The sequence below is a fragment of the Cupriavidus sp. UBA2010 genome (assembly GCF_002335265.1).
GTDB classification, from domain to species: domain Bacteria; phylum Pseudomonadota; class Gammaproteobacteria; order Burkholderiales; family Burkholderiaceae; genus Cupriavidus; species Cupriavidus metallidurans.
Map to the genome: position 1 here is coordinate 1 of NZ_DDCI01000008.1, position 113,095 is coordinate 113,095.

Annotated in this window: 109 protein-coding genes and 1 pseudogene (1 of these 110 cut by a window edge); 65 read left to right on the plus strand and 45 right to left on the minus strand. The window is 62.4% G+C overall.

From position 1 onward, the window contains the following. Together B2246_RS02345 and B2246_RS02350 are read left to right on the plus strand one after the other, a co-directional pair. A partial coding sequence (locus B2246_RS02345; RefSeq protein WP_286962530.1) for a hypothetical protein occupies positions 1-349 on the plus strand: 349 nt, incomplete at its 5' end. Positions 350-469: 120 nt separating this feature from the next. Continuing rightward, positions 470-742 carry a hypothetical protein gene (locus B2246_RS02350; protein WP_186425628.1) on the plus strand — a complete coding sequence of 91 codons (273 nt, stop codon included), beginning with the start codon at positions 470-472 and terminating at the stop codon, positions 740-742. Between the two features lie 139 nt (positions 743-881). On the opposite strand, the gene B2246_RS02355 is transcribed toward B2246_RS02350, so the two are convergent. From B2246_RS02355 to B2246_RS02365, 3 genes are all read right to left on the minus strand, one after another. Next, complete coding sequence (locus B2246_RS02355) at positions 882-2,123, minus strand: YbfB/YjiJ family MFS transporter (protein WP_008652410.1); 1,242 nt, start codon at positions 2,121-2,123, stop codon at positions 882-884. A 78-nt stretch (positions 2,124-2,201) separates the two neighbouring features. Further along, a complete protein-coding gene (locus B2246_RS02360; RefSeq protein ID WP_286962531.1) occupies positions 2,202-2,804 on the minus strand; it encodes a TetR/AcrR family transcriptional regulator in 603 nt (200 codons plus the stop codon). A 150-nt stretch (positions 2,805-2,954) separates the two neighbouring features. Further along, positions 2,955-3,920 (minus strand): helix-turn-helix transcriptional regulator, encoded by a 966-nt coding sequence (locus B2246_RS02365; protein WP_286962533.1) that lies wholly within the window; start codon positions 3,918-3,920, stop codon positions 2,955-2,957. Between the two features lie 258 nt (positions 3,921-4,178). On the opposite strand from B2246_RS02365, the gene B2246_RS02370 reads away from it, so the two are divergent. The 3 genes and pseudogenes from B2246_RS02370 to B2246_RS29110 all read left to right on the plus strand — a co-directional run. Beyond that, on the plus strand, positions 4,179-4,412 hold the full coding sequence (locus B2246_RS02370) for a hypothetical protein (protein WP_152415113.1): 234 nt from the start codon (positions 4,179-4,181) through the stop codon (positions 4,410-4,412). A 327-nt stretch (positions 4,413-4,739) separates the two neighbouring features. Continuing rightward, complete coding sequence (locus tag B2246_RS02375) at positions 4,740-5,948, plus strand: NAD(P)/FAD-dependent oxidoreductase (RefSeq protein WP_008652402.1); 1,209 nt, start codon at positions 4,740-4,742, stop codon at positions 5,946-5,948. Between the two features lie 100 nt (positions 5,949-6,048). Continuing rightward, positions 6,049-6,245: pseudogene (locus tag B2246_RS29110) on the plus strand (oxidoreductase); the annotation flags it as partial. A gap of 46 nt (positions 6,246-6,291) precedes the next feature. On the opposite strand, the gene B2246_RS02380 reads toward B2246_RS29110, so the two are convergent. The 7 genes from B2246_RS02380 to B2246_RS02410 all read right to left on the minus strand — a co-directional run bounded on the left by B2246_RS02380 (position 6,292) and on the right by B2246_RS02410 (position 14,120). Next, a complete protein-coding gene (locus B2246_RS02380) occupies positions 6,292-6,867 on the minus strand; it encodes an RrF2 family transcriptional regulator (RefSeq protein WP_008652400.1) in 576 nt (191 codons plus the stop codon). Between the two features lie 125 nt (positions 6,868-6,992). Next, a complete protein-coding gene (locus tag B2246_RS02385; RefSeq protein WP_035883299.1) occupies positions 6,993-8,552 on the minus strand; it encodes a DHA2 family efflux MFS transporter permease subunit in 1,560 nt (519 codons plus the stop codon). A 32-nt stretch (positions 8,553-8,584) separates the two neighbouring features. Next, entirely contained in the window at positions 8,585-9,859 is a 1,275-nt protein-coding gene (locus tag B2246_RS02390) for an HlyD family efflux transporter periplasmic adaptor subunit (protein ID WP_411860100.1), read from the minus strand. 26 nt (positions 9,860-9,885) lie between these two features. Beyond that, entirely contained in the window at positions 9,886-11,352 is a 1,467-nt protein-coding gene (locus B2246_RS02395) for an efflux transporter outer membrane subunit (protein ID WP_286962535.1), read from the minus strand. Between the two features lie 317 nt (positions 11,353-11,669). After that, entirely contained in the window at positions 11,670-12,110 is a 441-nt protein-coding gene (locus B2246_RS02400) for a cupin domain-containing protein (RefSeq protein WP_286962536.1), read from the minus strand. Positions 12,111-12,118: 8 nt separating this feature from the next. Further along, entirely contained in the window at positions 12,119-12,556 is a 438-nt protein-coding gene (locus B2246_RS02405) for a carboxymuconolactone decarboxylase family protein (protein WP_008652395.1), read from the minus strand. A 130-nt stretch (positions 12,557-12,686) separates the two neighbouring features. Then, complete coding sequence (locus B2246_RS02410; protein ID WP_035883302.1) at positions 12,687-14,120, minus strand: PLP-dependent aminotransferase family protein; 1,434 nt, start codon at positions 14,118-14,120, stop codon at positions 12,687-12,689. Between the two features lie 203 nt (positions 14,121-14,323). On the opposite strand from B2246_RS02410, the gene B2246_RS02415 reads away from it, so the two are divergent. The 8 genes from B2246_RS02415 to B2246_RS02450 all read left to right on the plus strand — a co-directional run bounded on the left by B2246_RS02415 (position 14,324) and on the right by B2246_RS02450 (position 21,456). Next, entirely contained in the window at positions 14,324-15,043 is a 720-nt protein-coding gene (locus B2246_RS02415; RefSeq protein WP_286962537.1) for an SDR family oxidoreductase, read from the plus strand. 281 nt (positions 15,044-15,324) lie between these two features. Beyond that, positions 15,325-16,326: an AraC family transcriptional regulator gene (locus tag B2246_RS02420; protein ID WP_286962538.1), complete on the plus strand. Its 1,002-nt coding sequence runs from the start codon at positions 15,325-15,327 to the stop codon at positions 16,324-16,326. A 3-nt stretch (positions 16,327-16,329) separates the two neighbouring features. Then, positions 16,330-17,301, plus strand: coding sequence for an AraC family transcriptional regulator (locus tag B2246_RS02425; protein ID WP_080709769.1), 972 nt, complete (start codon positions 16,330-16,332; stop codon positions 17,299-17,301). Positions 17,302-17,458: 157 nt separating this feature from the next. After that, entirely contained in the window at positions 17,459-19,048 is a 1,590-nt protein-coding gene (locus B2246_RS02430) for a cbb3-type cytochrome c oxidase subunit I (protein WP_286962541.1), read from the plus strand. Next, a complete protein-coding gene (locus tag B2246_RS02435; protein WP_008652385.1) occupies positions 19,045-19,644 on the plus strand; it encodes a cbb3-type cytochrome c oxidase subunit II in 600 nt (199 codons plus the stop codon). The genes B2246_RS02430 and B2246_RS02435 overlap by 4 nt, the downstream gene beginning before the upstream one ends. Before the next feature lie 15 nt (positions 19,645-19,659). Beyond that, the gene (locus B2246_RS02440; RefSeq protein ID WP_008652382.1) at positions 19,660-20,268 is read left to right on the plus strand and encodes a c-type cytochrome; all 609 of its coding nucleotides are present in this window, start codon (positions 19,660-19,662) and stop codon (positions 20,266-20,268) included. Next, positions 20,234-20,884: an SCO family protein gene (locus B2246_RS02445; RefSeq protein WP_008652381.1), complete on the plus strand. Its 651-nt coding sequence runs from the start codon at positions 20,234-20,236 to the stop codon at positions 20,882-20,884. Before B2246_RS02440 ends, B2246_RS02445 begins: the two co-directional genes overlap by 35 nt. Then, on the plus strand, positions 20,881-21,456 hold the full coding sequence (locus tag B2246_RS02450; RefSeq protein ID WP_286962543.1) for a hypothetical protein: 576 nt from the start codon (positions 20,881-20,883) through the stop codon (positions 21,454-21,456). Before B2246_RS02445 ends, B2246_RS02450 begins: the two co-directional genes overlap by 4 nt. 6 nt (positions 21,457-21,462) lie before the next feature. Here the strand turns inward: B2246_RS02450 and B2246_RS02455 are convergent, their stop codons facing one another. Continuing rightward, on the minus strand, positions 21,463-21,897 hold the full coding sequence (locus B2246_RS02455; RefSeq protein ID WP_186425620.1) for an SDR family oxidoreductase: 435 nt from the start codon (positions 21,895-21,897) through the stop codon (positions 21,463-21,465). A 453-nt stretch (positions 21,898-22,350) separates the two neighbouring features. Here B2246_RS02455 and B2246_RS02460 point away from each other — a divergent pair, with 453 nt between their 5' ends. Genes B2246_RS02460 through B2246_RS02475 form a run of 4 tightly spaced genes read left to right on the plus strand, consistent with a single transcriptional unit; the run spans position 22,351 to position 26,744 of the window. After that, positions 22,351-23,397 (plus strand): ABC transporter substrate-binding protein, encoded by a 1,047-nt coding sequence (locus tag B2246_RS02460; protein ID WP_286962544.1) that lies wholly within the window; start codon positions 22,351-22,353, stop codon positions 23,395-23,397. Positions 23,398-23,403: 6 nt separating this feature from the next. Beyond that, a complete protein-coding gene (locus B2246_RS02465; RefSeq protein WP_286962545.1) occupies positions 23,404-24,174 on the plus strand; it encodes an ABC transporter ATP-binding protein in 771 nt (256 codons plus the stop codon). Next, positions 24,171-25,067, plus strand: coding sequence for an ABC transporter permease (locus B2246_RS02470; protein WP_008652376.1), 897 nt, complete (start codon positions 24,171-24,173; stop codon positions 25,065-25,067). The genes B2246_RS02465 and B2246_RS02470 overlap by 4 nt, the downstream gene beginning before the upstream one ends. A 3-nt stretch (positions 25,068-25,070) precedes the next feature. After that, entirely contained in the window at positions 25,071-26,744 is a 1,674-nt protein-coding gene (locus B2246_RS02475) for an amidohydrolase (protein WP_286962546.1), read from the plus strand. A gap of 85 nt (positions 26,745-26,829) precedes the next feature. Here B2246_RS02475 and B2246_RS02480 read toward each other — a convergent pair whose 3' ends face one another. The 3 genes from B2246_RS02480 to B2246_RS02490 all read right to left on the minus strand — a co-directional run bounded on the left by B2246_RS02480 (position 26,830) and on the right by B2246_RS02490 (position 29,963). Beyond that, positions 26,830-27,165, minus strand: coding sequence for a 4Fe-4S dicluster domain-containing protein (locus B2246_RS02480; RefSeq protein ID WP_286962548.1), 336 nt, complete (start codon positions 27,163-27,165; stop codon positions 26,830-26,832). Beyond that, on the minus strand, positions 27,162-28,811 hold the full coding sequence (locus B2246_RS02485; protein ID WP_286962549.1) for an FAD-dependent oxidoreductase: 1,650 nt from the start codon (positions 28,809-28,811) through the stop codon (positions 27,162-27,164). The genes B2246_RS02480 and B2246_RS02485 overlap by 4 nt, the downstream gene beginning before the upstream one ends. 120 nt (positions 28,812-28,931) lie before the next feature. Further along, positions 28,932-29,963 carry a fatty acid desaturase gene (locus tag B2246_RS02490; RefSeq protein WP_286962550.1) on the minus strand — a complete coding sequence of 344 codons (1,032 nt, stop codon included), beginning with the start codon at positions 29,961-29,963 and terminating at the stop codon, positions 28,932-28,934. 272 nt (positions 29,964-30,235) lie between these two features. Between B2246_RS02490 and B2246_RS02495 the strand changes: the two genes are divergently transcribed. Then, the gene (locus B2246_RS02495; protein WP_008652370.1) at positions 30,236-31,186 is read left to right on the plus strand and encodes a Bug family tripartite tricarboxylate transporter substrate binding protein; all 951 of its coding nucleotides are present in this window, start codon (positions 30,236-30,238) and stop codon (positions 31,184-31,186) included. A gap of 63 nt (positions 31,187-31,249) precedes the next feature. Then, on the plus strand, positions 31,250-32,899 hold the full coding sequence (locus B2246_RS02500) for a rhodanese-like domain-containing protein (protein ID WP_286962552.1): 1,650 nt from the start codon (positions 31,250-31,252) through the stop codon (positions 32,897-32,899). A 141-nt stretch (positions 32,900-33,040) separates the two neighbouring features. Here the strand turns inward: B2246_RS02500 and B2246_RS02505 are convergent, their stop codons facing one another. From B2246_RS02505 to B2246_RS02515, 4 genes are all read right to left on the minus strand, one after another. Then, positions 33,041-33,454, minus strand: a complete 414-nt coding sequence (locus B2246_RS02505) for a DUF4260 domain-containing protein (RefSeq protein ID WP_286962553.1) — start codon at positions 33,452-33,454, stop codon at positions 33,041-33,043. A gap of 106 nt (positions 33,455-33,560) precedes the next feature. Beyond that, entirely contained in the window at positions 33,561-34,358 is a 798-nt protein-coding gene (locus B2246_RS02510; protein WP_035883321.1) for an alpha/beta hydrolase, read from the minus strand. Between the two features lie 220 nt (positions 34,359-34,578). Beyond that, positions 34,579-34,740 (minus strand): DUF6726 family protein, encoded by a 162-nt coding sequence (locus B2246_RS29145; protein ID WP_411431799.1) that lies wholly within the window; start codon positions 34,738-34,740, stop codon positions 34,579-34,581. A 253-nt stretch (positions 34,741-34,993) separates the two neighbouring features. After that, positions 34,994-35,725 carry a MipA/OmpV family protein gene (locus tag B2246_RS02515; RefSeq protein ID WP_286962594.1) on the minus strand — a complete coding sequence of 244 codons (732 nt, stop codon included), beginning with the start codon at positions 35,723-35,725 and terminating at the stop codon, positions 34,994-34,996. A 214-nt stretch (positions 35,726-35,939) separates the two neighbouring features. Between B2246_RS02515 and B2246_RS02520 the strand changes: the two genes are divergently transcribed. The 3 genes from B2246_RS02520 to mqo all read left to right on the plus strand — a co-directional run bounded on the left by B2246_RS02520 (position 35,940) and on the right by mqo (position 39,958). Beyond that, positions 35,940-36,662 carry a response regulator gene (locus tag B2246_RS02520; protein ID WP_008652362.1) on the plus strand — a complete coding sequence of 241 codons (723 nt, stop codon included), beginning with the start codon at positions 35,940-35,942 and terminating at the stop codon, positions 36,660-36,662. Between the two features lies 1 nt (position 36,663). After that, positions 36,664-37,965 carry an ATP-binding protein gene (locus tag B2246_RS02525; protein ID WP_186425729.1) on the plus strand — a complete coding sequence of 434 codons (1,302 nt, stop codon included), beginning with the start codon at positions 36,664-36,666 and terminating at the stop codon, positions 37,963-37,965. 277 nt (positions 37,966-38,242) lie between these two features. Continuing rightward, on the plus strand, positions 38,243-39,958 hold the full coding sequence (mqo, locus tag B2246_RS02530; RefSeq protein ID WP_286962555.1) for a malate dehydrogenase (quinone): 1,716 nt from the start codon (positions 38,243-38,245) through the stop codon (positions 39,956-39,958). Positions 39,959-40,217: 259 nt separating this feature from the next. Here mqo and B2246_RS02535 read toward each other — a convergent pair whose 3' ends face one another. From B2246_RS02535 to B2246_RS02545, 3 genes are all read right to left on the minus strand, one after another. After that, complete coding sequence (locus B2246_RS02535; RefSeq protein WP_286962557.1) at positions 40,218-41,180, minus strand: Bug family tripartite tricarboxylate transporter substrate binding protein; 963 nt, start codon at positions 41,178-41,180, stop codon at positions 40,218-40,220. A 46-nt stretch (positions 41,181-41,226) separates the two neighbouring features. Then, positions 41,227-42,729, minus strand: a complete 1,503-nt coding sequence (argH, locus tag B2246_RS02540; protein WP_286962558.1) for an argininosuccinate lyase — start codon at positions 42,727-42,729, stop codon at positions 41,227-41,229. Positions 42,730-43,014: 285 nt separating this feature from the next. Continuing rightward, positions 43,015-43,920: a LysR substrate-binding domain-containing protein gene (locus B2246_RS02545; RefSeq protein WP_286962560.1), complete on the minus strand. Its 906-nt coding sequence runs from the start codon at positions 43,918-43,920 to the stop codon at positions 43,015-43,017. Positions 43,921-44,168: 248 nt separating this feature from the next. On the opposite strand from B2246_RS02545, the gene B2246_RS02550 reads away from it, so the two are divergent. Together B2246_RS02550 and B2246_RS02555 are read left to right on the plus strand one after the other, a co-directional pair. Next, the gene (locus B2246_RS02550; protein WP_008652355.1) at positions 44,169-45,284 is read left to right on the plus strand and encodes a porin; all 1,116 of its coding nucleotides are present in this window, start codon (positions 44,169-44,171) and stop codon (positions 45,282-45,284) included. Positions 45,285-45,374: 90 nt separating this feature from the next. Next, complete coding sequence (locus B2246_RS02555; RefSeq protein ID WP_286962561.1) at positions 45,375-45,818, plus strand: GFA family protein; 444 nt, start codon at positions 45,375-45,377, stop codon at positions 45,816-45,818. 247 nt (positions 45,819-46,065) lie between these two features. Here B2246_RS02555 and B2246_RS02560 read toward each other — a convergent pair whose 3' ends face one another. The 4 genes from B2246_RS02560 to B2246_RS02575 all read right to left on the minus strand — a co-directional run bounded on the left by B2246_RS02560 (position 46,066) and on the right by B2246_RS02575 (position 50,050). Then, a complete protein-coding gene (locus B2246_RS02560) occupies positions 46,066-46,620 on the minus strand; it encodes a DUF3455 domain-containing protein (protein WP_051705425.1) in 555 nt (184 codons plus the stop codon). 629 nt (positions 46,621-47,249) lie between these two features. Then, positions 47,250-47,690, minus strand: coding sequence for a hypothetical protein (locus B2246_RS02565; RefSeq protein WP_286962562.1), 441 nt, complete (start codon positions 47,688-47,690; stop codon positions 47,250-47,252). 1,341 nt (positions 47,691-49,031) lie between these two features. Then, a complete protein-coding gene (locus tag B2246_RS02570) occupies positions 49,032-49,175 on the minus strand; it encodes an entericidin A/B family lipoprotein (protein ID WP_008652347.1) in 144 nt (47 codons plus the stop codon). Between the two features lie 524 nt (positions 49,176-49,699). After that, positions 49,700-50,050: a VOC family protein gene (locus B2246_RS02575; RefSeq protein WP_186425606.1), complete on the minus strand. Its 351-nt coding sequence runs from the start codon at positions 50,048-50,050 to the stop codon at positions 49,700-49,702. Positions 50,051-50,249: 199 nt separating this feature from the next. On the opposite strand from B2246_RS02575, the gene B2246_RS02580 reads away from it, so the two are divergent. Further along, entirely contained in the window at positions 50,250-51,239 is a 990-nt protein-coding gene (locus B2246_RS02580; protein ID WP_008652344.1) for a Bug family tripartite tricarboxylate transporter substrate binding protein, read from the plus strand. Positions 51,240-51,357: 118 nt separating this feature from the next. On the opposite strand, the gene B2246_RS02585 is transcribed toward B2246_RS02580, so the two are convergent. The 5 genes from B2246_RS02585 to B2246_RS02605 form a co-directional block, all read right to left on the minus strand. Then, positions 51,358-51,642 (minus strand): septal ring lytic transglycosylase RlpA family protein, encoded by a 285-nt coding sequence (locus B2246_RS02585; protein WP_035883331.1) that lies wholly within the window; start codon positions 51,640-51,642, stop codon positions 51,358-51,360. A 548-nt stretch (positions 51,643-52,190) separates the two neighbouring features. Beyond that, the gene (locus tag B2246_RS02590; protein WP_286962565.1) at positions 52,191-53,054 is read right to left on the minus strand and encodes an oxidoreductase; all 864 of its coding nucleotides are present in this window, start codon (positions 53,052-53,054) and stop codon (positions 52,191-52,193) included. 172 nt (positions 53,055-53,226) lie between these two features. After that, the gene (locus B2246_RS02595) at positions 53,227-53,892 is read right to left on the minus strand and encodes an NAD(P)H-binding protein (RefSeq protein WP_035883334.1); all 666 of its coding nucleotides are present in this window, start codon (positions 53,890-53,892) and stop codon (positions 53,227-53,229) included. A gap of 19 nt (positions 53,893-53,911) precedes the next feature. Then, positions 53,912-54,922, minus strand: coding sequence for an AraC family transcriptional regulator (locus B2246_RS02600; RefSeq protein ID WP_286962566.1), 1,011 nt, complete (start codon positions 54,920-54,922; stop codon positions 53,912-53,914). A gap of 337 nt (positions 54,923-55,259) precedes the next feature. After that, a complete protein-coding gene (locus B2246_RS02605) occupies positions 55,260-56,147 on the minus strand; it encodes an isocitrate lyase/PEP mutase family protein (RefSeq protein WP_008652339.1) in 888 nt (295 codons plus the stop codon). A 182-nt stretch (positions 56,148-56,329) separates the two neighbouring features. Here B2246_RS02605 and prpR point away from each other — a divergent pair, with 182 nt between their 5' ends. Next, entirely contained in the window at positions 56,330-58,267 is a 1,938-nt protein-coding gene (prpR, locus tag B2246_RS02610) for a propionate catabolism operon regulatory protein PrpR (protein WP_286962568.1), read from the plus strand. Between the two features lie 426 nt (positions 58,268-58,693). Here the strand turns inward: prpR and B2246_RS02615 are convergent, their stop codons facing one another. After that, complete coding sequence (locus tag B2246_RS02615; RefSeq protein WP_286962569.1) at positions 58,694-59,155, minus strand: cache domain-containing protein; 462 nt, start codon at positions 59,153-59,155, stop codon at positions 58,694-58,696. 354 nt (positions 59,156-59,509) lie between these two features. Further along, complete coding sequence (locus tag B2246_RS02620; RefSeq protein WP_234707034.1) at positions 59,510-59,803, minus strand: carboxymuconolactone decarboxylase family protein; 294 nt, start codon at positions 59,801-59,803, stop codon at positions 59,510-59,512. Between the two features lie 281 nt (positions 59,804-60,084). Between B2246_RS02620 and B2246_RS02625 the strand changes: the two genes are divergently transcribed. The 3 genes from B2246_RS02625 to B2246_RS02635 all read left to right on the plus strand — a co-directional run bounded on the left by B2246_RS02625 (position 60,085) and on the right by B2246_RS02635 (position 61,836). After that, on the plus strand, positions 60,085-60,435 hold the full coding sequence (locus B2246_RS02625; RefSeq protein ID WP_008652332.1) for a YggL family protein: 351 nt from the start codon (positions 60,085-60,087) through the stop codon (positions 60,433-60,435). Positions 60,436-60,816: 381 nt separating this feature from the next. Beyond that, on the plus strand, positions 60,817-61,032 hold the full coding sequence (locus tag B2246_RS02630) for a hypothetical protein (RefSeq protein ID WP_008652330.1): 216 nt from the start codon (positions 60,817-60,819) through the stop codon (positions 61,030-61,032). Between the two features lie 618 nt (positions 61,033-61,650). After that, positions 61,651-61,836, plus strand: coding sequence for a hypothetical protein (locus B2246_RS02635; protein WP_008652329.1), 186 nt, complete (start codon positions 61,651-61,653; stop codon positions 61,834-61,836). 142 nt (positions 61,837-61,978) lie between these two features. Here the strand turns inward: B2246_RS02635 and B2246_RS02640 are convergent, their stop codons facing one another. The 5 genes from B2246_RS02640 to B2246_RS02660 form a co-directional block, all read right to left on the minus strand. Continuing rightward, positions 61,979-62,356: a DUF427 domain-containing protein gene (locus tag B2246_RS02640; protein ID WP_286962571.1), complete on the minus strand. Its 378-nt coding sequence runs from the start codon at positions 62,354-62,356 to the stop codon at positions 61,979-61,981. 308 nt (positions 62,357-62,664) lie between these two features. Further along, entirely contained in the window at positions 62,665-63,357 is a 693-nt protein-coding gene (locus B2246_RS02645; protein ID WP_008652327.1) for a GntR family transcriptional regulator, read from the minus strand. A 247-nt stretch (positions 63,358-63,604) separates the two neighbouring features. Then, positions 63,605-64,207 (minus strand): PAS domain S-box protein, encoded by a 603-nt coding sequence (locus tag B2246_RS02650; RefSeq protein WP_008652325.1) that lies wholly within the window; start codon positions 64,205-64,207, stop codon positions 63,605-63,607. Positions 64,208-64,373: 166 nt separating this feature from the next. After that, entirely contained in the window at positions 64,374-66,458 is a 2,085-nt protein-coding gene (locus B2246_RS02655) for a ParB/Srx family N-terminal domain-containing protein (protein WP_286881808.1), read from the minus strand. 220 nt (positions 66,459-66,678) lie between these two features. After that, complete coding sequence (locus B2246_RS02660; RefSeq protein ID WP_286881806.1) at positions 66,679-67,452, minus strand: SDR family oxidoreductase; 774 nt, start codon at positions 67,450-67,452, stop codon at positions 66,679-66,681. A 125-nt stretch (positions 67,453-67,577) separates the two neighbouring features. Here B2246_RS02660 and B2246_RS02665 point away from each other — a divergent pair, with 125 nt between their 5' ends. Next, on the plus strand, positions 67,578-68,477 hold the full coding sequence (locus B2246_RS02665) for a LysR family transcriptional regulator (protein ID WP_286881805.1): 900 nt from the start codon (positions 67,578-67,580) through the stop codon (positions 68,475-68,477). 61 nt (positions 68,478-68,538) lie between these two features. Here the strand turns inward: B2246_RS02665 and B2246_RS02670 are convergent, their stop codons facing one another. Next, entirely contained in the window at positions 68,539-69,300 is a 762-nt protein-coding gene (locus tag B2246_RS02670) for a TerC family protein (RefSeq protein WP_286881804.1), read from the minus strand. Positions 69,301-69,495: 195 nt separating this feature from the next. On the opposite strand from B2246_RS02670, the gene B2246_RS02675 reads away from it, so the two are divergent. Together B2246_RS02675 and B2246_RS02680 are read left to right on the plus strand one after the other, a co-directional pair. Beyond that, a complete protein-coding gene (locus tag B2246_RS02675) occupies positions 69,496-70,503 on the plus strand; it encodes a 2-dehydropantoate 2-reductase (RefSeq protein WP_286881803.1) in 1,008 nt (335 codons plus the stop codon). A 248-nt stretch (positions 70,504-70,751) separates the two neighbouring features. After that, complete coding sequence (locus B2246_RS02680) at positions 70,752-71,474, plus strand: GntR family transcriptional regulator (RefSeq protein WP_008652314.1); 723 nt, start codon at positions 70,752-70,754, stop codon at positions 71,472-71,474. Positions 71,475-71,593: 119 nt separating this feature from the next. Here the strand turns inward: B2246_RS02680 and sucD are convergent, their stop codons facing one another. Together sucD and sucC are read right to left on the minus strand one after the other, a co-directional pair. Continuing rightward, positions 71,594-72,466, minus strand: a complete 873-nt coding sequence (gene sucD, locus B2246_RS02685; RefSeq protein ID WP_008652312.1) for a succinate--CoA ligase subunit alpha — start codon at positions 72,464-72,466, stop codon at positions 71,594-71,596. Between the two features lies 1 nt (position 72,467). Beyond that, positions 72,468-73,679 (minus strand): ADP-forming succinate--CoA ligase subunit beta, encoded by a 1,212-nt coding sequence (gene sucC / locus B2246_RS02690; protein ID WP_286881802.1) that lies wholly within the window; start codon positions 73,677-73,679, stop codon positions 72,468-72,470. Positions 73,680-74,074: 395 nt separating this feature from the next. On the opposite strand from sucC, the gene B2246_RS02695 reads away from it, so the two are divergent. The 6 genes from B2246_RS02695 (at position 74,075) to B2246_RS02720 (ending at position 82,768) form a co-directional block, all read left to right on the plus strand. Next, complete coding sequence (locus B2246_RS02695; protein ID WP_008652307.1) at positions 74,075-75,829, plus strand: thiamine pyrophosphate-binding protein; 1,755 nt, start codon at positions 74,075-74,077, stop codon at positions 75,827-75,829. Between the two features lie 54 nt (positions 75,830-75,883). Then, entirely contained in the window at positions 75,884-77,116 is a 1,233-nt protein-coding gene (gene frc, locus B2246_RS02700; protein WP_286881801.1) for a formyl-CoA transferase, read from the plus strand. A 165-nt stretch (positions 77,117-77,281) separates the two neighbouring features. Then, the gene (locus B2246_RS02705; RefSeq protein WP_286881800.1) at positions 77,282-79,411 is read left to right on the plus strand and encodes an acetate--CoA ligase family protein; all 2,130 of its coding nucleotides are present in this window, start codon (positions 77,282-77,284) and stop codon (positions 79,409-79,411) included. Between the two features lie 139 nt (positions 79,412-79,550). Next, positions 79,551-80,327 carry a fumarylacetoacetate hydrolase family protein gene (locus B2246_RS02710; protein WP_286881799.1) on the plus strand — a complete coding sequence of 259 codons (777 nt, stop codon included), beginning with the start codon at positions 79,551-79,553 and terminating at the stop codon, positions 80,325-80,327. 783 nt (positions 80,328-81,110) lie between these two features. Beyond that, complete coding sequence (locus tag B2246_RS02715; protein WP_286881814.1) at positions 81,111-82,001, plus strand: hypothetical protein; 891 nt, start codon at positions 81,111-81,113, stop codon at positions 81,999-82,001. Next, a complete protein-coding gene (locus B2246_RS02720; RefSeq protein WP_317915433.1) occupies positions 81,938-82,768 on the plus strand; it encodes an SEL1-like repeat protein in 831 nt (276 codons plus the stop codon). The genes B2246_RS02715 and B2246_RS02720 overlap by 64 nt, the downstream gene beginning before the upstream one ends. Here B2246_RS02720 and B2246_RS02725 read toward each other — a convergent pair. Together B2246_RS02725 and B2246_RS02730 are read right to left on the minus strand one after the other, a co-directional pair. Beyond that, positions 82,761-83,069 carry a hypothetical protein gene (locus B2246_RS02725; RefSeq protein ID WP_008652298.1) on the minus strand — a complete coding sequence of 103 codons (309 nt, stop codon included), beginning with the start codon at positions 83,067-83,069 and terminating at the stop codon, positions 82,761-82,763. The two genes, B2246_RS02720 and B2246_RS02725, sit on opposite strands and share 8 nt — an antisense overlap. A 112-nt stretch (positions 83,070-83,181) precedes the next feature. Next, positions 83,182-84,132: a LysR family transcriptional regulator gene (locus B2246_RS02730; RefSeq protein ID WP_008652296.1), complete on the minus strand. Its 951-nt coding sequence runs from the start codon at positions 84,130-84,132 to the stop codon at positions 83,182-83,184. Positions 84,133-84,348: 216 nt separating this feature from the next. Between B2246_RS02730 and oxlT (B2246_RS02735) the strand changes: the two genes are divergently transcribed. The 5 genes from oxlT (B2246_RS02735) to B2246_RS02755 all read left to right on the plus strand — a co-directional run bounded on the left by oxlT (B2246_RS02735) (position 84,349) and on the right by B2246_RS02755 (position 90,200). Further along, positions 84,349-85,692, plus strand: coding sequence for an oxalate/formate MFS antiporter (gene oxlT, locus B2246_RS02735; protein WP_008652295.1), 1,344 nt, complete (start codon positions 84,349-84,351; stop codon positions 85,690-85,692). Positions 85,693-85,724: 32 nt separating this feature from the next. Continuing rightward, a complete protein-coding gene (locus B2246_RS02740) occupies positions 85,725-86,654 on the plus strand; it encodes a LysR family transcriptional regulator (protein WP_008652294.1) in 930 nt (309 codons plus the stop codon). A 218-nt stretch (positions 86,655-86,872) separates the two neighbouring features. Beyond that, a complete protein-coding gene (locus B2246_RS02745) occupies positions 86,873-87,091 on the plus strand; it encodes a hypothetical protein (protein ID WP_008652293.1) in 219 nt (72 codons plus the stop codon). Positions 87,092-87,702: 611 nt separating this feature from the next. Beyond that, positions 87,703-89,028: an oxalate/formate MFS antiporter gene (oxlT, locus tag B2246_RS02750; protein ID WP_008652292.1), complete on the plus strand. Its 1,326-nt coding sequence runs from the start codon at positions 87,703-87,705 to the stop codon at positions 89,026-89,028. Between the two features lie 155 nt (positions 89,029-89,183). Continuing rightward, positions 89,184-90,200 (plus strand): zinc-binding alcohol dehydrogenase family protein, encoded by a 1,017-nt coding sequence (locus B2246_RS02755; RefSeq protein WP_186426565.1) that lies wholly within the window; start codon positions 89,184-89,186, stop codon positions 90,198-90,200. Positions 90,201-90,307: 107 nt separating this feature from the next. Here B2246_RS02755 and B2246_RS02760 read toward each other — a convergent pair whose 3' ends face one another. Both B2246_RS02760 and B2246_RS02765 read right to left on the minus strand, forming a co-directional pair. Next, entirely contained in the window at positions 90,308-91,339 is a 1,032-nt protein-coding gene (locus B2246_RS02760; RefSeq protein ID WP_040011351.1) for an alpha/beta fold hydrolase, read from the minus strand. Between the two features lie 197 nt (positions 91,340-91,536). After that, complete coding sequence (locus B2246_RS02765) at positions 91,537-92,157, minus strand: TetR/AcrR family transcriptional regulator (RefSeq protein ID WP_286881798.1); 621 nt, start codon at positions 92,155-92,157, stop codon at positions 91,537-91,539. 282 nt (positions 92,158-92,439) lie between these two features. On the opposite strand from B2246_RS02765, the gene B2246_RS02770 reads away from it, so the two are divergent. The 21 genes from B2246_RS02770 (at position 92,440) to B2246_RS02870 (ending at position 111,818) form a co-directional block, all read left to right on the plus strand. Beyond that, positions 92,440-92,811 carry a helix-turn-helix domain-containing protein gene (locus B2246_RS02770; RefSeq protein ID WP_081596883.1) on the plus strand — a complete coding sequence of 124 codons (372 nt, stop codon included), beginning with the start codon at positions 92,440-92,442 and terminating at the stop codon, positions 92,809-92,811. 455 nt (positions 92,812-93,266) lie between these two features. Then, positions 93,267-94,595, plus strand: coding sequence for a homogentisate 1,2-dioxygenase (gene hmgA, locus B2246_RS02775; RefSeq protein ID WP_008652287.1), 1,329 nt, complete (start codon positions 93,267-93,269; stop codon positions 94,593-94,595). Between the two features lie 38 nt (positions 94,596-94,633). Then, a complete protein-coding gene (gene fahA, locus B2246_RS02780) occupies positions 94,634-95,896 on the plus strand; it encodes a fumarylacetoacetase (RefSeq protein WP_286881797.1) in 1,263 nt (420 codons plus the stop codon). Positions 95,897-96,107: 211 nt separating this feature from the next. Beyond that, positions 96,108-96,893, plus strand: a complete 786-nt coding sequence (locus tag B2246_RS02785; protein WP_286881796.1) for a beta-ketoacyl synthase chain length factor — start codon at positions 96,108-96,110, stop codon at positions 96,891-96,893. Then, on the plus strand, positions 96,886-97,665 hold the full coding sequence (locus B2246_RS02790) for a lysophospholipid acyltransferase family protein (RefSeq protein WP_286881795.1): 780 nt from the start codon (positions 96,886-96,888) through the stop codon (positions 97,663-97,665). The genes B2246_RS02785 and B2246_RS02790 overlap by 8 nt, the downstream gene beginning before the upstream one ends. Then, the gene (locus B2246_RS02795; protein ID WP_008652283.1) at positions 97,652-97,921 is read left to right on the plus strand and encodes a phosphopantetheine-binding protein; all 270 of its coding nucleotides are present in this window, start codon (positions 97,652-97,654) and stop codon (positions 97,919-97,921) included. Before B2246_RS02790 ends, B2246_RS02795 begins: the two co-directional genes overlap by 14 nt. A gap of 52 nt (positions 97,922-97,973) precedes the next feature. Continuing rightward, positions 97,974-98,231 carry an acyl carrier protein gene (locus B2246_RS02800; RefSeq protein WP_286881794.1) on the plus strand — a complete coding sequence of 86 codons (258 nt, stop codon included), beginning with the start codon at positions 97,974-97,976 and terminating at the stop codon, positions 98,229-98,231. Positions 98,232-98,238: 7 nt separating this feature from the next. Further along, positions 98,239-98,796 (plus strand): hypothetical protein, encoded by a 558-nt coding sequence (locus tag B2246_RS02805; protein WP_286881793.1) that lies wholly within the window; start codon positions 98,239-98,241, stop codon positions 98,794-98,796. Then, on the plus strand, positions 98,789-100,462 hold the full coding sequence (locus B2246_RS02810) for an AMP-binding protein (protein ID WP_286881792.1): 1,674 nt from the start codon (positions 98,789-98,791) through the stop codon (positions 100,460-100,462). Before B2246_RS02805 ends, B2246_RS02810 begins: the two co-directional genes overlap by 8 nt. Beyond that, complete coding sequence (locus B2246_RS02815) at positions 100,459-101,211, plus strand: glycosyltransferase family 2 protein (protein WP_008646579.1); 753 nt, start codon at positions 100,459-100,461, stop codon at positions 101,209-101,211. Before B2246_RS02810 ends, B2246_RS02815 begins: the two co-directional genes overlap by 4 nt. After that, positions 101,208-102,239, plus strand: a complete 1,032-nt coding sequence (locus tag B2246_RS02820; RefSeq protein WP_008646578.1) for a lipid A biosynthesis acyltransferase — start codon at positions 101,208-101,210, stop codon at positions 102,237-102,239. Before B2246_RS02815 ends, B2246_RS02820 begins: the two co-directional genes overlap by 4 nt. Next, positions 102,217-102,633, plus strand: a complete 417-nt coding sequence (locus tag B2246_RS02825) for an acyl-CoA thioesterase (RefSeq protein WP_008646577.1) — start codon at positions 102,217-102,219, stop codon at positions 102,631-102,633. The genes B2246_RS02820 and B2246_RS02825 overlap by 23 nt, the downstream gene beginning before the upstream one ends. Continuing rightward, positions 102,630-103,259: a LolA family protein gene (locus tag B2246_RS02830; RefSeq protein WP_286881791.1), complete on the plus strand. Its 630-nt coding sequence runs from the start codon at positions 102,630-102,632 to the stop codon at positions 103,257-103,259. Before B2246_RS02825 ends, B2246_RS02830 begins: the two co-directional genes overlap by 4 nt. Next, positions 103,252-105,639 (plus strand): MMPL family transporter, encoded by a 2,388-nt coding sequence (locus tag B2246_RS02835; RefSeq protein WP_286881790.1) that lies wholly within the window; start codon positions 103,252-103,254, stop codon positions 105,637-105,639. The genes B2246_RS02830 and B2246_RS02835 overlap by 8 nt, the downstream gene beginning before the upstream one ends. Continuing rightward, entirely contained in the window at positions 105,636-106,865 is a 1,230-nt protein-coding gene (locus B2246_RS02840; protein WP_186426570.1) for an NAD(P)/FAD-dependent oxidoreductase, read from the plus strand. The genes B2246_RS02835 and B2246_RS02840 overlap by 4 nt, the downstream gene beginning before the upstream one ends. Beyond that, positions 106,853-107,443: a DUF3261 domain-containing protein gene (locus B2246_RS02845; protein ID WP_286881789.1), complete on the plus strand. Its 591-nt coding sequence runs from the start codon at positions 106,853-106,855 to the stop codon at positions 107,441-107,443. The genes B2246_RS02840 and B2246_RS02845 overlap by 13 nt, the downstream gene beginning before the upstream one ends. Beyond that, on the plus strand, positions 107,440-108,630 hold the full coding sequence (locus B2246_RS02850; RefSeq protein WP_286881788.1) for a beta-ketoacyl-ACP synthase: 1,191 nt from the start codon (positions 107,440-107,442) through the stop codon (positions 108,628-108,630). Before B2246_RS02845 ends, B2246_RS02850 begins: the two co-directional genes overlap by 4 nt. 2 nt (positions 108,631-108,632) lie before the next feature. After that, positions 108,633-109,106 carry a hotdog family protein gene (locus B2246_RS02855; RefSeq protein ID WP_286881787.1) on the plus strand — a complete coding sequence of 158 codons (474 nt, stop codon included), beginning with the start codon at positions 108,633-108,635 and terminating at the stop codon, positions 109,104-109,106. After that, entirely contained in the window at positions 109,103-109,834 is a 732-nt protein-coding gene (fabG, locus tag B2246_RS02860) for a 3-oxoacyl-ACP reductase FabG (RefSeq protein WP_011518873.1), read from the plus strand. The genes B2246_RS02855 and fabG overlap by 4 nt, the downstream gene beginning before the upstream one ends. Continuing rightward, the gene (locus B2246_RS02865) at positions 109,831-111,060 is read left to right on the plus strand and encodes a beta-ketoacyl-ACP synthase (protein ID WP_008640726.1); all 1,230 of its coding nucleotides are present in this window, start codon (positions 109,831-109,833) and stop codon (positions 111,058-111,060) included. The genes fabG and B2246_RS02865 overlap by 4 nt, the downstream gene beginning before the upstream one ends. Before the next feature lie 119 nt (positions 111,061-111,179). Continuing rightward, positions 111,180-111,818, plus strand: coding sequence for a 4'-phosphopantetheinyl transferase family protein (locus B2246_RS02870; protein ID WP_223277428.1), 639 nt, complete (start codon positions 111,180-111,182; stop codon positions 111,816-111,818). 6 nt (positions 111,819-111,824) lie between these two features. Here B2246_RS02870 and B2246_RS02875 read toward each other — a convergent pair whose 3' ends face one another. Beyond that, entirely contained in the window at positions 111,825-112,559 is a 735-nt protein-coding gene (locus B2246_RS02875; protein WP_186426640.1) for an IclR family transcriptional regulator, read from the minus strand. Positions 112,560-112,852: 293 nt separating this feature from the next. Here B2246_RS02875 and B2246_RS02880 point away from each other — a divergent pair, with 293 nt between their 5' ends. Then, positions 112,853-113,095, plus strand: the 5' portion of a protein-coding gene (locus B2246_RS02880; RefSeq protein ID WP_008651525.1) for a universal stress protein. Its footprint extends 252 nt past the window's final position; only the first 243 of its 495 coding nucleotides appear in the window; its start codon is at positions 112,853-112,855; its stop codon lies off the right edge, out of view.

Consider the following 113,095-nt stretch of genomic DNA (forward strand, 5'->3'; position numbering starts at 1 on the left):
TTCGTTTTGCGGGGGCAAGCTCAGGTTGATCCCGTCTGCCGGACTTCCGCCCCAGGCTGTTGCTCCCCGTGACAGCCTGGGTTTTTTATCGAGCAACGGGAGCGCAATGAGGGCTCGGTTGGTGTGCGTCAATCTTGCGAACTCGGGCCACGCGCTGCCGGTGCCGCGTGTGGTAGCGGCCTTGCGCAGCTTTTGCAGTTGCTGCCGCAGTTATGGGCGTAGCCAGCGTCTGCGCCTGGCTGTGGGCATGAACGCGTTCCTGGTAAAGCCGGCGACATTGGCATCGCTATGGCAGACGATCGAGACCGCATTGCAAGGAGGCCCGGAAGCGCCGTTGCCCAAGACGTGAATTTCGTCTCCGGAAGCATCATCGGCCGATCGGACGTCGGAATCCGGGGAGTTCCGTCCGGAATGTATCGATACCGTCGGGCTGCGGTCCCAACTGGTGCCCATGTTGGCAGAGCGCGACGTGCGCGAGATCTTCTCGCGATCCCTGGCACAGGATCGCGACGCCTTGCATGCGCAGCTGGCGGCGCCGACGCCTGCAGGGCTGAGCAAGTGGTGTCATCGTGCCGGCGGAGCGATTTCCGTGATGGAGCAGCCATACCTGCGCGGGTTGCTCAATCGGATGGTCGATCTGCTGGAGACCGGCTCTCCGGCTCAAATCCAGTCGGCGGGTGCTTCGCTGTCGGCGATGTATGACTACCTGATTGATTGGCTGGAGAAGTTGGATGTTGCGTGACTGGTGTGCGACGGACCGGGGGCGACTGTGGAGCCAGTCGTGAAGATGGCGCGCCCCACGGGGGGGCGTCGGCAAAAGACTGTCAATGGATGCTCGGCCATGCTCACTTGGAACGAAGTAGGACGTTGAAGCCGCGGCGTCAGTCGGCCTTCGGTCGCCGTACGGCGAAGTCGGTGACAAATGCCACCGCCATGGCCACTGCGCCGCACATGAAGATCAGTCTGTAGTTCTCATGCGATTGCGCGAACAGATACGCATAGCCGTAGCCACCCAGCGCCTGACATAGCGCGAACGCTATGGTGGCACGGCTCCATGCGGCGCGCTGGGCCGTGGCGTCGTGGGGCAACATCTCCTGCACTCGGCCCAAGACAAGCGGCACAATGCCTGGCGTGAAGGTGCCGAGGACGATGGTCGATAGCCACAGGGCTACCGTGTGGTGGGAGGCGGCCAGCAGTCCCACGGCCAGGCCTTGCAGCAACATCGCAAGCCGATAGGCGTTCCTGAATCCGAGCTTGCCACCTATGGCGCCCGCGAGCAGTGGGCCTGCGATAGCTGCGACGCCATAGAGTACCCAGTACCCCGCGCCGGCCGATGCACCCTGACCAAGACCGCGCGCGACGTAGTCGACCAACAGCACCATGGCAGGCACCAATCCCAGCGCGTTTGCGGCGTACTGGAAGTACAACACGCGCAATGCTGGATGGCTGGAACCCTGTGCATGGTCGGCGGGGCGGTGGCCTGCCGCAGTTGGTGCTGGCATGCCGGTTGGCACATCGGCTGAGGGCCACCCCTTCCAGCTGACAGCAGTCAGAAGCAATGACACGGCACCAAGTCCAAGCCACGTCTGTCCCAGCCCAAGCTTGAGCAACTCTGGTACCAGCGTGCCCGATGCTGCAATACCCAGTCCAAGCCCCAGGAAGATCATCCCGCTAACGAAGGCTCGCCGGCCCGGCGGCATATGCGGCAGGATCGCAGTAGCCACGAGCACCATGATGGCGCCGCCCGTCAGGCCAGAAAGAAAGCGCCAGAGGAAGAACCAGCTTACCGACACGGGTACTGCGCACGCAAAGAATGCCGCGGTGGCCAGCACCATCAGCAGACGTAAAGCATGGCGGTTCGACAGCCGGGTCGCCAGTGGGCGGCCAATCACAGCGCCAGCGAGGTACCCGGCGAAGTTTGCGGCGCCGAGTGCCACGGTGTCTGCGGCGCTGAACCAGTGGGCCTGGATCAACGAGGGAATCAGCGGCGTATAGGCGAAGCGGGCAAGACCTATAGCGACAAGGCTTGCGCAGAGTCCGGCCAGCGCCGCGTGGAGCGCACGCGCATCCAGCGCACGGTCCGTGGTGCCTGGGACTGGCGTGGTGACAGTGTTCTGTGACATGGGGTGATACCTCTGGGCGAGCGCCGCCCCACGCAGGCGGTAGCCGCGCGTAGAGACGAAGCGCTATTCAGGGAAAAGTCAGGTCGCGACGTGCGGCTTGCGTCTGAGCAGGGCCAGTACGGGTCTGACGGATGCCTCGAGCAGTGCGCGATCCGGCATGACGCGAGACATCACGCGCAGGCCGATCTGTACCGACAGCAGCGTGGCCGAAGCGTCCCTGGCAGCGAGTGTCGGGTCGATGCTCCCGTCGGCCTGGCCCGCGCGAATGGTGCGTTCGAAGAAGTGGCCGAGTGTGGTCAGTTCCTCTGCAACGATCGCCGCCAGTTCAGGGTCGTCAGCCGATGCGTCGAGCGCCGTATTGATCAGCATGCATCCCCGATGCTGCGGATCGGAGGCGCCACGTTCGATGCTTTCGGCAAAGAATGCTTCTAACGCCTGGGCCGGGGGAAGGGTGCCTTCCAGTCGCGCAATCCGTTCGCGGAGCGTGTGGTTCAGGTAGTCCTCAAGCGCCTGCAGGAACAGTGTGCGTTTGTCGCCAAAGGCGTTGTAGAGGCTAGGTTGCGTCAGTCCCATCGCCTGCGTCAGTTCGCGGGTCGAGGTGGCGTGGTAGCCCTTGGCCCAGAACGCGTCCTGCGCGGCGGAAAGTGCGGTTTGGGCGTCAAATTGGCGGGGTCGTGCCATGGCAGCAGAATTCTGTATCGAATGATATGGAACGTATTTTAGATTGATCGATACAGAATTCAAGGACGATCTTTCGTGTGGAGCTTGAGGAATGTGGAGAGGGTTCGATCAGTGATCTGCAAACGATATGTTGAGCCAGCTGGATCCCGGCTATGCAAGCCGAGCACGGCGCAAGGCCAGCGGTGTCACGCCCACATGCCGACGGAAAACGCGCGTGAAGTGAGAGTCGTCCGTGAAGCCGCACCTGCGGCCAATGGCCGCCACGGTGAGGCGATTGAACGCCGGCGATGACAACTGACGCACGGCGATATCGATGCGGGCCTTCATCAGCAGGAATCCAAAGGTCTCGTTCTGAGCGGCCAGTGCGCGATGCAGGGATCGCACCGAAATCCCCAGGTCTGCTGCCACCTGTGGCGCGATCAACGTGGACTCGGTGCATCGCGAACGAATGCAGTCGACGATTCTCTCGTTTAGCGGCTTCGAGACCTCGTGTTTATGTGTGGCGACCTGATCCGGTCCGCTCGACGCCAGAAGAATCAACGCTCCAAGCTGGTCGACGATCAGTCGGGGCGGGAGCGGCGCATTGAGGATTGTGGTGGGCTGCAATGCGGCGATAAATGTGTTCAGCGCCACTGCCCAGCGCGAGTCAGCGCCAAATTGCCTGCCGACCACTGCGCCTGTCTGAGGGACCCACTCGCTTAGCCACTGCGGATCGAAACCGATATTGATGAAGTCGTAGTCAAAAGCGATATCGAGGCTTAGCGCCTGCACGGAATCCGTGATGAATGAATCCATGGGGCGCATCGAAACTCTCGACTGGTAGCTCAGGTTCCAGGGAACGTTTCGGCTGAGCACCAGATTCAGGCAGCGTGCGCGTTGTCGTGAGATCTCGACGGCCGTGCTCCGCGCGATATGGGGGGAGCCTGCCACGTGCATCACGGTAACGGGACCGAGCGCCAGAGCCTCGATCTTCGCGCTCAGATCGGGCGAATAGGGCGTTTCGAACTGGAACGGGATGATGGCCGACTCAGTGGCGGCCTGGAAGTACTCACGTCTTTGCGTCGCTGGGACCAGATCGGTGCTCCAGCGTTGTAGTTGCCCAAGCTCGTTCCCCATCCTTTTCCCCCACTCATGGACCGTCGTCGGCGTGGCTGGCACGTAGCGTCCACGCATTCTGTGTTGCTGTCATGAATAGTCAATCCATCAAAGCATATCAAGGGCACTCTGCAATTGCCGATTGACGGGTGCCGAGCCGGCGCCCTTAGCCGGTTGCATCAGGGACTTCGCGCGATATGTGCAGCATAAGCATCTTTCGCTTTTGCCCTGCGGACCGTCTGGATCTGGCGCCGATCGAACATGGCTTCGGAGGTGGCGATGCAGTATCTGAATGGCTTGGACGCGAAGGTTGGTGACGTGGTGATGCTCGGTGACCGTGAAACCGGCGTGGTCGTGTGCAGCTTTACCAATGCGGAATATAGCCCGGGATATGAGTCATTCATGAGGCGACATGCGTCCGAGGGAATCTTGATTGATTTCCCGACCTACGGGCTGATGCATTTCAAGTTCGCAGAGGTCGGACTTACGCTGCTGTCCCGGCGGACTGGCTAGGCAAGCGTCATCCGCTGGCGCCTCGTTGCCTGGCTAGTGCCGCGATGCGGGCTATCTGCCGGTCTCTTTGGGGACTTATGCCGCGCTCCCTCCATAAACTACGACTCTGCAAGGGGCAGTAATGCTAGCGAGTCCGCGGCGACGGTGCAAGGACGATGGTGATTCCCGCACGCACACCCCGGGCTTTCGAATTCTTCCTTGCTTTTAAAACTACGACTCATAGAATCGTAGTATTGCAGTTGACGCTTGTCATTGCTGAAGAAAGCGGGCGCGCGATGAAGGCGCGGCCGAATCACTCAAACCAGGGATTGATGCAGGAGTTTGCAAATGTCCAAACGCATTCTTGTGATTGGCGCCGGCTTCGCCGGCATGTGGAGCGCGCTGGCTTCGGCCCGGCTGCTCGATGAAGTCGGACGCACGGATATCGAGATCGTGTTGGTGGCGCCTGAGGCGGAGTTGCATGTACGGCCGCGCCTCTACGAGCAGAATCCAGGCGGAATGAAGGCGCCGCTGCAGGAGATATTCAAGGCTGTCGGCGTCCGGTTCGTACAGGGTTACGTTGAGCGGATCGATGTGGCGAATCAGCAGGTGGAGGTCAGCAGCGCAGCGGGGACATCACCCGTCGTGCTTGGTTTCGATCGACTGGTGCTGGCCGCTGGAAGCCGTCTGTTCAAGCCGCAGATCTCCGGGCTGGATGAACATGCATTCAACGTCGATCAGGTGGCTTCCGCCAAAACGCTGGAAGCCCACATCGAGAAGCTGGCAACCCGTCCGGCTAGCATCGCCAGAAACACGGTCGTGGTTGCAGGCGGAGGCTTCACTGGTATCGAGACGGCGGCGGAGATGCCAGCACGTTTGCGTGAGGTTCTGGGAGACGACGCACAGGTCAATGTGATCATCGTGGAGCGAGCCAGCGAGATCGGTCCGGATCTGGGTGCCGGACCTCGACCAGTCATCATCCAGGCGCTGACGGAACTTGGCGTCAAGTGGAAGCTCGGGTCGGGTGTTGCGGCCGTGGATGCGGCCGGCGTGACGCTGGAGAGCGGTGAGCGTATCGAAGCCTTGACGGTCATCTGGACCGCCGGTGCGCGTGCCAGCAAGCTCACGGCTCAAGTCCCTGCCGAGCGCGACGGCTTTGGCCGTCTGCACGTCGATAACTATCTGAAGGTCAGGGGGCTCGAGACGGTCTATGCGACGGGCGACGTCGCGTATGCAGCCGTTGACGATGCCGGCAACTACGCCATGATGTCATGCCAGCATGCAATGAACCTTGGGCGTTCCGCCGGACACAACGTGGCCGCGGACCTGGTTGGCGACGAGCAAATCCCATACAGCCAGCCAAAGTATGTGACCTGCCTGGATCTGGGCCCCTGGGGCGCGGTGTACACGGAGGGCTGGGAGCGCGAGGTGAAGCTGGTTGGTGCCGAGGCCAAGGCGCTGAAGACGAAGATCAACACCGAGTGGATCTATCCGCCAAGCGCGGATCGCGCCGAGGCACTGGCCTCGGCGGACCCGCGTCGAATCGTGGTGGCGTAACGATCAAATGGGGCAAGACGAATCGTCTTGTCTCGTTGTTCCTGAAGGAGTGGCGAAGACCGCGTAGCTCGGGCGCTCCCGCGGTCTTGCCGGGTCCGACAAGCTCTCGGAAGGCCAATCGTTCGAAGCATTCGAGAAGACATGCTTCGAACAAGCACGTCCGACGTCGCTCCTCAAGCGATTCACTACCCCTGAAGAGGTTACGAACCTGGTTGTCTACGTCTGCTCGCAGCGTCTTCCGCGACAAATGACGCAGCACTACGTGCGGATGGCGGTGTGGTTCGTGCCGCTTTCTGAGCCGCCTGTCAAATGAGAATCGCCTTCCATCTGGAGGGCGATTTTTTCATGCACGGTTGCGCGGTCGTACGGACTTGCGCGCGGGTGGCAACGATTCCTCTGACTTGTCGCCGCGGCGGTTGACGGAACGGGCCGTCAGCCATTGGACCACCTGCGTCCCGTAACTGTTGGGTGCCTTGTCGATGGCGCGATTGGCAATGTCGAATAGCGTGTGTTGCCTGAGTTCATGCCGCATCGCCTTCTCCGCTGATTGCATGACAGCATGGATCGAGCACACGCCGCGAGTGGCCCAGGCGGGTGGCGCGTCCTCGAACACCGCGCAACGGTCGCGGATCTCCAGACAGTCGAACAACGGCTTGTCGCCATCGATGGCGACGACGACGTCATGCACCGTGATCTTGTCTGCCGGCCGCGCCAGGCTGAAGCCGCCTCGTATGCCTTCGGTAGCGACTACGAGGTTTGCCTTCGCCAGCTTGGTGAACAGCTTTGCCAGATAGTCAGCGGGGATACCCTGCAGTTCCGCGAGATCCCTCACGCTTGCGGTTTCCACCGACGCCTGTGAGCGCGACAGGTAAAGGAGGCAATGCAACCCGTATTCCACACCGGTGCTGATGAATGACATGACAACTAAGAGTTATTGGATCGTAGTTGTCAGGTTATACAGGTGCGCGCTGATCCGCAAGCAAATGTACGTTTGGCGAGCACCTGCGATTTGTTCGGATGTACCCGGGATCGTACTGACGACATCTAGTGGGCAGCGGATGCCGCACCGGACGCCGCACCACGCGCTGGCTTGGTCAGCCAGATCAGCGGAACGATGGCGACGAAGATGACGGCTGAAATCCAGAAGATGTCGTTCAGGCCCAGCATGATCGCCTGGGTATTGAGCTGTCTTTCAAAGTAGGCGGTCGCCTGGCCAGGGGATAGGTGCATCACGGACTGGATGGCCTCCAGCGCGGCACTGTAGTTCGGATTACCAGGGTTTGCCTGTTCGACCAGTTGTGCGTGATGCAGTATGGCGCGGTCGTTCCACACAGTGGTCGCCAGCGACGTTCCCACCGCGCCGCAGAACACGCGGGCAAAGTTCGACAGTCCGGCCGCGGCGGGGATTTTCTCTGGTGGGAGACCGGAAAGAATGATGGCCGTCAACGGAACAAAGAACAATGCTGTTGGAATGCCCTGCAGCAGCGTTGGGAGAACCAACGTGAACGTGTCGACTCCCGTGGTGTAGTGAGAGCGCATGAAGAACACCGCGGCAAAGCCGAGAAACGAAAGGGTGGAGAGAATGCGCAACTCGGCTTTTGGCATCAGTTTGCCAAGGACCGGCGCAAGCACCACCGCGAAGATGCCCAATGGCGCCGTGACAAGGCCGGCATTGACGGCTGGATAGGCGAGGTACTGCTGCATCCATTGCGGCAGCACGACCAGATTCGCGAAGAAGACCGCATAGGCCACCGATATTGCGATGGTGCCGGCGAGGAAGTTGCGTCCCTTGAACAGCCTCAGCTCGACGATCGGATTGGCTTCGGTCAGTTCCCAGATCACGAAGAACAGGAAGCCGAGCAGGGCAACAATGGCCAGGCTGATAATCACCGGCGAAGCGAACCAGTCGAGATCCTTGCCTTTGTCCAGCATGATCTGAAGGGCTGCCACCCAGGTGACAAGGGCCGCTAGTCCTATGGCGTCAATCGGCAGAATACGGGTCGTTGTCTCGCGACTACGATAGATCGCCCAGGTGACTGCGGCAGCAAATAGCCCAACGGGGATGTTGATATAGAAGATCCATGACCAGGAATAGCTGTCAGTCATCCATCCCCCCAAAGCCGGGCCGGCAATTGGTCCCACGGTAGCGGTCATCGCCCACAACGCGAGTGCCTGACCGCTTTTCTCCTTGGGATAGGACCCCAGGAGAATTGCTTGCGAGAGCGGAATCATCGGACCCGCGACGGCTCCCTGGAGGATTCGTGCCGCGAGAAGGAAAGTGAGATTGGGCGCGACGCCGCATAGCCACGACGACAGGACAAACAGCAGAATCGATCCCACGAACAGGCGAATCTGCCCCACGCGCTGGGTCAGCCATCCCGTCAGTGGAATGGCTACCGCATTGGCGGCCGCGAACAGCGTGATCACCCACGTGCCTTCATCCACGGAGACGCCGAGGTTGCCAGAGATGGTCGGGATGGCGACGTTGGCAATGGATGAATCCAGCACGTTCATGAATGTGGCCAGCGCGACGGCCAGACTGCCCATTGCCAGCTTGCCACCGGTCAGCGGCGGCGGTAATTCGCTTGTCATCGGATTTGCCATGATGCCCTCAGTTAGCGTTGGCGACTACGGTTTCACGAGGCCCTGGCGAGTGCTGAAGGACTAGCCGCCGGCCGCGCATTCCTGGTCGTTTCGTTTCGCGTGGCGAGGTCGCTGTTGCTGTTGCTGTTCCGGGCGATGATCCGAGCGATCTCGCTGTCGGCTTCCGCACCGTAGCGCTCGAACACTTCGGTGCGATAGGCGGTGCGAATTGGTGTGCTTGCGCCCTTGGCGGGGGAAAGTTCTCCGCCGCGCTCCCTGGTCTCGACATCGACCTGCATAGACAGGCCAACCTGCAGTGGGTGCGCGCGCAGCTCCACCGGATCAAGTGCGATCCGCACCGGCAGTCGCTGGACGACCTTGATCCAGTTGCCAGTCGCGTTCTGCGCGGGTAGCGCGGAAAAGGCGCTACCAGTGCCCGCGGAGAAGCCCACGACCTTGCCGTGATAGGTCACCTTGCCGCCGTACAGATCGGCGTGGAGTTCCACTGGCTGGCCAATTCGGATGTGCTTGAGCTGAACCTCCTTGAAGTTGGCGTCTACCCAGACTCCATCGAGAGGCACGATGGCCATGAGTGGATTGCCAGGCGCAACACGTTGACCGACTTGCACGGATCGACGCGCGACATAGCCGGTCACGGGTGCGGGCAGCGTGTTTCGTGCATTGGCGAGATAGGCATCCCTCACGCGTGTGGCGGCCGCTTGAACACTGGGGTGATCGGCCACGCTAGCCTGGTCGGTCAACGCATGGTTCGAGGCGAGCTGTTGCTTCGCCGTTTCCAGCGCGGCTTCGGCAGCCTTCACGGTGTCCCTTGCGTGCGCGACGTCCTCCGCCGCAACCGCGCCACTTTCCGAGGCTTCGGTTCGACGCCGCAGATCATCTCGTGCCCGGGAAAGGTCCACCTGCCGCTGTTGAACAGTTGCAGCCAGCGTGTTGTTGTTGACATATAGGGCACTCACTTGGCGAACGGTCTGCCCGAGCGCTGCCTCGGCATTGGCCAGGGCGATGCGCGCGTCTGCGGGGTCGAGCGTGACGATCGCATCGCCCGCGCTGACGATCTCCGTGTCGTCGGCATTGACGGCGACCACCGTCCCGCTTACCTGAGGGGTGAGTTGCACCAGATTGCCGTTGACGTAGGCGTCGTCGGTGTCTTCGTGAAAGCGTGCCACGCTGTAGTAGTACGCGCCGTAGCCTGCCGCTGCCACCAGAGCGCCCAGCCCAAGCAGGGCCAGCAGACGCTTGCGGGTTTTCGGCGCGCTGGACGCGGCCTTGGGATTGTCAGTGGGGTTCGGGTTGGTCGTGGTCATCATGTCACCTGTATCTGTGGCGTGGCGGCTCACCGGGTTGTGTCCGCGCTTTGTGTGTCGTCGGCCGTGTACCCGCCGCCCAGGGCCGCTGCCAGCGCAATCTGGCGGTCGCGTCGTTGCATCCGGAGCGTTGTCACGGTCTGGCTGCTGGCCAATGCCGTGGTCTGCGCATTCAGCACTGTCAACTGCGTGGTCAGTCCGGCGCGGTACTGTGCCATCGCCAGTTTCAAGGCGCGTTGCGCGGCCTCGTCGGCTCGGACCGCGTTGATGATCTGGGCGTTGACGGAGCGAATGTCCGACAGTTGCGTGGCCACATCGGTCAATGCCTGGATCAGGGTGTCGTTGTAATTCGCCACGGCAAAGTCGAAGTCGGCGTAGCGTCCTTTCAGTTGCGCGCGCAGTGCGCCACCGTCGAAGATCGGCAGGTGGATGGCAGGGCCGGCGGAGACCGTGCGGCTCGCCGCATGCAGAAAGCGTCCCCACCCGAACGCATCGAGGCCGATGGCAGCGCTCAGGTTGATGTCTGGGTAGAACTCGGCTTTCGCCACCTTGATGTCGTGAGTGGTGGCCTCCACTCTCCAGCGCGCGGCGACGATGTCGGGGCGGCGTGCCACGAGGTCTGCTGGAAGGTTGTCAGGCAGATGAATTTCTTCGGCGCCACCGAGTGCCGGCTTGGCGATGGCGAGCCCGCGGTCCGGGCCTTTGCCGAGCAGCGCGCCAAGTTGGTAGCGGGTACGCTGGATACTTCCCTCAAGGGCAGAGACGGAAACTTGCGCAGCCGCGAGATTTGCTTCGGCAGTCTGTTGCTCCACGGCGGTATCCAGTCCCATCCGGACCCGACCGCGTGTAACCCGCAGGACTTCCTCGCGTTGCGTGACTTCATCGCGCGCAATATCCAGAAGCGCGTACAAGCGGGCGAGTTCGTTGTAACTGCGGGCGATGGCCTGACTCAGGGTCAGTTTTACCTGCTCCGCTTCTGCCTCCGTCATGTGGACCATCGAGACTGCGGAGCGGAGGGCTTCGCGATTCTTGCCCCAAAGATCGAGCTCGTAGGACGCGCTGATGATCGCCTTGTTTTCCGATTGCCACGTGCCGGCAAAGGCTGGCGGTATAAAGGTGCTTTCAGTCAGTCGCTGGCGAGTCCAGGAATACCCCGCGCCTACCTGAGGGAGGGTGTTCGCATTGGCGCTTTCGCTGAATGCCACGGCCGCCGCGATACGGGCACGTGCCTTGTCGATGGATGGGCTACCCGCCAAGGCTTCGTCGATCAGGGCCTTGAGTTGGGCGTCGCCAAACTGCGATGCCCAGTCCGTGGCGGGCCAATGCCCTCCCTCGGACGGCATGCTTTGCGCAGTGGCAATCTGCGTCGGCAGTGCCATGTCCTTGTCGCTATGAATGCCCGCATAGTTCGCGCATCCAGCAAGTACTGCGGCCACTATCGTTGAGAGCGCGAGCAGTGTGGCGCGCTGCTTCGCCTGGGGTGATTGCCAAACCATTTTCCGACTCATCAATGGGTGTGGTGGATAAAGTGACTGGACGGGCATTCCAGAACTGATTTCGCCGTCCACGCATTTAACTGACTGGACAATAGTTGCCTAGGCAAATAAATTCAAGGCGCGCTGCGATGGATTCTTTCAATCGGCTCGATTGCGAAAACCGATGCGCTGTATTGGCCTCGGAGGCCGATGCGCGAACGACAGAAGCGATGACAGGGCGACGCGTCGCCCTGTCAATCTGGGGTGGATTTCAGGACGGGCGGCAGCGTCGCGACATCAGGCCGAGCTGCCCAACGGCATGCCCGGGGTCCAGGTGCCTAGCGAGCGTCCAGCGGCAGCTTCACCGGCGTATTGCCCTCCGCAATCCCGTAGACAAGCAACTTCGCAGGCTTGGTGGAACTGGCATTGCGGGACACCAGGTGCTTCGCGCCTGGCGGTTCATACCAGGCTTCTCCCGTCTTGTAGACGCGGGCGGGTTGGCCATCGAGCTGGGATTCCACTTCACCGTCAAGCACATAGGCGAAGATCGAACCCGGATGTCGATGTGGTTCAGAGGCTTGCCCCGGTTCGTAGGCCACCGTGATCATGAACACGTGACGTCCTTTGGCCTCGGGGATGTCCTGCTTCATCACCGGCGTTGTTGTCTCGTGTCCGGCTTCGTGCGCAAGTGCCGGCCTGGCGGCTGTCATGGTGCAGAGCAGCATGGCGGCAACCAGGGGCACCTGAAGCGCAGTGCGACGTATGGCGAGCGCTGTCATGGCGGACCTCACGCTGGTGTCTTGCGGAACGAAATCGCGAAACGGTTCCACGTATTGATGGTCGAGATCAGAAGCGTCAGGTCCACGAGTTCCGCGTCGTCGAAGTGCGGCCGCACGGCGGTCCAGACTTCATCTGGCACATGATCCTGAGATACGAGCGTGACGGCTTCGGTCCAGGCCAGCGCCGCGCGTTCGCGATCTGTGAAGAAGGGTGTTTCGCGCCAGACGGACAGCGTGGCAAGGCGGCGATCGTCTTCTCCGCCCTTGCGCGCGTCCGCAGTATGAAGGTCGATGCAGTAGGCGCAGCCGTTGATCAGGGAGGCCCGGAGCCGAATCAGCTCCACCAGGGACTTCTCGAGGCTGGATTCGCTGATGCGCTTTTCCAGACCAAGCAGCGCCTTGATGGCGTTCGGGTTGGCATTGTAGAAATCGAGACGTTGGGTCATGACTTTTTCCTTGGCTTGTTCATATGCGTGCCGGCTGGCACGCCTCAGACGCAAGCTTAGGCAATGAAGTGGTGACCTTTTAGTACCGATTTATGGCTATTTTGAGGTGACCAATTTTCGGGGCACGCCATCAGCGCCGGGTGGCGCGAAGTGTTTCGCCGAGTTGGGTCAGGCCACTCCGCATATCGTCCACACCGATGCCGCCGTAGCCAAAGAGGATGCCTTGCCGCGAAGGCTGGGAATTGAACATCCTGGAAATGCCGTACAGGCCCACCGATGCCTGGTTGGCCCGGGCAATGACGTCTGCTTCGTTTGTATCGTCGGCCAGTATCGCGACCAGATGGATGCCGGCCGCGGACGGTAGCGGCGTGAAGAAATCGGACAGGTCGCCCTGCAGGTACTCCAGCAGCGTCGCGCGTCGCCTGGCATATTCCCTGTGCATGTGGCGCAGATGCTTGGCGAAGTATCCGTCCAGCATGAACTTGCCCAATGCGGTCTGCATCAGGGTGCTGCTATGCCAGTCACTGACCTGTTTGGCCTTTCGAAGTGTGGCCGCCAGGGACGACGGCGGAATCATGTAGCCAATCCGCAGTTCCGGAAAGATGGTCTTCGAGAACGTGCCAACGTATGCAACGACTCCGGCGTTGTCGAGACTCTTCAGTGATTCCATCGGTCGACCCTCGAAGCGATATTCGCCGTCATAGTCATCCTCGATCACGAGAGCGCCTCGCCGGTGCGCCCATTCGAGCAGGGCAAGGCGGCGCTCGAGCGTCATCGGCATGCCTAGCGGAAACTGGTGGGAAGGCGTGACGTAGACCATCCTCGCCTTCGACGGCAGGGCATCCACCCGCAAACCGTCCTTGTCGACCGGTACGTCGATCACCCTGGCGCCCGCCGCGGTGAAGACGCTTCGCGCGGGGGGATAGCCGGGATCTTCCACCGCGATCACATCGCCTGGCCGGATGACCGCGCGCGCCAGCAGTTCAATGGCCTGTTGCGCGCCATTGGTCACGATGACGTCCTGCCAGTTGCTGACCACCGCGCGGTTCGAAGCCAGATAACGCGAGATGGCCAGACGCAGTTCCTGATCGCCCGATGGGTCGTGATAGGACCCGTTTCCGCGCGCCTGGATGCGCAGCGCGTGGCTAACGCATTTGCGCCATTTGTCGAACGGAAACAGGCGCTTGTCGGTGACGCCGCCTACGAAATCGAAGCGTGCCGGCATGTCTTTCCGGCTCGCGGGCAATGCCTCGGGTAGCGTTTCCCACACCGCTCCAGTGGCCTGCACGATCCGCTCGCGCGGCGGCGTAGGCGCCAGGCGCGTCATCTCTTCGGACACGAAGGTTCCGTCGCCGGTACGGGACCGCAGATAGCCTTCGCCGATCAACCGCTCGAACACATCGAGCGTCGTCTTTCTGGAGACGTCGAGCTCCGACGCCAGCGTGCGTGTGGAGGGTAGGCGTTCTCCTGGCGCGAGCCGTCCGTCGACGATGCTGGCGCGAATCTGTCGATAGATCTGACCAGCCAGGTCACGGCGGCCGCGGAGCTTGATGTGGGCGTTCATCTTGTAGGCGCGAATGGCGATTCCGCCGGATTCTAGGGCTAGTTGCGGCGTTGAAGAGGAGTACGCGGCCCGAAACCACACTGGTGATGTGGGGTCTCGGTGCGTTCGTTGTGTTTTGTATCGATCGATCTATAATAATTTCGTAGCAATCGATACAAAATCGGCCGGGGCGAGGGCGCTCTGGCACGGAACGTGGATATGCAATGTCACACAAGACTTTCCTGATCACCGGTGCGAGCAAGGGAATCGGCCGGGCCTTGTCCCATCGCCTGGCGGCTGCCGGGCACAAAGTGATCGGCGTCGCGCGTAACGCCGACCCCGGTTTCCCCGGCATTCTGGTGCCCATCGATCTCACGGACCCGGTTGCCACTGAACATGCGCTGACGACACTGAGGTCCGAGCACGTGATCGACGGTGTCGTGAACAACGTGGGGTTCATCGAGCTTGCACCACTTGGCAATATCGACCTAGACGCCATGGACGACATGTTTCGGTCGAACCTGCGGCCAGCCGTTCAGCTTGTCCAGGCGCTGTTGCCGGATATGCGGGAGCGGGGTTGGGGCCGTATCGTGAACCTGTCGAGCCTTGTCGTGCTGGGCGTTGCGAACCGCTCCGTCTATGCCGCGGCCAAAAGCGCCATGATCAGCTTCACACGAACGTGGGCACTCGAACTCGCTCCCACCGGGATCACGGTGAATGCGGTCGCGCCGGGGCCTGTTGAAACCGAAATGTTCCGTGCCAATACGCCACTGGGCAGCGATGCGGAGAAGCGATTTCTGTCCATGGTGCCGATGGGGCGTCTGGGCAAGCCGGACGAACTGGCCGCCGCGATCGAATTCCTGCTTTCCGAGCCTGCCGGCTTTATTACGGGGCAGACGCTGTTCGTGGATGGCGGCGCGTCGATTGGCAAGGCAGCGCTCTAGCGCCCGGGACAGTGCCCCGTAGTCCTGCGATGGAAGGGCGTATCGCGGAGACGACCGGTGGCACCGCCGTAGGCCGGCGAGACATCTTGTGGCCTCGTTGGCCCCTTTGTGCTCGTTGGCCCCTTTGGGCCGATTGGCACGCAGCGGCCAGACGATCGTGACGTCTGGCACTTATATCCCGGTTGCGCTGGTCGCGCGCGGGCACACTGGCATCAAATCCCATGAGATGACCGCCGATACCAGACCGGTAGAGGCGGCCGTTCCGACCATGAGGTCTCGCCATGCGTGCCCAATCGCCCCTGTTGATCAGAAATTGGTCCACCAGCGATGTTCCGCAAAGCCAGCGGTACGACTACTACGCCCATGCCTTGGCAACAGCAATTTTCCCGATCCAGTTGAGCGGGAGCGCGCCGAGTGCCTTTGGCGTGGACATGTCCGCTGCCGACCTGGGCGGCATGACAGTCATCCGCCAGCGCGGAACCCCGCACCGTTGCTTTGCCGACAGGGGCAATATCGCGAGAGCCGAGGGCCGAACGTTCCACTTGCTTACCAGCACGCGATCCGCATGGACACTGGAGCACTTGACGCGCGAACGTCTGGGGCCCGGCGATGTGATCATGTGCGACTCGTCTATTCCGTTCAATCTCGAAATCGGCAACGAGTTCAACATCGTTCACGTCGCACTGTCGGAAGCCTGGATTCGGCAGTGGCTGCCCGCACCGTCCGTCCTGGTCGGCGCCAGGATAGACGCGAACGATAGCTGGGGCCGCGCGCTATCGGCATTCCTGCAGAGTCTGGAACCCGCACGGCTCGCCGACTATCCGCTGCCACGTTCATTCATTGGCGACCACATTGGATCGCTGCTGGCGTTCCTTGCGCAAAGCAGGAGCGCAGTTCCACCGAAGCCAGTCAAAACCGAGGGTGCTGCGGTGCTGGATCGCATTCGCGACTGCATGGCCGGACAGTCGCGCGAGGCGACCCTGTGCGCGGCCGACGTCGCTGCAGCGGTAAGCATTTCGGTTCGTAGTCTCCATCGCCACTTCGCAAAATCGTCCACGACGTTTGGAGCCGTACTGATGGCCATGCGATGCGCGGATGCGGTTCGGATGCTGGAATCATCGAGCTTCAGCAGGCTGACCGTCGCCGAGATTGGGCGGCGGGCGGGGTTTGCCGATGCCGCCCATTTTTCCCGGGTGGTGCGTGCTCGCGTGGGACACACGCCAAACCAGCTCCGCCGCGCGCACGCTGGCCCCTCGACCCACGACGATCCGAAGGAGGAGTAAATCGTGAGCGCAATCGTGACCTGGTCGACCAACGCCGTTCCCCGAACGCAACGACTTGACTACTTCGCCGCGGCGTTGTCCTCGGCCCTTGTCCCAATGCAGGTGGAGGCCACACACACGGGTGCGCTCGCATCGCATATGTCGATGCTCGAAATCGATGACGTAGACGTGCTGTCGCAATGCGGATCCGCGCATCGGTCATTGCGCGGTCGCGCGGAGCTTGCGCGGAGTGGTGCGCACACCTACCACCTCATCGTGAATCGACGCGCAGCCTGGTACGTGGAACACGCGGGCGCCACGCGCGTGCGGGCGGGGCAGGCATTCCTGATCGACTCGGCAAGGGCCAATCTCATCGAAATGCCGTCAGCCTACGAGGTCATCCACGTGAAGATGCCCGAAGCATGGCTGCGCCGCTGGGTGCGGGAGCCGAGCCGGTTGGTTGGCCGGCCGCTCGGCGGCGAGGTCGGCCAGATGGATCATGCGTTGGCAGCGTTCGTGGCCGGAATGACGCCACACGCGCTGCGCGATGGACCGTTGCCGGCATTGATGATGATCGATCATCTCGGCGCCATGCTCGCCATGGCGAGCGGAACAACGGGAAGACCGATCGCGGCCTCGTCCGCCGCGCTTGCGCTCTACAACAAGGTGTTCGCCTGCATTGCCAACCGGAGCGCGGAGTCCCTGCTGAGCCCCGGTGACATCGCGAATTCGCTGGAGATTGCAGAGAGCGAGTTGCACAGTGTGCTCGCGTCGTTCGGCGACACCTTTGCGAGCCTGCTTGTCACGCATCGTCTCGCCAATGCGCGTCGGATGTTGGCGTCTCGCGCATTCGAGACCTTCACTGTGCCCGAGATCGCGCTTCGCGCCGGCTTCTCTCGCGGCGCCGATTTGACGAAACTGCTTGATCCCGGCGACGCATCCGCCAGCGATACCCGCGAAGCGCAGGATCGGCCGAAACGTCTCCGATCCTCGTAGCGTTTGGTGCCGCTCCAATGGCTACCTGAAAATGCATCAAAAGTGGCTATGTGAAGTAACCGGAATTCGGCCGTAAGCTCCGGCACCAGCACGTTTCATCGTTCGCCTCGAACTCACCAGCGGATTCACGTCGGATACGCGTTGCCTGCGAGTCTTCATGAATACAGTCGCCATCCTGATATCGGCGTTTCTGCTTTCAGTGTTTGCCCTCGGGGCATTCATCTGGAGTATGCGGAAGGGCCTGTTTGATACCTCGCCGGCCGCGGCACGCGTGATCTTCGCCGATGAGGAGGCTGGGCACCCGGAAGACCCAGCGTCGGCGCGCCATGGAATCGTCGACCGGTCGCGCGAAGAAGCCGACCGGTCATCCGCGCCAGTCGTGTTCCTGTTCATCTGTTGCGCGATGGTATGGCTTCTGGTTGCTTCGGTCGCCGGCCTGACCGCGTCGATCAAGCTGCACGAACCCGATCTGCTGGCTTCGGTGCCGTGGCTGTCTTTTGGCCGGATACGCACGATTCATCTGAATGCGGTGGCCTATGGCTGGGCACCAATGGCGGGGCTTGGCATCGCGATCTTCTTGCTGCCGCGCCTGCTGAAGACCGAGCTGATGGGCGGGCGCTGGGCGGTGCTGGGGGCCGCGCTCTGGAATGCCGGGTTGATCGCGGGTATCGGCAGTATCGCGGCGGGCATTTCCGATGGACTCGAATGGCTGGAGATTCCCTGGCAGGTCGATATCCTGTTTGTGATCGGCGGCGCGTTCGTCGGCTTTCCCCTTGTGTTGACGCTGGTGAATCGCAAGGTCGACCACCTCTATGTTTCCGTCTGGTACATGGGATGCGCGTTGTTCTGGTTCCCCGTGCTCTTTCTCGTTGCCAACATTCCGGGTCTCCATTTCGGCGTGGAGCAGGCCACCATGAACTGGTGGTTCGGACATAACGTGCTGGGTCTGTTCTACACACCGCTTGCGCTTGCCTCGATCTACTACTTCCTGCCGAAGATCATTGGACAGCCGGTCAGGTCTTACGGCTTGTCATTGCTTGGGTTCTGGGCGCTGGCTTTCTTCTACGGCCAAGTGGGCGGGCACCACCTGGTGGGCGGACCGGTACCGGGTTGGCTGATCACACTTTCGATCGTGCAGAGCATGATGATGCTGATTCCGGTCATCGCGTTCTCGATCAACCAGCACCAGACGCTACGGGGCCACTTTCGCCAGCTGATCGAATCCCCGACGCTTCGGTTCGTGACTTTCGGCGGCATGATGTACACGCTGAGCTCGATTCAGGGTTCCTTCGAGGCGTTGCGAGCCGTCAATCGCGTCACCCACTTCACGCACTACACGGTCGCACACGCGCATCTTGGCCTCTATGCCTTCGTGAGCTTCGCGTTTTTTGGCGCGATCTACTTTATCGTGCCGCGTATCTCCGGTCGCGAGTGGCCATACCGTTGGATGATCTATTGCCACTTCTGGCTGGCCGCCGGCGGGATTGGCGTTTACTTCCTCAGTCTGACCATTGGCGGCTGGTTGCAAGGCATGGCCATGCTTGATGCCGCTCGTCCGTTCATGGATTCGGTGCAGGTGACCATTCCTTATCTGAAGGCGCGATCGGTGGGCGGCACGATGATGCTGGCCGGTCACCTTTTTCTTGTTGCGAACTTCGTATGCGCGATCTTTGGGCTTGGTCCCAACCGCGATCGCCCTGCGCTATTTCACCAGGGCAGCAAGCCGGAGCAGGGAGTGGGAACATGAACAACGAAAGCGCACTGCTTGCCGGTGGCATGACGATGCTGGCGATCGCCACCAGCGCATTGGTCGTAATCCCGTACCTGCAGTTGCACGACGTAAAGCCAACGCCAGGCCTGAAGCCGTACACCACCGCGGAGTTGCGTGGGCGCGGCGTGTATATCGCCAATGGCTGCATCTACTGTCATTCGCAGCAACCACGAGACAGCAGTTTCGCGCCCGATGCCAAACGTGGCTGGGGGCGAGCCGCCGTTGCCGGCGACTACTACTACGACAGCCCCCATCTTCTCGGCACCATGCGAACGGGGCCGGATCTGATGAACATCGGGGTGCGCCAGCCCAGCGCAGACTGGCATCTCGGGCATCTGTACCAGCCCCGTGCCTATGTCAGCGGCAGCATCATGCCGAGCTATCCATACCTGTTCGATGCCAAGGACGCTCCCGATGCAGGCGAGAAGGCCATCACCTTGCCACCAGGCTACGCGCCAGTTGGCAAGGTAATTGTTCCCACTGCGGCAGCGCTGGATCTTGTGGCATACCTGCAGTCTCTGAACCGGACCGGGCCTGTATTGCCACCGATCGATGGCGCCGCGGCGCGCTGAAGGCAGGAGACTGCAATGACCGATGTTCGGGAAACACGGCAGGCCGAGGCGGCGCGTGCGCGCGAGCACGAAGACCCGCATGAGAACCAGGCGCCCATTCCGCGCTATGTGCTGGCAATGGTTGCTGTCCTGGTGGCTTGGGGGGCGTGGTACATCGCCACGGCGCCAATCAATCAGGCGCCCGAACTGGGCGATCGTCGCACGCTGGCGGACCTGCGCGGCAATTCGAAGGGCGCTGGAGCGAAGGTCGATGGCGCCGCCATCTTTCAGAGCCGCTGCGTGGCTTGCCATCAGGCCAATGGACAAGGCTTGCCCGGCGTCTTTCCGCCTTTGGCCGGATCGGAGTGGGCCAACGGTAACGAGTCCCGCGTCGCACGGATTGTATTGCGAGGCGTGACCGGCAAGCTGACTGTCAAGGGCGCAGTCTATAACGGGGCGATGCCAGCCTTTGCCGACCAGCTTACCGATGCCGAGATCGCGGCCGTACTGACACATGTACGCGCCCAGTGGGGAAATAGTGCTTCGGCAATTTCGGCGGAAACCGTTGCGGCATCGCGTGCCGACACCGCTGGGATGAAAGGATCCTTTGATGGCGACGCCGCGCTTGGCGGGCCCGGCGGCTAGGCCGTGGCTGGCGCTTGGTGCCGTACTGGCGGCGGGCATCGCCGGGCTGCACGCGCTGACCTACGGCCTGTCGGCCTGGACACTGGACGAGCGACGTGACCTGCGGATCGCGTCGCTGGACCTTCGAATGCCAGCGACTGCGGTGCGGAACCAGCAAGGGCATGGTGCCGAATTGTTCTCCGGAAACGCGCCGTCGACGGTGTATATCGTGGATTTCATCTACACGCGCTGCAATACCGTATGTAGCGCGCTGGGCGGCGAGTTCGCGCAGTTGTCTCGCCAGGTCAAGGCCGATGGCTTGTCAGGTCGACTTGGTCTTGTATCGATATCACTCGATGCACGCGATACGGCAGGCGACTTGAAAGCGTACGCCACAACCTATCGGGCGAGCTTGCCGGAGTGGGAGGTAGTCACCGCAAACGATTTGCGCGAACTGAAGGCGTTGCTACGCCAGACGGATGTGATAGCGATACCGGATGGGATGGGCGGCATCACGCATAACGGGGCACTCGACGTGGTTTCCGCGAATGGTGTGGTTTTAGCCACGTATCCAATGGAGCAGTTTCAGCAGGCGTACTTGTTTGCACGAAGCCTCGTGCGTCAGGCGGCGCGATGAGCAGGAAGTCATGGCATCTCGTTCTGCTGATTTGCCTGATTCCGGCGCTGCCCCCGCTCCGTGACGTCGTCGAGGCATCGATGTCTTCGCTGATGTTGTGTCTGCTGCCATGTTTGGCCGTGGCGGGTTGGGCCTTCGCAGAGCTATATGTCATAAGACACCGGAGCCTAATGGCCACTATGCAGCCTTACGGGCTCGCTCTCTGTACCCTGAGCACATTTGCGTACGGCGTCTGGATGGTGCCCATTGCCATTGACCTGTCCAGAATGTCGATGGCTACGGGCATTGCGCGCGATGTTTCGGTGTGCGTGGCGGGATTCTCGATGGCGCTCGCAATCCGCATTTCGCCGTGGCCCGTCTTACTCTTCTTCACTGGCAACCTGGTCTGGATGGGCGTAACGGTTGGGTTGATCTTTGTTGACGAGCAGGTGCGACTCTGCGCGAACTATCTGCTTGGAGACCAGCATCAGGCCGGAGCGGGCATCGTCGCTTACTCGGCCGGTGCGGGACTTTGGTTGCTCGGATGGGTTTGTCGCAAGGCGGGTCTTGCGGATCTGTCATCGGATATCTAGTTGGCTTCACTCCGCATAATCGCCGTCGATCTGCAGGACGGTGCCGGTTGCGAAGCCGTTGGCAATCAGGAAGAGGCCCGCCTGGGCCAGTCCCGATGCAGTACCCACGCGACCGACCGGCAGGCCCGCGCCGATGCCGTGTAGCACGCTGGCGCGCGCGTCGGACGGCAGAAAGTCCCAGGTCGGGGAATCGACTACGCCCGGGGAGACGACGTTGACGCGAATCGGTGCCAGCTCCACGGCCAGCGTTCGCGCCAGTCCGTCGAGCGCCGCGTTGACCGCCGCCGCGATGCTGGCCCCTGCGTTGGCCTTGTACCCGGCGCCTTCAGCCAGTGAACGCTGAACGGTTCGACGGACCGGACGACACCAGCACGTTTCGCAGCGTCTCCCAATGACAGTGCCTGACCGACCCGTAGCAGTCCCTTGCTGCTGAGCTGGCAATGTCCGGTGATGCGTCAGGAAGGGACAGCGATGATCGATGGTGTCAAAGCAATCCGGCCATGACGGGAAATCACCGAGGGCATCAAGATATTGCTTGTCCAGGGGTACCAGTCCGAACGGGTTCGGCGTGCAGGCGTCGCGAACGCCGACATCGCCCGAGATGCTATTTCGTCGGTATCAGCGAAACCCACTGGCCGGGTCTAAGACCGCGTGAATTGACTGCAGCCAGAGCAATTGCCATGACCGCGCCGGAATTGCGTCCTTGCCACGCTCGATCTGTGCGGATGTCTGCAGTGAGAGCAGTTAGGCGAGAAGCCTTGCCCGGTGCGACGAAACGGTCTTATGTGCTGAGTCTACGAGCCAGTTCCGCAGTTCGATAGTTGAAATGCTTCCTTGTGTGCCACCTGGTGGATTCCTAACATTGCCCAGTTTGCAATTGCTTTGGAGTGGTACATGAGTTCGGTCTTCGAGGCCTCCTACGTCAACGTAGGTCGACGTTCGCTGTTGCGGGGAATCGGCGCTGTAGCGGCGGGTGTTTCAGGCGTGCTGCCCGGTTTGTCGCTGGCGCAACAGCGCGAACAGGCGACGCTAGCCACAGGCAGTGCTGGCTACACGTGGGCCCTGACAGCGGTGGCCGAGAGCGCTGGCTACTGGAAGAAGCGCAATGTGGACCTGCGCGTCCAGGATTTCACGACGGGCCGTGACGCCATGCAGGCTTTGCTGGGTGGCTCGGCGAACTTTTCGACGACGACGGATACGCCACTGGTATTTGCCGTGCTGCAGGGCCTCAAGCCGGCGGTACTCGCGAACTTCAGCCGCTACTCGTATGACATGAAAATCGTCGCCAGCGAGCGCAGTGGGATTGATCCCAGAAACCCCTCAAGTCTCAAGGGAAGGAGGATTGGTACCCCAGCTGGCACGTCGGGCCAGTACGCGCTGGCCAAGTATCTGGAGTTCGCCAAACTGGCACCAGGCGACATCACGCAGATCAATATCGCGCCTTCGGACCTGGTAGGCGCGCTGGTACGCGGTGATATCGACGCCTTCTCCTGGACGGCACTGGCTGGCAGTGCAGCACAGCGTCAGAGTGGCGGGAAGGTGGTGTTTCTCACCCAGAATGGCTACGAGAAGTACTTCCGTAGCCATCAGTTGTTGCTGGTCAATCAGGCGACGCTCAGCAGTCGAAAGGCCCTGCTGTCCGATGCAGTCAATGCCTTGCTCGATGCGGAGAACCATATCCACACCAACGCAGCCTGGCCGGACCAGGTGTCGAGCCGCGTTCGCAGCACGCCAGAAGAGATCCGCCAGTTCACCTCTACGTTCGAGTTCAAGGTGGAGTTCAACAAAAGCTTCGTCGAAGATCTGGTCAGCCAGGCTCAATGGGCCATCGACAACAAGCTTGCCCCTCGTCCCAAAGGCGACTTGCGGGAGCTGTTTCGCAGCGTGATCCACGACGAGACGTTGAAGTCCATCAACCCGAGCCGCGTCAGTCTGGGGTGAACGTGTATGGGTGAGCTTATTCAGTTCCAGCGCGTCTCGCAGTTCTTTGCGGTACGCGATTCCACGTCGACACAGGCGTTGAACGAGGTATCGCTGGACGTTCGCGCCGGAGAGTTCGTTTGCCTGATCGGCCCGTCAGGCTGTGGCAAGACCACGCTGATGCATCTGCTGGCAGGCTTTGTGAAGCCGACCGCTGGCGCGGTGCGCTTTCGCGGTGAGCCAGTGAGGGGGCCGGGCCCTGAGCGCGGCGTCGTGTTCCAGGAGTACGCGCTGTTTCCCTGGATGACCGCGCGCCAGAACGTGGAGTTCGGCTTGCGTGCGTTGAAGGTGGATGCCGGGGAGCGCAAGCGGCGTGCACTGCAGGCGTTGGAGCGGGTACATCTGTCCCATGCGGCGGATCGCTATCCCAATGAACTGTCTGGTGGCATGCGCCAGCGTATTGCCGTGGCGCGCTCTCTGGTCGTGGAGCCTCAGGTGCTGCTGATGGACGAGCCATTTGCCGCAGTGGACGCGATGACGCGGGCGTCGCTGCAGAATGATTTGCTGCGTCTTTGGCAGGAGACCGGCGTGTCGGTGCTGTTCGTTACCCACAACATCGATGAAGCCATCTTCCTCGCGCAGCGAGTGGTGGTCATGGCCGCGCACCCTGGAAGCGTCAGGGCCGATATTGCCATCGAGTTGCCGTACCCGCGCCAGCGCGGTTCGCTGGAGTTCGCGCAGCACTATGCCGAAATCGAGTCGGCGCTGGCGGAAGGTTACGAAAGGCGTGCAGGATGAGTTTCCCGAGTATTGCGCAACCCGAACTGGGCGCGGAAGGCAGGCGTCAAGGTGGCGCGGCAGCCACCGTCGCCGACACGGCGTCGCTGGCCGAGCGGTTCCAGCAGGATTCCGAACGACAGGAGCGAAGCCGGCGTCGCGGACGCATCGCGCTGAATCTGCTGGGCGTGGCCTTGTTTCTCCTGGCATGGGAGGCGATTCCGCATGTGTTCGAGTGGATCAATCCCGCGCTGTTTCCGCCGCCGTCCAAGGTGCTGGAGGCCGCTATCCCCTTGATTCGGTCAGGTGAACTCTTCGGGCACATCGGCATGAGCTTGTTGCGTGCCATATCAGGCTTTGTCATCGCTCTGGTGCTGGGCATTTCCGTGGGTGTGCTGACCGCACGCATTCCCTTGCTGCAGTATGTGAGTGAACCAGTGCTGCATGGCTTTCGCTCAGTGCCGTCGCTGGCCGTCGTCCCGCTGGCAGTGCTGTGGTTCGGCATAGGCGAGGCACCCAAGGTTGCGCTGATTGCCTGGGGAGCGTTTTTCCCGATCTGGATTACCACCTTCATCGGCGTGCGCGACACCAACGTGGTGTACCTCCGTTCGGCAGCTTCCTTGGGGGCGGGGCGGTTGCAGCAGCTGTTCCTCGTCGTACTGCCGGCGGCTTTGCCATTTATTCTGGCCGGCGTCCGTCAGGCGCTTGCGGTGTCGCTGGTCGTGCTGGTCGCCGCGGAACTCTCCGGGTCGACACAGGGCATTGCCTACATGATGTCGCTGGGACATCAGCTTTTCCAGGTGGAGATCATGTTCATCGGACTGGTGCTGCTGGGCGTGTTCGGTTTCCTGGCGGATCGCTTGTTCCTTCTGGTGACGCGCAAGCTGTTCCCGTGGTATCACACGGTCAGCTAGGACATGGGAGCGACACGAGGTCTGCTCGTCCTGCATAACGCGCAGATCCATACATTCGACGCGCGGCACCCGCGCGCCCACGCAATCGCGTTGCGCAACGGTAACGTGGTGGCGCTGGATGACGCTGCCGTGGCGCTCGCGCAGCAGGCCGAAGCCGTACGCGACTTGCAAGGTGCGTGTGTCATTCCGGGCTTCAACGATACCCACGCGCACATGGAGCGAGAAGGGCTGAAGGCGCTTCGCCCTTCGCTTGCACAGGCCCGCAGCGTGGCGGACGTGTTGAACGTCGTTCGCGAGCGGGCGCGATTGATGCCGAAAGGGCAGTACATCGTCACCATGCCGGTGGGTACGCCGCCTTACTACTTCGGCGGGCCCGCACAGTTGCGGGAGGCGCGCATGCCCACTCGCGAGGAGCTCGACGCAGCCGCGCCGGATCACCCGGTCTACATTCCGGCGCACTTCGGCAACTGGGGCAAGCCGCCGGGACGCGCGGCACTCAACAGTCTGGCGCTGCGGAGGAACGGACTCACGCCTGCCAGTCAGTCACGCTGCGCCGGCGTGGAGATCGGGCTGGACGCACAGGGGCAACTGAACGGTGAGATCGTCGAACACAATAATCGCCCGACGATTGAGTTTGACTTGCTTCCGGATGTGCCCCGATTCGGCTTTGCCGAGCGGATTCAAGGGCTACGTATCTCACAGCGCCTTTATCATGCGCAGGGCGTCACCAGCATCTACGAAGGCCATGGTTCGGCGCCCGAGACAATCTCCGTGTATCGCCGGTTGTGGGAGGAGGGGGAGCTGACCATGCGCACCAGCCTGGTGGTGAGCCCAACGTGGGACAACCTGACTGAGGCGGCACGTGCGATGCGGGATTGGCTGGCAGTGGCCCGTGGGCGAGGTCTTGGTGACCCGTGGTTGCGCGTGAGCGGCGTCCATCTGGCCTATGGAGGTGACGCCGCCGTGGCCTGTTGCGCGCGGCAGGACTTGCCGAACACCGGATGGTCGGGCTTCGTCGAGCAGGCCGTGACGCCGGCAGACTATCGGGCCCTGTGTTTCCTCGCGGCCGAGCATGATTTGCGAGTCAACACCATTGTGGGCGATCGTCTGCATGAGATCGTTCCGGTGCTTCGCGAAGTGGACGCAAGATTTCCGCTGAACGGGCGCCGATGGGTGATGCAGCATATTGCCCGTGCGCGTCGCGAAGACTTGCTGGCGCTGAAGTCGCTCGGCATTCTGGCCACCACTATTCCGACGTATTGCCTCTGGAAAGGTGGCAGCGCCTATCTCGACGAGACTGACGGTGGAAACGCCGTAGTGCCACATGCTACGTTCGAGGAGCTGGGGCTACCGTACTCCCTTGCGACCGACAACATCCCCTATCAGCCGTTTTTCACTCTCTGGGTGGCGGCACGCAGGCAGGAGCGCGTCAGTGGCCGTACCATCGGGCCCGGGCAGGCGCTGTCTCTGCAACAGGGCCTGGCTGCGTTCACGGTGGCAGGTGCGCGGCTGACGTTCGACGAAGACTGGAAGGGGCCGCTCTATCCCGGCTACGCGGCCGATCTGGCAGTGCTGTCGGATGACCCGTTTTCGCAGGAGCCCGAAGAATGGAAGGCATTGCACAGCACGCTCACCATCGTGGGAGGCCGGGTGGTGCATGAAGCCGAAGCGGCTTGAGTGAAGCCAGGGAACGGGACTGGCCCTTGCCAGTCCCTGGTCCGGCGACAGGGTAGCAGTCGCAGACTGCGAGCGACTCCCTCGCTCAGCGGGCACCCGGCATACTGAGGAGCTGATATGAGTCGTCTACGCCCCGCTTCTCCGGAAATCCGCGATTCCAGCCAATGTTCTTGCGGTAGCTCCCCAGCAGTTCCTCGCGCACCAGCGATTGCTCGCTCACGCCGGTCGAAGCCTCGGCGTTGGGAGAGACGAACATGGCATCCTCCGGGCACCAGGCCTCGCACATGAAGCAGGTCTGGCAGTCGGCCTGTCGGGCAATGGTCGGTGCGGCCTGAGGCACGGCATCGAACACGTTGACCGGGCAGACGCGGACGCAGATGTTGCAGCCAGTGCAGCGGCCTTCGCTAATGAGTTCGATCATGCGGCAATACCTTCCTGCTCGGCCCTGGCTTGCGCCGATCGCGGACCACCTTGAGTGTCATAGGCCAACGGACGGGCCCAGACCTGGTCCAATCCTCCGCTGACGATATGGTGGTGCTGCGTGGGATCCAGCTGCAAGTGGTCGTAACGCTTGTGCATGCCGCGTGATTCCTTGCGGGCGAGGGCGCTTGCGTACATCCAGCGTGCAGTGGCAAGCATGGCCGCTGCCTCGCGCGCGGCAAGCATCTGCTCCACCGCCGCAGGCGCGGACTCGCGCACGCCGAGCCACGCGTCATCGAGACGACCGAGCGAAGGTGCAAGTACGTCGGCGTGGCGAAAGTAATTGCGGTCGAATGGGAATACTTCGTCTTGCACGGCTCGGGTGAGCGCGGCAGGATTGATGGTCTGGCGGCCGGCACCAGAAATGGCCGCGACTCCGGCGCCCCGCGTCGCGCGCTGGTTGGTGCCGCGCTGGAGTGCAAACCTCGCCGCCCCTTGGCCGGCCCATGAGCCAGAGGAAATCGCCCAGGCTGCATTGTGGCTGCCGCCTCCGGTAAATCCGCCGCAGATGGGCTCGCGTGTGGCGGCATCTCCGGCGGCATACAGGCCGGACACGCTGGTGGCGCAGTCTTCGCTGGTGATACGCAACCCGCCGGTTCCGCGTACCGTGCCTTCGAGTCGCAGCGTGACGGAAAAGCGTTGCGTGAAAGGATCGATGCCCTGACGGTCGAACGGCAGGAAGAAGTTGGGCTGCGAGGCGCGCATGGCCAGGCGTGTCGCCTCATCGGCCTTGTCCAGCCGGGCGTAGACCTTCTGCCGATTTAGCTCGCGCGCGATCACGCTGCGCCCCCCTTTGGATGCGGCGCCGGGAATCACCTCGCCAGCTTCATCGGTGAAAGAGGCCCAGTTGTAGAACATGGTCTTGGTAACCGAGCCGCTCTCGGGCGCGATGGCATAGGCATTGGAGAACTCCATGCCAGACATGTCGGCACCCACTTCCGCACTCATCAGCAATCCGTCACCAGTGAGGACATTGCAGCCGAGCGCACGACTCAGGAACGCGCAGCCACCGGTGGCGATGACGACTGCTTTGGACCTGACTCGCCATTGTGAGCCGTTCTGGCGGTGAACACCGCGCGCGCCAGCCACGCTGCCATCGTCAGCCTGCAGCAGTTCCAGCGCGGGGCTTTGGTCCAGAATCTTCACGCCCGCCTGCACCACGCGTTTGCGCATCAGCCGCATATACTCGGGCCCCTGCAATGACACGCGCTGTGAGCGGCCCGTCGCATCGACGGGGAACGGATACCCGTGATCGGCCAACTCATTCATGCCATGCCACGTGCGGTCCAGGACGCGTTCCATCCAGCGATAGTCCGCCAGCCGACCACCCATGTCGTAGCGGCTGTCCATGGCGGTCTCGCGTTTGCCTTCGTCCGGCGAGATGTACCACACCGTGGTTCCTGCCGCCGCCGTCGCGCCGGAAGAGCCGCAGTATCCCTTCTCCGCCAGCACGACGTTTGTGGCGCCGTTGCGTACGGCCTCCAGCGCAGCCCACGTACCTGCGGGACCGCCGCCTATCACCAGGACATCTGCTTCCAACTCGGTATCTGCGGATGACGAGGATTTCGTGCGCCCGACCTGATTCATTTGTCATTCCAAGGTTTCATGCAGCAACCAGCAATGCTAGGCAACACATCCCGACATGGGAATGAAGCTTTTGGCATTAGTTAGTGCGCAAACTGGCGCACGACGTCTGTCCGACGTTGCCTACCAGCGCGGATGGACCGGGTCGAAGACTGAGGTGCGCCAGAAGCGCTTGGCGATCTCGGCATAGCCACGGTAGTAGAAGCCGCCATTGCCGTGTAGTACTGAGGCGCGATGCGCGCGGAAATAACGGGGGATGTGATACCAGGGCAGAGTGGGAAACAGGTGATGCACATAGTGGAGGTTGTTGTAGAGGTAAAGCAGACCACCAACGCTGTTGGATTCCACGATAGCCGTGCGTTCCACTGGACGTTCACCCCAGCGATGCTCGGTGAACGTCCGGAGCTGACCGAGCATCATGCCCGGATAGACGAAGTACAGCAGGTACTCCCACCAGCGCATGCCGGCCAGCGCCAGCGCGAAGTACAGCACGGGCGTCGCGGACAACGCATGTATCGCCCAGATCTTCAGACGACCGAGATCGCCTGCCATCAGGCACCGATACTCATTGCGCGCGAGCCGTATCAGACGCAGGAAGGGGCCGCAAATCAAACGCACCGGCAGGATCTGATTGGCGCGATAGATCGCGCGCCATGTGGCGCTCATTGCCTGCCATTGAGTGGAGCTGTGGTACGCGGTTTCCGTGTCTTTCTGGGGATGGGTGAGATGGGCGTTGACGTGGTGCGTGCTGTGTCCCTTGTTGTAGAACGGATACGGCAACCAGAGGTTGATGGGTGGCCAGACTACGGCAGTACGCAACCAGATCGGCAGGTGCCGCATGGCGTGAATGGATTCGTGCTGCAGGGAAAAATGGAGCTGCGCGACATAGCCGCCCGCCAGGAACAGCAGCGGCCCGGGGATGCTTGCGTGCCACCAGACCAGCGCGGCCCACGCGGCATAAAGTACGGCGGCCAGTGCAATGGTGGGAAGTTCATAGCGATCCCAGGCATGCGACGAGCGTTCCGGCGCGGGTAGCCGCGTCGAGTGGGCCGGCGATGTGCTGGAGTCGGTCGCCGGCACTCGGGCCTTTCCTGTCGGCGCGCTTTCGATGGTCTTGGTGGCTGGGCCAGTGCTCGCGGGCGTGACAAGGGACATGATGGGCAAGTTCGTATCACGCCAACGCTCACCATGTAACGGACGAGGGCAGGGCGCGGTCGGTGTCTGGAGAAATAGTTGCCATCGTAGGAGGCTTGGCCGCGCCGTCGCAACGAAGATTCGGATATGTGAATACACGAATTTCTTCGTTCCCTTGGGTATTCGCTTCGGCATCCAATAGATGTCTGTTTGCATCACGTCTAGCGAAAATTCCAATGAAGCACTCACATCAGCAGCGCAGAAGAATCGGGTTTAACGGGGTCATATTCGGCATGCTGGTGTGCCTTGCAACGTGGTTGCCAGGGGCGGATGCCGCGCCCACGGATGCCTATCCCAGCAAGCCGATTCGGATGATCGTGCCGTATCCCGCAGGCGGCATTGCCGACAAGGTGGCCCGCGATGCGTCCGATGAGCTAGGCAAGCGCCTGTCGCAGACGATCGTGGTGGAGAATCGCCCGGGCGCGGCAGGCAATATCGGTTTTGAGTGGGTGGCACGACAGCCCGCGGACGGCTACACGCTGTTGCTGGCACCCGCTTCCAACCTGACGGTACAGCCGGCGTTGTTCAAGCATCTGTCCTACGATCTGGATCGCGACTTCACCCCGGTTTCCCTGCTGGTGCTAACCCCGCAGGTGCTGGTGGTGAACCCGAACTTTCCGGTGAACTCGGTGCGGGAACTGATCGACTACTCGCGTGCGCACCCGAATAAGGTCAATTTCGGGGCAAGCATCGGCTCCTATGCGCATCTGGCGGGCGAGAAGCTCAAGACAGAGACTGGCGCGAACTTCACCTCCATTCCGTATCAAGGTTCCGTGCCGGCTCTCAACGATCTGATGGGCGGACAGATCCAGTTCATGTTCACGGAGATGGCCACTGCGCTGCCCTATATCCAGGGCGGCAAGTTGAAGCCCCTGGCAGTCGCCTACAAGAGCCGCGTGTCATGGTTGCCCAACGTGCCGACACTGAAGGAGCTTGGTTTGCAGAATTTCGAAGTGACGTCCTGGTACGCCATCGTTGCCCGCAGTGGAACGCCCCCGCAGATCATCCAGCAACTGTCGCGCGAACTGAACAACATCGTTCAAGCGCCTGGGTTCAAGAAGCGCTACACCGATATCGGGGCAACAACGGTGGGCGGTCGTCCGGAGGAGCTCGGCAGATTCGCGCGGCAGGAGGCCGTCCAGTGGATTGAAGAGGTCAAGCGTGTGGGCATCGAGCCAAACTGAGTTGGATGTCTTGCTGCATCTATCGCATTGAGATAAGCAACGATATCCAAGGGAGTTGTTTCGATGGCAAGCATTTCGCCGCCACGTCTGAAGGCGTGGCTTGAGGAGGGAAGCGAGCTGGCGTTGCTCGACGTCTCCGAAGGGCGCTATTTCGCGGCGGGTCACATCGTCGCGTCGCGGCACCTGCCGTTGTCGCTGCTGGAGCTCGAAGCGCCGCAGATCCTGACGCGGCGGGACGTACCTGTCGTCCTGGCCAGCGCGGATCCGCGCGCAGGCGCGGCGTCCGAACAGGTTGCGCGCGCTGCGGCTGTCCTGCGGCGGTTGGGCTACCGGGAGATCCATGAACTCGAAGGTGGGCTTTCCGCATGGGCGGCGAGTGGCGGCGTCCTGATCGATGGCTACAACGCCTTGGTCAAGGCGTTCGGCGAGGAAGTCCGCAAGTACTACCGCGTGGATGAACTGTCGCCAGAGGCGTTGGCCAGGCGCCTGGATCAGGGGCAGCCGACAACCGTGGTGGACGTACGCACGCTGGCTGAGCATCAATTCAGCACGTTGCCAGGCGCGCTGAACTATCCCGGCACGGAATGGCCGCTGCGAGATTTGCCGCAGCGCGAACCGGATCACTTGTGGGCAGTGCACTGCTTCAGTCGGACGCGCGGCGTGATTGGCGCGGCGACGACGCGCGTGGTACATGGCCAGCATGTGCCGGTGGCATGGGTGGGGGATGGTGTCATGGCTTGGGTCGTTCAGGGCGAAGACGACGTGCGACAGGCACCAGAGCCGGACGACGTGCTGCCTCCCCTGATTGAGGCGGACGCCGTGGCGCGCGCGAATGCGCTGATCGAGCGATACGCCTTGCCCGTGGCGGATACCGCCACCGTACAGCGGTGGCGTGGTGAGGCCACGCGGAACGTGCAGTGCTTCGATCTGCGGCCTGGCGCCAAGTCACGACCCGGTGTAGTGGCGGTGTCTGGCGGCCAGTTGCTGATGCACTTCGAGAACCTGGTGGCGGTACGCAACGCCAGCGTGGTGCTGGTCGACGAGCCGCATCGCCTGCGATCGGCAATTACCGCGTTCTGGCTGCTGCAGTTGGGCGAGGCGCAGGTCTACATCCTCGATGCGCGGCCCGACCACGACTTGGCGAACTTCGAAGCGGTGCTCGAACCGCCAATGCGGTTGCTGGCGTCTTCGGCGCAACCTCAGCCAGTTAGCGCCGCACAGCTCTTGCACCATATCGCGCACGCCGGCGCACGTGTCGTGGACGTGGGGCCGAGCATCGACTACCTGCGCGGGCATGTTCCCGGCGCTTCCTATGCGACCGCTTCGGAGCAGCGTGCGCTTGGCGCGGCATTGGCCGATGCGGTGGCCAACGGGCAGCGGTTGGTGCTGACATCGCCCGACGGCAGGCAGGCCTTGCTCGCCGCGCGAGACTTGCTGGATGCCGCGCGCAATGTCTATGGCAGCGCCACGGCGGAGAACGCGCTGCAATGGCTGCAAGGGGGCACGGATGCCTGGCGTGCCGCCGGCCAGACGCTTGAAACGGGGGCGGAAGATGATCGGTTGCTCACGCCTTTCCTGGATGACTGGGGTTCCATCATGCGCGTGCCCGAGTCCCAGCGCATTCCCGCATGGGAGCGATACCTCCACTGGGAGCGCAATCTCGCGCCGCGCGTGGCGCAAGATCCCGCCGTGCGGTTCCGGCTCTTTGACTAGGGCGGAAACGGGCCAAGGCAGAATGGGTGGGCCGCTTCCAGGCACCGGAGATTGGAGTTCGTACTTGCCATCGGCGTGAAGCTGAGAATGACATCGGCTTCACGCATTTCCTCCATGGCGGCGATTACCGCGCCGCCCGCGTTATGGACGACCACGTCGACGTCGGATTGCCGCGCCGCGGCGACCAATGACGCCCAAATGTGTAAAACGAAATCCTGATGAGTACTTGAGGCCGTAGCCCAACATTCGGTCGAATCCGATATGCGCAGTCCAGATAAGACCCGTTGCTAACGACGTTGGAGCATTGAAACATATGCCAGTCCCCAAAAGAAGCAGCGGGAAAGAGTACGAGTGAGCGACGTTGTAGATCAAGTGTCCGTGTTTTGAATTTAGCAAGTAAACGATCATTGATACATCCGGAACGAGGAATAACAGAAAGAAGAATTTCCATCCAATTCCAAGCTTTCCGTAAGCGAGTATCGACAGTATCAGTACGCATAGACCCTCGATCTGGAGGGTCAACTTAACCGCGCCATTGGCGGAGGGTTTGTTCATGTCAATGTTGATGATTCTTCCTACTGCGCCTGTAACTGCGCGAGCACGTCTTCATCACACGTGCCATTCATGAGCCGCCGAGGAATGGTTCGACTGTTTGCGGCGTTCACGGGTGTACTCCCACTGCGACGTCGATCTCCTGAGTCGCGGCATCGAGAAAATCCAGAACGCTGCTGACAACCTGCTCGCGATCGTTGTCGACACAGATCATGTGATAGCTGTTTTCGAGCACAACCACGCGCGCATCGGGCGCCGTGCGCGCAATGAAATCGGCGGATCTCAGACTGGTCAGTTCGTCCTCCCGTGCATGCACGACGAGCGTTGCACAAGCGAGGCGCGGCATGCTTCGTATGACTTTGCGGCGCAGCCGGTCCAATTCGCGGATACCTGCGAGCGGCACCCATCTATAGTGGAAGTGGTTGCCGCGCGCGAACTTCGTCTTCATGATGTTGCGCAGGCGGGAGTTCTTGATGCCGAATGGTTCGCTCTCTTCGATCTTCATCTTCGTACGCAGAAGCGGCAGGCGATAGGCAAGGTGACGCGCGGCGCGCCACCATGGGGTGCTCCATCCGTCGATATAGATAGGCGGAGAAAGCATGATGAGACGGCCTTTCTCATGTCGCTCCAGCGCACACAAGGTTGCCGCCAGGAGCGAGCCCATGGATATGCCTATCACGTGCACGACCTCGTGCTGATCGATGACTTCGCGGTATTTGGCCGTTACTGCGTCGAGCCAATCCTCGGCGCGCACTGAAGACAGCGCGTCTGGCGTGGTGCCGTGACCCGGTAGGGTGAGCGAATAGGTTTCGATGCCGCAGCGTTTCAGTTGCCGATGCATCAAGCCGAAATCGTGTTGGGTGCCGCCCAGGCCGTGAATCAGCAAGGCGCCGACGCGTGCCGTCATCGCTTATCGCTCCGCTGAAGGCTGGCGCCGCCGGACCGCAGCGACGAAGGCAGCACGAAAATTGCGACCGACCATCTAAAGGTCTCGATACATAGCGCCATCACGTAATCACCGAAAACATGGGATCTCGAAAGGAACTTACGTCTTGCATCCCTCGACACAACAATCAGGCACTTCCATTGAAACGGAAGTCTTCCGATCCATCGCGATAGCAACAGCATCAGGGATCGACGACCGCACCGCAGGCGTCGGTCGGCAGAGCGGCGAAGTGACCGACGAGAGGCACTGCCTTCAGGCCAGCCGAAACGATGCGACACGGAGCAGCCGCTACCCCGCACCCACTTAGCGCAACGCATGCGGTACCAAGCGCGAACCATTTGATCCAATGCGCGCACCGAACTTTTTCACGTCTGTTCAACTCATGTTGTTGATTCATGTTTGCCTTTCTGTTTCCGTGCGTCGACTCGATTGCCGCGCGTGATGAGCGCCAGGTCATACCGGGCTAATAGTCGGCCGTCGCACCGCAAGCGCGTGATACCCCAAGCGAGCCTGTGAGTACACAGGGCGACGATGGAGAGCCAGACTCTTTGAAAGAGCTCGCGCCCCGAAGGAACGAGAGCGATATGACACGCTGGTCAGTACCGATAGGTGATGGACGTCAGCCCGAACCAATTGGCTTGTTTTTGTACGATCGGACTGTTTCTCGATGAACCGATCAGGCGTTCCATGCCAACGGTTGTGTTCAACCACCAGCGCGGCGAGAACATATGGGTCCATGCAACGGACATCGTTGCCTGGTCGAAGCCGCCCTTGGCCGAGTACGGCTGGAAGCGACTTCTTGCCGCTTGCGCGGCGGTCACGCCGAAGAACGCCTGTGTGTATCGGCCACTGCCCGCATGCAGGGTTCCGGTTACGCTGATGTTGTCGTTCCCGGCATGTACGATCGGCATCGTCAGATCGACGTGACCGCTGATGCCTCGTGTCGTATGCGTGACCGGCTGGTCGAGCGTCACGCTGAATGTCGAACTGCCGAACAAGCGCACGCCCGCCTGCACCGACACGAGCAGTGACCCAGGGATGTTGCCCATCCCCTTCAGATAGTCCGAGCCTGGCCCATTGAAGCGGTTCTCGTCGGTACGGCCCATGGCATAGCCAAGGGCTGCCGATACGAACAGGCCGTTGGAAAACTGCTTGCGATACCCTGCGCCGTCGGCAGAACTGATGAAAAAGCCATTGCCAAATTGCGCTGCGAGTACGGGCCCAACCACCGGTCTATAGTCGCGGCTGCCTTCATATCTTGGCGCCACGCCGGTGGCAAGCGAGAAGAGATAGAGATTTTCTGCATGAGCGACCGAGACACAGCACATGGCAAGAACCGGGGCCCAGCAACAAAGAAGAGGATTGCGCACAGTTACGTCTTTTCGGGAAAGAAGTGCCGAAGTCTAGATACGGCCTGTGCGCATGTCTGTCTTGAAAGTCCGGGCAATTGTGCGCAATTGTGTTCAAGTTTGCGCGAGTGTTCAGCACGCACTTTGCGCACATCGGTTCAGATAAAATTCGCCGATTAGCGGGGAGAAAACGATGAACGAGATACCGCTCAAGCAGACGGTCGTACTGGTCGAGGATGACAACCGTCTTGCTGAGCTGATCGCCGAATACCTCGGCGGCTACGAATTCACGGTGACGATTGTTCGGCGTGGTGACCTTGCCGTCGCCGCGGTCCGTGAACGCGACCCGGCTCTCGTGATTCTTGATCTGATGTTGCCGCACATGGACGGCATGGAAGTGTGCAGGCGAATCCGCAGCTTTTCGCGTGTACCGGTCCTGATCCTGACCGCGCGGGTTGACGTGTTCGACCAGATTGCCGGCCTTGAGATAGGTGCGGACGATTACGTGGTCAAGCCAATCGAGCCGCGCGTACTGGTTGCGCGAGCCCGGGCGCTGCTGCGGCGTGCGACACGCGAAAGCGCGGTTGCGGCGGATGCAGGCGAAACGCTTGTGTTCGGCGAACTGTCGATCTCGCCGCCCAACCGTACTGTCACCTGGCGTGGCCAGGTCGTAGACCTCAAGACCGCTGAGTACAACCTGCTGCTGATCCTCGCGCGTGCTGCCGGGACCGTGCTGAGTCGAGACGACATCCTGAAACAGTTACGCGGCATCGAGTTCGATGGAATCGATCGTACAGTCGATTCCGGTATCTCGCGGCTGCGCCGTCGTTTCGAGGATGCATCGCAGGAGCCACAGAAGATCAAGACAATCTGGGGGCGCGGGTACCTGTTCAGCCCATCTGCCTGGGAGGAATGACGTGCTTCGTTCTCTGGTCAAGCTGTATCTGTTTGTGCTGCTGGGCGGTGGCGTTGCCATCACGCTGGTCAATCATTCGTTCCCTCAACTGTTTCACGGTCGCGTCACCGAGAACGTGCGCGACAGCGAGAGAACCTATGCCTTTGTGCTGGCGGACTATCTGCAGCGTCATTCCGGTGCCGAGCGCGAAGCTGCGATTGCGGCACTGCTGGCACATGGCAGCGAAGGCTTCAGCGTCATGACGATGCGTGATGTCATCCCATTGGTGGGTGAGGTACAACTGGCGGACCTGCGCGCCGGCAAGCTGGTGCTTAGCCGCAATACCAAAGAATATTATCTGCCTCTTCCCGACGGCACGATCATCCACGCCCACCCCGACGATGCCGTGAACCTTAGCATCCAGGTCTTCGCTTACGCGGTGATCGCTTTCGCGACCCTGATGTCTGTTCTGCTTTGGGTCCACTACCATTGGCGTGACCTGCGCAAACTTGAGGCTGCTGCACGTGCCTTTGGCGCGGGAAGTCTCTCCACGCGTGCAAGGCTGTCGAGGAAATCGAATATCTACGCACTGTCGCAACAGTTCAATGAAATGGCCCGGCGGATCGAAGCATCGATCCAGCATCAGCGCGACATGATGCATGGCATTTCGCACGAACTGAAAACGCCTCTCGCGCGGCTCGAATTCGGCCTCGCGCTGCTGCAGTCTCCGGACGCTGGCGAGCGAAAGCGGCAACAGGCGCTGCGGGCAGACGTGCGCGAGCTTGACGATCTTGTCACTGAACTGCTGACGTTGAGTAGCCTCGAGCAGGGTGAGCGGCACTTGGCGCTGGTCAAGGTTTCAGTCAGCGAGCTACTCGACAGCGTTGCCGCGAGCGTCTCGCACGACGTTGCCGACCACACGCTTACGCTCGCAGTGACTGTGGCCGGTGCCCCTACGTATCATGTCTGCGATCCAAAACTGGTGGCGCGGGCACTACTGAATCTGATTCGCAACAGCACGCGCTACGCGCACCGCTCAATCTCGCTGCGTGCATCATCAGGCGCCGGTGGTTCTCTGGTGTTGACGGTCGAGGACGATGGCCCTGGCATTCCTGCTGCGGATCGTGTGCGTGTCTTCGAACCGTTTCACCGGCTGGACTCGAGCCGCGACCGCCATACGGGCGGTTTTGGCCTCGGGCTTGCGATCGTGCGCCGCGTGGCGCTCATTCATGGTGGCGATGTGCGCCTCGACAGCGGGTCATGGGGTGGAGCACGCTTCATGATGACATTGCCGCCCATGCCGGATGAGGCCACGGTCGCGTAACGCTAGACAAGAGCCTGCGGATGTTGGGCTTTCGCCGGTATCGGTATGTGACTCAAACTACTCAAAAAATCATCCGTCTTCATTTCTGAATTAGGGTTTTCACCTAGCGCTTTACTCGGCGTGCGTTACAATCCGCGCTTTCGTATCGCTCGGCATGTGGAATCGCTTCCGACTCGCCGTGCACTGACAAGACAGCGCCCCCCCAGTCTGAATCAACGTTGGCAAGGTCCGGCTTGGTCAGTCTGTCGACGCTGCACGCATATTTGAAGTGACTCCCATGACTCAAACGGACAACAAGACCGTGGCTGGCCGCGGCGGCAAGCCTTTCACCCGTCGTAAATTCCTTGCAGCCGCCGTCGGTGCCGCAGCCGCATGGGGCGGATACTCGTACTTTTTCGGCAGCCAGTACCGCGCTGCGAAGGCGGATCGCAAGGTCGATGTGCTGCTGATTGGCGGCGGCATCATGAGTGCGACGCTCGGCGTCTATCTGAAGGAGTTGGAGCCGAACTGGACGTGTGAGGTTTTCGAGCGTCTGGATAAAGTCGCGGAAGAAAGCTCGAACGGCTGGAACAACGCCGGTACCGGACACTCGGCGCTTTGCGAGCTGAACTACACGCCGATGGATGATAAGGGCAACGTCCATATCACCCAGGCCATCAACATCAACGAGAATTTCCAGATTTCCCGCCAGTTCTGGGCGCATCAGGTGCGCAAGGGTGTTCTGGGCAATCCGCGTGAGTTCATCAACTCGACGCCGCACATGAATCTTGTCTTCGGACAGGAGAATCGGGAGTTCATTCGCAAGCGTGTCGAGGCACTCAAGGCTTCGCCTCTGTTCGCCGGCATGGAAATGACGACCGAACCGGCGAAGATCGCCGAGTGGATTCCGGTCATGATGGAAGGTCGCAAGCCCGATGAGGTGGTCACCGCCACGCGTTCGCCGCTGGGCACGGACGTGAATCTGGGCGAAATCACGCGTCAGTTCTACAAGCACCTGTCCGGCAATTCGGGAGTGAAAGTCACCACCGGGTATGAAGTGCGTTCGATTACGCGGAACGAGGACGGCACCTGGCGCGTGTCCGCGTTCGACACGAAGGACGGCTCCCAGATCCAGACGGTGGATGCGCGAAATGTGTTCATTGGCGCGGGTGGCGCTGCATTGCCGCTGCTCCAACTGTCCGGCATTCCCGAGGCGAAGCAGTATGGTGGTTTCCCGGTTGGCGGCGAGTTCCTGGTCACTGACAAGCCTGAGATCGCGTCGCGCCATCTGGCAAAGGTCTACGGTCTTGCGGATACCGGTTCGCCTCCGATGTCGGTGCCGCACCTGGATACCCGCGTGCTCGATGGCAAGAAGGTGATCCTTTTCGGGCCGTTTGCCACGTGGTCCAGCAAGTTCCTCAAGAACGGTTCGTATTTCGACCTGGCCAAGGCGACGACGCCGTCGAACGTCATTCCTCAGTTGCAAGTCGGCGCTCACGAATTTGCGCTCGTGAAGTATCTTGCGCAGCAATTGGCGCTGTCCCGCGAAGAAAAGATGGCGGCGCTGCGCCGCTACATGCCCGAGGCGAAGGACGAGGACTGGCGTCTGTGGGAAGCCGGACAACGCGTGCAGATCATCAAGAACGATCCGGAGAAGGGCGGCGTACTGAAGCTTGGCACGGAGGTCGTGGTGTCGGGCGACCGTTCAGTATCTGCGCTGTTGGGCGCTTCGCCGGGTGGCTCGACGTCGCCAGCGATCATGTTGTCGTTGCTCGAGCGCGTTTTCCCCGAACAGATGAAAACGGCGGCCTGGCAGCAAAAGATTCATGAGATCGTGCCCAGCTACGGAAAAAAGCTCAACGAAAACCCGCAGCTTCTGGCAAAGGAATGGGCGACCACGGCAGAAACGCTGCAACTGGCCATTGCTCCGCCAAGCCTGGACGGCGTTGTCCCGGCCACCGCCCCAATGACGAACCCGGGTGTGGTGAAGAAGGTGCCCGATATGGCCCTGTAAGGCCTGCGCTGCGCGCTGGGGCAGCACCCGGCGCGCGCGTCTGCTTTGCCTCCGCCGCTGGTGTCGAACCGAATAGGCGCTTGAACTAGCGGCTGAACTGCGCGGGACTCGTGTAGCCCACGGCGTGGCTGGCCGCCGTGTCGATGTTCTTTCGTTCGCGAGCGGCTGCTTCGGGATCCCCGAAAAAGGGCCCTCCACGAGGGAGGGCCAGTACTGCCCAGTGTTTCGCTGGCGGCGTCCGCCTTGGCAGAGTGTCGATTCAGTCCAGGGAGATTCTGGCGTGCTCGATCACTTCACCCCAACGTTTCCCTTCCTTTTCCATGAGTCGGGTCATGTCCGCACTGGAACCGGGGTACGGTCGTGCGCCTTGCTCTGCCAACTGCGAAATAAATCGCTTGTCTTTGGTCACGACCAGCAAGGTGTCTTGCAGCTTCCTGATCACCTCCGGTTTGGTACCGGCAGGCGCCATCAAGCCGTACCACGACTCGACAACTGCATCCTTTACACCGGCTTCCGCAAAGGTCGGCACGTCGGGAATGGCGGGGTCACGCTTTTCGCTGGCGACTGCCAGCAGGCGAACCTTTCCAGCCCTTGCATAAGGCAGCACGTTGGGCAGGTTCGCGAAGATGAGCTGTACCTGCCCCGAGAGCAAATCGACACCGGCCGGGCCAGCGCCCTTGTACGGCACATGTACGAAATTGGCTCCGGTTCTGGACATGAAAAGCTCACCAATCAGTTGATTGATCGAGCCGATTCCAGCGGACGCCATGTTCAACTTGCCGGGATTAGCCTTCGAGTAGCCAACCAGCTCTGAGACGTTCTTCGCGGGAGCATTGCTGGATACGGCCAGAACATTCGAAACGGTTGCGAACAACGCAACGGGAACCAGCTTCTTGGGATCGTACGGTAGCCGTTTGGTAAGCAGAGGCTGAACGGCCTGCCCCATCGAGCCCAGCAGCAACGTATATCCATCCGGGGTGGCCTTGGCGACAAATCCGGCGCCAATCGCGCCGCCCGCACCGGCCTTGTTGTCGACGACAACTGGCTGACCTAGCTGCTCCCCCATATGCTCGGCAACCAGCCGCCCCATCATGTTCACCGTACCACCTGCCGCAAAGGGCACCACCAGCATGATTGGCTTCGAGGGATAGGTCTCTGCGCGCACACCCAGGGGGAGTGCCGCGAGGGACATAAACAAGGCAAAGGACTTCAACTTCAACATAACCTGCGTCTCCTTCGGTATTTTTTCGTAAGCGTCAAGCTGGTTCTCAGGCAACCAGCTTGCTCACGGCTTCATTGAGTGCCAGTTGCGATCGACTCAGTCTGCCGCGCGCCTCGCTGACCCATTGGCGATCCGCAGCGCGTTCTTGCGCCGCGCGTTCGAGCAGTCGCGCAACCTGCTGCGGCCCGACGCTGCCTTCCGTAATCCGGGTTTCGACAAAGCGAACCGGATCGAGCGCATCACGTACCGCCGCGTCGCCCAGATTCAGCGCGATCCCGACCGTTTCGAGAGCTGCCTCATCGAGACGGCTGCTGGTCAACTGATCGGGACGCAGTCCTTGCGCCACGCAGTTGCGCACCGCACGGGCGACGATGTGGTGCACCTGACGGAAGGACAGACGTCGTTCACGCACGATGACGTCCGCCAGATTGCTCGCGGTGCACCAGCTTCCCTTGAGCGATTCGGCCATGTGGTCCTGATGCACGATCAGCGTTTCCATGACGCCAGTGAACAGATCGAGCATGCTTTCTGTCGTTGCCAAGGCCTCGTCGATATGTGCGACGGTACGCATGGCCTGGTCGCCGGTCCCTTCCGCGCGGAACGTGGCCAGCGCCGCGCTCAGCCACGTCACGGCAGGACCGGCGGCCTTCCTGATGGTTTCCAGCGCGACCGGGTTCTTCTTCTGCGGGAAGATGCTGCTCGTACCACAGTAGCTGTCATCGGATTCAACCAATCCGAACTCGGTACTGGACCAGATATGCAGGTCGGTAGCCAGATCGTTCAAATCGGCCATGATGAACGACAGTGCGCAGATGGCATCCGCGGCATCGAAAGCTTCGCGGCCAAGCTTCGAGTTCTCGATTTTGCCGTCGAATCCGAGCAGCTCCGTGGTTCGCTCGCGATCAAGCGGCCATGACGTGCCGGCAAGACCCACAGTTCCCAGTGGATTGCGGTTGACGCGTCCGTACGCTTGAGCCAGACGCTCGAAGCTGTCATGCAATCGGGAGCTGAAGCTGAGCAGATAGTGTCCGAACACCCATGGCTGGGCCTGCTGCATATGTGTGTAGCCGGGCATGATCGTGTGCGCGTGTCGGCGCGCTTGTTCGGCAATCGCCTCCTGGAACACGTTCAACTGGTCCATCACATCCAGCATGCGGTTGCGCTTGTACAGGCGGCGTACCGTGGCGCCCTGATCGATGCGACTGCGGCCGGTGTGCATCTGGCCGCCCACATCCTCGCCGATGGCGCCGAAGAGATACGACTCGATCTGCAGCAGAAAGCTGCCCTTGCGCACATCCACGGGAAACGCGGAGGGCTGCATTCTCCGAATGATCAGCAACTGCTCCAGGATGGCCCGACCGGTCTCCGCCGAAAGAATGCCCTGTTCCACCAGCATGGTCGTATGGGCAAGATCAACGGCGACGAACTCCTGAAACTGCCTGCGTTCGCGCTCGAGTCCTGGCAGTGCGTAGTGCTTCGTCAACCGGGAGGCAGGAGGCGAACTCAGGCGAGCCTCGGCGAGTAGTGTTTCGTGGGGAGTCGATGTCATGGTAACAAGCGAGGCAATCGGCGCCTGGCGATGCGGACGGCGCTTCTCTACCCAGCAATAAAGCGGTTCAGACAGGGGCCTCGCCCGGCGCGCTGCTAGCAGATCGCGCCGGGCGAACGATCGGAATGAACCTTTGCCGAATGACCGCGGTGCGGTCACTTCTGCTAGTCCGATTCCATGACTCGATGATGAATTTTTGGTCCGCGAGGCACAACTACAGACACGGTTGGACGCGCATAAGGAAATCTTTTGCTTATGCGCGGTTTTAGTGCGGTTCGCCGCGAATCAGGACGAGGCGACGCTTGCCTTGAATTGTTCTTTGACCAGCTTGATAAAGTCTTCCACAACCTTCGATCGCGGCTGATGGGAGGGCAGAACCATGGAGAATTGGAACTGTACGGCCGGCGACAAAGGACGCCAGACCACACCTGGATCTCGCACTCTGCGCGCGGTGAAGGGATCAACGACAGTCAATCCAAGTCCGCCTGCGACCAGGCTGCATGCCACGTGACCGAGCGATGTGACGACCGAGCGCTTGCAGGTCACGCCAGCAGCGTCGAGTTCCATCTCCAGTCGCATCCGTACCGGGCTATTGCGATTCAGCGAGATAAGCGCCTCATCCTGCAGGTCGGTAATCTTCAATGACCTCTTGCGGGCCAAAGCATGGCCACGCGGGAGTACGCAGACCGCCGCGACGCTTGGTAGCGGGAGAACATCGACCCCGGGGTACTCATCGCCGGACATCTGAACGAATCCGATATCGATCTGGTGCGCTGCGGCGAGCTCCATGACGCCTAGAGAATTCCTGACGTCCAGCGAGATCGCCAACTCGGGGCGGGAGAGTGAGAACTGCCTGACGCATTCGCTGAGCAGGCTCAATCCCAGCGTATGCATGGACGCAACACGCAGGGTACCGATGCGAGCGGATTTCAGATCGAGCGCCACACGCTCGATCTGCTCCATACCCTGGTAGAACCGGTCCACCTCGCGGAACAGCCGCTGGGCTTCGGCGCCCGGAATCAGGCGATTGCCTTCACGCCGGAACAGACGGATTTCAAGTCTCTTTTCGAGGTCCCTGATAAGCGCACTCACCGCGGGCTGGCTGATCTTCAGCCGTTCGGCGGCCACGGTCATACTGCCGGACACCATGACACTACGGAACGCTTCGAGTTGGCGGGGATTCAGTTGCATAGGTAGCTAAGGCGAAGGCCGATGCCATGACTTTTGGGGGCGAGCCTACAACGTAGCACGCTGCCGCGCCCATAAATTTCTCTTATGCGCGTCCAACCGTGGCTGGGGTTGTTCGTCATGAGGGACCAGCGTCAGAATTTTGTCATGGGATTCCAAAGTCCCATCGAGCCATAACAACAATGAATTCACGGCGCGTATGCCGCCCTTCTTTGGGACGGAGCCGTCCCCATTTACGAGGAGACCATTGAATGAAATGCAAGTACCTTGCTATTGCGGTGGCAATGCTGACTGCGAGCAGTGTCCAGGCGCAATCGAGCGTTACCCTGTATGGCGTTGTTGATGCCGGTATCGAGTACCTGAACCATGCTGTCGCATCGACGGGAACCGTTGCACCGGGTGCCAAGGGTTATAGCCTGGTGGCCTTGCAATCAGGCAACCAGTCCGGATCACGCTGGGGGCTGCGTGGCATCGAGGACCTGGGTGGCGGCCTGAAGAGCCTCTTTGTTCTGGAAAGCGGATTCTCCATCGACACCGGCACGAGCACCCAAAGCGGTCGCCTGTTCGGACGCGGTGCCTACGTCGGACTCGAGAATCAATGGGGCAGGCTGACGTTGGGCCGCCACACGGTGCCGTTCTATGACTTTGCGGTGACGTACGATCCGATGGCGATTTCGAGCCGCTACTCCATCGGCGCGCAGGATCCCTTCATGGGAGCGGCGCGTGCCGACAACTCTGTCAAGTACATGGGCACCTTTGGCGGCCTGAGCGTGACGGGACTGTATAGCTTCAACTACAACAACCAGGAAGTTCCGGGCAACTTCACGAACGGCCGCGAGTACTCTCTCGGCGCGAACTATTCTGGCGGCTCGTTCTCGATTGGGGCGGTCTACGATCAGATCAACCAATCGGCCGCCACGGCATTGCAAACAAATAGCCTGACGCAACGGGCAGCGGTGGCCGGTACGTACGCCTATGGCAACGCCAAAGTTTATGCCGGCTACCGTTATGCACACGCGTTCAACGGTGCCAGCCTGCCTGGGTCCACAGTGGCTAACACTGCGTCGAACCTGGCCTGGGCAGGTGTTGGCTATCAGGTGACACCTGCGCTCTCATTCACTGGCTCGGCCTATTACCAGAACCTTCGCAACTCCCGATCCGGCAACCCATGGCAGTTTGTCATGGTGGCCGACTACGCGCTGTCGAAACGTACCGACTTATATACGGTAGCGTCGTATGTGCTTAACAAGGGCAAATCGAGCCTGGGCGTGAATGGCTTCAACAGCCAGTTGGGGACGACGAGCGAGGCCGTACAACCTGGCGCCAATCAATTCGGGGCTGTAGTCGGTGTTCGGCACAAGTTCTGAGCCGACCGGTACGGCGACCTGCCTCTCAAGCGGTGCCACATGTCCGTGCTATATATCTGTCCTTTCGACAGCATGGCGAGGTAGGTCCGCATGGCAAAGGAATCGATTCGGGTACCGTGTTCCGTGCATTGCCTGTGTGGCGCCGTCAATATCAAGCTGAATGGCCAACCTCAGGCAAGGGCTAATTGCCACTGTCGGTCGTGCCAGGATTTCTACGGGACTTCAATGTTGTCGGCGACTGCGTGGCTAGCTGAACAAGTCACCGTCGCCAGTGGTAGCGTGTCGAGCTTTTCGCACCCGTCAAAAGACTTGTCGCGAACATTCTGCTCCGGTTGCGGTGAGACGGTGTTTGGCACGAACCGGCTCGGCATGCGCGTCCTTCCCAATACCATTTTCGCCCGAGCCGCTGGCGGTGAAGTGCCCGACGAAATGCGACCAACGATGCATCTTTTTTACCGGCATCGGATTATCGACATACAGGACGAGTTGCCGAAGTACCTCGACGGATGGGACGGCCCGACTTACCAAGCTTAGTTATGCGTCGAACCTCGACGTGTCTTCGGAACTCAGCGCCGAGTGTGAGCGATTTGCGACACGTTTGCGAGAGACCGCAATGGTCGGCTATCGACGGTCCGGCCTAAGATAGATCCCAGTGCACTGCCTCAGTACTCGTCGATGTGGACTATCGGTCGACCTGCACCGCGAGCGATCCGGCTTTCACGACGGCTGCGCCAGTGGCAGCACAGCGCGGCCACACAGTACACGTGCACTCGCACTACGTTCATTCGAGGAACACGTACTCCGCGAGATAGGGGCTACGCCCTTCCTCGCCCTCGTGCACGCAGGCTTGCGCGGGGGCCGCGCCGCCGTGCGTGGCAAGCCGCTGCACATAGTGCACCGTGCTCAGGAGGCCCGGACCGCCCGCATTGGTGGAAGAGAGGAGCAGCATTGGAATCGCCGCGCTGTCGTCGGGATTGGCGGCGTGCTGCAGCAGCTTGCCAGTGATCCGGCTGCCGTCCAGCGCTTCCCACGACGGCCCAGCGCCGTGCCTGACGACGAGCCGGCCGGAGGCGTCGTAGAGATCGGCTTGTGGCGCCAGAAAGGTCCATGTCAGTTGATTGGCGGCGTCGCGCCTGCAGACGTAGATCTGCACGCCCGATGCCTCGAGCGAGGCCACCGCGTGAGTCATGCCGGCGGGCTGCAGCACGCCCGGCACCGGCGACTGGGCCAGGGCCAACGAAAGCGCCACGCTACCGGCCAGCGCCGTCGCGATCGCAAAGGCGCGTCGCGTTGCCAGGCGGACGCCACGGCTGCCTCTACGAATCGATTGGTCCATGCGTGTTGTCCTCGATGAATGTCTCAGCGTGCCAGCCGATCATACCGGGAAACCGCGGCGAGACGCGGGCGCCGCCGTGCACGTCACTTCGGTTCGTGCACAACGGGGCGCGTGCGTAATCCACAACATCGGTCGATCAGGTGTGCAACTTCAAGCTACTGACGCATTCGACCCTTCTCTGTCATTGGCCAATGGTTGGATGAGGGGCAGAGTCCCACCACGAAGCGTCATCCATGTAAGGATCGGGCAATCTGCGCGAGCGTGTCACCTTTGCGCCACCGCTCCCACATCAGTGCCTTTTGTGTCTCGGTGTAGTAGATCCGCCGTCTTTGTTTCATTTGCAGCACCCCTCAAGCTCGCAAAGCCTTAAGTGTGTTGCATTGACCGGTTGAATCCGCGGCCGGCAAGCGCCCGATTGCCCAGACGGTCGGAGAACCCCGGGGCGACAGGCGGTAGCCAGCCCATTTGAGACGATCGCCGCTAGGCCGCTATCAGGCTGAAGGTTGCGCGAGAACGGCCACTCAAGCCGAGGGAAGCTGATTCAGCGAGCGTTCCTGAAATATGGCTTGCGATCTTAGTTCGCGACTGCGACTGAAGCTTGGGGTTGTGCCGGACGCAATCGCTGACGGTCAATCGTGATGTTTGCCGTTTTTTTTGTGCTTGTGATGGTGCTTGTCGTGGCCACTCTCGCTGGAATGTGAATTGTTGCGGGAGATGTTGCCGCCCAGTGCGGCACCAGCGCCGCCGCCCACTGCGGCACCGACGAGCGAGCCGGTCGTTCCACCCATCGAATTACCGGCTGCAGCGCCAGCACCGCCGCCAACGGCGCCTCCAATCACGGCGCCCGTGCGCTCACGACTATTTGACGTCGCGGCGCCGCCAGCAGCGCCACCCACGGCGCCACCGATAACGGTGCCCGTGCTGCCGCCAATTGCGTTGCCGACGGCCGCGCCGGCAACGCCGCCTAGCGCACCGCCCGCTGCGTTTTTCATGTCGCTAGCCGTGGCGGAGACCGACGCAGCAGCGACAGCGGTAGCAATTGCCATTCGGGTTGCAATCTTCTTGTGCATTGATTTGTCCTAGTTTTTGAATGAGTTCGAACAAGCATAACATGGGATGTAATCCGCACATGTGCGTAATTTTGCTTATAAAATGCTAACGCCTGTTATTGCCGGTCATCATCTGTTTTGCAAATTGCGCAATTATGTCTTACAGAAGCAAATAATCGCTGCGAAGTGGTCAATCAGGCTTGTTCCAGCACAAAGTTGTGTTGCGCGCGCCGGGACTGTCGGTGCGCAGACGAGGACAAATCTCTCCTCAACAAATGGAAAAGTGGCGGATCGCCAGCAATTGAAGAGTTGCCCGATTACCAGGGAACCGAGTTTTCAGGGCCTTCACAAGTGAGTGATTTGTAAAGAAAAAGTAAGCGACGATGGTGACCTTAGTGGGCTCACGTCCGTCGGATGATGAGCCCGCATCCCTATGGATGGTCATTAGCATCCTGCTGTCCCCTTGTGTCGATGGCTCCTCGGACGAGCAGCCGCGCTCCGTAGCGCTTTGGCGATTGGAGGTATGCGTTCGGAGGAGTGCTTCAGATTGTTCCCGCGGGGACAGGGCGCGTCGCTTCGAGAAATTGTGCAATGCGGTATTCCGCCTGCTGCACTAACGGCAAACACCACAAGGGTATCGGCCATCTGCGAACCTTCGCCAAAGGCTCCACAGTGACATTCAATTGAGGGATCAATCCAGATAGTGGACGTTCCGATTGAATACCGTGCGGTTCGCCAGTAGATGCCGATCGGCACGCAATCGGCGGAGGTCCATTACCGGCGAATTGAAAACCGGCTTCGCCGGGTGATTATTCGCCGGATCCGACCTGGTGCTCACCGTCTGCGCATCAATCTCGCATCAGTTCCTGCGCAAAGAGTCATGCTGATCGCCGCGACCACTCCGAACAGCACATGCGCCTCCGCGCTGGTCGCTGTCCCTTGCTCGTCCGCGACCTGTTTCGTGCGAGCAACTCGCTGTGAACGGCCTTGATGCCGGGGCAGTTGCGAGCCTCGGTTTCCAGGATCGTGCACGTTGCGGCGTCACGTACTGTGTCTCGCAATGTCTCGATGCCGTCGTGCGCCTCTGCACATACCGTATCCGCATCAACCGTCTGCGCGAAGCGTTCGTCGATGACAACAACGAGCTGCGAGTCAGACTGAGGCAGCATCGTGTCGCCGATTGAGTCGTAACGTTTAGTCCCAGCACCGCAGGAACGGGCGCGTGCTCCGGAATGGCGCTGCCGGCGCGCTGCATATCCGAGTGCTCCGGATCACGGCGTATGGCGCTCGTAGACGATCGCGATGGTTCTTCGCTCACGGTGTCTTTCTCCTTGGCGACGAAGCCGCTGACCTGCCAGCACACTACATCTTCTGCTTTGTGCTCTCCGCGGCGCCTTGCACCTTCTCGCCGCCGCGTTCGATGTCCTTGCCCGCGCCTGAAATGGTGTTGCAGCCAGCGATCAACAGCATGCCTGCGAGAGTGATAAGTGCGTACAGTTTCCTCATGACGATCTCCTTGCTTTCCTTCGACGCGGGCACGCCCCGCTGATGGATTAGCCCGGACTGCTTAATTGAGCGTAGCAAGCAAGAGACTGTGCGAGCAGTCAGCATTCGTCCTACATCGGTGTCGGCGGGCAGCGCAATGGGCTATTCATCAATTGGCAGCCCCGCATTGGAACGTTCCATATGAGCGATCGCATCGGTTTCGCTCGCGCAGATCATAAGGACGCACGCTCTTCGAGAACCTTATGAACGCCTGCAGCTATCGCAGCGCCGCGAGAGGCGCAGGCGCTGTGCGGCGCTGCGATATGGTGCTTCAAAGCGACTGCGGGCTCTCGCCGCGCTCCGAGATTGGAGGAATTCCGACATCGGTATCGATGGAATCCACCTAGTACAAAACTACGAATATTGAAAGGTGGAGCGTCGAAAGATGGAGCGTTCTGTTTGGCAGGCATCTGCACTAAGCGGAAGTCGCGGCCTGCTTCGCCTCACAGTTCATGACCGCTCCACGCTGGCATCTGCACATACGGCTACGTGTGAGCGAGGATGTTGACCAGCTTTCCATAGGGGTCTCGGACGAAGAACCTGCGCACGCCCCAAGGCTCGTCGACTAGCCCACGTTCAATGGAAAAGCCTGCATCTCGCATACGCCGGTGCGCCTCGTCCGCGTTATCCACTTCAATTGACAGGTCCGGCACAGGCGCGCCGGATCCGCCCTCTGCTGCAAAACTGACTTGAATAGTCATTTCAGATTGCGAGCCGTAGGTTCGAATCCAGCCGTGGTCCATCAGGAGCTCAAGGCCAAGAACATCGTGATAGAAGACGTGAGCACGCGTTAAATCAGCGACTTCAATATTGGCCACTACACGTTTGACTTTCAAATTGCACTCCTTCTGGTTTATTAGGGCTGGCTGCCAATGATCAGAAGCGGGCCCGCAAGTCAAGACGCGGAACTGTTCTCATGTGGTTGGCATGCCAGTCGGGACGCGGCTCAGGGACTTCACAAATATGTCATATAAACGTCACAATACCGGACCGATCCACGCCTCGCAGAGCGTGGCCGTATCTGGAGAGAGAAAAATGACGATGCCTGTTGCCCGCCGTGTCCTGCACGCCCTTGCCACTCTGGCCCTGACCCCACTGGCGTTTGCCGCGGGCGCCGCGCATGGGGCCTGGCCAGAGAAGCCAATCCGGATGGTGGTGGGCTTTCCCCCGGGCGGCCCGGTCGATACGCACGCGCGCATTCTTGCCGAAAAATTGCAGCCCATTCTCGGGCAGTCGGTCGTGCTCGACTACAAGGCCGGCGCCGCCGGCAATATCGGATCGGACAACGTCGCCAAGTCCGCGCCGGATGGCTACACGTTGCTGATTGCCAATACGGGCCAGATGACGATCAATAATGCGATCTATCCCAAGCTGCCCTACAGCATGCCGAAGGACTTCGCCCCCGTGGCGCGTACCGCGCTGATTCCGCTGGTAATGGTCGTCAACAACAACGTGCCTGCAAAGAATCTGAAGGAATTCATCGCCTATGCGAAGGCGAATCCTGGCAAGCTGAATTTTGCATCGGGCGGCAATGGCGGTATCTCGCATCTGATGCCGGAGATGTTCAAGCAGGCATCGGGCACGTTCATCGTTCATATCCCTTACAAAGGTAGCGCGCCGGCACTGACGGACGTGATGGGTGGCCAGGCGCAGATGATGGCCGACTCCATTCCGTTGTTCACCCAGTACATCAAAGGGGGCAAGGTACGCGCGCTGGCGGTAACGTCGGCCAAACGATCGCCGGCGCTGCCCGATGTGCCGACGATGGAAGAAGCCGGCCTGAAGGGATTCGAGGTGGTGGGCTTCTACGGGGTGCTGGCACCGGCCGGCACGCCGAAGGACATTGTCGACAAGTTGTCGGCCGCGCTGCGTACTGTGCTGGCGGACCCAGATACGAAGGCCAAGCTTGAATTCCAGGGGGCCGAACCAGCGTGGCAGTCGCCGGACGCCTTTGCGGCGACGATCGCCAGCGAGCAGAAGCGGTGGGGACAGGCCGTCAAGGCATCGGGCGCGCGAATCGACTGATATGGCAGGTGGTAAAGCGGTGGTCTCGTGCATGCCCGACCACCGCATTGCCTCAATCATGTGAGGGCCGCGCGTTTAGTGCGTTGCCTTCGCTGGTTGAATCCGCACGCAAAGCAAATCAACGCTCAATCTCCACCCGCATCGACCGCGCATCTGGCAAGCCCAAAGCTTCCGCCGCGGCATAAGAGAGATCGATAATTCGGCCGTCGACGTATGGTCCGCGATCGTTGATGCGAACGACAACCGATTTTCCAGTAGCCAACGATCTGACGCGCACATGGCTGCCGAGCGGTAATGTTCGATGGGCGGCAGTCAAGGCGCTGCTATCGTAGCGTTCTCCGTTTGCGGTCAGATGCCCCTGGAACGTTGCCGAGTACCATGACGCCTCGCCGGATTGCAGCATTTCGTGCTCGTGCCGAGGGCGACAGGAATCTGCGCCGCACGCGGCATGCCTGGACGGAATCTCTCCGCATGCAGTGAACAAGGCGCAGATTCCCAAGACTCCCAGATAGCGAAGTAATAGCACCATGGACCACCCGTCAGTGATTGAGATGTGGCTCTAACGGTCTCCAGTAGTTTGCGTTGGCGGCGCGGCCGGGTTACGCAATACCTTGAGAATATTCTAGGTGACAGGCCGACGCCCCTTAAGGTCGGACCCAACGACAGGCTCGTTTCTGGGCTGTCGGTCAAATGTGGTCCAAAGGGCCTGTATTACCCCGGAGCTGCTCGGGACTCGGGCTATCGCAGCAGATAGACGCGAACGCCGATCGCTGTTCCCCGCGTGCTCCGCGCGGTCTCCACACAGCTACGATAGGCGCGCAATGCGGGTCCCAGATTGTGATTCAGCGCATGCAGGCGCATTAGCGCCATCTACGCGGGTTCGTGGAATGGGTCGAGCCGGCAACTGCTGCGCGTGTTTCAACGCCTTGGCGTAATCGCGTCTGTCCTCACTCAACTGGCTGCGCCGCACGAGCGCCGCTGTGCACGGTGGGGCATTCTGGCAGCCATGCGCATGAGACTATCGAACGCGCGATCTGACAGCAGGCGTCGCATGAAAATCATCGGCCGGGCACCGAAGCCGACGGCGTAACGTGTCTTTGGACGAGCGGCATTGACAGCCTTTGCGATAGTCTCTGCGATCAGTTGGGGTGGCGACTGACGATTGCCGTTGGCCTCGTTGATCATCAACGTTGCCACCGCGCTGGCCTGGGGCGCATACGAGCCCGTGCCGGATGCCTTCTGCAGGTTTTCCGCTGCAATGCCGGCCCACTCCGTCTTGATCCCGCCCGGCTCAATCACCACCACGTCAATGCCGAAGGGCTCCACTTCCATGCGCAGGCAGTCACTGATCGCCTCCAGCGCGAACTTGGTGCCGTGGTACCAGGCACCCATAGGCGTGTGGATCTTGCCGCCCATCGAGGTGATGTTGACGATGGTGCCAGATCGCTGCGTGCGCATATGTGGCAGCGCCAGCTGGATCAAGCGCACGGCACCGAACACGTTGACATCGAACTGGGCACGCGCTTCTTCCAGCGGCACGTCCTCGATCGCACCATAGGCACCATAGCCGGCGTTATTGACCAAGACGTCGAGGCGGCCAGACCTGGCGATGATCTCCGCTATGCCTGCCCGCATCGCGGCGTCGTCCGTCACGTCCATCGCTAGCACGTGGACACCGGCGTCGGCCTGGCTGCGCATCCGCTCCACGCGACGCGCGGCCGCGTAGACCGTGTAGCCCTGGCCGAGAAGCTTGAGTGCGGTGGCTTCGCCAATACCGGAAGAGGCGCCCGTCACGAGAGCAACTTTGGAATTCATGGTGACTTTTCCTGATGGGGTTGAGGTGGAAGGCGACCCGGATTCGGTTCGCCTTCCTTGCCATTGACTGTACGCATCGAGCGGCGTTGGGCCTCTAGCGATCGGCGTCACGATTCAAGCAAAAAGCGCCAAACGCCTCGCGAGCGGCGTCAAGGCATGGTCCCCGCCGTGCTCAGGGCTCGCTGCCAATGCTGGCGAGCATGCCGGAAGACAGAATGACCATCCCCTCGGTTGCCGGCACGGTCTTGACCAGTGACTGCGCGACTGCGCGTGCATGCACTGGCCGATAGGCTCCGGGTAGCAGCGGGGCCAGCAGCTTCGCGATCGGGATGGCAATTTGTTCACCGATGCGCGGCGGTTGCTGCAGGCCATCCCGGGAATCCAGCAGCAGCGAAGGCCGCGCGATCACGAGCGTCGTCAGCCCCAACGACCTGAGGGCGTCCTCCAGTTCACCCTTGACGCGGCTGTAGAACGTGGAGGACTTCGCGTTTGCGCCAACCGCACTGACCAGACCTGCGCGACTGGCCCCCGCGGCAAACGCGGCCTTGGCTACAGCCAGATTGGCCTCCAGGTCGACAGCGCGGAACGCCGCCTGACTGCCCGCCACCTTGATCGTGGTGCCGAGCGCCAGATACACCTCGTCGGCCTGCGGGAGCGCGGGCAGCCGGCTGAAATCCACAATATGGACCTGAAGCCTGGGATGGCGGACGCGCAATGGGCGACGGCTCAGGGCGTGCACCTGCGCGACGGTCGGGTCTGCCAGCAGAGCCTGAAGCATCAGGCCTCCCACGAGTCCGGTGGCGCCGGCCAGCACCACGTTGCGTTGATCGATAGGCATGGACAAGGTGTGCGTTTCCTCAGTTAAGGTGCATGGCATGACGGGCGCTGTCAGGCGTTTGCCCGGTCCATTCCTGGAATGCGCGATAAAAGGAGTTGGGATCCTCGAAGCCGAGGAGGAAGGCGATCTCGCCGCTGGACATCTTGGTATTCCCCAGATAGTGGCGGGCCAGGCGTTCTCGCGTGGCGTTGACCAAAGCGCGAAAGTTCTCGCCCTCGTCTTCAAGGCGACGCTGCAGCGTACGCTTGCTCATGCCCAGACGCTCGGCAGCATTCTCGATGGTAGCGGCGTTGCTCGGCAGCAGTTCCAACAGGACGGCGCGCACGCGCTCCGCCGTTGCCGCTGTTGCGTCGAGTTCGCTGAGCCGGCGGCGCAGGTCAGGCTCGAACACCCGCCACATGCCTTCGTTCACTGTGAGAAACGGACGCAAGGCATCTTCGGCAGAGAATGTGACGCTTGGACTTTCCCCCGGTGTAACAGGTGCGCCGAAAAACTTCTCGAAACGCCGGACGTAGGCGTTCGGCGGCAGTCGGGGAAGTACCACCCGCAATGCCTTGATGGGCTCGCGGGTCCCGAGGCGGGTCAATCGCAGGAAGAACGCGATCTCGGCCACCTGCAAGGAATACGGTACATCGGCCTGAATCGACAGCCAGCGGGGCGAGACTGTTAGCTCGCTCGACGGTCCCACGTCCACCTCCAGGCTCATGGGAGCGACAAGTTGCTTGTATTTGGCAAGGCGCTGTACCGCCTGCATCAGATTGGCGCTGCAAAGGGCTGCGAACAGCGGCGGATCGAAAGACTCCGCCGCAATCACTTCGACGATGCGCAATGGAAACATGGTGTCCGCTGCTTCGGTCTCCAGGGCACGCCAGAAGCGGAACCACTCGTCGGTGGTCAGGCTTCGCTCGCCGCGGGAAAGCATGTCTTCGGGAAGTCCTGCCCTGCGGAGAATCTGATCCGGTCGTAGGCCGAAGTCCTTTAGCAAGGGCTGCCACCCTATGTCCAGGGAAAAAGTTTGGCTGCGCCTCATGGGGTGCTCATCGACAACTCTCGTGGAGCTCGCGCTATGGAATAGGTCGACCCAGTATAGGGCGCCAAGACCCAGTTGGACATGCGAAGCGCGCCAGCCTTCCTTCAATGCGCGCCAAGTCTGGCGACGGTCTGGTGGCGCTCAGACGACGTTCGGCGTTGGGGCCAGGGAGGACTGCTTATGGCCGGTCTCAGTCGCCGGCCTCCCGCGCGTGGGCGCGCTGAGCCGCCAACCATTACCTTGACCCCAACGTGCTGTGCGCTGCGGTGAAATCTACCTGTTCAGTAGTCCGGGAGCCACGATCCTTTTGGAAACTCTTCCGGCGTGGCCCTCCCGTTCAATGATCGTTTGCTGCGTATTCGCGATCGAGCCGGTCGTATAGAGGCTTGTTGACCAAGCGTTGCCGCTCGCTGAATGGCGCCACCAGCGTCGCATCCTCGTCAAGCCGGCCATTCGTGCGCAGCGTGCTGAGCGCCCTCTGCATGCCAAGCACTGCGCCTTGTAGCGTTGCATTCGCATACAGCACAAGTGCGTAGCCAAGGCTGGCTAGCGTTTCGCGCGACTGTACTGGCGTCTTCCCGCCGATCACAATATTGATCAGTTGTGGCGCAGCGATCAGCTTGGGCAAACGCTCGACGTCGGCAAGTGACTCGGTCGCTTCGATGAAGAGAATGTCCGCCCCCGCCTCAATGAAGCGATGGCCGCGCTCAATGGCAGCCTCCATGCCATGCACCGCTGCGGCATCCGTGCGCGCCATGATCAGCAGGTTGGGGTCCTCGCGCGCATCAACGGCAGCGCGGATCTTGCCAAGCATTTCACTCGTCGCGATGACCTCCTTGCCCGAGAAATGTCCGCATTTCTTGGGCATCACCTGATCTTCAATTTGAATCGCATCGGCGCCGCTGCGTTCGAGCGTTCTTACCGTGTGCCGTACGTTGAGCGCATTGCCGAAACCAGTGTCGGCATCGACGATCAATGGTAGCGCGACCGCATCGCGGACCCGCGCAGTGTGTTCGGCAATTTCATGCAGGCCGATGAAACCGAGATCGGGTAGGCCAAGCGACATATTCGTAACGCCGGCTCCCGTCAGGTATAGCGCCTCGAACCCGGTTTCCTCGACGATGCGGGCGCTCATTGCATTGAAGGCGCCAGCCACCAGCAGCCCTTGGCGTTCATTGACCTTGGCGCGGAATGCCGCACGGCGGGCGGCGGATAAGGTAGTCATTTGATGTGTCTCCAGAGTAGGAGACGGTGTTTTTGCACGGATCGTGCCAAGATCCCGCACCTGCCGTTGTTTCTTTCAAAAACAATGACTTACAAGATTTCATACCGCGAACACGCTCATGCGACAATGTTCCACATGTTTCTCGGGGCGTTCCAAAAGCGTTCCACTCAGGAGCCTCCAAGATGTCAACGCTCATTTCACATCCAAACCAGCTCCGCCCGGGCATCGCGCTGGTCAGCATCAGCCGGATGAGTACGCTGTGTGAGACCGTCGCGCCTCGCTACAACGAGCTGGCGCGTTTCTTCTCGATTCGCGCGGGCTACGGGGCTGCCGTGACCGCCCTCCAGGCGTATGTCGACGCAGGCACGGTTGACGTCGTGCTGGCGGCCGGCTCGAACGGCGCGTATCTGCGTGACAATCTCAGTGTGCCCGTGGTGATGGTCAAGGTGAATGGCTTCGACGTGCTGAACGCTATCACGCAGGCCATCACAGCGTGGCCGGGTGAGACCATCGGTTTGGTGCTGCACGAATCGGTGTCGAGGGAACTGGCCAACCTCAGCGGCTGGCTGAATGTTGCATTGAAACAGCGCGCATACCGTTCGATCGACGAGGTGCGTGCGGCCGTGGATACGCTTGCTGCAGAAGGCTGCACCGTCATCATTGGTCCCGGCATGGCATGCGATCTGGCGCTGCAGGCGGGATTGCAATGCGTATTTCTCTATTCCATTGGCGCTGTGGAGGAAGCGTTCGAACGCTCCATTGAGTTGGCACGCATGAGTCGCCAGAAGGAGTCAAAGCGCGTGCGACTCAACACCATCGTCGCGCATCTGCGCGACGGCGTCGCGGCATTTGACGAGGATGGGCAGCTTGAGGTGGTGAATCCGGCGATGTTGGATCTGCTCGGCCTGAACCGCTCCAGCGACGTGGCGTCACAGCTCCTGGGGGCGGTCGGCCCGCACCTGCGCGAAACACTCGATGCCGATTCGCCGAGTAACGAGCGCATCGAACAGATCGGCGGTCGCTCGCTGATTGTCAACTGCGTGCCAATCGTTGAGCACGGCTCACGCTCCGGAGCGGTGGTCACTGTACAGGACACCCTAATCGCACAACGCATTGACCGCTCGTTGCGAACCAATCAGCGGCCGAAGCATCTGGTGGCGCGGCATAACCTGGCTGATCTGATCGGCGGCTCCCCGGAGCTTGAACGCGTGCGGTGGCTAGCGGGAGCCAGCGCCGCGCACGACGCTACCGTGCTACTCACAGGCGAAAGCGGCACTGGCAAGGAACTGGTTGCTCAAGGTATTCACAATGCCAGCCGTCGGCGTGGCAACCCATTCGTCGCGTTCAATTGTGCGGCACTGCCGGAAGGTTTGATAGAAAGCGAACTGTTTGGCCATGAAGAGGGCGCCTTTACCGGCGCACGGCGTGGTGGAAAGCCGGGCCTCTTCGAGGTCGCGCATACGGGGACCATTTTTCTCGATGAGATCGGTGAGATGCCGGCCGCGTTGCAGAGCCGCCTGCTACGTGTATTACAGGAACGCGAAGTGATGAAGCTCGGCTCTGGTCGCGCAACGCCAATCGACGTCCGTGTCATCGCCGCGACGCATCGTAATCTGCGCGAGTTGGTCAAGCACGGCACATTTCGCGCCGACCTGAATTTCCGGCTCAATCTGCTACAGATCGAACTGCCGCCCTTGCGTGAGCGGCGCAGCGATATACCTGGCCTTGCGCAGCATCTGCTCGCACGGAGTGCAGCAAAGTACCACCTGCCAGCCACCGTCACGAAGCACATTCTGGAGTTCCTCTCGCCGCTCTTCGAGCTTTACACATGGCCCGGAAACGTACGGGAGCTTGAAAACGTCGTAGCGCGCGCGGCGATCTATCTGAGCGATGGTTCAGGCAGTGCGCGGGAAGACCTGCAGGCCATGTTTCCCGAGTTTGGAGAGATGCAATCGCTGCCTGTTGCAGCGGACAGGCACAAGGTTACCGACGCGCCGTCTGGGACCGTGACTCGGGACGACATCATGCGAGTCCTGCAGGCAAACGGTGGCAATCGCGCCGCTGCGAGTCGTACCTTGGGGATCGGACGAACGACGCTTTGGAGGTTAATGAAGGAGTAAGAAAGAAGCTGCGAATGGCCGCTTCAGGAGCCAGGCAACGCCGTTTTCCGCGTACCAGCGGTCGAGGCTCGTGGCAAGCCGCCACCATTCTCGACTTCAGATTCAAAGGTCGTGGGGGGCGGCCGTCGCAGAACGACCCTGAACTGCCCTTCGACGCGGGGTAACCTCTACGGCTGCTTCCAGAGGGATCCGGTCTCCGCGCAGGCTTGTCACGTGCACCGGTTCTGTGGATAGCTGACAAGGTAGCAGGCACGACAAACTCGACGCGAATGACCCAAGGCGGGTATCAAAACTGATCAGCGCCGATGGCAAACCGCACATGCGGAGTGAAGGGCATCAGAACTGACCGGTCACGCGAGACAATGGCATTGTGCGGGCATCGGAGTTCGGCAGTTCGCCACCGATTTGGCGGTTGGTTTGGTCGCACTACTTGTAGTAACCGACGCCGCATCCCAGGCCGGCAACCGCAGTAACGAGGCTCGCCTTCGGCACCCACGTCTTGTCAGCGCCGGCCTTGGGAGACATGTAGCCGACCTCGTTGACCTGGCCCTCTTTTGCCGCGTCATAGAGCCTTGGTCCATACACGTCGCCCGTAGGGTCCCTGAATTCCCTGGCATCCTTGCCGAGCAACCCCTTAACGTTGGGATTGCCGACCGCGACGAGGCGTCCGTCGCTGAGGTTGAAGCAGAACGGATAGAGATCGCCAACAAGAAAGCCATTCTCGCCGTTGTTGATCTGGTTGAGCGTCCTGGCCTTATCGGTTGTGATGGCCGCAACCGTCTTTTCAAGCATGGCCCTAGCGTCCGCCGCGGTACCTTGCGCCAATGCCGTAGCCGAGAACAAGGCAGCCATGGCGCCTAGCGTGCCAATCACGAGTTTACGAAACATGGACATTCCTCCTTTCTCTTCGAGCAAGTGGCAGTTGTCATGCACCGCGTGCAGCCAGCAAGGCATCATGTCCAAACATTGCCCCACTTGACCAGTCTACTCGTGCCCGCCGACGAGTTGATAAAAAGAGGTGGGGCGGCTACTTCCGGATTGGGCCCATCGTGTCGATCCCGAGCGTGGTCGAACGGCGTGAAGCGCGCGGCGTGGCGCACTAGATACGCGCCGGCAATATCACGCAGGTAATCAAAGGCGAAGTTACACTTCGCGGACCTGGAGTCACCGCCTATCGCTGAAATCCGCGGTAGCGTTGCCCCAGCCGACGCGAGGATTGTCAATCGGCGGCCGGCGCGATCATCACTTACGTTGAGGCGACCACTCGGTGCCGCCGTCTGAGCCATTCAACATTGTGCTGTTGAAACGGACGAGCGCGGCGGTTGCAATGGCCTCCTTTATTTGAGCATCGGTCGCACCAGCGGCTTTTGCCGCTTTAGTGTGAGCGGAAACGCAATATGCACAAGGAATTTGTGCTGCCACACCGAGGGCAATGAGTTGCTTGGTTTTCGCATCTAAAGCTCCCGTGGGATTCATCACGGCCCGAGATTCGTCCCAGTGCGGCTTCAGTGCCTGGTCGGGAAGTGTCTGTTTCATCCATTCAGGTGCCTCCTGAGCCCTGACGCCTGGTTCCGTTGCCAGGGCCAACAGCAGTGCTAAACCGGCGCTCGCCAGTAGAGTCCTCATGACTGACATGACTGACCTCCCCAAGTAAGATTGAAGCGCTACTGAGCGTGACACTGAGGCGCCAGGACTGTCAATCGGCTCGGTCGGCGTCCCGCAGTTGGATGCCGTCAAAATACGGTCGTCTTGCCGCGACAATCGAGGTACGATGCCGGTCTTTCAGGCCGGCCGACCAGTCCAAAGGAGCGATACCCATGAGCCAAAGACGTAGCCGTCGCCAACGCAAGAAGCTGCGAGTGGCGGAATTTCAGGAACTCGGATTTCTCGTCACAGCGGAGCTTGCCGTAGGACTGGGTGCGGACGCAAAGATTGCTGCCTGCGAAGCCTTCATTGCCGATTGCATCGAAGCGAACCAGCTCACCTATGGTGGTGCAATAGATGACTGCCTGGATGGATTTGTATCCCCGGAGGGGAATCGCAGCTCCTCCACGGAGGAACACCGCCAAATCGTCCTGGACTGGCTGAACGGCCGGGCTGAGTTCGGTGCTGTGCGCGTCGGTCCGCTGATCGACGCGTGGTACGGCAATTTCGCGGAACTTGGCTGAGCCTTCATATGCCACGCATTGAAGGATGCTGCCAGGAGACATTCGTCCGCTCAGCGAGGCCGTGGTGAGTCGGATCGAAAGCGTGCAGGAAGATTCCTTGTGAGGTTCGTTGAAGGGAACTGGCGCAAGCCATCTCGGAATCGCCAGTGGATGAGGTGTCTTCTTTTCCCGCACTGTACGATTTGAGTTCCGAACGGCAGGTCAAGCAGGAACCTTGCCAGTCCGGCGGACGTCTCAGGCAATCTTGCCTTGCGCGAAACTGCCGGTTTTCTTTTGTGTGGAGCCTGACGGGCGGCCGATTCGCCGGTCACCAGCTCGGCGCGCATTGCAGTTCGGTCAAGGCGCAACAATCAGACGTGGACAGACTAAGCGGACTTCGATATGAATAGCAAACAACGCCGCAAAGCCTACCGAAAGAGCCCCTACCAGATCGAAACGACATGGATGTTCAGGGGCGCGCAGGTGATCATCACGCGCATTGCAAGCCCCACCGCCGTCATCGTCGAGTTTGAGGGAGCCGGAGCACGCACGCATGTCCCCACGCGTGCACTGGAGCCACGCGGCCCTAACGGAAGCATGTTCCGCCCGCTGCCGTAGTTTCTCGGCCTTCCCCGCATCGGCACTTGGCGGGACTGGCATCCTCGTCGTGTGCGTCGTTGCAACGTGTGGCTGCCCGACGGGTGGAATGGGTCGGGAGGCTTATCGAAGCACGCTGCTGCCGTAGCTGGTGCGGACGCTCGGTGCGAGTGACGGCGACCGCGCCCTATCTGTGTAGCAATTCTGGCCCTCCGGTGTCGCCGGTACCGGGGAAGGGAAACCAACGGTCATTGCCAGAGGGCCCCTCCATGGGGAAACCCCGGGCGCCTATGCTCCCCGTACGGCCGACCCGACGGTCACGGCGGCTCCAATGCGCGTGGCGCGCGCGGATGCGGGCACGGCGGCTGGCCGCGTGACCATCCTCGCCCCGCATTTCCTGGTTTTCCATCGATGGCCGGAAGGTCGCACGCGACGCCAGCAGCCCCTCAACCTTTGTGTGCGTAAAAGTTAACTTTTGAGTTCGCCTTAGAAATTGGCTGATCTTGATAATTAGCATCAGCAGGATGGCACCTGTCTCATCGCAGCCATACGCACTATTACCTAATGCTGCATTGCGACAATTCGTCTGCTACAATTCGGGAAAACCCCATAAGGGTAATCCCTGAAAGGAAGGACGCCATGAACACCCAATCCGATATCAAGCTGACCGATCAACTCGAACGTGACCTCATCGAGCGCGAGCTCGGCGCCCAAAGCATGGGCTTCGGCAACGACGTGAAGCGCGTGATTGCCTCGATCCAGAATGTTTTCACCCGCCTGCAGGCGGAAGCGCGCAAGGCGAAGGTTGCCTACGCGAACGGCTGATTGGCCGGGAAGTCTGAACGTAGTAGCGGGTAGATAGCTGTAGTTGGTACCGAAACGCGGTGCGTTGGCGCCGCGTGGGAATGAGAGCCGACCCGCCACACACGTGCATCGTGTGTGGCGGGTCGGCTTTTTTGTGCGCGATTTACGGTGTGATGTCGATGCTGTCGACGCGATCGGGATAGAACGCGATGTAGCCTGCAATGGCCGACACGGCCGGGTAGGGGGACTCATAGGTCCAGACGGCATTCTCGGCGCGCGCCCCGCCGGTGGGGATACTGTAGTAGGCGGCATCCCCCTTGTAGGGGCAGTAGCTGCCATGTGAGGTACGCGACAGTTCAGACATGTCCACGTCCTCGCGCGGCACATACTGAACAGCCGGATAGGCTGCTTCCTGAAGTGTCAGCGCGTTTCGGGTATCGGCAATCACTTTGCCCGCGACTGTTACAACCACACGGCTGCCCTGGCGGGTGATGGTGATTGGGTGGTCGGGACCGGGAATCTTGATGGGTTTGTCTGGCATGGGGGCCTCATCTGGCTGGCACAGCGAAAAAACTGGCGCGGCAACGTTGCCGCGCCTTGCGCTGACATCGACATACGGACGAACAGGAACCTCATGCCGCCAGCGCCAATGATGAAAAAACCGCCACGGAGGGTGACGTGAGGCCAGAAGAGAGGGATCCTTGGCCTCGGAGAAAAAGATAGCAAGCGCCATCGTTCCAGGAAAGCGTTCTCACGGAACACACTTTTCGAGGGCGTAAAACAATAGCCCCGTCACGGTTTCGCGACGGGGCTATTGTTTTGCAGTTGCTTTGCGAGGCGGATGCGACGTCAGGCGCCAGACTGCTCTTCGATCCAGAGCGACAGCCGGACCTTGTAGGCTTGCTGGATATGGCGCCGCGCGATCTGCTCGGCCCGCTCGGGGTCGCGGGCTTCCAGTGCCTGGACCAGCGCCATGTGTTCCTCATACGAGCCACGCGCGCGGCCTGGAACGGCCAGCGTGGAGCGCCCCAGCAGTGCCATGGATTCGTGCAGCGAGCGCAGCGTCTTCAGCAGATAGCGGTTGTGGGCGCAGCGGTGCAGCGTCTCGTGGAACAGGCGGTTGTTCATTGCCAGCTTGTCGGGATCCTCGGCGAACGAGAGGTCGCGTTCGACGATATCGCGCAGCAGCGAGATCTCCACGTCGGTGGCGTGGCGTGCGGCCAGCGCAGCGGCGGTGGACTCGAGCACCTCTCGCATGACGTAGAGTTCACTGACCATGCTGGCGTCGAGGCGCGTCACGATCATGCCCCGATTGGGTTCATTGACAACAAGCCCTTCTGACTCGAGCCGCGACAGCGCCTCGCGCACTGGCGTGCGCGACAGGCCCAGGGATTCCGCGAGTTCGACTTCTCTCAGGCGGGTGCCGGGCGGCAGTTGACCTGCCTGGATGGCCGATCGCAACTGTTGATAGGCGCGCTCGGAGCGTGGCAGCGAGGCGTTCTGATCGCCGTCGGCGCCGGCGACGAGGTCCGTAGGAAGCATGGAGTCGTGAAGTGGGGATCTGCAACTTCGCCACAGGCAGCGAAGTTCGCTATTCAATCAACTGGTTAATGATGCGAGACAACCCAGGGCCATCCGGTGGCCGTCGCGCGTTCCTGCCAGCATGGCTGGAACGGGAATGGACAGAGACGGCACCGGGAAGAGGGAGATTCTACCTCGCATGCCGGCCCTCGGACCTCCAGGCGCAATATACGCCCCATCACGCCGCGGTTAATCCTGCTTTGCCCGACTAGGGCGTCAGCGGTGTCTGAAGCACGCTCATGCCGAGACTGGTCAGTCCCAGGCGCCCGCGCACGCCCAACTTGCGATAGACGCTGGCGACCCGGCGGCGAATGTCGTCGGCCGCCACGCCAAGGCGTCTGGCAATCTGCATCTCGGTGGCGGATGTCAGCAGCAGCAGGAATACCTCCTGCTCGTAGGGATCGAGCAGCCCCAGCAGGTCCGGCGGCAGGAGATATGCGCACGCTGGCTGCCGAAGGATCGTGACATCGCGCGCGGTGCCGAGTCGCAATTGATGTGATTCCAGCCAGCGTGCCGACCACGAGAAGTGGATGTCACTTCCATCCCGGTGCCGGTAACGGTTCTCGAAGCCAGTGCGTTTGTGGCCGGCCAGCACCTCGCTGGCTTCCTTGATGGTGCGATCGCGGTCGCGCTGGACCACAAGTTCGAGCATGGTTTGTCCGATGAGGTCGGACTGCGCAAAGCCCAGCGAATCGTGACATCGGGGGTTTACGTACCGGATGATGCCGGTCTTGTCGACGAGGAAGACGGCGTCTGGCTGGGCATCCGCCAAGGCATGGATGGTGTCCTCCGACAGGATGGGCTTTGCCATGGGGCGATCAACCGGACACGGAGAAGTCACCGCAAGGCAGGTTGCATGTCGCCATGGACTAGCGTCCCAGAGGAATGTCGATGTGCGGATCGTAGCGCAAATGGATGCGGATCGAAACGAAAAAGCCGGCCTTCGGGCCGGCTTTCTCCGTTCCGCGACAAGTCGCTCAGTGCGTGAGCTTCAAGCGATAGTCCACCGCGTACGGCAGTTTGCCTGGCTTTGCCGATCCAAGCGGTTGTGACAGCGCCGTGAATTCCGTTTCGTTCAGCGCATCGAGCCGGCCCAGTGAAGCTGCCGTCTTGCCATTGCTGACCACGGTGTCCGGCGTCAGGGCAACCATTGCCTCCGCGGCCGCGTGGACGGCGGTCAGGTAGCTGGGGGTGTCATTCAGGTTCACCTTCTTCAGGTCCACCACCGTGCGCAGCCAGTCGCCCCAATAAAACTCGGTGAACTCGGTGGCGTCCGCCAGTTGCTGATAGCCGATGTCGCGCGCGAAGTAGACCAGTGCGCGGTACGGGTCGTCATTGAGCCCGTTGCCAAGGCCGAGGGAACGCGGAAGGTCGGCCGGGTACGACGGGCGGTCACCATCCTTCGACCAGACCAGCTTGCGCTCCCGCAGCGTGCGGAAGAACGCGGCGCGGCTCAGGGTCGACAGGTTGTCTTGCACGCGCACGTAGATCTTGGTTTGCGGACCACCGCTGACGGCTTCCCACAGCGAGGTGAACGTGTGATGGCCATCGGTCAGGTAAGGCTCGCCGTAAGGGCCGACCACCAGCGTTTTCATATCGGCCGGCTTATCGCCAATCGCCTTCGTGCAGGTGAACGAGGCCAGCGTATCGATGCGGGAGTTGGCATCCGACGTCTTGGTCTTGTTCTGGCCGTTGGCCTCGCAAACGTCGTCAAATCGCTTCACGGGGTCGGCGGCGTAGCGGCCCAGCTTGTAATAGATCTGGTCGCGGCCGATGGCGGGTTGCGTCGGGCGCAGATCGGCCAGTGTGACGAGGATGACGTCGTTGGCCTTGGCCGATAGGTAGGTCGAGACCGGTGCGGGGGCGGGCAGGGGGGCGCAGACACCAGGCAGCAGTTGCTGGGAGCCCGGGACCTGGCGCAACTGGTAGGCCAGTTTGTTGCTGACCGGCAGCCACGCCAGGCCTGCGCTTTGCGACAGGCCGTTGACCGTTTCCTGCCACGAGCCAGACACCAGGCCGTTGGTCGTGCTGCCGGCAAGGCTGTTGTAGGTGAGCGTGACGTCCGACGGGATGTTGTCCGCAGCCAGCGTATTGCCCGCGATCGAGACAATGTTCCGGCGCGTGCGGCCTGTACCGACGTTCTTGCTGTCGAGTTCGGGCTCTGCGCAGAGCCAGTCGCCATTGATGCCGTTGGCTGTCACGGGCGCGGCGGAACGCACGACCCAGCTACCTGGGATGCTGCTGGAGCCGGCTCCGGTTTCATCGACGAACAATGCGACGCTGCCTTGCTGCCGACCGACGAACAGGCGGCCCACCTTGGCGCCGGCAACCGTCAGGGAAAATGCGCCCGGATAGCGGACCTGGTCGGCGTCGGGAGAGAGTTGGCCGGATTGACCACCCGCGCAGGTCGCGCTGTAGCTCTGTCCCGCGCAGACGCGCACCGAGCCATCCGATTGGATGCCAAGCTGGCCCGCGATTGCGGTGCCCCCGGCCTGGCGCATATAACTGTAGGTACCGGCGATGTCGGCCAGTTGCGCGCCACGGTTGGCGGCCGATACATAGCCTTGCAACAGCGCGCCATTGCCAGCGACGAGGTTCGGTACCTGGCCGAGCGCGCCGGACAACACGCTGTCATCGAGCGTGAAGCTGAAGGTCACGGTCGACGCGGCCGTGGCCAGGGCGGCAGGGACATCGTTCGAGCTGGCCGCGAGGTTTTTCACGCGGTAAGTATTGCCGTCGACCGAATACTGGCCGACCAGTGTGCCGGCCAGACCGAAACGGGAGTCGAGGAAGCGTAGCGTCAGTTGCCCGGCCGCCGGCTGGTCGAGTTCGATGGATACGGTATCGCCAAAGCTCACCGCCCCAACGTAGAGCGAGCCGCCCGCCAGCGGCTTGACCACCGCAGGCTGCGTCGTGCCGCCGTTGCCATTGCCGTTACCCGAGCCCGTGCCGCCGGTGCCGCTGTTGCCGCTACCCGCGCCGTTGTTGCTGCTGCCGGTGTTCGCCGTGCCATTGTCATCGCCGCCGCACGCGCTCAGCGCCGCCGCCGCGAGTACCAGCATCGTTGCGCCAATACCCTGCCGAACCCAAAGTCCCGGTGTCCTCGCCCTGCTTCCCATGTCCGATTCCCTTTTTTGACTTGTTGTTGAACGTGTGCGCTTGGCGACACGTGGTCGCGCGCCAGTCTAGGGAGCGGGAATGACAGACTCGTGACAGCCTGCCAATCGGACAGGACATGGGGTGTGCAACACGCGGCGGACGCGGGTCCGCCGCGTCACTCGATTACTTGGTGGTGTATCCGCCGTTGATGAGGATCGTCTGGCCCGTGATCCACCAGCCATCGCTCACGAGATGCCGAATGAAGGGCACGACGTCCTCGATGTCGGTCAGGCCGGTCTTGCTGAACGGCGAGAGCGCAGCGGCGGTCTTGTGATAGGCCACGGCTTCCGGGCCTTCTGCGGGATAGAAGAACGGCGTATCCATTGGGCCGGGGCCAACGGCTGTCACCGAGATGCCACGCTCGCCGAACTCCTTCGCTGCCGCCCGCGTGAAGTGTTCGACGGGTGCCTTGGTGCCGGCGTACGACGCATAGAACGGCGTGAAGGCGCCCAGCAGCGATGTGACCAGCGTGACGATCTTGCCGTGGTCGTTGACGTGCTTGCCGGCCTCCTTGAGGAAGAAGAACGCCGACTTGCTGTTGATGGCCGTCATCTCGTCGTATTCCGCTTCGGTGACCTCGGCGATCGGCTTCTTGAGGACCTTGCCGACGGTATTGATGGCGATATCGGGCCGACCAATCGCGGCGACCGTGTCGGCGAAGAGCTTCTCCACGGCCGCAGCCGTGGTCAGGTCGGCTTGCAGCGTGATTGTCCTGGCGCCGGCTTTTTCGATCGCGGCCGCCGTGGCTTCGGCCTCGGGTTTGGTCGCCGCGCTGTTGTAGTGAATCGCGACGGCCTTGGCGCCCTGGGACGCGAGGTCGCGGGCAATCAGCCCGCCGAGATTCTTGGCGCCGCCTGCGATGAGTACAACCTTGCCCTGGATGCTGTGCTTGGACATTTCAGACCTCCGATAAGGGATGAGGGTGAGGGGTATCCAGCACTGTAATAAGCAACCTTTCATGGATAAACTTGCCTGTAGCGAATGAACTATCCATGTTTTCTTACCAATATCCATAGCACCCCATGGACCGGATCGAGCAACTTCGGATTTTCCTCCGCGTGGCACACAGCGGCGGCTTCACGCTGGCGGCGGATCAACTGGGACTGCCGCGGCCGACCGTGTCGCTGGCCGTCCAGCAGCTGGAGGCCCGCCTGGGTGTCAGGGTGTTCAACCGCACGACGCGGCGGGTGAGCCTGACCCAGGACGGCGAGGCATTGCTCGACCGCGCCATGGCGCTGGTGGCGGATAGCGAGGAGCTGGAGCAGCAATTCCGGCCACATGGCGCGGTGCTCAGCGGGCGCTTGCGCGTCGATATGCCCAGCCGTATCGCGCGACGGCTAGTCGCGCCAGCCTTGCCGGACTTTCTTGCACGGCATCGCGGCCTGACGCTAGAACTGGGCTCGAGCGATCGGGCCATTGATCTGGTGCGGGAGGGCGTCGACTGCGCGCTGAGGGTGGGAGAGATGACGTCGAGCAGCCTGGTGGCCCGGCCGCTCGGGGTATTGCGAATGATCCACTGCGCCAGCCCTGCGTATCTGGCGCGCCACGGTGTGCCGCTCAAGGCAGAGGACCTGGACCAGCATCAGGCGGTGAACTACACGTCGCCAGCCAGCGGACGCATTGCGCCCTGGGAATGGATGGACACAGGCGAGGTGCGGACGCTGAAGATGAACGGGCCGGTGGCGGTCAACAATGTGGAAACCTACATCGCCTGCTGCCTGGCCGGGCTGGGTTTGATCCAGATTCCAGCCTTCGATGTCCGGGATCATCTGGTGGCAGGCGAACTCGTGGAGGTTCTGTCGGATTGGCCCGTGCCGCCTATGCCGGTGCAAATGGTCTATCCGCATCGACGCTTGTTGTCCCGCCGAACGCAGGTATTCAGTGAATGGCTGGCGAGGGTGCTGGCGCAGCATATCGAGTAGGCGGCGCCCGCATTCCTCCGCAGCATCCCCGCCCGGCCGTGCGTTTGATGCGTTTCGGCGGCTAGTGCGCTGGCGGTTCGATGCCCGCCGCGCGGGCACGCCGTCGCCGCGACAGCATATTCAACCCCTCGACCGCGCTCGAGAACGCCATCGCCGTATAGATATAGCCCTTGGGCACGTGGTGGCCGAGGCCATCGGCGATCAGCGTCATGCCGATCATGATCAGGAACGCCAGCGCCAGCATGACGATGGTTGGGTTCTGATTAATGAAGTTCGCCAGCGGCGTGGCGGCCACCAGCATCACCACTACTGCGGCAATTACGGCCACGAACATGATTGGCACATGGTCGGTCATGCCGACCGCCGTGATGATGCTGTCGATCGAGAAGACCAGGTCCAGCACCAGAATTTGCCCGATCGCGGCGGCGAAACCGGGAGCGGCGCTCCGGGCGCTCTCGGCATTCTCGTGCTCGTCCTCGGGCGACACGTGCTGGTGAATCTCGCGTGTGGCCTTCCAGACCAGGAAAGCGCCGCCGGCGATCAGGATGATGTCGCGCCAGGAAATCCCCTTGCCGAGCACCGTGAACACCGGCTCGGTCAACGCCACGATGACCGCGATCGTGGCCAGCAGCGCCAGTCGCATGATCAGCGCCAGGCCGATGCCGATACGTCGTGCCTTTTCGCGGATCTGCTCGGGAAGCTTGTTGGTGAGGATCGAGATGAAGATCAGGTTGTCGATGCCAAGCACGATCTCCATGGCCACCAGGGTGGCCAATGCGGCCCAGGCGGCCGGATCGCGCAGCAGTGCGAGCAGCGTTTCCATGCGAACTCCTTGAAGGGGTGGGCTTGGGCCGCTGGCCCGCAAGCGGACGACTGTCGACATGGTAGCGCACAGCTTGAGGCTGGCGTAGCCGGTACAGCAAAGATTGAGGTTGTCGAACGGCGATTGTGAAATATAGTATGTGATATATCAAAACTAACTATCACTCAGCAATCACAACCATCGAGGAGACAACCGATGAAAATTTGTATCTACGGCGCGGGCGCGATCGGCGGCTATATGGGCGCGCAATTGGCACTGGCCGGGGCGGACGTCAGTTTCATCGCCCGTGGGCCTCATCTGGCGGCGATGCAGGCAAACGGTGTGCGGCTGCTGATCGAAGGCGAGGAACGGGTGGCCAAGGTCCGTTGCGCCAGCGACCCGCGCGAACTCGGCCCGCAGGACTATGTGTTCATCACGCTCAAGGCGCACCAGGTGCCTGGGGTGGTGGACCTGATGCAAACGCTGCTCGGGTCGGACACTGCGGTGGTGACCGGCGTCAACGGCATCCCGTATTGGTACTTCCATCAGCACGGCGGCGAGTTCGCGGGGCGCACGCTGGAAAGTGTCGACCCTGGCGCCCGCCAATGGAATGGGCTGGGCCCCGAGCGAGCCATCGGCTGTGTGCTGTATCCAGCCGCCGAAATCATCGCGCCGGGCGTGATCAAGCATGTCTATGGCAAGAAATTCCCGATCGGGGAGCCGGACGGCACCCGCTCCGAGCGCGTGACCCGTCTGGCAGAGATGATGGCGCGGGCGGACATGGACGCCCCGGTGCGCGACAACATCCGCGACGAGATCTGGCTCAAGCTCTGGGGCAACCTCTGCTTCAACCCGATCAGCGCCTTGACGCATGCGACGCTCGACATCATTACGTCGGACCCGGCCACGCGGGCGCTGTCGCGCCAGATGATGCTCGAAGCGAAGCACATCGCCGAGAGCTTCGGCGTGCATTTCCGGGTAGACGTCGAACGTCGCATCGACGGTGCCGGTGCGGTTGGCGCCCACAAGACGTCGATGCTGCAGGATCTGGAGGCGGGCAGGGCGATGGAGATCGACCCGCTGCTGACGGTGGTGCAGGAGATGGGCCGAATGATCGGGCAGCCGACACCGATGATCGACGCGGTGCTCGGACTGATCAAGCAACGTGACCGGATGGCCGTGGCAGCGCCTTCAGGCGCGGCGCCAATGGCCAAGGCAGCCTGAAACGCGGACGGTCTGCCGGAAATCGGCGACAATCGGCATTGTGGTCAATGTGATATACGATATACGAAAGGTCGGATTCGCCCCTTTCCAGGCCGGGACTCGCTGCACGCGGCGGGATTGATGCGCGAAACGCATGGCGTCATGCCAAACTTGACGTCATGCGCCACGCGCCAACCTGGTCCTGAATCGGCGAGTGCCATCGGCGGCCATCTGGGTCGCCGGGGCACCGGCCATTTACGAGTGCACTCATGTCTGCCCAAAGCCAAACCGACGTCCAGCCGACTTCCGGCCTGACCCTTTCACTGCAGCCGATCAATGCGGGTGCCAGCCTGCGTGACCAGGCCTACGCGATGCTGCGGCAGGCTATTGCCGATGCCGACATCTACCAGTCGCGCGACGAAGTCCGTCTGGACGAGCGCGTGCTGTCCGAAGCGCTCGGCGTTAGTCGCACGCCGATTCGCGAAGCCATGACCCTTTTGGAGCAGGAAGGCTTCCTGCGCACGGTGCCGCGCCGCGGCATCTACATCACGCGCAAGACCAAGCGCGAGATCGTCGAGATGATCCAGGTCTGGGGCGCGCTGGAAAGCATGGCCGCGCGGCTAGCCACGCTGCACGCCAGCGACGAGGAAATCGGCAAGCTGCGCCATATGTTCGACAGCTTCCGCGATGCCACGCCGGCCGAGCATATCGAGGAATATTCCGACGCCAATATCGCCTTCCATCAGGCGATCGTGCAGTTGTCGAAGTCGCAGATCATCATGGACTCGATCAAGAATATCTTTGTCCATGTGCGCGCGATCCGGAAGATGACGATCTCGCAGAGCGACCGCGCCGCGCGCTCGATCGTCGATCACCTGCGCATCATCGAGGCGCTGGAGAAGCGCGATACGGAACTGGCCGAGCGGCTGGTACGCCAGCATTCGCTGGATCTGGCGGACTACGTCGAGAAGCACTGCGATTTTCTCGATTGAAAGGGGAGAGGGCGCGGAGGTTTAGATCGCGACTTGTTGGTGATCGAGCCGCTGTCCCTAGCCCCTCTCCCCTGGCCCCGCTCCCGCAGCGCGGGAGCGGGGATAACTGCCAGACCAACCTACCGCATCGCCGCCGCCATCGTATTGCCCAGCTCCGCTGGAGACGCGGCCACGTGGATACCCGCCTCGCGCATTGCTTCGATCTTCGCCTCCGCCGTGCCCGTGCCGCCCGAGATGATGGCGCCAGCATGGCCCATGCGGCGGCCCGGTGGCGCCGTGGTGCCGGCGATGAATCCGACCACGGGTTTGCGGGTGCGCGCATCGCGCAGGAATTGCGCGGCTTCCTCTTCGGCCGACCCGCCAATCTCGCCGATCATGATGATGCCTTCGGTCTGGTCATCGGCAAGGAACAGTTCCAGGCTGTCGATAAAGTTCGTGCCGTTGACGGGATCTCCGCCAATGCCGATGCAGGTCGATTGTCCAAGCCCCGCTGCCGTGGTTTGCGCCACCGCTTCGTAGGTCAGCGTGCCCGAGCGCGATACCACGCCGATCCGTCCCGGCTTGTGGATGTGCCCCGGCATGATGCCGATCTTGCACTGGCCAGGCGTGATGACGCCCGGGCAGTTCGGCCCGACCAGCCGGCTGGCGGAGCCGCTCAGCGCCCGCTTGACGCGCACCATGTCGATGACGGGAATGCCCTCGGTGATGCAGACGATCAGTCCGATGCCGGCATCCACGGCTTCGAGGATCGCATCGGCGGCGAACGGCGGCGGGACGTAGATGACCGACGCATCGGCGCCGGTGGCATGGGCGGCGGCCGATACGGTGTCGAACACCGGCAGCCCCAGATGCGTCTCTCCGCCCTTGCCGGGCGTGACGCCGCCAACCATCTTCGTGCCATAGGCCAATGCCTGCTCCGAGTGGAAGGTGCCTTGGGCGCCCGTGAAACCCTGGCAGATCACGCGCGTATGTTGGTCGATTAGCACGGCCATTTCACTTGCCTCCTTTCTTCTGATGGGCCCGGACTGCGGCCACGACTTTCTCCGCCGCGTCGGCGAGATGATTGGCCGATAGGATCGGCAGTCCCGAATCGCGCAGGATGGTCTTGCCCAGTTCGACATTGGTGCCTTCCAGGCGCACCACCAGCTGCACCGTCAGATCGACATCGCGCGCTGCGGCGATCACGCCTTCGGCAATGACATCGCAGCGCATGATGCCGCCGAAGATGTTGACCAGGATGCCTTCCACCTTGGGGTCGGCCAGGATGAGCCGGAACGCCGCCGTCACGCGCTCCTTGGTGGCGCCACCGCCTACGTCGAGAAAGTTGGCCGGCTCGCCGCCGTAAAGCTTGATGATGTCCATCGTGGCCATCGCCAGCCCCGCGCCATTGACCATGCAGCCGATGTTGCCGTCGAGCCGCACGTAGTTCAGCGCGTGCCTGGCCGCTTCGGTTTCGGCCGGATCCTCCTCGCTTTCGTCGCGCATCGCTTCGATATCGGGATGCCGGAAAAGGGCGTTGTCGTCGAAATTGAACTTGGCATCGAGCGCGATCACGTCGCCGCTGCCCGTGACCACAAGCGGATTGATCTCGACAATCGAGGCATCGAGTTCCGTAAATGCGCGATAGGCAGACAGGATGAAGTGCGTGGCCGCCGCTACCTGCTTGCCGGACAGACCTAGCCCGTATGCCAGGCGCCGGGCATGGAACGGCTGGATACCACTGGCGGGATCGATCGCCACTTTCAGGATCTTCTCCGGGGTATGTGCGGCAACCTCCTCGATTTCCATGCCGCCTTCCGTGGATGCCATGACGGTGATGCGTGATGTGGCGCGGTCGATCAGCATGCCGAGATAGAGCTCGCGCGCGATGTCGCAGCCTTCCTCGATATATAGCCGCCGTACTTCGCGCCCGGCCGGCCCGGTCTGCTTGGTCACCAGCGTGGCGCCCAGCATCTGCGAGGCGTTTGCCTGCACCTCGTCGATGGACTTCACCACGCGCACGCCGCCCTTGCCGGATGGATCGCCGGCAAACCGGCCCGCGCCGCGTCCACCGGCGTGGATCTGCGACTTCACTACCCAGATGGGGCCGCCCAGCTTGCGTGCGGCCTGCGCAGCCTCTTCGGGGGTAAATGCCACGCAGCCGTTTGGCACGGCGACGTCGTAGCGCCGTAGCAGCTCCTTGGCCTGATATTCGTGAATGTTCACGTGTCTCCTCGCTTGTCTGTCACCGTGGCCGCAGGTCGGGGCCCGCCTGTCCGGTTTTGCACGGCGTGAAATATGGTATGTGATATATCAAAAAGAAAATCAAGCTGGATTTGATGCTCAGGGCAGGTGGAGGAGGCTGTCCGGGTGACCGCCAGTCTTCAGAAGACGATCGCATCAATGCCTTGTCATTGATCGGAAATCGGCATTTTTTGCGGGTTAACGCCAAAGAGAGTGGCCCAGCTTGCTGCGGTGCGTCGTTGAAAGTCGGCAGCGGCCAGCATTTTGTTCTTGTTGTTTGGTGGTATATCACATACCGTATGTCATCAAGATCGGCTGCTTTCCGAAGCGCAACGATCTGCGATCCGACGATCCAGTCCAAACGAGGAGACAAAGACATGTCCGCTGTCGTATCCACCCGGCCCGAGACCACCACGGCTGAAGACACGCTGAAGCAAAAGTCCCGCGACGCGGGCGTCATATCCGGCGGCCATCTGGTGGCTCGCGCCCTCAAGAACGAGGGGGTGGATACGATCTTCACGCTGTGCGGCGGGCACATCATCGACATCTACGACGGCTGCGTGGATGAAGGCATTCGCATCATCGACGTGCGCCACGAGCAGGTGGCCGCGCACGCAGCAGATGGTTACGCGCGCCAGACCGGCAAGCTGGGCTGCGTTGTGACTACGGCAGGCCCTGGCTGCACGAACGCCGTCACGGGCGTGGCCACCGCGTTCCGTTCGGAAAGCCCGATCATCCATATCGGCGGCCAAGGTGCGCTGTCCCAGCACAAGATGGGATCGCTGCAGGATCTGCCGCACGTGGACATGATGGCGCCGATCACGAAGTTTGCGGCCACCATCCCCAGCACCGAGCGCGTGGCCGACATGATCTCGATGGCTGCCCGCGAGTGCTTCAACGGCGCGCCGGGGCCGGCCTATCTGGAAATCCCGCGCGATGTGCTGGATCGTGAAGTCGATGTATCGCGTGCCGTGATCCCGCGCCCGGGCCACTATCGCGCCTCGACGAAGTCGATCGGCGATCCGCGCGACATCGAAAAACTGGCCGACATCCTCGTCAACGCCGAACGTCCGGCAATTCTCTATGGCCAGCAGGTCTGGACCGCGCGCGGGCATGAGGAAGCCGTCGACCTGCTGCGCGGTCTCGATATCCCCGGCTATTTCAACGGCGCCGCACGTGGCCTGCTGCCTCCGGGCGATCCGCATCACTTCGACCGCACCCGTTCGCAGGCATTCGCCAATGCCGATGTGCTGGTGATCGTCGGCACGCCTTTCGACTTCCGCATGGGCTATGGCAAGCGCATCAGCAAGGAGATCACGCTGGTGCAGATCGACATGGACTACCGCACGGTGGGCAAGAACCGCGAGATCGATCTGGGCCTGGTGGGCGATCCGGGCGCGATTCTTGGCGCGGTGCTGCAGGCGGCCAGTGGGCGGATCAAGAACGATAAGCGCCTGGCGCGCAAGAAGTGGATGGGTCAGTTGACGGAAGCCGAAGCCGTTGCCACGGAAAAGCTGATGCCGCTGTTCAAGTCGGAGAACAAGCCGATTCACCCGTATCGCGTGGCCTACGAACTCAACGAGTTCCTGGCCGACAACACGATCTATATCGGCGACGGTGGCGACGTGGTCACGATTTCCGCGCAGGCGGTGCGTCCGCGCCGTCCGGGCCAGTGGATGGACCCGGGCGCGCTCGGGTCGCTCGGTGTCGGTACCGGCTTTGCGATCGCAGCAGGCGTGGCCAATCCGGGCAAGGAAGTCCTTTGCTACTACGGCGACGGATCGTTCGGCATGACCGCGTTCGACATGGAAACGGCCAACCGCTTCGGCGTGCCGTACCTGGCCGTGATCGGCAATAACTCGGCGATGAACCAGATCCGCTACGGCCAGCTTGCCAAGTACGGCGACGACCGTGGCAATGTCGGCAACCTGCTGTCCGACGTGCCGTTCTCCAAGTTCGCCGAAATGCTGGGCGGATATGGCGAGGAGGTGCGCGAGCCGGGCCAGATTGCAGGTGCGCTGCAGCGCGGCCGCGAGTCGATCGCGAAGACCGGCAAGTCCGCCGTCATCAACATCTGGGTGGACCCGCGCGAGTACGCGCCGGGCACCAAGAACCAGACCATGTACAAGTAAAGGCCGGTCGCCAGCACGACATTGCCTCAAGAGAATCCTCAAGGAGACAACGCCATGAACAACAAGGCACTGGAAGGGATCCGCATTCTGGACATGACGCATGTGCAGGCTGGCCCGTCGGCCACCCAGCTGATGGCCTGGCTGGGTGCCGATGTCATCAAGGTGGAACTGCCTGGTCGCGGCGACATCACGCGTAGCCAGCTGCGCGATGTTCCGAACGCGGACAGCCTCTACTTCACGATGCTGAACTCGAACAAGCGCAGCCTGACCTTGAACATGAAGACGCCGGAGGGCAAGGCGCTGCTCGAAGACCTGGTGCAGCGCTGCGACGTGCTGGTGGAGAACTTCGGGCCGGGCGTGCTGGATCGCGCCGGGTTCGACTGGGATCGCCTGCAGTCGCTGAATCCGCGCCTGATCTACGCGTCGATCAAGGGCTTCGGCCCCGGCCCGTACGCCGATTGCAAGGCTTACGAGAACGTGGCGCAGTGCATGGGCGGCTCGGCCAGCACGACTGGCAACGAAGACGGCGTGCCGACGGTGACCGGCGCGCAGATCGGCGATTCGGGCACGGGTGTGCATTGCGTGGTCGGCATCCTGGCCGCGTTGCTGCACCGTGAGCAGAGCGGGCGCGGGCAGCGGGTGGAAGTCGCCATGCAGGACTCGGTGCTGAACCTGTGCCGCGTGAAGCTGCGCGATCAGCAACGGTTGTCGGCCGGGCCGCTCAAGGAGTATCCGAACGACGATTTCCAGGACTACGTGCCGCGCGCCGGCAATGCGTCGGGTGGCGGACAGCCGGGTGCGGCGCTGCGCTGCTCGCCCGGCGGCGCCAACGACTTCGTCTACGTCATCATCCAGCCGCAGGGCTGGGAGCCGCTGATGCGCCTGTGCGGCCGCGAGGATCTGATCACGCATCCGCAGTTCGCCACGCCGGAGGCACGCCTCAAGTGCCTGGCCGAGTGCTTCTCGATCGTCGAGAAATGGACGCGGACCAAGAGCAAGTTCGAGGTGATGGCGGCGCTCAATGACGTCGACGTGCCGTGCGGCCCGATCCTGTCGATGAAGGACCTGATCGAGGACCGATCGCTCTACGAGCGCGGCTATATGGTCGAACTCGACCATCCGGAGCGTGGCAGGTACGTGCAACTCGGCTGCCCGATCTCGCTGTCAGAATCGCCGGTGGAAGTCGAGCGCTCGCCGTTGCTTGGCGAGCATACCGAAGAGATCCTCGAGTGGCTCGGCCGCACGCCGTCGCAGATCGTCGCGCTCAAGGCCGCCGGCGCAGTGTAGCCCCCACACCCTCAACGCACACTCTCTCAACCGATCCCGGCGAAGTCCGCAGGCCGCCCGCATCTCCAATGCGTGGCGGGTGGGCCTGCTTTCGCCTTGCGCAGCCCATTCGGGCCGCGTTTTTCGCCTGCCCCTCATTCATGCCTGAACAGATGGAGACCTGACATGGCACATGACAAGGATGCTGTACGCAAGATTCTCGCAATCGCCAAGAAGGAAGGCCGCAATGCGCTGACCGCCCCCGAAGGCAAGCTGGTTTGCGATGCCTATGGCATCTCTGTGCCGGGGGAGGGCGTCGCCAGGTCGCCCACGGGCGCCGTGGAACTGGCCAGCAAGATGGGATACCCGGTGGTGCTCAAGATCGTATCGCCGGACATCCTGCACAAGACCGAAGCCGGTGGTGTGCTGGTGGGGGTGAACTCGGCCGCCGACGTGGAGCGCGGCTATCTGACGATCGTCGAGAACGCGAAGAAGTACAACGCGAACGCGCAGATAGTTGGCGTGCAGGTCCAGCAGATGATCGGCGGCGGGCAGGAGGTGATTATCGGCGCGGTGACCGACCCGTCCTTCGGCAAGCTGGTGGCATTCGGCCTGGGCGGCGTGCTGGTGGAGGTGCTCAAGGACGTGACGTTCCGCATGGCGCCGGCAACCTATGACGATGCGCTGTCGATGCTCGATGGCATCGCCGCGGCGGACGTGCTCAAGGGCGTGCGCGGCGCGGACCCGGCCAATCGCGAGGCGCTGGCCGGGATGATCCAGCGCGTGTCCGAACTCGTGAGCGATTTCCCCGAGATCTCCGAGCTTGACCTGAATCCGGTGTTCGCCAGCAAGGACGGCGCGATTGCCGCCGACGTGCGCATCGTGATCGACGACTCGCCGCAGCCGGAGAAATACCGCCCGAGCCAGGAAGAGATCGTGCGGCAGATGAACCGGATCATGCGGCCCGACACGGTGGCGGTGATCGGTGCATCGGCCGAGGACGGCAAGATTGGCAACTCGGTCATGAAGAACCTGATCAATGGCGGCTATCAGGGCAAGATCTACCCGATCCACCCGAAGGCCGACGAGATCATGGGCATGACGGCCTACAAGAGCGTGCTCGACGTGCCGGGCGATGTCGATGTGGCGGTTTTCGCCATTCCGGCCAAGTTCGTCGCGCAGGCATTGGAGGAAGTCGGCAAGAAGGGTATTCCGGGTGCGGTGCTGATTCCGTCCGGATTCGCCGAGACCGGCAATGTGGAGGGCCAGGACGAGATCGTCGCCATCGCCCGCAAACACAATATCCGGCTGATGGGGCCGAACATCTACGGCTTCTACTACACACCGAAGAACCTGTGCGCGACGTTCTGCACGCCATACGACGTCAAGGGCAAGGCCGCGCTGTCGTCGCAGTCGGGTGGTATTGGCATGGCGATCATTGGGTTCTCGCGCTCGGCCAAGATGGGGGTGTCCGCGATTGTCGGGCTCGGCAACAAGTCCGATATCGACGAGGACGATCTGCTCACGTTCTTCGAGCAGGACGACAACACCGAGATCATCGCCCAGCATTGCGAGGACCTGAAGGATGGCCGGTCGTTCGCCGAAGTGGCTCGTCGCGTCTCGAAGAAGAAGCCGGTGGTGGTGCTGAAGGCAGGCCGCACCAGCCTTGGCGCGCGTGCCGCAAGCTCGCATACGGGCGCGCTGGCAGGTAATGACAAGATCTACGAGGACGTCTTCAAGCAAGCAGGCGTGATCCGCGCCCGCTCGCTGCGCGACCTGCTCGAGTTCGCGCGCGGCATTCCGAAGCTGCCGACGCCGACGGGCGAGAACGTGGTCATCATCACCGGCGCGGGTGGCTCGGGCGTGCTGCTGTCCGATGCGTGCGTGGACAACGGACTGTCGTTGATGACGATGCCCGATGACCTCGACGCGGCGTTCCGCAAGTTCATCCCGCCGTTCGGCGCGGCCGGCAACCCGGTCGACATCACCGGCGGCGAGCCGCCCTGCACGTACAAGAACACGATCAAGCTCGGCCTGGAAGATCCGCGTATCCACGCGATCATCCTGGGCTACTGGCACACGATCATCACGCCGCCGATGGTCTTTGCCAAGCTCGTGGTCGAGGTGAAGGAGGAAATGCGCGCGAAGGGCATCGAGAAGCCGATCGTCGCGTCTCTGGCCGGTGACGTGCAGGTCGAGGAGGCCGCGGAATACCTGTACGAACACGGCGTGCCGGCCTATGCGTACTCGACGGAGATTCCGGTGGCGGTGCTCGGCGCAAAGTACAAGTGGGCGCGAGGGGCGGGCAAGATCTGACGCGTTCGGTTGTTCGTACGGCTGCCTCTTCCCCTCTCGCGCCGGCGTGAGAGGGGAAGAGGGCCAGCGCTTCCATTGCCAAGGCCCTCGACATGACAGCCCACGTCGAGGGCTTCTTCTTTTTTCATAAGGAGCCCCCATGCAGCAAACCTGGATTCGCTTCCGCAGCCCACGCGGAGACACTGGCTTTGGCCTCGTCGATGGCGATCGCGTCATCGTCCACGATGGCCCCGGCTACATCGGCTCGAAGCCCACCGGCGCCGTGCTGCCCCGCGACGAACTGCACCTGCTGGCGCCGTGCGAGCCGGGGAAGATCGTCGCGCTATGGAACAACTTCCACGCGCTGGCGCGCAAGCTCGAGAAGCCAGTGCCGCTGCATCCGCTGTTCCTGATGAAGCCGGCCAGTTCGCTGGCCGGGCCAGGCGACGCCATCGAGCGGCCCGCCAGCTATCGCGGCAAGATTGTCTATGAAGGCGAGCTTGGGATCGTTATCGGCCGCAAATGCCGCAATGTGGGCGTGTCGGAGGCGGGCTCGCACATCTTCGGCTACACGGTGGTCAACGATGTCACCGCGGCCGAATTGATCACCGAAGACCCGAACTTCCCGCAGTGGACACGGGCCAAGGGTTACGACACGTTCGGCTGCCTGGGGCCGGGCATCGTCACCGGCTTCGACTGGCGCGCAGCCAGCGTCGTAACGCGGCTCGATGGCGTGGAGCGGCAGAACTATCCGCTCGCCGACATGGTCTTCTCGCCCGAAGAACAGGTCAGCCGGATCTCACAGGATCTGACGCTGATGCCCGGCGACGTGATTGCCTGCGGTACGTCGCTCGGCGTCGGATCGATGAAGGACGGCGCGGTGGTCGAGGTGTCGATCGCCGGGATCGGCGCTCTGGTCAATCACGTGAAGGGATAGCCGAAGAACGGCAAACGGCCCCGCGCGGGGTAATGCCGTTCCGCTAAGGGTCTGTCTGAAGAGCCGGACGTTGTAGCGCTTAGGCAGGGCTTTGACCACACGGAGGCATTTATGCCCCGTCGCTTTTGGATGATCGCCAACTGAAGTTTGACGCGCATGCGCTGCGGATAGGCCGGCAGCTTGCCTGAGCCATGCTGGCTGTCCAGATCAGTTCGCTCTGTATCAGGCGCAAGGCCAGAACAAAGCTCGGGTCCGTGGGCTCGATGCGGTCCTCCAGCGCAGCCTTGGCCATTTTCAGATGCCCCCGTTTCTACGCAATCAGTGCCCCCCAAAGTTTTCCTGAAGCATGCACTTACGCTGGTGGACACGCAAAGCCAGTTCGGCCCCGAGCATGGCTTGCTTCAGTTCCCGATAGTTGGTTTCGAATTCCCAACGGCAGTGGTAACACGCGAACGAACCCGTCGGGCACGCGGCTCGCGATTGCGATCCGGCGGGCAGGGTAGTGGAAACCAATTGGCGGCGATATCGCATTTCTCTGATTCTGCGCGAGACCTTGCTTTGCACTCAACTGACGCCGGAATCGCATTCCCGGCACCACAGTTTGCGGGTAGCGTTCGATGCTCGGGAGCGCATATCGTCGCTAGATGTTGGCTCCTCGCAGCCCCGGTTCGATCACGCTGGCATTCATTTTCACGAGGCAGCGCAAGGCAGCGATGCTGCTGCAGCCGACCGGGCAGCCCATCGGCGGGCTTACCACGCGACGTTCCATCCGGAATCGGAAGCATGACACAACCGTTCATTACCGTACCTATTGCCTTGTCATGCACGCGCAGTGCAACGATCACGCTGCCGTGGTTCGTCCAGCGCACCGAATACAACCCAGCGCCCGCCACCTTCAAGCCGCTGGTGAACGGCGAGACGGCATTTCGCGACATCTACGACGCGATCTTCCGTGCCGAGAAAAGCGTGGACATCATCTGCTGGGGTTTCCAGCCGTCCATGTTCTTCAAGCGTGGCGCAGGCGGCCAGGGAACAAAGTGCATTGGCGAATTGCTGGAGGACGTAGGCAAGCGCGGCGTTAAGGTGCGCTTGCTGTGTTGGGGTGGGAAGGTGCTCGGCCTACCGGAAATCAACAACAGATTCGGCCCCGAGCCAAACATGCCACACCGGCCCGCCGCTCACATGAGGCCAAGACCGCACCCGAGCAGGCATGCCGAGGACTTCGATCGCTGGTGGTACTGGTCCGTGTCGCAAAAGGAGCCGAGAAAGCTGACGTTTCGCAATGTGGTCATGGACCCATCGGTCATTGCCGGGCACATCCCCTCGGCCTGGCAAGTGGCGGCGCTGAAGAATGTCGAGTTCATGACGCGGGACTTCGATTTGCCGAGCCGGCTGGAGATTGCCTTCAGGACCAGCCTGTTCGGTGCGGACAAGCAGCGCGGCGCGGGCAACAAGGCTGCCGGAGGGGCGGCCATGGGCCTTGCCGCGCCGACGCATCACCAGAAAATGGTGTTGGTCGATTACGAGGTCCCGAACAAGGCGGTTGGATATGTTATGGGACACAACATGCTGGACGCGTACTGGGATATGGACTCAAACAGGACAAGGAGATGGCGCTGCGTTATTTCCGCAAAGCTGCCGATCTGGGCAACGCCGATGCACAGTTCTACGTAGGGGGCTTGCTGGAGCCGTGGAACAAGGCCCCCGATATCGCAAGGCAAATGTACAAGTGTGCCGCCGATCAACGACATGGAGAGGCAGCGAGTACATTGGGATTTGTTCTCAAGAATCGATCCAATTATGCGGAAGCGTTAGAGGCCTTTCAGAAGGGAGTGCAAGTTGGGGATAGCATGTCGGCGTTCTTTCTTGCGGGTTCCTTTAAGGGGCCACCGCCAGCTGAGGAACTGCATTACCTCTCCCTTTCCCAAGATCTCGAACGGTCGCGGCGCTACAAGCTGATCTGGCGGTTCCTGACACGCAACGACGGCCGCAATCCCAAAGTGCCAGACATCGATCAGATCGTGCCACTGCCCCCTGCGAAGCTGCCGCCCTGGGACGGCACCTTCCAGTGGCAGAAGGAACAGGATGCCGCGGTCCCGCCCGACAAGCCATCGGACGAACTCATCAATCGCCTGAGCCAGGCCAAAAATCTCGACCCGGCCACCGGCCTGCCGCTGACCACTTCAGCAAAGACCGCGCAAACGACGACCTCTGCGCCGGAGCAGAAGCCGCTGCCACTCGGTACTGAGGCGAGCACGGGCGAGCAGTGTCCGCAACGCGGACTGTGGTGCGTCAGAGGTGCTGCCAGCATTGCGGGCTCCAGGCGCGAGTTCGAGAAGGGGGACATTCTGCCTCCATTGACGGGCTACGATCCACGCCCCTTTGCGTGGATGGATTCCCTGCTTGGAATGCGTGAGCAGTCCGCTGACGTGATCAGTTGACGCCGGCGCCTGCCATCGCCCGCATGTACTCGCTCTTCTTGTCGAAGATGAGTTCGCTCAGGAACGATGCTTCGTAGGCCTTCAGCAGGTGCGCGTGGAAGTCTTCGATATAGCGCGCGACGCGGGTCTTCTCGCATTCAATGCCGCAGAGCCAGTCGAACATCTGCATGTCCCAGCGGAAGCGCAGCCCGAGTTCGGCGAACGCGGCGTTGTACGCGGCGAGCTGCATTTCGCGATCAGGCTGGCTCGTCTCGCTGGCTGCCGGGGCGGTAATCGGTGCGGCGGGCTGGAGTTGGTTCATGATCGTCTCCTTGCATGGCTGGTGGGGCGGCTTGATGCCGGTTTGATGCCTGCAGCTTAGATGGGACGATCGATTTACGATAATTAAAGTTTCATCGCAAAATCATAAGCAATCATTTATGGATGGCGCGCGGGCGAATCAGCCCCTCCACGCCAGTGATCTGCTGGATCAGCGTGGCGCCTTCTTCCATGAGGAAATGCTTGAATGCCAGGGCCACGGGTGGCAGGCGCTTGTTCTTGCGGTGCACCACGTACCAGTTGAGCATTACCGGGAAGCCCTGAATGTCGAGCACAGCCAGCTTGCCGGCCTGAAGTTCCAGCCCCACCGTGTGGGCTGACAGGAAGGCGATGCCCATGTTCGCGATCACCGCCTGCTTGATGGTCTCGGTGCTCTTGATCTCCATCGCGATGCGCAGGTTAGACAAGCGCCCCGCGAAGCCTTCCTGCATCGAGTTCCAGGTGTCCGAGCCTTTCTCGCGCGAGACGAATGCTTCCTCGGCCAGGTCAGACAGCGGAATATTGCGCTGGCCCACCAGCGGATGGTTCGGCGCGGCGACGATCACGTAAGGGTGGGGGGCGAATGCTTCGGCGATGGTATCCATGCCTTCCGGCGGGCGAACCATTACCGCCAGATCGGTCAGGTTGCCGGCTAGCTGATGCAGCAGTTCTTCGCGATTGTGCACAGCAAGATTGAGCGTGACCGATTCATGCCGGTTCATGAACTCGGCCAGCAGGCGGGGAAAGAAGTAGTCACCGGCACTGATGACGGCGACGTTGAGGCGCCCCCCGGATATACCCTTAAGCTGCGCCATCGCGTCTTCGGCCTCGCGGAACTGCTGGATGATGCATCGGCTGTAATGCAGCATCTCGGTGCCGGCCGGCGTCAGGTAGATGCGTTTGCCAAGCTGCTCGAAGAGGGGCAGGCCGACATGGAGTTCGAGCTGTCGAACCTGTGTGGAAACAGCAGGTTGCGTGAGATGAAGCTCCTCCGCCGCACGTGAGAAGCTCAGATGGCGGGCCACCGTTTCGAACACTTTCAGCTGGCGAAGCGTCGCGTTCTTCATCGCACGATATCCTGCAATCTATAAATGATCGTCAATGATCATAATAAAAAACTTTATGCTGTGCTGATCTAAGTTTGAAGTAGCATCAATCCACAGATGCAACGTGCCGCAATGTCAGGCGCGCTCATTCAGTAGTGAAAAAGTCGGGCGTCCACAAGGCCAGCCCAGCAGTCGCGCCACCAGAGCGCGAAAGACACTAATGCAAGGAGACACGACATGGCGCACACCAACGCGGCAGGCTCCGCCGTGGGCAATTTCAATGGCGGGCTGCTTCGCAACCGCTGGTTCCAGCTCTTCATCGGCGTGATCTGCATGGGGCTGGTGGCCAACCTCCAGTATGGCTGGACATTGTTCGTCACCCCCATGAACGCCCGGCACCACTGGGGCGAATCGGCGATCCAGGTTGCGTTTTCCATTTTCATCGTCACCGAAACCTGGCTCGTGCCGCTGGAAGGCTGGCTCGTCGACAAGTTCGGGCCCCGCCCCGTGGTGGCCGGCGGCGCGATCTGTGCCGGACTGGCGTGGGTGATGAACTCTTACGCCACGACCCTGCCGATGCTGTACACGGCTGCCGTGATCGCGGGGATTGGCGCGGGCGGTGTCTATGGCACGTGCGTCGGCAATGCGCTGAAGTGGTTCCCGGACAAGCGCGGCCTGGCGGCAGGACTGACCGCTGCGGGCTTCGGCGCAGGCTCGGCGCTGACGGTGATTCCCATCGCCAACATGATCCAGAAGTCCGGCTATGAGCATGCCTTCTTCACGTTCGGCATCCTGCAGGGTGTGCTGATCTTCGCGATGGCGCTGCTGCTGGTAAAGCCGCAGCCGCCCAAGGGCGTGGTGGCGAACAAGGCCATCCTGACCAACCCGGTTGAGTTCACGCCGGGCCAGATGGTGCGCACGCCGGTTTTCTGGGTGATCTATGCCTCGTTCGTGGCGGTGGCCGCGGGCGGCATCATGGCTACCGCGCAGCTTGGGCCGATTGCAAAGGACTTCGGGTTTGCCTCGATGCCGGTCACGATGCTTGGCATGACACTGCCGCTGCTGACGATGACGCTGTCGATCGACAACCTTTGCAACGGGCTCACGCGTCCTCTGTGCGGCTTTATCTCCGACCGCATCGGCCGCGAGAACACGATGTTCGTGATCTTCATTGGTGAAGGGCTGTCGCTGATCGGGCTGCTCGAACTGGGCCATGACCCCTACTGGTTCATGCTCTTCGCCGCGCTGACCTTCCTGTTCTGGGGCGAGATCTTCTCGATCTTCCCCGCCCTCTGCGCCGATACGTTTGGCAGCAAGTTCGCCGCGGCCAACGCCGGCACGCTCTACACGGCGAAGGGTACCGCCGCGCTGCTGGTGCCGCTGGCGTCCGTGCTGTCCCACCACGGTGGCTGGAACCTGGTGTTCACAGTGGCGGCCGTGATGACCGTGGCAGCGGGGCTTTCTGCCAAGTTCGTGTTGCAGCCGATGCGTCGCCGCTTCATCACCGGCCACGCGATGGCGCAGCCCGTCAGCGATCACGCGACATACATGGCCGGGTTCTCGACCGGCAAGGGTGAATAACCGGTCCGGCGAATGCGGAAAGGAGCGGCAGCATGAATGTATCGCTTCCCCAGTTGAAGGCTTTCGCTGCGGTGGCTCGCCAAAAGAGCTTCACACGTGCTGCGGCCGAGCTTGGGCTGACACAGTCGGCCATCAGCCGAAGCGTGCGCGAACTGGAAGAGGAGATCGACCAGCGGCTGTTCGATCGCACCACGCGCCAGGTGGAGTTGACCGATGCGGGCGAGATGCTGTCGCAACGGATCTGCCATCTGGTCGAGGAAGTCGAACAGACACTGCGCGATAGCCACGGCACCGGCAAACCGTGTGAAGGCACGGTGCAGATCGCCACCGATCCGGTGTTGTCATCGATGACGTTGCCGATGTGGGTGGCTGGCTGCCGCAAGGCATGGCCCGGCATCGGCATCACGCTGCGCGACTGCTCGCATGAATGCGTGCTGCAGCGTGTGCGTAGCGGAGAGGTCGATTTCGGCATCGCCAGCAATCCAGCGCCTTGCGACGATCTTTACTGTGAACCCCTGTGCGTGGATCCTTTCCAGGCCGTGCTGCCGGCGGGGCACCCTCTGGCCGCGCGTGAATCACTGGGGTGGGGCGAACTGGGCGATGCGTCGGTGCTGACGCTCGATCAGAGTTCCGGCATCCAGCCCGCGGTGGAGCGCGCGCTGGCCGCCTATCGCGTACGACCGGGCTCATTGCAGGTACTGGGCCACTTTGCCGCGGTCTTCGGCATGGTGGCGATGGGGCTGGGGATCGGTGTGGTGCCATCGCGGGCGCAGGCCGCTGGCATTGCGCCCTCGGCAGTGCTGCGCCCGTTGCGTCCGCAGGTGACCTCGAACGTCATGCTCGTGCGCCGCAAGGCCCGGTCGCTCAAGCCAAATGCGGCGGCGGTGTGGGACAACCTGCGTGCCCAGGAATATGAGCGTGGCGATTACGCCAATCAGGGGCTGCTGAAGAAAGTGGGGTAGGGCATTGAATCGAATTCACGTGCGGCACTGCCGCAGGCGTATTCCGATCAACTTTTGATGCAACGGACGTTCAATTTGAGATGCGCAACGCACCCTATGGGGTGCGTTGTTGCTTTTAGAGCGACGCGTCTATTGATATATCACATACAAAATATTTACAGACGCCGCAGTGCAGCATATACTGAGGACTCCTTGATCTATCTCACTTAGGAGTTTTCATGAACGCCGTACTGCTTTCCGCCATCGCCCTCGGTTTGATCGCGACGGGTGTCGCCGTGACCTACCTGCTGGCAACGCGCCTGCCGATGCGCCTGCTGGCCACGGCGCAAGACCATGGTCGTTTCGCCGGACTCGGGTCCACGCAGGAAATTGACGGTGCGGGCCGCGCAACGCCGAGCACCTCCACATCGGTGCAGCCGCAATTCGCGCACGCCTGATACTCCCAGGCGAGTTTTACCAGCAGGAGCCTTGTGACGGCCGGCAACTCCTGATGTCCAGCAGTACCGAGCAGTTTCACCACGGCCGTTCCTTCCTTGTTTTTCCCTTCGTTTCGCGCAGACGGTTCCACGCAAGCCTGTCGAGGCGGTCTCCGATAGTCCCGATGCCCTTTCGGGTTCATGCGGTGGTGTTCTGAACCACCCGCCACTCATCCGTTGCCTGTCTGATTCGCCGCTTGGGACTTTCCCTAGGGCGGTCGATTCACGACGTGCGCCGCAACATTTCGCGCCGGCTTTTTCCGGTTGGGCATTGATGCCGGATCCGTACCTAAGTCCTTGATCCGGAATGAGGCTTGCCGGGGCAGGGCAGTGCGTTTGATGCACCTTGCGCACCATTGATCCAGCCCCTCGAAAACCGTCGTCAAGAATGTCTGCACGATAGGTCAGGCAGGCATCCAAATTGCCTTGACACTGTTGATATATCACATACCGTATAGCACTAGAACGGCTCAGCTGTTCGAGATCAGCAGGGTGAAGCGACGCGATAGACCAGAGGCATCTCCGCAGATGCCCATCCACAACGGCGACCACGGTTGCCAGAAGGAGACACCATGGAACCTCAGCAGAACGGAAGCGCGCCGACGTCATGGTTTGCATCGCCATGGACGCAGCTCGTATTCGGTGTGATCTGCATGGCGATGATCGCCAACATGCAGTACGGCTGGACGCTGTTCGTCAATCCGATTGACGAGAAGTACCACTGGGGTCGCACCGCGATCCAGGTGGCATTCACGATCTTCGTGGTCACGGAGACCTGGCTGGTACCCATCGAAGGGTATCTGGTCGACAAGTACGGGCCACGCCCGGTGGTCATTGGTGGTGGCCTGCTTTGCGCGGTGGCCTGGGCGTTGAACTCGGTGGCCTCATCGTTGCCGATGCTGTACTTCGCGGCAGCGGTGGGTGGCGTCGGGGCCGGGGCGGTCTACGGGACCTGCGTGGGCAATGCCCTCAAGTGGTTCCCGAATCGTCGAGGGCTGGCGGCGGGACTGACGGCCGCGGGTTTCGGTGCAGGTTCGGCCGCGACCGTGGTGCCAATTGCCAACATGATCAAGTCCAGCGGCTACGAGGCTACGTTCCTGTGGTTTGGGCTCGGGCAGGGGATCGTCGTGGTGTTGCTCGGCATGTTGCTCTATCCGCCGTCGGCCAAGATCCTCTCGGACGTGAAGAGCACGCTGAAGGCAGCGGCCACCTACAACGCCACGCCACGCCAGGTGCTGTCGTCGCCGATTTTCTGGGTCATGTACGCCATGTTCGTGATGATGGCGGCAGGCGGACTGATGGCAACGGCGCAGCTTGGGCCCATCGCCAAGGACTTCGGCCTGCACGACTCGCCAGTCTCCATCCTTGGCCTGACCCTGCCGGCGTTGACCTTCGCGCTGACCATCGACCGCGTGCTAAATGGTCTGACACGTCCGTTCTTCGGCTGGATTTCCGACAACATTGGTCGCGAGAACACCATGTTCCTGGCGTTCGCGGTCGAAGCCGTTGGCATCCTGCTGCTGGCCAAGTACGGGCAGAACCCAACGGCATTCGTAATCCTGACCGGCATCGTGTTCTTCGCCTGGGGCGAGATCTACAGCCTGTTCCCGGCGACATGCGGTGATACCTTCGGGCCGAAGTTCGCGGCGACCAATGCGGGGATGCTCTACACAGCGAAAGGCACCGCCGCACTGCTTGTGCCGTTCTCCAGTGTTATCACGGCGGCAACAGGCGACTGGTACGCGGTGTTCATGCTGGCGTCCGGTATGGCAGCGGTATCGGCCCTGATGGCGATCTTCGTGCTCAAGCCGATGCGCGAAGCCCATGCAAGGAGATTCGTCCAGGATAGTGCTGGCACGCCGATGGGATACCGTCCTGTTCCGGAGGACCTGACCTGAGTGAGTGCGCTGTAAAACCTTGGCCCGCCTCGCGCGGGCTTTTTTGTCGTTCTATTTTCCCGACATGCAGGAAAGTGATTGCGGGATCTTCCGGCTAATCATCGGGATCGTTTGCGACTAGCATCCGCTTATCTCTCCCTTAAAAGGATGCCGCCATGAAAGCCATTGGTCTGACCCGTTACCTGCCCATCAGCGATCCGCAGTCGCTCGTCGATGTCGAGATCGCCCAGCCCGAGGCCAGCGGCCATGACCTGCTGGTCAAGGTGGAGGCGATCGCGGTGAATCCCGTGGACACCAAGGTCCGGGCGCCGAAAGACAAGGTCGAGGATGCGCCGCGCGTGCTGGGCTGGGACGCCGCTGGCACCGTCGTGGCTGTCGGCGCGGATGTCACGCTGTTCAAGGTAGGCGATCCCGTGTTCTACGCCGGCAGCATTACGCGCCCCGGCGCGAATAGCGAGTACCACCTGGTAGACGAGCGGATCGTCGGCCACAAGCCGGCTTCGCTCGATTTCCCACAAGCGGCAGCGCTGCCGCTGACGGCCATCACGGCCTGGGAAGCGATGTTCGATCGCCTGCGTATCTCGCCGAAGGGCGAGGATGCCGGCAAGTCGGTGCTGATTATCGGTGGTGCGGGTGGCGTAGGGTCGATCGGCATTCAGCTTGCCAAGGTTCTGGCTGGCTTGACGGTGATTGCCACAGCGTCCAGGCCGGAATCCGAAGCCTGGTGCCGCGGCCTTGGGGCCGACCATACGATTGATCATCACGGCGACATCCCGGCCCAACTGCGCGCGCTGGGTTTCGCGCATGTGGACTTCGTCCTCTGCTTCAACGACACCGATCGCCATTTCAACGCCATGGCCGAGGCTATCGCCCCGCAGGGAACGATCTGCACGATCGTGGAGAATACCGGCCCACTGGCCATTTCGGCGCTCAAGAACAAGAGCGCCGGCTTTGTCTGGGAATTAATGTTCACGCGGGCGATGTTCCAGACGCCGGACATGATCGCGCAGCATCGGCTGCTGAACGAGGTGGCGCGGTTGATCGATGCCGGCAAACTGCGGACTACGGTGGGCGACAACCTCGGCACCATCAATGCAGCCAATCTGCGTCGCGCCCATGCGCTGCTGGAAGGCGGGCGAACGATCGGCAAGCTGGTGCTCTCCGGCTTCTGATAGCGGTATATGTGCAATTAACTGCCAAGCAGCGCGCGATACCAATATGAAGGGGCGGGCCTCTCGCGAGGCCCGCCCCTTTTACTTGGCTTGCAGTCGGGACGAGATTAGATGGTGGTGACCGGTGACGTCCGCGCGCTTGTCATCCGATGCACGGGCGGTATCGCCTGCAGATCGTTCACGAAGCCGGAAATATGGCCAATCACGGTAGCGTCACGCAGGATGCGGCGATGCCCGAGGCCCTGGGTTGTTACCAGCCGCGCGGCTGGCCACGCGCCGGCGATTGCCGCACCGTCTTCCCAGCGGACTTCCTTGTCCTCGCGATCATGAATCACCAGCGCGGGTGGTACCGGGCGCGTGCGTCCCACGTCGGGTACGTTGAACGTGGACCACTGCGTGCCCAGCCACTGTTCACTGCGACGCTCCATGCGGGTCTGCACGTGTGGCGCCACGCCAAGTTGCCACGCGAGGGTGGAGCAGGCGGTGTGCATGTCGGCGGGAGAACCGAGCATGACCACGCCGCGCACGGGCAAGCCTTCGCGGATTGCGTGGGCCGTGGCCGCGCCGCCCATCGAGTGGGCCACCACCGCATGGACCGGGCCGACGTGCCAGGCAACGGCCAGAAGCGATCGGGCCATCTCGATGATCGAGCTTTGATCCTGCCCGCGCGCGCCTGCGTCCGAGGCGCCATGCGATAGCGCATCGAATGCCACCACCCGCATGCCTGCCGCGAGCAAGCCGCTGACCACGGCGTGCCACTGGCCGGCTTCGCCGCCCCAGCCGTGCGCAAGCAGAATCACGGGTCCCTTGCTGCCCCAGCGATAGACGCGCACGCGCCGGCTGGCGCCCTGGCCGGTGACCAGTGCCCATTCTGTGCGGGCGGTGTCGAGCAAGCGCAGACCGTCGGGCGTGGATCGCGCACGCGGCGGGCTGAACCACAGGTGCTCCAGCGCCCGGGAAGTCGCCTCGGGGAAAAGCAGGCTGCCGGCCTGCCAGCTCAGACGTCGGCTGGCATGACTTATCGCACCGGCCAAACGGGAAAGTGTGGCGCCGGCGCGTCGGCGATTGGAGGCCGTCTCGCCGGGTGCGGATGCACGGGCGGGGCGGGTTTGGGTTGACGATGACAGCACTTGCGACACGACAAACTCCTCCTGCGGATGCTTCAACCGGTCAGGCCGGCAGTAAGACCCAGTGAATCCTGAAGTTTTTTGTACGTCACGACCGACCAGTCGTGCTATTTTTTGGGCAAGAAAAAGTGGCAAAAATGCCGTTGGATACACCGCGCTGCCGTCACCGATACTTATCGTGCGGATGCTCGAACGCTGCTATTTCCGTCTTAGCGTGCCGCAACGAGCGGTTCGGCGCGATTCTCTTTCAGGTCATTGACCAGTCTTGCAAAGGCGCGCCGTGCCATCGTTTCGGCACTGGCGCGGCCCATCAGCTTGAATGACGACTGGAAGGACATGCCGATGCCTTCCATTTCGAACGCAAACTGGTGCGCGTCGGTATCGGCGCGCAATACACCTTCATCCACTGCATCGCCAATCACGCGCACGATCGTGCTGTGCCAATCCTTGAATGCCTGCACAACCTTGTCGCGTATGACTCCGGGGCGATTTGCGTATTCCTGGGAGAGGGCCATGAAAATACATCGGCCCTCCACAACCGTGCCGCCCAGCCATGCCAGGTAGCCATCGAACAGCGCCAGCAATCGAGGCGCGCCACGGCGCTGCCGCATGGCAGGGTTGATCACGATCTCGCCAAATCGCTCCATCGCGTGTTCGAGCACGGCTTCCTGCAGCGCCTCCTTTGATTTGAAGTGCGCGTATAGCCCGCTCTTGGACATGTTCGTGTCCGCCGCCAGGGCCGCGAGCGACAACTGTTCGAACCCGACCTGCGTCGCGGATCGGAATGCCTGCTCGATGATGGCGGTGCGAGTGAGTTGGCCTTTTTGCATGGGTTTGAGAATAGCACGACCGGTCGGTTTGTCAACTTGCCTTGTGCCACACATTGACGATACTGATGTGACGTCAACGCAAAACAGGCGGTCCCGTTATGTGTGTGGCGGGAGGAGGAAGTTGTGCTCTATCCGTCTTTTGGATGAGAGTCTGGAAGAACGGAGCGAGCCATCATAGGAAATCTGCAAAAGTGTTCCAGAAGACCTTACGGAACGCTTTACGTGCTCTATACTCGAATGCACGTCCGCGCACTTTTTTTTCACTGGTGACTGGAGACCGACATGAACAGTACAGCCGTGCCAAGAGGCGCTAGCGAACCGTTCCGGCAACTGCGGGCGTTGCGTCGAGCGCGCAAGCTCAAGCAGGAGGACGTCGCCCGTAAGGCCGGGATATCCCGGGAAGCTTATCTACGGGCGGAATCGGGACAAGCCGATCCGCGTATGTCCACGTTCCTCGCGGCCTGTGAGGCACTGGGCCTCGAGGTCGTACTTGCTCCGCAGCATCTTGCGGCAGACGTGAACGCATTCATTGCCAGCCGCAATGGCGGCGTAACAGCCGCATCGATGGCGGGCCCGGCAACCGCCGCGCCTTCCGCGCCGGCCCCTGGCGGGTTCGGTTCGGGCTCGACGCCCGAAGGTCACAAGCCCGTCTGAGCCCGGTAGGGCTCCGGATTTCTCGGCACGGCGAATGTTCGTTCGCCGTGCCGAGGTCCAGTCGCCCCTGCATTCGGGCGCGATGCCCCTTTCCTCCTGGCTGGCCTGGGCGCAGCCATCGCCGCTGTCGTCCATGCAGCCGGCATTCTGCCTCGCCGATTCTCCGGCGTGACTGGCAGCCCCTTTCCGAAAGACTTTCCTCCCTGTCCGTCCTGCTTTCGCAGCACATCCGTGCATCTGCGCGTTTGCTCGCGCGCTGTCGCCTATCGTAATTGTGGTTTGACATTGCGCAAGACGATGATTACGATTTGGTAAATCGATTTCACAATACGTAAATCGAAGAAAAGGCGGAGACATCGTCATAAGACGGGCCTGGCGGTCGCCAGCAGCCGGTCTCCTTGCCGCCCAGGATGCTCGCCGCGTCGCAGGTACGAGCAAAGTGAGAGGAAGACTTCATGACCCAGACCCAACTCAATGTGGCTGACACGGCCGTGGCGCAGTACATGTCCGGTTTTGCCAACGAGTTCGCCACGGAGGCGTTGCCCGGCGCATTGCCGGTAGGACGCAACTCGCCGCAGCGCGCGCCGTATGGCCTGTATGCCGAACAGCTGTCGGGCACCGCGTTCACCGCGCCGCGCGCCCACAATCGCCGTTCGTGGCTGTATCGCATTCGCCCGGCAGCCATGCACAAGCCGTTCACGCTGATCGAGCAAGATCGTTGGCTGAGCCGGTTCGACGAAGTGGCGCCGTCGCCCAATCAGATGCGCTGGAGTGCGCCGGCCATGCCGACCGTTCCCACCGACTTCGTCGATGGCATCGTCACGATGGCTGGTAACGGCGGTCCGGAAGCGCTGTCCGGGTGCGGGATCCATCTGTATCTGGCCAACGCGTCGATGCGGGACCGCTTCTTCTACAACGCCGATGGCGAGATGCTGATCGTGCCGCAAGAGGGCCGTCTGCTGATCATCACCGAGATGGGGCGCTTGGCCGTGGAGCCGCAGGAGATCGTAGTGATCCCGCGCGGCGTGCGTTTCCGTGTGGAACTGCCCGACGGCGCCGCGCGTGGCTATATCTGCGAGAACTACGGCGCGATGTTCAAGCTGCCCGACCTCGGCGTGATCGGCTCCAACGGGCTGGCCAATCCGCGTGATTTCCTGACGCCGGTCGCCAGCTACGAGGATCGCGAAGGCGATTTCGAACTGGTCGCCCGTTTCCAGGGCAATCTGTGGCGTGCCGACATTGGCCACTCGCCGCTCGATGTGGTGGCGTGGCACGGCAACTATGTGCCGTACAAGTACGATCTGCGTCTCTTCAACACGATCGGCTCGATCAGCTACGACCATCCGGACCCGTCGATCTTCCTGGTGCTGCAATCGCCGTCGGATACACCAGGCGTGGACACGATCGACTTCGTGATCTTCGGCCCGCGCTGGCTGGCCGCGGAAGACACGTTCCGTCCGCCCTGGTTCCACCGCAATATCGCCAGCGAATTCATGGGTTTGATCGCGGGCGAGTACGACGCCAAGGCCGAAGGCTTTGTGCCGGGCGGAGCGAGCCTGCACAACTGCATGAGCGGTCACGGCCCTGATGCGGAGACCTTCGAGCGTGCGTCCGCCTCTGACACCAGCAAGCCGCACCACATCACGGACACGATGGCATTCATGTTCGAAACCCCGGGCGTGATCCGTCCGACGCGGCACGCTGCCGAGTCGGCGCTGCTCCAGCACGATTACTACACCTGCTGGCAAGGCCTGAAGAAGCATTTCAACCCGAACGTGCGTTGATCTGACGCGACTCTCGCACCAATAGGAGTAACAAGATAATGACTGCCCCCAAGACTAGCTGGGTCGATTCCGCGAACGACGGCCAGACCCATTTCCCGCTGCAGAACCTGCCGTATGGCATCTTTTCGACCACGGGCGGCGCGGCGCGTGTAGGCGTGGCGATCGGCAACCAGATCGTCGATCTGGCTGCGCTGGACGATGCCGGCCTGATGCCGACGGCGGCCAAGGGCGCGTTTGCAGCGTCGAGCCTCAATCGCTTTATCGCGCTGGGCAAGCCGGTCTGGACCGACGTGCGCGCGCGCCTGACCGCGTTGCTGTCCGCCGATGACCAGCGGCTCTCTGGCAATGGAGCGCTGCGCGACAAGGCACTCGTGCCGATGTCGGCCGCCACGCTGCACTTGCCGGTAGATATTCCCGGCTATACGGACTTCTATTCGTCGCGCGAACACGCCACCAACGTTGGCCGCATGTTTCGCGACCCCGACAACGCGCTGCTGCCGAACTGGCTCGAAATCCCGATCGGCTATAACGGTCGTGCGAGTTCGGTGGTCGTCAGCGGCACCGCGCTGCATCGTCCCAATGGCCAGATCAAGCTGCCGAACGAGGCGCGCCCGATCTTCAGCCCCTGCCGCAAGCTCGATTACGAGCTTGAGATGGCCTTTATCGTCGGCAAGCCCTCGAACCTCGGCGAGCCGGTGAGCACGGGCGATGCCCCGGCCCATATGTTCGGTCTGGTGATCCTCAACGACTGGAGCGCCCGCGATATCCAGCAGTGGGAGTACGTGCCGCTCGGTCCGTTCAACAGCAAGTCCTTCGGCACCTCAATTTCGCCGTGGGTGGTGACGATGGACGCGCTGGAGCCGTTCCGCCGCGAAAACCCGGCGCAATCGCCGGAGCCGTTGCCGTATCTGCAGCAGCAAGGGCAAAACGCCTACGACATCGACCTGGAAGTGGCGCTGCAACCAGCCGGCGCCACGGCAGCCAGCACGGTGTGCCGCACCAACTTCAAGGCGATGTACTGGACCATGGCGCAGCAACTGGCCCACCACACGGTATCGGGCTGCAATGTGCGCATTGGCGACCTGATGGGCTCCGGCACGATCAGCGGCACTACGTCGGATTCGTGCGGCAGCCTGCTGGAAACCACGCGCAATGGTGCGGAACCCGTCACCTTGGCCGATGGCGCGAAGCGCGGTTTCCTCGAGGATGGCGATACCGTGACCATGACGGGCTGGTGTCAGGGCGAGGGGTATCGCGTCGGCTTCGGCGAGGTAACAGGTAAAATCCTGCCGGCGCGCTAAGTACCGCGACGGCCGCTACGGCGGCCACGGCAAGTCAACAGGGCGGAGCGGCAAAAAAGTGCTGCATCCGCCCTGTTACATTTCCGAGATTCCGTTACTTTTCTGGCACAGCCAGTGCGCGCAGGAGCATGAGAGAATGCGCCGCCGACCAGATATCCAACCTATCAGAATCTGGTGGCGGACCGGGTCACAATCCTCCCACGCGCAAGGCATGACACTTGAATTCGAGATCCGCGCATGGGCGGCATGTGCGCCGGCGTTGCAGACACACGCCGACTGGCTGGCATGGAGCCGAGCCCCATGGCTGCCGGAAGGTGCTGATCTGCCTGCGCTTGCCGCGATGGCGCCGATGTTGCGTCGCCGTGTCAATGCCACAGGACGTGCCGCGCTACATCCCGCCTACGAGATCGCCGCCAATGACGCAGGCGTAATGCCGGCCGTCTTCGCTTCGCGTCACGGGGATTCGCGCCGCGCTTTTTCGATGCTGAGCGAGCTTGCCGCCGGCGAACCGCTGTCGCCCACGGCGTTCGGTCTGTCCGTGCACAACGCGATTGGGGCGATGTTTTCCATTGACCGGAGCGCGGCATCCAATATCCAGGCGTTGTCCGGTGGGAAGGACACCGTAGAGGCCGCCATCGTCGAGGCCTGCAGCTTGCTGGCCGACGGTGCCGACGAGGTCCTGCTGGTCTGCTATGACACACCGCTTCCCGAGCCGTACCTGACGTATGCCGACGAACCGCAGTGCCTGTATGGATGGGCGTGGCGCGTGGGCTTGCCGCGTGCCGGCGCGCCAGTGTGGCGGCTCGAGTTGGCCGATCCCGCGACCGCGGTGACCGACAAGTCGGGGAACGGCCCCGTGGACGGTCAGGGCCAGCCGCTGCTGCCACACGGCCTGGAGGTATTGCATTTCGTCCTGTCCAATGACGCAGGGGCCGGCAAGTCGCAACTGGTGCATCGCGCGGATCATGCGATCTGGAAGTGGAGTCGCCATGGTTGACCGGCTCGGCCGCGCATGGCGCGTTATCGCCACGGCATTCTGCTTCGCGATCTTCGGCATCGGGGGCCTGGTGCTGGGCGTTCTGGTATTCCCGCTGCTATCGCTGATGCTCTGGGCACGCGCCAGGGCGCAGCGGGCCTGTCGCCGCGTGATTCATTCCACGCTTTGGGGATTCCTGTGGCTGATGCGCACCCTGGGTGTGCTGGACTACGAAATTCGCAATGCAGAACGGCTGCGCCGGCCCGGCCTGTTGATCGTGGCCAATCACCCGTCGCTGATCGATGCGGTCTTCCTGCTGGCGCTGACACCCGACGCGAACTGCGTCGTGAAGGGGGCGCTGGCGCGGAATCCGTTCACGCGGGGGGCCGTGCAGGCCACCGGCTGGGTACGCAACGACAGCGGTGGTGTGGCGATGGTCGACGACTGCATCGCATCACTCCGCGGCGGCAGCAGCCTGATCATCTTTCCGGAAGGCACCCGCACGCGGCCCGGCGCGCCGCTGCAATTGCAGCGCGGCGCGGCCAACGTGGCCGTGCGCGGTGATATTGCGCTGACACCGGTGGTGATCCGCTGCGTACCGCCTACGCTGACTAAAGGCGAGAAGTGGTACCACGTCCCACGGCGGCGGCCGCGCTTTGTCATCGACGTTCATGCCGATGTCAGCGTCGCCCAGTGGGTGCCGCAAGGCCTGGAGCCCGTAAAGGCCGTACGCCGGTTGAATCATTCACTATCTGACTATTTTTCTCGGGAGATCCGCCGTGAAGTCGCTTGAGCAGGAAATCAAGGAACTCATTATTACCTCGCTGTCTCTGGAAGATATCAAGGCGGAAGATATCGAGACCGACGCGCCGCTCTTCGTGGAAGGGCTGGGGCTCGATTCCATCGACGCGCTGGAGCTCGGTCTGGCGCTGCAGAAGCGCTATGGCGTCACCATGAAGGGCGAGAAGGAGGAAGTCCGCGCCCGGTTTGCCAGCGTCGCCACGCTGGCCGCCTATATTGCGTCGCAGCGCGGCCAGGCCACCGCCTGACGCGCGGATCATGGTCTGGATGGTTTGAATCGGGGAACACGGAGCCACAAGCATGACGCACGACGAAATCTTCGCACGCGTGGCCGGGGTGCTCGAACAGATGTTCGAGATCGACCCCGCCCGCATCACGCTCGATGCGCGCCTGTATGACGATCTCGATATCGACAGCATCGACGCCGTGGACCTGCTGGTGAAAATGAAGCCGCTGATGAGCCGTCCGATCCGGGCGGAGCAGTTCAAATCGGTGAAGACGGTGGGCGACGTGGTGCGGACCCTGGCATCGCTGATCGACTCGCCGGCCACCGCCTGACAAGCACATGGCATGGCGCAAATGGGGGCTGGGGCTGCTGACGATGGCTTACCCGCTCGTGATCTACTTCGGCTTGCAGCACTACTCGCCGCGCGTGATGGCGCTGGCGCTGGTCGCGCTCGCGCTGCTGCGCGCCGCCACCAGCCGCCAGACCGGCTGGCGCGTCACGGCGCTGCTGGCGGCCGCGCTGGCAATTGCGGTGCTGGCCTCGGATCATGAACTGCCGCTGAAGCTCTACCCCGTCCTTGTCAACGTGGCCATGCTCGCCGTCTTTGGCTGGAGCCTGCGCCATCCTCCCACGCTGATCGAGCGCCTTGCGCGCCTGCGCGAGCCGGATTTGCCGCCGAGCGGCGTGGCCTATACGCGCCGGGTCACACAGGCTTGGTGCGTGTTCTTTGTCGTCAACGGCACGATTGCCGCGATCACGGCCCTGGCCGGTAGCGACCGTGCCTGGGCGATCTACAACGGCGGCATTGCCTACGGATTGATCGGCGCGATGTTCGCGGTGGAGTGGCTGGTGCGTCAGCGCGTGAAGCGCCGTCATGCGGAGGGCCATCATGGATGACCGTCTGAACGGCGTCAGTGCAACGATGGCGGCGCTGGCTGCCCGAGACGATGCTCGCGCCTTGGTCGCACGGGCAACGGCATGGCGACACGCGTTCCTGGCGGCGCCTGGCACGCGCTGGGCGTTGTTCGTCGACAGCCCGGCCGAGTTTGCCGCCGCGCTCTTCGGTGCCTGGCACGCGGGCAAGCATGTGTTGCTGCCCGGCGATGCGAGGCCCGATACGCTTGCCGCGCTGCGCGAGCAGGTCGATGGCATGGCCGGCGATCTTCCGCAGGGCCTGCAACCGTCGGCCACGGAGTCTCCGCTGCAATGGCCCCGCCTGGACGCGCGCGAAACCTGGATCACGTTGTTCACGTCCGGCTCCACCGGTGCGCCGGAGGCAGCGCCCAAGCGGCTGGCGCAGCTAGAGGCAGAGGTCCATGCGCTCGAACAGGCGTTTGGACCGACGATGCCGCGAGAAAGCCGTCTGCTGACTACGGTTTCGCATCAACATATCTACGGCCTGCTGTTCACGATCCTGTGGCCGCTGGCGGTGGGCCGGCCGATGCCGGTGGCACGCATGGCGTTCCATGAGGAGCTGGTCGCGGCCTGTGCCGAAGACCGGACACCGGTGGTCCTGGTCAGCAGCCCGGCGCATCTGAAGCGGATGCCGGAAGCGCTGGACTGGGCCGCCACGCGTGGCGTGGTGCGGGCGGTGTTTTCGTCTGGTGGCCCGTTGCCGCCCGAGGGGGCGTCGGATGTACTGCGCCATATCGGTGTCTCGCCGATCGAAGTATTTGGAAGTTCCGAGACCGGTGGCATCGCGTGGCGTCAGCGCGCGGCAGGGGACGACCACTGGACGCCGCTGCCCGGTGTGGCGTGGCGGCTGCAGGAGGGGTTCCTCGCGGTGCGCTCGGCCCACCTCGCTGACGATGACTGGCAGGTATGTGCCGACCGGGTGCTGCCGACTGGAGATGGCGGATTCGCGCTGGCTGGTCGGGCGGACCGCATCGTCAAGATCGAGGAAAAACGGGTGTCGCTGAGCGCGATCGAGCAGCAGTTGCTGGCGTCGCCGCTGGTGCGCGAAGCCCGCGCGTTGCTGATCGAGACCGCTATCGGCACGCGCGTGGGCGCGGCCATCGTGCTGCAGGAGGCCGGCCAGTCGATGCTCGACGGCAAGGGCCGTCATGCGCTGATTGCCGCGCTGCGCCGTGCGCTGGCCGACGGTGTTGACCGGCTGGCGTTGCCGCGGCGCTGGGCGTTCCCGCAGGCGTTGCCGTGCAACGCGCAGGGCAAGACCACCGAGGCGATGCTGCGCGAACTGCTGCGCCACAGTATTCCGGTGGCGCGCTGGGTGGAGGCCGACGATACGTCGGCCACGGCCGAGCTGGACATCGCCGAAGACCTCGCGATCTTCGATGGCCACTTTCCGGGCGCGCCGATCGTGCCCGGCGTCGCTCAGGTCGACTGGGTCATGGCGCTGGCGCCGCAACGTCTGGCGGTCCCGCCACGTCAACGTTTTGCCAGGCTGGATGTGCTCAAATTCCAGGCTGTGATGCGTCCCGGCGCAGCGGTGCGCATGGCGCTCGACTGGCAGCCGGCGTCATGCACGCTGGCCTTTCGACTAACCTCCGATGCCGGCTCGCACGCGAGCGGCAAGATCGTTTTTCACCCCGCTGTTTCATGACCGCCGTTTTTCGTCCCATCGTGCTGGTTCCGGTCTTTGACCACGAACATGCCATCGGAGCCATGGTCGAGGCCATCCTGAGGCATCCGTGGCCTTGCCTGCTGGTCGATGACGGCAGCGGCCCGGCGTGCAGCCAGGTGCTGCGCGACCTTGCCGATGCCCATGGGGAGCGCGTGATCCTGATCCGCCTGCCGCAAAACCGGGGCAAGGGCGCGGCGATGATGGCCGGCTTCCAGGAGGCAGCGAAGCTCGGCTATACGCACGCGCTGCAGATCGATGCCGACGGGCAGCACAATGCCGACGACATCGCGTGTTTCTTCACGCTGGCACGCGAGAACCCGACGGCGGTCATCGCGGGCTGCCCGGTGTATGACCAGACGGTGCCGCGCCACCGCTTCTATTTCCGGTATCTCACGCACATCCTGGTGTGGATCAACACGCTCTCGTTCGAGATCCGCGACTCGATGTGCGGCTTGCGGGTTTATCCGCTCGACGCGGTGACAGCGCTCATGCAGGACGTGCGGCTCGGCCACCACATGGAGTTCGACACCGAGGTGATCGTGCGCCTGTACTGGCGCGGCGTGTCGGTCGTCAACGTTCCGACACGGGTGACGTATCCCAGCGATGGCGTCTCGCATTTCCGTCTTATCCAGGACAACCTGCTGATGACAGGGATGCTGACCCGCCTGTTCTTTGGCATGTTGTGGCGAATGCCGCGTCTGCTGTGGCGCAAGGTGCGCCCCGCATGAGCACCTTGCACCCCGAAACTCCGGGCGCTACGCCGCGCCGCCGCACGCCGCACTGGAGCGCCATCGGCGAAGCCACCTGCGTCTGGGGCATCTGGTTGCTCTACGGCCTCTACCGCGCGTTTGGCCGGCTGCTGTTCCGCGTGGTGATGTACCCCGTGGTCGTCTACTTCTGGCTGGCGTATCCGCTGGCGCGCCGGTCGTCGATGGAATATCTCGCGCGCGTCGAGGCGGCAACAGGCGCCATGGGCACACAGCCTACGTGGCGCCAGTCGCTGCGGCATCTGTTTTCGTTCGGCGACACGATGCTCGACAAGCTGCTGGCCATTGGCGGACGGTATCGCTTCGAGCATGTTTCCAAGGAAGGCGGCGACGTGCTGCTCCGGCAGATCGCGAGCGGGCGGGGCGGCATCATCATGACGGCTCACGTTGGCTGTCTGGAGCTTTGCCGGGCGATGGCCAACCGGTTGAACGGGCTGCGGCTGACCGTGCTGGTCCACAGCGCCCATGCCGAGCGCTTCAATCGCATCCTGGCGCGGTTGGACCCGGACTCGATGCTGCAGCTCTACCAGATCGACGATATCTCTCCGGCCACGGCGCTCGAACTGTCCGCCCGCGTGGAGGCAGGCGAATTCGTGGCGATTGCTGGCGATCGCGCGCCCGCGCACGGTGGCCGGGCTGTGCGGGTGCCATTCCTCGGTCAGCCCGCACGCTTCCCGGTAGGGCCCTATGTGCTGGCGAGCCTGCTGAAATGCCCGTTGTACGCGATGGGCTGTGTGCGGGAAGGGCGCGGGCACCTGATCCGCTTCACCGAGCTGGAACACGCCGTGACGCTGCCGCGCGCCACACGCGAGGCACGTCTGCAGGCGCTGGCGGCGACCTACGCCCGCTGGCTGGAGGACCTCGTGGCGCGTTCGCCGTACGACTGGTTCAACTTCTATGATTTCTGGGCGGACGATCCGATCAGCATCGGCCGCCGTGACATGCAGCAGCCCGCACAGGAGCGCGATGCCAAGAATCCTGAGTCATGAGATCACGCTGACGCCGGCGTTCCACGACCTCGATCCGATGAACGTGGTCTGGCACGGCAACTATCTCCGTTACTTCGAGCTGGCACGCTGCGCGTTGCTACAGCAGATCGACTACGACTATCCGCAGATGTCGGCATCGGGCTATGCCTGGCCGATCGTCGACGTGCGCGTCAAGTACATTCGCCCGCTGCGATATGGCCAGCCCGTGATCGTGCGTGCCACGTTCGTGGAATGGGAGAACCGGCTCCGAATCGACTACGAGATGCGCGACGCGCTGTCCGGCGCGCGGCTGACCAAGGGATACACCATCCAGGTGGCGGTGGATCTGGCCACGCAGGAGATGCAGTACGTCAGTCCGCCCGTGCTGCTGCAGCGGCTTGGAGTCGAGCCATGATGCGCCGCCGTGCTCTGCAGGCGATGCTTGCGCTGGTGACGCTGGCGGTGATGAGCGTGGTACCGGCGCACGCCGAGGACCTTTCCGCGGCCGTGTCGGCGCGGTTGTCCGATGCGCCGGTCATCCATGGTCAGTTCGAGCAGACGCGGAGGCTGGCCGGCTTCAGTAACCCGTTGATCTCCCGGGGCGACTTCGTGATGGCGCGAGGCCGGGGCGTAGTGTGGGCCACGCGTGAGCCGTTCGCGTCGAGCCTGCTGGTCACGCCCGAGAAGCTGGTGATGCGGGGCGCGGACGGCAAGGTGCAGCAGGAAATGCAGGCCGATGCCCAGCCCGCCATGCGGCTGGTCGGGGAGTCGATGATCGCGATCCTGCGCGGCGACCTGCGCAGTCTGTCCACGCGCTTTAACGTGACCGGCAAGCTCGTTGGCAAGTCGGGCTGGACGCTGACCCTGACGCCGACCGACGCGGGCGTGCGCCGCGCGTTCACGCGGATCGATCTGGCCGGAGACCGCTACGTCCGCGACGTCAGGCTCGAGGAAGCCAGCGGCGACAGCACTGTCGTCAGGATGATCGACCCCGCCGGAGCGGAAAAACTCAGTCCTTCGGAGGAACAACGTTTTGAATGAACTGGCCCACGGGGCCGCGATGCAGGGCGGGCTGTCCCGCCGCGAGCGCCTGCTGGCGATTGGCTGGCTGCTGCTCGTGATTGCGCTGATCGCGCACCAGGTGCAGTTCTGGCGTGCATCGCGGCTCGATACCGACGTGATGGCGCTGCTGCCGACCAGCGAGCGCACCGCCACGGCCGATCGCGTGCTGCGTCAGCTGACCGACGGTGTGTCGCGCGAGATCGTCGTGCTGGTGGGGGGCTCGGACTGGGCCCGCACGCGCGCGGCGGCGCAGCGCTTCTCGCAGGCCACGTCCGGCGGCAGCGCGTTGCTGAAGCCCGTCGACAAGATTGCCGCGTTCGATTTCGATGCGGCGCTGGCGTTCTACCGGCCGTGGCGCGACGGGCTTCTGACCGACGCGCAGCGCGAGGCGCTGCGGACGACCGATGCCGATACGCTCGCGCAGCAGGCGCTGACGCGGCTCTACCAGTTTTCCACCGGACCGCGCCTGACCGATTGGGCGTCCGACCCGCTCGGGCTGTGGCAGAACTGGTGGCTGTCTCGCGCGGCGGTGACCCGCGTGCATGAGCGCGATGGTCTGGCAACGGTGACCGGCGAAGGCAAGGATTGGGTGCTGTTGACCTATCGGATCACCAAGCCCGCGTTTTCGGCCAATGGCAGCACCGACTACGGCGACCTGCTCCACGCGGCAGAAGCGGCGGCGCGTCAGGGCGACGACGGCGTGCGCGTGGTGACGGCCGGCATCCCGCTGCACGCCGAAGCCGCGGCCGCGCAGGCCAACTGGGAAATGAATGTGATCGGATGGGGCTCGCTGGCCGCGGTGCTGCTGCTGGTGTGGCTGGCCTTCCGGTCGCTGCGGCCCATCGTGCTGGTGGGGCTGTCACTGCTGATCGGGACGGCGGCAGCAATCTCCGCCACGGCGATCGTCTTCGACCGCGTCCACCTGATCACGCTGGTGTTCGGCGCCAGTCTGGTCGGGGTGGCCGAGGATTTCGGCATCCACTATTTTGTGACGCGCCAGGCCATGCCACGCGCGACACCACCTGCCGTGATGCGCTTCCTGGCGCCCGGACTGGCGCTGGCGTTGTCTACGAGCGTAGTGGCCTATCTCGCGCTTGGCATCGCACCGTTCCCCGGGCTGCGCCAGATGGCGTTGTTTTCCGCGGTTGGCCTGATCACGGCATTCCTGACCGTGCTGTTCTGGTTCCCTTTGCTCGATCGGGGCAACCTGCGTCCGACACGTCTTTCCACCTGGCTCGCCGATAGCCTGGCGCGCTGGCCATACGCACGCAATGACCGGCGTACCTGGCTGGCGCTTGGCGTGCTGATGCTGTTCATCGCGACCGGCATCTGGCAGGTGCGCGTTGCCGACGATATCCGGCAACTGCAGAGTTCGCCGCCCGCGCTGATCGAGGCGCAACGCACGGCAGGGCAGTTGTTGGGCACGCCCAGCCCGGCGCAGTTCATCCTCGTGCGCGGTGCGACGCCGGACGAGGTGCTCGCGCGCGAGGAAGCGATCAAGGCCGGGTTGGCCGATGCGATCCGGCGCGGCGATCTGGCCGGCTTCATTGCGATCTCGGACTGGGTGCCGTCCGCCGGCCGTCAGCAAGCCGATGCCGCGCTGGCCGATCGGCAGGAGGCGGCGATCCGCGCACGCGTGGCCAGCGCAGTGGGCGGCTCGATCGCGCCGCCCGCTCCGTCCGCGCGTGCTGGTGACGCCGTGCTGACGCTGCCCGCGTGGCTGGCGAATCCGGTATCGGAAACGCTGCGGCACCTGTGGCTTGGTCGCGAAGGCAATGGCTTTGCCAGCGTGATGCTGTTGCGCGGCCTCGACCACGTGTCGGCGATTGCCGGTATCGCGGCGTCGGTGCGGCAGGTGCCCGGCGCGGAGTGGGTCGATCGCGTGGCCGATATCTCGTTCCTGCTCCATCACTACCGGGTGTTGATGAGCTGGTTCCTGCTGGCAGGCGCCGTGGGCGTGGCACTGCTGCTCTGGTGGCGTTATGGCCGCTCGGGCTGGCGCGCGCTCGTGCCGACGCTGCTGGCGGCTGCGTTCAGTGTGGCCGTGCTGGGCTGGACCGGCGTGCCACTGCAATTGTTCTCGGTGCTCGCGCTGGCGCTGCTGCTGGGTGTGGGCGTCGACTATGGCATTTTCCTGCTCGAACACCCGGGCGATGGCGTGTCCTGGACCGCCATCGTGCTCGGGGCGGCCAGCACGTTGCTGGCGTTCGGGCTGCTTGCGTTGTCGTCGACACCCGCGCTTCATGCGTTCGGGGCGACGATGCTGTCGGGCGTGGGTGCGGTCTGGGTGATGTCGCCGTGGTTCAGGCCGCTGCCCGGAACGTCATCGCATCAAATCAGTCAGGAAGGATCTCAATGAAGAAAGAGACAGTGGACGTACTGATCGTCGGCGCGGGCCCGGCGGGTTCCGTGGCGGCCGGATTGCTGCGCAAGCGCGGCATCGGCGTGCTGGTGATCGAAAAGGAAACGTTCCCGCGTTTCTCGATCGGCGAGAGCCTGCTGCCCCAGAGCATGGCTTACATCGAGGAGGCCGGCATGTTGCAGGCCGTGGTGGAGGCGGGCTTCCAGTACAAGAACGGGGCGGCCTTCGCGCGTGGCGACCGCTATACCGATTTCGATTTTCGCGAGAAATTCTCGCCGGGATGGGGCACCACCTACCAGGTGCAGCGCGCCCATTTCGACGATGTGCTGATTCGCGAGGCGCAGAAGCAGGGCGCCGAGGTGCGCTTTCGCCATGTCGTGGAAGCGGTGGACGTCAGCGGTGCTGCGCCGGTTGTCACCGTGCGCGATCCGGATGGCAACGTGTATCAGGTGGAATCACGCTTCCTGCTGGACGCCTCCGGCTTTGGCCGGGTTTTGCCGCGCCTGCTGGACCTGGAGTCGCCGTCGAACTTTCCGGTGCGCGCCGCCATCTTCACGCACGTGGCCGACAGGATTCCGGGGGGCAGCTTCGATCGCAACAAGATCCGCGTCAGCGTGCATCCGGAACACGTCGATGTCTGGTACTGGACCATCCCGTTCTCCAACGGGCGTTGCTCACAGGGCGTGGTGGCCGAGAAGTCGTTCCTCGACCGGTACGAAGGCGATGAAATGACTCGCCTCAGGCAACTCGTGGCCGAGGAGCCGGGCCTCGCGAAGCTGCTGAAGGATGCCGAGTGGGACACGCCGGCCCGCCAGATCGTCGGCTATTCGGCCAACGTCCGGTCGCTCTGGGGCAATGGCTACGCACTGCTTGGCAATGCCGGCGAATTCCTCGACCCCGTGTTTTCGTCGGGCGTGACGATCGCGTTCAAGTCGGCCAGCCTCGCCACCGCCTGCGTGGCGCGCGCGTTGGCCGGCGAAACCGTTGACTGGGAAACCGAGTACGCCAGGCCGCTGAAAGCAGGCGTTGACTGCTTCCGTGCCTTTGTCGAGGCATGGTACGAAGGCAGCTTCCAGAAGCTTATCTTCCATCCCAACGCGCCCACCGACATTCGCGACATGATCTCGTCGATCCTGGCGGGCTATGCCTGGGATCTGAACAATCCATTCGTGACGGAGTCGCGCCGTCGGCTGAGCGTGCTGGAGCAATTTTGCGACGATTGAGGCTGCCCGCCGCGCTGGCGACGCTCGCGATGCTGGCCGCCTTGGCCGCGTTAGCGGTGCTGGCGGGCTGCGCCACCGTCGCCCCGACGCGGGCCGAGGTGCCGCTGCTGCGCCTGCCGCCGGCCTCGCTGGGCAGGACGCTGAACCTGCAGCAGCAGATCACAGTGCAGTTCCCGTCGCCGCAGGGCGAGCAGACACGTGACATGATCGCGATGCTGGAAGCCGATGCCGCCCATACGCGGCTGGCCGCCGTGGCAGGCGGCCAGGTGCTGGCGCGTATCGACTGGGATGGCCGGGACCTGCACGTGACGCGGGCCCCGTGGGCTCCGCGGGAACTGATGCCCGAGCGCATCCTGAGCGACCTGCAACTGTCGCTCTGGCCTGTCGAAGCGATTCAGGCGGCGCTGCCAGATGGCTGGCACGTCGATGCCACGCCGGCCATGCGCGTGCTGCGGTACGGCGACGAGGTCGTTGCCGAAGTGCGCTATCCGGATGCCACCACCACGCTGTTCACGCAGCTGCGTGACGGCTATCGGCTGACCATTCGCACGTTGCAGGAGGAAGGAAAGACGCCATGACGATCTATCTGAACGCGATGAACGTGATATGCGCGCTCGGTAGCGGCAGCGACGCCGTGCGTGCTGCGCTGTGGCGCAGTGACGGACCGTTTGGTGGCGAGGTCACCGAACGCTACACGCCGGGTAGCCCGCTGCATCTGGGCACCGTTGCGGAGCCCATGGCGGCCACCGACCTTCCGGCGGGCACCGCGCTGGAACTGGCCAGCCGCAACAACGCCATGCTGGAGCGCACGCTTGCCGGCTTGCGTCCGGCTGTGGATGCGGCCATCGCGCGGGTGGGCCCGATGCGGGTGGCGATCGTGCTCGGTACCAGCACGTCCGGCATCTACGAGGGCGAGCTTGCCGTGCGCACGCACGCGAAAGAGGGCACGTGGCCCGAGCAGTTCCACTACGCCCAGCAGGAGCTTGGCTCGCCGGCCCGTTACCTGGCCTGGCGGCTCGGCGTTGGCGGGCCTGCCTACACGATTTCCACGGCGTGCTCGTCCAGCGCCAAGGCCATGTCGGCCGCGGCCCGCCTGATCGAGCATGGCATCGTCGACGTGGCCATCGCGGGCGGTGTCGACACGCTGTGCACATTTACGATTTCCGGTTTCCTTTCGCTCGATTCGGTGAGCGCGGAGCGGTGCAATCCGCTGTCGGCGAACCGGCGTGGCATCAATCTGGGCGAGGGCGCGGGCTTGTTCCTGATGTCCCGCGAGGCTGGGCCCGTGCGGCTGACCGGATGGGGCGAGACTTCGGATGCCCACCATATGTCCGCACCCGACCCATCGGGTGTCGGCGCGCGGACGGCCATGCAGCAGGCGCTGGCTCGCGCCGGGCTGAAGCCCGCGGACATCGACTATCTGAACCTTCACGGCACCGCCACCGAGCAGAACGACGTGATGGAAGCGCGCGCGGTGTCCGACCTGTTCGGCGCCGATTTGCCGGTCAGTTCCACCAAGTCGCAGACCGGGCACACACTTGGGGCCGCTGGCGCGGTGGAAGCCGCACTGCTGTACCTGACGCTGACGGACAACCCCCGGGGTCGCCTGCCGCCGCACTGGTGGGATGGCATCGCTGACCCGGCGATGCCGCCGCTGCATGTGGCGGGCGCCGACGAATCCCTGGGCCGGCCGGTGCGCCATGCGATGAGCAATTCGTTTGCGTTTGGGGGTAGCAATTGCGTATTGGTGATGGGGGAGGGCTAAAGATGCGCACACCCGGACCGATATCGACGATGCCACCCGTTGGCGAGGTGGTGCCGCATGGCGGCGCGATGCGTCTGATCGACGAACTGCTGGCAGCCGATGACACCCAGTGCGTGGCGCGCGCGACGATCAGGCCGACGCAGTTGTTCGTCGATGACGCCGGGATGCCCGCATGGATCGGCATCGAATACATGGCGCAGACGATCGCGGCATGGGCGGGCATGCAGGCTCGCGGCAAGGGATGCAAGCCCGGCCCGGGTTTCCTGCTGGGCTCGCGCCGCTATGCCAGCGACGTGCCGGCGTTTCCGGTGGGCAGCGTGCTGACCATTCGTGTCGGGCTGGAGATGGCGGGCGATGACGGCCTGTCGCTGTTCGCCTGCACGCTGGACATGGGCGGCCAGGAGGTGGCTCGGGCCACGGTTTCGGTATATCGGCCTGCGGACGCGCAGGCCTTCCTCGAGGGGCAGCAGACATGACAACCCAGACCGTGCTCGTCACGGGATCATCGCGCGGCATCGGCCGCGCCATTGCGCTGCGTCTTGCGCGTGATGGCTATGACGTGGTGATCCACTGCCGCGCGCGTCGCAACGAAGCCGAATCGGTGGCCGATGCCGTGCGCGCGTTCGGCCGCAATGCGCGCGTGCTGTGTTTCGATGTCGGGCAACGCGAGGCCGCGGCCAGCGCATTGCTGGCCGATATCGATCATCACGGCTGCTACTACGGGGTGGTCTGCAACGCCGGGCTGGCCCGCGATGCAGCGTTTCCGGCCATGAGCGGCGAGGAGTGGGACGAGGTGATTCACACCAACCTCGATGCGTTTTTCAACGTGCTCAATCCCGTGGTGCTGCCGATGGTGCAGCGGCGGCGGCCGGGCCGGATCGTCACGCTGTCGTCGGCGTCCGGGATCGTCGGCAATCGCGGGCAGACCAACTACAGCGCTGCCAAGGCCGGGGTGATCGGCGCCACCAAGGCACTGGCGATCGAACTGGCCAAGCGCCAGATCACGGTCAACTGCGTGGCGCCGGGGCTGATCGACACGGAAATGATCGAGGAACACGTGCGCGAGGAAGCGATGAAGATGATTCCCGCCCGCCGCATGGGCACCCCGGACGAGGTGGCGGCCACGGTGGCGTTCCTGCTTTCGCCCGATGCCGGGTACATTACGCGCCAGGTGATTTCGGTGAACGGAGGCATGTTCGGATGAAGCGGGTGGTGGTCACGGGAGCGGGCGCGGTCAGCGCGATCGGCAACGACTGGGGGACGGTGCGCGAGCGCCTGGCCGCCGGTCGCAATGCGATAGTTGTCATGCCAGAGTGGCGCGAAATCCGTGGCCTCAACACGCACATCGCGGCGCCGGTGCCGCCGTTCACGCTGCCACCACACTACACGCGCAAACTCATGCGGACCATGGGCCGCGTATCGCAGATGGCCGTGCTGGCGACCGAATCGGCACTGGCCGGGGCCGGGCTGGCCGGAGATCCGCTGGTGACCGGCGGACAGATGGGGATCGCGTACGGTTCCTCGACTGGCACGCCGTCCGCCGCGCAGGACTTCGCGCGGATGATGAGCGACCGTACCACCGAGGGCGTCAATGCCACCACGTACATCCGCATGATGTCGCATACGGCCGCCGTGAACATCGGCGTGTTCTTCGGCATCAAGGGCCGCATCCTGACCACGTCGAGCGCCTGCACGTCAGGCAGCCACGGTATTGGCTACGCATACGAGACGATCCGCATGGGCCGTCAGGTGGCGATGGTAGCCGGCGGCGCCGAAGAGCTTGACGCCACGGAGGCGGCCGTCTTCGATACGCTTTTCGCCACCAGCACGCGCAACGAGGCGCCCACGGCGACGCCACGACCGTTCGATGCCGCGCGCGATGGCCTGGTGCTGGGCGAGGGCGCCTGCACGCTGGTACTGGAAGAACTGGAGCACGCGCGCCAGCGTGGCGCCCCGATCCTGGCCGAGATCGTCGGCTATGGCACCAACAGCGATGGCGTGCATGTGACCCAGGCAGATGCCGGCACGATGGCCCTGGCCATGCGAATGGCGCTGGACGATGCCGGCGTCTCGCCGGATCGAATCGGCTACGTGAATGCGCATGGCACGGCCACGGATCAGGGTGACATCGCCGAATCACAGGCCACGCACGCCGTGTTTGGCGCGCGAATGCCAATCAGTTCGCTCAAGAGCTACGTCGGGCATACGCTGGGCGCGTGCGGTGCGCTCGAGGCGTGGATGACGATCGAGATGATGCGCGATGGCTGGTTCGCGCCGACGATCAATCTGGAGAACCCCGATCCCCGCTGCGCGCAGCTCGACTACATCGTGGGCGAGGGGCGTGCTATCGACACCGAGTACGTGATGAGCAACAATTTCGCGTTCGGCGGCATCAATACGTCGCTGGTCTTGCGCCGCTGGAACGACTGAATCGTTCCTGACCCTTTCGGCTTTCTTGATCCTTTTCGACGCATTCGAACCCTTCCACTGACATGCCGCTCGCACTGCGTACCGGATCTGTGATGGCCTTCGCGGCAATGGCGCCGCCCGTGAGCCGTTGGATGTCGCAGGAAGAACTGGGGCGGCTGGCGACGATGCGGGCCGAGGCGCGGGCGGAGCAGTTCGCCGCCGGCCGGTGGCTGGCGCGCCGGCTGCTGGCGGTGACATTCGGCGGCGATGCGTCCGAGTGGGCGCTGTCGGCCGCGGAGGATTCGCCGCCGCTGGCGATACATACGAGCGGCGCGGTGGGCGTGCCGGTATTCGTGTCGATTGCCCATTCCGGTGATCACCTGGCCTGCGCGGTGGCCGATGTGCCGGTTGGCATCGACATCGAGCACCTGCAGCCGCGCAAGCATCTGGACACGCTGATCGAAGCCACCACGACGGAGGCCGAGCGTGCCGCGCTACCTGAACTGTTGCGCGAGAGCGATGCCGATGCGCGTCTCGTGGCGTTTTTTCAGCTCTGGACCCTGAAGGAAGCGTGGATCAAGTGCCACGGTGGCAACCTGTTCCAGACCATGATGGGACACGTGGTGGAGGCGCTGCCGGCGCCGATATCCCAGGCCAATGCGGTGACCTGGCGGCGCGATGACGCCGTGCTGGCGTTGGCGGCTTCCGCGCCCGTGGATGGACTGGGTTTGCCGGATGCCACCGGTTGGCGGCTGCGCGAACGCGACGCGGCCGACTGATTCCGCTCAGGTCTTTTCCAGCGACGCGCAGGCGGCTCGCAGCATCGGCGCATAGCGGTCGAGGTGCGGCTCGATCCGATAGACCGGACCCGCAATCGAAATCGCGTAGCACTCGCCGGACAGCCGCACCGGCCATGCCAGCGCCCCCACGTCAGGCATCGACTCGCTCAGGTTCACGTAGGCGCCGCGTTCGCGCGCCTGCAGCAGATCCGCTTCCAGCGCGGCGGGCGTGGTCAGCGTGCGCGAGGTGAACGCCTGGAAGGGCAGTTGCGCGAGCAGCGTCGCGCGTTCGGCCTCGTCCATCGCCGCCAGCAGGGCCTTGCCGATCGAATTGGCATGAAGCTCGCGGCGCTCGCCGGCCGTGGCGATGTATCGAATTGCATGTGGTGATTCGAGCACATCCAGATACACCACCTCCTGCCCTTCATGCAGTTTGCCGATGACGATGGTTTCGCCGGTGGCGTCACGCAACTCGCTCATCGTGCCATGCACGCGATCCAGCACGGGATCGTGGCGAGCAATCTGCTGCGCCATCGCCAGCAGGCGGCCGGTGGGGTAGTAGCCTTGGCGGCGCGCCGTTTCGTAGAGATAGCCCAGCGAGGTCAGCGTGCGAATCAGCGCCAGACAGCTCGACGCCGGCACGGCCAGCAGGCGGGCCAGTTCCGATAGCGACAACGGCCGGCGCTCGCGTGCGAACGTTTCGATGATTTCGATGACGCGCAGCGCCGTCTTGACGTTCATCGACGACGGCTTGGCAGCGGAAGGGGCGGGGCGCTCTGGCATGGCGGGCGGAGTCTTGGGGCGTCTGAATGTGGCGTCTGATACCCGGCGGACTGTAGCACGGGCCCGAATATCCGGTCGATGTGGCTGGCCGGGTGCTCGCAGTGCCGCAAGCGCAGGTTCCCGGAGTCGGCTAGATTTAAGACTGGAGCGAGTTTGCGCTACATCAAAGCAACAACAACCTCCCCGCTTAGAGTGACGTGTGAGAATCTCCGCCATCCCGGCGGGGACTGCCATTCCAAAAGGAGCCCCACATGTATCGCAACATCATGGTCCCGATCGACGATAGCCACTGCTCGTCCCGCGCGCTGGACGAAGCCGTCCGGCTGGCCCGCGCCACCGGTTCAAATCTCGAGATCATCCATGTCATCGACTACGGTTTCCTTAGGGTGCGCGCGCATGGCGGTGAACTGGAGGAGGAGCACCAGCATCGCGTGGCGGCCGGCAATGCGCTGCTCGTCAAGGCCCGGCACCACGCCGAGCGCGCCGGCATCAAG

Excerpts from the sequence above, each read along its gene's own strand:
- B2246_RS02355 (WP_008652410.1), bottom strand. The coding sequence starts at position 2,123 with ATGTCACAGAACACTGTCACCACGCCAGTCCCAGGCACCACGGACCGT.
- B2246_RS02360 (WP_286962531.1), bottom strand. The coding sequence starts at position 2,804 with ATGGCACGACCCCGCCAATTTGACGCCCAAACCGCACTTTCCGCCGCG.
- B2246_RS02365 (WP_286962533.1), bottom strand. The coding sequence starts at position 3,920 with ATGGGGAACGAGCTTGGGCAACTACAACGCTGGAGCACCGATCTGGTC.
- B2246_RS02370 (WP_152415113.1), top strand. The coding sequence starts at position 4,179 with ATGCAGTATCTGAATGGCTTGGACGCGAAGGTTGGTGACGTGGTGATG.
- B2246_RS02375 (WP_008652402.1), top strand. The coding sequence starts at position 4,740 with ATGTCCAAACGCATTCTTGTGATTGGCGCCGGCTTCGCCGGCATGTGG.
- B2246_RS02380 (WP_008652400.1), bottom strand. The coding sequence starts at position 6,867 with ATGTCATTCATCAGCACCGGTGTGGAATACGGGTTGCATTGCCTCCTT.
- B2246_RS02385 (WP_035883299.1), bottom strand. The coding sequence starts at position 8,552 with ATGGCAAATCCGATGACAAGCGAATTACCGCCGCCGCTGACCGGTGGC.
- B2246_RS02390 (WP_411860100.1), bottom strand. The coding sequence starts at position 9,859 with ATGATGACCACGACCAACCCGAACCCCACTGACAATCCCAAGGCCGCG.
- B2246_RS02395 (WP_286962535.1), bottom strand. The coding sequence starts at position 11,352 with ATGGTTTGGCAATCACCCCAGGCGAAGCAGCGCGCCACACTGCTCGCG.
- B2246_RS02400 (WP_286962536.1), bottom strand. The coding sequence starts at position 12,110 with ATGACAGCGCTCGCCATACGTCGCACTGCGCTTCAGGTGCCCCTGGTT.
- B2246_RS02405 (WP_008652395.1), bottom strand. The coding sequence starts at position 12,556 with ATGACCCAACGTCTCGATTTCTACAATGCCAACCCGAACGCCATCAAG.
- B2246_RS02410 (WP_035883302.1), bottom strand. The coding sequence starts at position 14,120 with ATGAACGCCCACATCAAGCTCCGCGGCCGCCGTGACCTGGCTGGTCAG.
- B2246_RS02415 (WP_286962537.1), top strand. The coding sequence starts at position 14,324 with ATGTCACACAAGACTTTCCTGATCACCGGTGCGAGCAAGGGAATCGGC.
- B2246_RS02420 (WP_286962538.1), top strand. The coding sequence starts at position 15,325 with ATGCGTGCCCAATCGCCCCTGTTGATCAGAAATTGGTCCACCAGCGAT.
- B2246_RS02430 (WP_286962541.1), top strand. The coding sequence starts at position 17,459 with ATGAATACAGTCGCCATCCTGATATCGGCGTTTCTGCTTTCAGTGTTT.
- B2246_RS02435 (WP_008652385.1), top strand. The coding sequence starts at position 19,045 with ATGAACAACGAAAGCGCACTGCTTGCCGGTGGCATGACGATGCTGGCG.
- B2246_RS02440 (WP_008652382.1), top strand. The coding sequence starts at position 19,660 with ATGACCGATGTTCGGGAAACACGGCAGGCCGAGGCGGCGCGTGCGCGC.
- B2246_RS02445 (WP_008652381.1), top strand. The coding sequence starts at position 20,234 with ATGGCGACGCCGCGCTTGGCGGGCCCGGCGGCTAGGCCGTGGCTGGCG.
- B2246_RS02450 (WP_286962543.1), top strand. The coding sequence starts at position 20,881 with ATGAGCAGGAAGTCATGGCATCTCGTTCTGCTGATTTGCCTGATTCCG.
- B2246_RS02460 (WP_286962544.1), top strand. The coding sequence starts at position 22,351 with ATGAGTTCGGTCTTCGAGGCCTCCTACGTCAACGTAGGTCGACGTTCG.
- B2246_RS02465 (WP_286962545.1), top strand. The coding sequence starts at position 23,404 with ATGGGTGAGCTTATTCAGTTCCAGCGCGTCTCGCAGTTCTTTGCGGTA.
- B2246_RS02470 (WP_008652376.1), top strand. The coding sequence starts at position 24,171 with ATGAGTTTCCCGAGTATTGCGCAACCCGAACTGGGCGCGGAAGGCAGG.
- B2246_RS02475 (WP_286962546.1), top strand. The coding sequence starts at position 25,071 with ATGGGAGCGACACGAGGTCTGCTCGTCCTGCATAACGCGCAGATCCAT.
- B2246_RS02480 (WP_286962548.1), bottom strand. The coding sequence starts at position 27,165 with ATGATCGAACTCATTAGCGAAGGCCGCTGCACTGGCTGCAACATCTGC.
- B2246_RS02485 (WP_286962549.1), bottom strand. The coding sequence starts at position 28,811 with ATGAATCAGGTCGGGCGCACGAAATCCTCGTCATCCGCAGATACCGAG.
- B2246_RS02490 (WP_286962550.1), bottom strand. The coding sequence starts at position 29,963 with ATGTCCCTTGTCACGCCCGCGAGCACTGGCCCAGCCACCAAGACCATC.
- B2246_RS02495 (WP_008652370.1), top strand. The coding sequence starts at position 30,236 with ATGCTGGTGTGCCTTGCAACGTGGTTGCCAGGGGCGGATGCCGCGCCC.
- B2246_RS02500 (WP_286962552.1), top strand. The coding sequence starts at position 31,250 with ATGGCAAGCATTTCGCCGCCACGTCTGAAGGCGTGGCTTGAGGAGGGA.
- B2246_RS02505 (WP_286962553.1), bottom strand. The coding sequence starts at position 33,454 with ATGAACAAACCCTCCGCCAATGGCGCGGTTAAGTTGACCCTCCAGATC.
- B2246_RS02510 (WP_035883321.1), bottom strand. The coding sequence starts at position 34,358 with ATGACGGCACGCGTCGGCGCCTTGCTGATTCACGGCCTGGGCGGCACC.
- B2246_RS02515 (WP_286962594.1), bottom strand. The coding sequence starts at position 35,725 with ATGTGCTGTGTCTCGGTCGCTCATGCAGAAAATCTCTATCTCTTCTCG.
- B2246_RS02520 (WP_008652362.1), top strand. The coding sequence starts at position 35,940 with ATGAACGAGATACCGCTCAAGCAGACGGTCGTACTGGTCGAGGATGAC.
- mqo (WP_286962555.1), top strand. The coding sequence starts at position 38,243 with ATGACTCAAACGGACAACAAGACCGTGGCTGGCCGCGGCGGCAAGCCT.
- B2246_RS02535 (WP_286962557.1), bottom strand. The coding sequence starts at position 41,180 with ATGTTGAAGTTGAAGTCCTTTGCCTTGTTTATGTCCCTCGCGGCACTC.
- argH (WP_286962558.1), bottom strand. The coding sequence starts at position 42,729 with ATGACATCGACTCCCCACGAAACACTACTCGCCGAGGCTCGCCTGAGT.
- B2246_RS02545 (WP_286962560.1), bottom strand. The coding sequence starts at position 43,920 with ATGCAACTGAATCCCCGCCAACTCGAAGCGTTCCGTAGTGTCATGGTG.
- B2246_RS02550 (WP_008652355.1), top strand. The coding sequence starts at position 44,169 with ATGAAATGCAAGTACCTTGCTATTGCGGTGGCAATGCTGACTGCGAGC.
- B2246_RS02555 (WP_286962561.1), top strand. The coding sequence starts at position 45,375 with ATGGCAAAGGAATCGATTCGGGTACCGTGTTCCGTGCATTGCCTGTGT.
- B2246_RS02560 (WP_051705425.1), bottom strand. The coding sequence starts at position 46,620 with ATGGACCAATCGATTCGTAGAGGCAGCCGTGGCGTCCGCCTGGCAACG.
- B2246_RS02565 (WP_286962562.1), bottom strand. The coding sequence starts at position 47,690 with ATGCACAAGAAGATTGCAACCCGAATGGCAATTGCTACCGCTGTCGCT.
- B2246_RS02570 (WP_008652347.1), bottom strand. The coding sequence starts at position 49,175 with ATGAGGAAACTGTACGCACTTATCACTCTCGCAGGCATGCTGTTGATC.
- B2246_RS02580 (WP_008652344.1), top strand. The coding sequence starts at position 50,250 with ATGACGATGCCTGTTGCCCGCCGTGTCCTGCACGCCCTTGCCACTCTG.
- B2246_RS02585 (WP_035883331.1), bottom strand. The coding sequence starts at position 51,642 with ATGCTGCAATCCGGCGAGGCGTCATGGTACTCGGCAACGTTCCAGGGG.
- B2246_RS02590 (WP_286962565.1), bottom strand. The coding sequence starts at position 53,054 with ATGAATTCCAAAGTTGCTCTCGTGACGGGCGCCTCTTCCGGTATTGGC.
- B2246_RS02595 (WP_035883334.1), bottom strand. The coding sequence starts at position 53,892 with ATGCCTATCGATCAACGCAACGTGGTGCTGGCCGGCGCCACCGGACTC.
- B2246_RS02600 (WP_286962566.1), bottom strand. The coding sequence starts at position 54,922 with ATGAGGCGCAGCCAAACTTTTTCCCTGGACATAGGGTGGCAGCCCTTG.
- B2246_RS02605 (WP_008652339.1), bottom strand. The coding sequence starts at position 56,147 with ATGACTACCTTATCCGCCGCCCGCCGTGCGGCATTCCGCGCCAAGGTC.
- prpR (WP_286962568.1), top strand. The coding sequence starts at position 56,330 with ATGTCAACGCTCATTTCACATCCAAACCAGCTCCGCCCGGGCATCGCG.
- B2246_RS02615 (WP_286962569.1), bottom strand. The coding sequence starts at position 59,155 with ATGTTTCGTAAACTCGTGATTGGCACGCTAGGCGCCATGGCTGCCTTG.
- B2246_RS02620 (WP_234707034.1), bottom strand. The coding sequence starts at position 59,803 with ATGAAACAGACACTTCCCGACCAGGCACTGAAGCCGCACTGGGACGAA.
- B2246_RS02625 (WP_008652332.1), top strand. The coding sequence starts at position 60,085 with ATGAGCCAAAGACGTAGCCGTCGCCAACGCAAGAAGCTGCGAGTGGCG.
- B2246_RS02630 (WP_008652330.1), top strand. The coding sequence starts at position 60,817 with ATGAATAGCAAACAACGCCGCAAAGCCTACCGAAAGAGCCCCTACCAG.
- B2246_RS02635 (WP_008652329.1), top strand. The coding sequence starts at position 61,651 with ATGAACACCCAATCCGATATCAAGCTGACCGATCAACTCGAACGTGAC.
- B2246_RS02640 (WP_286962571.1), bottom strand. The coding sequence starts at position 62,356 with ATGCCAGACAAACCCATCAAGATTCCCGGTCCCGACCACCCAATCACC.
- B2246_RS02645 (WP_008652327.1), bottom strand. The coding sequence starts at position 63,357 with ATGCTTCCTACGGACCTCGTCGCCGGCGCCGACGGCGATCAGAACGCC.
- B2246_RS02650 (WP_008652325.1), bottom strand. The coding sequence starts at position 64,207 with ATGGCAAAGCCCATCCTGTCGGAGGACACCATCCATGCCTTGGCGGAT.
- B2246_RS02655 (WP_286881808.1), bottom strand. The coding sequence starts at position 66,458 with ATGCTGGTACTCGCGGCGGCGGCGCTGAGCGCGTGCGGCGGCGATGAC.
- B2246_RS02660 (WP_286881806.1), bottom strand. The coding sequence starts at position 67,452 with ATGTCCAAGCACAGCATCCAGGGCAAGGTTGTACTCATCGCAGGCGGC.
- B2246_RS02665 (WP_286881805.1), top strand. The coding sequence starts at position 67,578 with ATGGACCGGATCGAGCAACTTCGGATTTTCCTCCGCGTGGCACACAGC.
- B2246_RS02670 (WP_286881804.1), bottom strand. The coding sequence starts at position 69,300 with ATGGAAACGCTGCTCGCACTGCTGCGCGATCCGGCCGCCTGGGCCGCA.
- B2246_RS02675 (WP_286881803.1), top strand. The coding sequence starts at position 69,496 with ATGAAAATTTGTATCTACGGCGCGGGCGCGATCGGCGGCTATATGGGC.
- B2246_RS02680 (WP_008652314.1), top strand. The coding sequence starts at position 70,752 with ATGTCTGCCCAAAGCCAAACCGACGTCCAGCCGACTTCCGGCCTGACC.
- sucD (WP_008652312.1), bottom strand. The coding sequence starts at position 72,466 with ATGGCCGTGCTAATCGACCAACATACGCGCGTGATCTGCCAGGGTTTC.
- B2246_RS02695 (WP_008652307.1), top strand. The coding sequence starts at position 74,075 with ATGTCCGCTGTCGTATCCACCCGGCCCGAGACCACCACGGCTGAAGAC.
- frc (WP_286881801.1), top strand. The coding sequence starts at position 75,884 with ATGAACAACAAGGCACTGGAAGGGATCCGCATTCTGGACATGACGCAT.
- B2246_RS02705 (WP_286881800.1), top strand. The coding sequence starts at position 77,282 with ATGGCACATGACAAGGATGCTGTACGCAAGATTCTCGCAATCGCCAAG.
- B2246_RS02710 (WP_286881799.1), top strand. The coding sequence starts at position 79,551 with ATGCAGCAAACCTGGATTCGCTTCCGCAGCCCACGCGGAGACACTGGC.
- B2246_RS02715 (WP_286881814.1), top strand. The coding sequence starts at position 81,111 with ATGACACAACCGTTCATTACCGTACCTATTGCCTTGTCATGCACGCGC.
- B2246_RS02720 (WP_317915433.1), top strand. The coding sequence starts at position 81,938 with ATGGCGCTGCGTTATTTCCGCAAAGCTGCCGATCTGGGCAACGCCGAT.
- B2246_RS02725 (WP_008652298.1), bottom strand. The coding sequence starts at position 83,069 with ATGAACCAACTCCAGCCCGCCGCACCGATTACCGCCCCGGCAGCCAGC.
- B2246_RS02730 (WP_008652296.1), bottom strand. The coding sequence starts at position 84,132 with ATGAAGAACGCGACGCTTCGCCAGCTGAAAGTGTTCGAAACGGTGGCC.
- oxlT (WP_008652295.1), top strand. The coding sequence starts at position 84,349 with ATGGCGCACACCAACGCGGCAGGCTCCGCCGTGGGCAATTTCAATGGC.
- B2246_RS02740 (WP_008652294.1), top strand. The coding sequence starts at position 85,725 with ATGAATGTATCGCTTCCCCAGTTGAAGGCTTTCGCTGCGGTGGCTCGC.
- B2246_RS02745 (WP_008652293.1), top strand. The coding sequence starts at position 86,873 with ATGAACGCCGTACTGCTTTCCGCCATCGCCCTCGGTTTGATCGCGACG.
- oxlT (WP_008652292.1), top strand. The coding sequence starts at position 87,703 with ATGGAACCTCAGCAGAACGGAAGCGCGCCGACGTCATGGTTTGCATCG.
- B2246_RS02755 (WP_186426565.1), top strand. The coding sequence starts at position 89,184 with ATGAAAGCCATTGGTCTGACCCGTTACCTGCCCATCAGCGATCCGCAG.
- B2246_RS02765 (WP_286881798.1), bottom strand. The coding sequence starts at position 92,157 with ATGCAAAAAGGCCAACTCACTCGCACCGCCATCATCGAGCAGGCATTC.
- B2246_RS02770 (WP_081596883.1), top strand. The coding sequence starts at position 92,440 with ATGAACAGTACAGCCGTGCCAAGAGGCGCTAGCGAACCGTTCCGGCAA.
- hmgA (WP_008652287.1), top strand. The coding sequence starts at position 93,267 with ATGACCCAGACCCAACTCAATGTGGCTGACACGGCCGTGGCGCAGTAC.
- fahA (WP_286881797.1), top strand. The coding sequence starts at position 94,634 with ATGACTGCCCCCAAGACTAGCTGGGTCGATTCCGCGAACGACGGCCAG.
- B2246_RS02785 (WP_286881796.1), top strand. The coding sequence starts at position 96,108 with ATGACACTTGAATTCGAGATCCGCGCATGGGCGGCATGTGCGCCGGCG.
- B2246_RS02790 (WP_286881795.1), top strand. The coding sequence starts at position 96,886 with ATGGTTGACCGGCTCGGCCGCGCATGGCGCGTTATCGCCACGGCATTC.
- B2246_RS02800 (WP_286881794.1), top strand. The coding sequence starts at position 97,974 with ATGACGCACGACGAAATCTTCGCACGCGTGGCCGGGGTGCTCGAACAG.
- B2246_RS02805 (WP_286881793.1), top strand. The coding sequence starts at position 98,239 with ATGGCATGGCGCAAATGGGGGCTGGGGCTGCTGACGATGGCTTACCCG.
- B2246_RS02810 (WP_286881792.1), top strand. The coding sequence starts at position 98,789 with ATGGATGACCGTCTGAACGGCGTCAGTGCAACGATGGCGGCGCTGGCT.
- B2246_RS02815 (WP_008646579.1), top strand. The coding sequence starts at position 100,459 with ATGACCGCCGTTTTTCGTCCCATCGTGCTGGTTCCGGTCTTTGACCAC.
- B2246_RS02820 (WP_008646578.1), top strand. The coding sequence starts at position 101,208 with ATGAGCACCTTGCACCCCGAAACTCCGGGCGCTACGCCGCGCCGCCGC.
- B2246_RS02825 (WP_008646577.1), top strand. The coding sequence starts at position 102,217 with ATGCCAAGAATCCTGAGTCATGAGATCACGCTGACGCCGGCGTTCCAC.
- B2246_RS02830 (WP_286881791.1), top strand. The coding sequence starts at position 102,630 with ATGATGCGCCGCCGTGCTCTGCAGGCGATGCTTGCGCTGGTGACGCTG.
- B2246_RS02840 (WP_186426570.1), top strand. The coding sequence starts at position 105,636 with ATGAAGAAAGAGACAGTGGACGTACTGATCGTCGGCGCGGGCCCGGCG.
- B2246_RS02850 (WP_286881788.1), top strand. The coding sequence starts at position 107,440 with ATGACGATCTATCTGAACGCGATGAACGTGATATGCGCGCTCGGTAGC.
- B2246_RS02855 (WP_286881787.1), top strand. The coding sequence starts at position 108,633 with ATGCGCACACCCGGACCGATATCGACGATGCCACCCGTTGGCGAGGTG.
- fabG (WP_011518873.1), top strand. The coding sequence starts at position 109,103 with ATGACAACCCAGACCGTGCTCGTCACGGGATCATCGCGCGGCATCGGC.
- B2246_RS02865 (WP_008640726.1), top strand. The coding sequence starts at position 109,831 with ATGAAGCGGGTGGTGGTCACGGGAGCGGGCGCGGTCAGCGCGATCGGC.
- B2246_RS02875 (WP_186426640.1), bottom strand. The coding sequence starts at position 112,559 with ATGAACGTCAAGACGGCGCTGCGCGTCATCGAAATCATCGAAACGTTC.